At 58.9% G+C, this 115,343-nt stretch carries 102 protein-coding genes, 1 tRNA gene and 5 pseudogenes (2 of these 108 running past the window's edge); 69 read left to right on the top strand and 39 right to left on the bottom strand.

The window, feature by feature from the left end; genetic code table 11:
* The 15 genes from rpsG to U5O12_RS20305 form a co-directional block, all read left to right on the top strand.
* Positions 1-455 carry the 3' portion of a 30S ribosomal protein S7 gene (rpsG, locus tag U5O12_RS20375; RefSeq protein WP_105261723.1) on the top strand. It extends 19 nt beyond the left edge of the window, so 455 of the gene's 474 nt are visible here — the last part of the coding sequence; the start codon falls outside the window, past its left edge; it ends in the stop codon at positions 453-455.
* 146 nt (positions 456-601) lie between these two features.
* On the top strand, positions 602-2,704 hold the full coding sequence (fusA, locus tag U5O12_RS20370) for an elongation factor G (RefSeq protein ID WP_322580394.1): 2,103 nt from the start codon (positions 602-604) through the stop codon (positions 2,702-2,704).
* 111 nt (positions 2,705-2,815) lie between these two features.
* The gene (tuf, locus tag U5O12_RS20365; RefSeq protein ID WP_296510516.1) at positions 2,816-4,006 is read left to right on the top strand and encodes an elongation factor Tu; all 1,191 of its coding nucleotides are present in this window, start codon (positions 2,816-2,818) and stop codon (positions 4,004-4,006) included.
* Positions 4,007-4,029: 23 nt separating this feature from the next.
* The gene (gene rpsJ / locus U5O12_RS20360; protein WP_068674876.1) at positions 4,030-4,344 is read left to right on the top strand and encodes a 30S ribosomal protein S10; all 315 of its coding nucleotides are present in this window, start codon (positions 4,030-4,032) and stop codon (positions 4,342-4,344) included.
* Positions 4,345-4,543: 199 nt separating this feature from the next.
* Complete coding sequence (gene rplC, locus U5O12_RS20355) at positions 4,544-5,218, top strand: 50S ribosomal protein L3 (protein WP_322580490.1); 675 nt, start codon at positions 4,544-4,546, stop codon at positions 5,216-5,218.
* Complete coding sequence (gene rplD, locus U5O12_RS20350; RefSeq protein WP_094476239.1) at positions 5,218-5,838, top strand: 50S ribosomal protein L4; 621 nt, start codon at positions 5,218-5,220, stop codon at positions 5,836-5,838. The genes rplC and rplD overlap by 1 nt, the downstream gene beginning before the upstream one ends.
* An 8-nt stretch (positions 5,839-5,846) precedes the next feature.
* Positions 5,847-6,170, top strand: a complete 324-nt coding sequence (rplW, locus tag U5O12_RS20345; RefSeq protein ID WP_322580489.1) for a 50S ribosomal protein L23 — start codon at positions 5,847-5,849, stop codon at positions 6,168-6,170.
* 2 nt (positions 6,171-6,172) lie between these two features.
* A complete protein-coding gene (gene rplB / locus U5O12_RS20340) occupies positions 6,173-6,997 on the top strand; it encodes a 50S ribosomal protein L2 (RefSeq protein WP_087495490.1) in 825 nt (274 codons plus the stop codon).
* Positions 6,998-7,008: 11 nt separating this feature from the next.
* A complete protein-coding gene (rpsS, locus tag U5O12_RS20335; protein ID WP_094476242.1) occupies positions 7,009-7,287 on the top strand; it encodes a 30S ribosomal protein S19 in 279 nt (92 codons plus the stop codon).
* 10 nt (positions 7,288-7,297) lie between these two features.
* On the top strand, positions 7,298-7,627 hold the full coding sequence (rplV, locus tag U5O12_RS20330; RefSeq protein WP_075585605.1) for a 50S ribosomal protein L22: 330 nt from the start codon (positions 7,298-7,300) through the stop codon (positions 7,625-7,627).
* A gap of 16 nt (positions 7,628-7,643) precedes the next feature.
* Positions 7,644-8,540: a 30S ribosomal protein S3 gene (gene rpsC / locus U5O12_RS20325; RefSeq protein ID WP_296468088.1), complete on the top strand. Its 897-nt coding sequence runs from the start codon at positions 7,644-7,646 to the stop codon at positions 8,538-8,540.
* 2 nt (positions 8,541-8,542) lie between these two features.
* Entirely contained in the window at positions 8,543-8,959 is a 417-nt protein-coding gene (gene rplP, locus U5O12_RS20320; RefSeq protein WP_029708121.1) for a 50S ribosomal protein L16, read from the top strand.
* A 16-nt stretch (positions 8,960-8,975) separates the two neighbouring features.
* Positions 8,976-9,185 (top strand): 50S ribosomal protein L29, encoded by a 210-nt coding sequence (gene rpmC / locus U5O12_RS20315; protein WP_322580393.1) that lies wholly within the window; start codon positions 8,976-8,978, stop codon positions 9,183-9,185.
* A 10-nt stretch (positions 9,186-9,195) separates the two neighbouring features.
* On the top strand, positions 9,196-9,465 hold the full coding sequence (gene rpsQ, locus U5O12_RS20310; protein WP_105261715.1) for a 30S ribosomal protein S17: 270 nt from the start codon (positions 9,196-9,198) through the stop codon (positions 9,463-9,465).
* Between the two features lie 113 nt (positions 9,466-9,578).
* Positions 9,579-10,085 (top strand): peroxiredoxin, encoded by a 507-nt coding sequence (locus U5O12_RS20305; RefSeq protein WP_322580392.1) that lies wholly within the window; start codon positions 9,579-9,581, stop codon positions 10,083-10,085.
* Positions 10,086-10,106: 21 nt separating this feature from the next.
* Here the strand turns inward: U5O12_RS20305 and U5O12_RS20300 are convergent, their stop codons facing one another.
* Both U5O12_RS20300 and U5O12_RS20295 read right to left on the bottom strand, forming a co-directional pair.
* Positions 10,107-10,598, bottom strand: a complete 492-nt coding sequence (locus tag U5O12_RS20300; protein ID WP_322580391.1) for a GNAT family N-acetyltransferase — start codon at positions 10,596-10,598, stop codon at positions 10,107-10,109.
* A 12-nt stretch (positions 10,599-10,610) separates the two neighbouring features.
* On the bottom strand, positions 10,611-11,273 hold the full coding sequence (locus U5O12_RS20295; protein ID WP_322580390.1) for a cytochrome b/b6 domain-containing protein: 663 nt from the start codon (positions 11,271-11,273) through the stop codon (positions 10,611-10,613).
* 180 nt (positions 11,274-11,453) lie between these two features.
* Here U5O12_RS20295 and U5O12_RS20290 point away from each other — a divergent pair, with 180 nt between their 5' ends.
* Positions 11,454-11,906 carry a cytochrome c gene (locus U5O12_RS20290; RefSeq protein WP_322580389.1) on the top strand — a complete coding sequence of 151 codons (453 nt, stop codon included), beginning with the start codon at positions 11,454-11,456 and terminating at the stop codon, positions 11,904-11,906.
* Positions 11,907-11,923: 17 nt separating this feature from the next.
* Here the strand turns inward: U5O12_RS20290 and U5O12_RS20285 are convergent, their stop codons facing one another.
* Positions 11,924-12,421 (bottom strand): TlpA disulfide reductase family protein, encoded by a 498-nt coding sequence (locus U5O12_RS20285; protein ID WP_322580388.1) that lies wholly within the window; start codon positions 12,419-12,421, stop codon positions 11,924-11,926.
* A gap of 14 nt (positions 12,422-12,435) precedes the next feature.
* On the opposite strand from U5O12_RS20285, the gene U5O12_RS20280 reads away from it, so the two are divergent.
* From U5O12_RS20280 to ptsP, 6 genes are all read left to right on the top strand, one after another.
* Entirely contained in the window at positions 12,436-13,140 is a 705-nt protein-coding gene (locus U5O12_RS20280; protein WP_322580387.1) for a DUF4197 domain-containing protein, read from the top strand.
* The gene (locus U5O12_RS20275; RefSeq protein WP_322580386.1) at positions 13,137-13,667 is read left to right on the top strand and encodes a hypothetical protein; all 531 of its coding nucleotides are present in this window, start codon (positions 13,137-13,139) and stop codon (positions 13,665-13,667) included. The genes U5O12_RS20280 and U5O12_RS20275 overlap by 4 nt, the downstream gene beginning before the upstream one ends.
* Positions 13,664-14,887, top strand: a complete 1,224-nt coding sequence (locus U5O12_RS20270) for an MFS transporter (protein WP_322580385.1) — start codon at positions 13,664-13,666, stop codon at positions 14,885-14,887. The genes U5O12_RS20275 and U5O12_RS20270 overlap by 4 nt, the downstream gene beginning before the upstream one ends.
* Before the next feature lie 26 nt (positions 14,888-14,913).
* Entirely contained in the window at positions 14,914-15,360 is a 447-nt protein-coding gene (locus U5O12_RS20265) for a PTS fructose transporter subunit IIA (RefSeq protein WP_322580384.1), read from the top strand.
* The gene (locus U5O12_RS20260; protein WP_094476268.1) at positions 15,329-15,598 is read left to right on the top strand and encodes an HPr family phosphocarrier protein; all 270 of its coding nucleotides are present in this window, start codon (positions 15,329-15,331) and stop codon (positions 15,596-15,598) included. Before U5O12_RS20265 ends, U5O12_RS20260 begins: the two co-directional genes overlap by 32 nt.
* Before the next feature lie 125 nt (positions 15,599-15,723).
* Positions 15,724-17,511: a phosphoenolpyruvate--protein phosphotransferase gene (gene ptsP, locus U5O12_RS20255; protein WP_322580383.1), complete on the top strand. Its 1,788-nt coding sequence runs from the start codon at positions 15,724-15,726 to the stop codon at positions 17,509-17,511.
* A gap of 70 nt (positions 17,512-17,581) precedes the next feature.
* On the opposite strand, the gene U5O12_RS20250 is transcribed toward ptsP, so the two are convergent.
* The 3 genes from U5O12_RS20250 to mgrA form a co-directional block, all read right to left on the bottom strand.
* Positions 17,582-18,418, bottom strand: a complete 837-nt coding sequence (locus U5O12_RS20250; RefSeq protein ID WP_322580382.1) for a DMT family transporter — start codon at positions 18,416-18,418, stop codon at positions 17,582-17,584.
* Positions 18,419-18,489: 71 nt separating this feature from the next.
* Positions 18,490-19,179: an AraC family transcriptional regulator gene (locus U5O12_RS20245; protein WP_322580381.1), complete on the bottom strand. Its 690-nt coding sequence runs from the start codon at positions 19,177-19,179 to the stop codon at positions 18,490-18,492.
* A 13-nt stretch (positions 19,180-19,192) separates the two neighbouring features.
* On the bottom strand, positions 19,193-20,239 hold the full coding sequence (gene mgrA / locus U5O12_RS20240; RefSeq protein ID WP_322580380.1) for an L-glyceraldehyde 3-phosphate reductase: 1,047 nt from the start codon (positions 20,237-20,239) through the stop codon (positions 19,193-19,195).
* A 141-nt stretch (positions 20,240-20,380) separates the two neighbouring features.
* Between mgrA and U5O12_RS20235 the strand changes: the two genes are divergently transcribed.
* The 8 genes and pseudogenes from U5O12_RS20235 to U5O12_RS20200 all read left to right on the top strand — a co-directional run bounded on the left by U5O12_RS20235 (position 20,381) and on the right by U5O12_RS20200 (position 32,595).
* Positions 20,381-20,857, top strand: a complete 477-nt coding sequence (locus U5O12_RS20235) for a hypothetical protein (RefSeq protein WP_322580379.1) — start codon at positions 20,381-20,383, stop codon at positions 20,855-20,857.
* A 213-nt stretch (positions 20,858-21,070) separates the two neighbouring features.
* The gene (locus tag U5O12_RS20230; protein ID WP_322580378.1) at positions 21,071-21,733 is read left to right on the top strand and encodes a TnsA endonuclease N-terminal domain-containing protein; all 663 of its coding nucleotides are present in this window, start codon (positions 21,071-21,073) and stop codon (positions 21,731-21,733) included.
* Positions 21,730-23,061, top strand: coding sequence for a DDE-type integrase/transposase/recombinase (locus U5O12_RS20225; RefSeq protein WP_322580377.1), 1,332 nt, complete (start codon positions 21,730-21,732; stop codon positions 23,059-23,061). The genes U5O12_RS20230 and U5O12_RS20225 overlap by 4 nt, the downstream gene beginning before the upstream one ends.
* A gap of 62 nt (positions 23,062-23,123) precedes the next feature.
* On the top strand, positions 23,124-23,504 hold the full coding sequence (locus U5O12_RS20220) for a hypothetical protein (RefSeq protein WP_322580376.1): 381 nt from the start codon (positions 23,124-23,126) through the stop codon (positions 23,502-23,504).
* Positions 23,505-23,713: 209 nt separating this feature from the next.
* Positions 23,714-25,459, top strand: a pseudogene (locus U5O12_RS20215) (ShlB/FhaC/HecB family hemolysin secretion/activation protein).
* A gap of 46 nt (positions 25,460-25,505) precedes the next feature.
* Positions 25,506-26,126 carry a porin family protein gene (locus tag U5O12_RS20210; RefSeq protein WP_322580375.1) on the top strand — a complete coding sequence of 207 codons (621 nt, stop codon included), beginning with the start codon at positions 25,506-25,508 and terminating at the stop codon, positions 26,124-26,126.
* Between the two features lie 65 nt (positions 26,127-26,191).
* Complete coding sequence (locus tag U5O12_RS20205; protein ID WP_322580374.1) at positions 26,192-32,089, top strand: hemagglutinin repeat-containing protein; 5,898 nt, start codon at positions 26,192-26,194, stop codon at positions 32,087-32,089.
* On the top strand, positions 32,086-32,595 hold the full coding sequence (locus U5O12_RS20200) for a hypothetical protein (protein WP_322580373.1): 510 nt from the start codon (positions 32,086-32,088) through the stop codon (positions 32,593-32,595). Before U5O12_RS20205 ends, U5O12_RS20200 begins: the two co-directional genes overlap by 4 nt.
* Before the next feature lie 113 nt (positions 32,596-32,708).
* Here the strand turns inward: U5O12_RS20200 and U5O12_RS20195 are convergent, their stop codons facing one another.
* The 4 genes from U5O12_RS20195 to U5O12_RS20180 all read right to left on the bottom strand — a co-directional run bounded on the left by U5O12_RS20195 (position 32,709) and on the right by U5O12_RS20180 (position 38,549).
* On the bottom strand, positions 32,709-34,466 hold the full coding sequence (locus U5O12_RS20195) for an ATP-binding protein (protein WP_322580372.1): 1,758 nt from the start codon (positions 34,464-34,466) through the stop codon (positions 32,709-32,711).
* 18 nt (positions 34,467-34,484) lie between these two features.
* Positions 34,485-35,618, bottom strand: coding sequence for a DNA cytosine methyltransferase (locus U5O12_RS20190; RefSeq protein WP_322580371.1), 1,134 nt, complete (start codon positions 35,616-35,618; stop codon positions 34,485-34,487).
* Between the two features lie 541 nt (positions 35,619-36,159).
* A complete protein-coding gene (locus U5O12_RS20185; protein WP_322580370.1) occupies positions 36,160-37,191 on the bottom strand; it encodes an O-methyltransferase in 1,032 nt (343 codons plus the stop codon).
* Complete coding sequence (locus U5O12_RS20180; RefSeq protein WP_322580369.1) at positions 37,161-38,549, bottom strand: ATP-binding protein; 1,389 nt, start codon at positions 38,547-38,549, stop codon at positions 37,161-37,163. Before U5O12_RS20180 ends, U5O12_RS20185 begins: the two co-directional genes overlap by 31 nt.
* A gap of 1,176 nt (positions 38,550-39,725) precedes the next feature.
* Here U5O12_RS20180 and U5O12_RS20175 point away from each other — a divergent pair.
* A pseudogene (locus U5O12_RS20175) lies at positions 39,726-40,136 on the top strand (transposase); the annotation flags it as partial.
* Positions 40,137-40,287: 151 nt separating this feature from the next.
* Here U5O12_RS20175 and U5O12_RS20170 read toward each other — a convergent pair.
* The 7 genes from U5O12_RS20170 to U5O12_RS20140 all read right to left on the bottom strand — a co-directional run bounded on the left by U5O12_RS20170 (position 40,288) and on the right by U5O12_RS20140 (position 54,050).
* Positions 40,288-46,188 (bottom strand): calcium-binding protein, encoded by a 5,901-nt coding sequence (locus tag U5O12_RS20170; RefSeq protein ID WP_322580368.1) that lies wholly within the window; start codon positions 46,186-46,188, stop codon positions 40,288-40,290.
* Between the two features lie 46 nt (positions 46,189-46,234).
* Positions 46,235-47,008, bottom strand: coding sequence for a hypothetical protein (locus U5O12_RS20165; RefSeq protein WP_322580367.1), 774 nt, complete (start codon positions 47,006-47,008; stop codon positions 46,235-46,237).
* 331 nt (positions 47,009-47,339) lie between these two features.
* A complete protein-coding gene (locus U5O12_RS20160) occupies positions 47,340-48,791 on the bottom strand; it encodes an HlyD family type I secretion periplasmic adaptor subunit (RefSeq protein ID WP_322580366.1) in 1,452 nt (483 codons plus the stop codon).
* Positions 48,788-51,004, bottom strand: a complete 2,217-nt coding sequence (locus U5O12_RS20155; RefSeq protein ID WP_322580488.1) for a type I secretion system permease/ATPase — start codon at positions 51,002-51,004, stop codon at positions 48,788-48,790. The genes U5O12_RS20160 and U5O12_RS20155 overlap by 4 nt, the downstream gene beginning before the upstream one ends.
* Positions 51,005-51,266: 262 nt before the next feature.
* Positions 51,267-52,004, bottom strand: coding sequence for an IS21-like element helper ATPase IstB (gene istB / locus U5O12_RS20150; RefSeq protein WP_322580365.1), 738 nt, complete (start codon positions 52,002-52,004; stop codon positions 51,267-51,269).
* Positions 51,998-53,569: an IS21 family transposase gene (gene istA / locus U5O12_RS20145; RefSeq protein WP_322580364.1), complete on the bottom strand. Its 1,572-nt coding sequence runs from the start codon at positions 53,567-53,569 to the stop codon at positions 51,998-52,000. Before istA ends, istB begins: the two co-directional genes overlap by 7 nt.
* Positions 53,570-53,798: 229 nt before the next feature.
* A complete protein-coding gene (locus tag U5O12_RS20140; protein ID WP_322580363.1) occupies positions 53,799-54,050 on the bottom strand; it encodes a helix-turn-helix domain-containing protein in 252 nt (83 codons plus the stop codon).
* Positions 54,051-54,367: 317 nt separating this feature from the next.
* Here U5O12_RS20140 and U5O12_RS20135 point away from each other — a divergent pair, with 317 nt between their 5' ends.
* Together U5O12_RS20135 and U5O12_RS20130 are read left to right on the top strand one after the other, a co-directional pair.
* The gene (locus U5O12_RS20135; RefSeq protein WP_322580362.1) at positions 54,368-55,147 is read left to right on the top strand and encodes a hypothetical protein; all 780 of its coding nucleotides are present in this window, start codon (positions 54,368-54,370) and stop codon (positions 55,145-55,147) included.
* Between the two features lie 94 nt (positions 55,148-55,241).
* Positions 55,242-56,108, top strand: a pseudogene (locus U5O12_RS20130) (IS256 family transposase); the annotation flags it as partial.
* A gap of 76 nt (positions 56,109-56,184) precedes the next feature.
* On the opposite strand, the gene U5O12_RS20125 reads toward U5O12_RS20130, so the two are convergent.
* Genes U5O12_RS20125 through U5O12_RS20110 form a run of 4 tightly spaced genes read right to left on the bottom strand, consistent with a single transcriptional unit; the run spans position 56,185 to position 59,990 of the window.
* Entirely contained in the window at positions 56,185-57,921 is a 1,737-nt protein-coding gene (locus U5O12_RS20125) for a hypothetical protein (protein ID WP_322580361.1), read from the bottom strand.
* 6 nt (positions 57,922-57,927) lie between these two features.
* On the bottom strand, positions 57,928-58,971 hold the full coding sequence (gene lipA, locus U5O12_RS20120; RefSeq protein ID WP_322580360.1) for a lipoyl synthase: 1,044 nt from the start codon (positions 58,969-58,971) through the stop codon (positions 57,928-57,930).
* Positions 58,972-58,986: 15 nt separating this feature from the next.
* Positions 58,987-59,685 (bottom strand): lipoyl(octanoyl) transferase LipB, encoded by a 699-nt coding sequence (gene lipB, locus U5O12_RS20115; RefSeq protein WP_322580359.1) that lies wholly within the window; start codon positions 59,683-59,685, stop codon positions 58,987-58,989.
* Between the two features lie 2 nt (positions 59,686-59,687).
* Positions 59,688-59,990 (bottom strand): YbeD family protein, encoded by a 303-nt coding sequence (locus U5O12_RS20110; protein ID WP_322580358.1) that lies wholly within the window; start codon positions 59,988-59,990, stop codon positions 59,688-59,690.
* A 205-nt stretch (positions 59,991-60,195) separates the two neighbouring features.
* Between U5O12_RS20110 and U5O12_RS20105 the strand changes: the two genes are divergently transcribed.
* The 9 genes and pseudogenes from U5O12_RS20105 to U5O12_RS20065 all read left to right on the top strand — a co-directional run bounded on the left by U5O12_RS20105 (position 60,196) and on the right by U5O12_RS20065 (position 67,312).
* Positions 60,196-60,696: an ATP synthase subunit I gene (locus U5O12_RS20105; RefSeq protein ID WP_322580357.1), complete on the top strand. Its 501-nt coding sequence runs from the start codon at positions 60,196-60,198 to the stop codon at positions 60,694-60,696.
* 14 nt (positions 60,697-60,710) lie between these two features.
* A complete protein-coding gene (atpB, locus tag U5O12_RS20100) occupies positions 60,711-61,589 on the top strand; it encodes a F0F1 ATP synthase subunit A (protein WP_322580356.1) in 879 nt (292 codons plus the stop codon).
* A gap of 61 nt (positions 61,590-61,650) precedes the next feature.
* Positions 61,651-61,899, top strand: coding sequence for a F0F1 ATP synthase subunit C (atpE, locus tag U5O12_RS20095; RefSeq protein WP_105261674.1), 249 nt, complete (start codon positions 61,651-61,653; stop codon positions 61,897-61,899).
* Between the two features lie 35 nt (positions 61,900-61,934).
* Positions 61,935-62,405, top strand: a complete 471-nt coding sequence (locus U5O12_RS20090) for a F0F1 ATP synthase subunit B (protein WP_322580355.1) — start codon at positions 61,935-61,937, stop codon at positions 62,403-62,405.
* Between the two features lie 9 nt (positions 62,406-62,414).
* Entirely contained in the window at positions 62,415-62,945 is a 531-nt protein-coding gene (locus tag U5O12_RS20085; protein WP_322580354.1) for a F0F1 ATP synthase subunit delta, read from the top strand.
* A gap of 50 nt (positions 62,946-62,995) precedes the next feature.
* A complete protein-coding gene (gene atpA / locus U5O12_RS20080; protein ID WP_322580353.1) occupies positions 62,996-64,549 on the top strand; it encodes a F0F1 ATP synthase subunit alpha in 1,554 nt (517 codons plus the stop codon).
* Between the two features lie 27 nt (positions 64,550-64,576).
* The gene (gene atpG, locus U5O12_RS20075; RefSeq protein WP_322580352.1) at positions 64,577-65,461 is read left to right on the top strand and encodes a F0F1 ATP synthase subunit gamma; all 885 of its coding nucleotides are present in this window, start codon (positions 64,577-64,579) and stop codon (positions 65,459-65,461) included.
* Between the two features lie 29 nt (positions 65,462-65,490).
* Positions 65,491-66,892 (top strand): annotated as a pseudogene (gene atpD / locus U5O12_RS20070) (F0F1 ATP synthase subunit beta).
* 3 nt (positions 66,893-66,895) lie between these two features.
* A complete protein-coding gene (locus tag U5O12_RS20065; RefSeq protein ID WP_322580351.1) occupies positions 66,896-67,312 on the top strand; it encodes a F0F1 ATP synthase subunit epsilon in 417 nt (138 codons plus the stop codon).
* Between the two features lie 63 nt (positions 67,313-67,375).
* On the opposite strand, the gene U5O12_RS20060 is transcribed toward U5O12_RS20065, so the two are convergent.
* The 3 genes from U5O12_RS20060 to U5O12_RS20050 are packed head-to-tail and all read right to left on the bottom strand — an operon-like array spanning position 67,376 to position 69,408.
* The gene (locus tag U5O12_RS20060; protein ID WP_322580350.1) at positions 67,376-67,891 is read right to left on the bottom strand and encodes a TPM domain-containing protein; all 516 of its coding nucleotides are present in this window, start codon (positions 67,889-67,891) and stop codon (positions 67,376-67,378) included.
* Complete coding sequence (locus U5O12_RS20055) at positions 67,891-68,793, bottom strand: TPM domain-containing protein (protein ID WP_322580349.1); 903 nt, start codon at positions 68,791-68,793, stop codon at positions 67,891-67,893. The genes U5O12_RS20060 and U5O12_RS20055 overlap by 1 nt, the downstream gene beginning before the upstream one ends.
* 6 nt (positions 68,794-68,799) lie before the next feature.
* Positions 68,800-69,408 carry a LemA family protein gene (locus U5O12_RS20050; protein WP_322580348.1) on the bottom strand — a complete coding sequence of 203 codons (609 nt, stop codon included), beginning with the start codon at positions 69,406-69,408 and terminating at the stop codon, positions 68,800-68,802.
* A 58-nt stretch (positions 69,409-69,466) separates the two neighbouring features.
* Between U5O12_RS20050 and U5O12_RS20045 the strand changes: the two genes are divergently transcribed.
* Genes U5O12_RS20045 through U5O12_RS20030 form a run of 4 tightly spaced genes read left to right on the top strand, consistent with a single transcriptional unit; the run spans position 69,467 to position 72,265 of the window.
* Positions 69,467-70,207 carry a hypothetical protein gene (locus U5O12_RS20045; protein ID WP_322580347.1) on the top strand — a complete coding sequence of 247 codons (741 nt, stop codon included), beginning with the start codon at positions 69,467-69,469 and terminating at the stop codon, positions 70,205-70,207.
* Between the two features lie 19 nt (positions 70,208-70,226).
* Complete coding sequence (locus U5O12_RS20040) at positions 70,227-70,682, top strand: YybH family protein (protein WP_322580346.1); 456 nt, start codon at positions 70,227-70,229, stop codon at positions 70,680-70,682.
* 38 nt (positions 70,683-70,720) lie between these two features.
* Positions 70,721-71,719 (top strand): YheT family hydrolase, encoded by a 999-nt coding sequence (locus tag U5O12_RS20035; RefSeq protein WP_322580345.1) that lies wholly within the window; start codon positions 70,721-70,723, stop codon positions 71,717-71,719.
* Between the two features lie 9 nt (positions 71,720-71,728).
* Entirely contained in the window at positions 71,729-72,265 is a 537-nt protein-coding gene (locus tag U5O12_RS20030; protein ID WP_322580344.1) for a DUF2946 family protein, read from the top strand.
* Positions 72,266-72,330: 65 nt separating this feature from the next.
* Here the strand turns inward: U5O12_RS20030 and U5O12_RS20025 are convergent, their stop codons facing one another.
* Positions 72,331-73,323 (bottom strand): IS30 family transposase, encoded by a 993-nt coding sequence (locus U5O12_RS20025; RefSeq protein WP_322580343.1) that lies wholly within the window; start codon positions 73,321-73,323, stop codon positions 72,331-72,333.
* 189 nt (positions 73,324-73,512) lie between these two features.
* Positions 73,513-74,043 (bottom strand): c-type cytochrome, encoded by a 531-nt coding sequence (locus tag U5O12_RS20020; protein ID WP_322580342.1) that lies wholly within the window; start codon positions 74,041-74,043, stop codon positions 73,513-73,515.
* Positions 74,044-74,136: 93 nt separating this feature from the next.
* On the opposite strand from U5O12_RS20020, the gene U5O12_RS20015 reads away from it, so the two are divergent.
* Positions 74,137-74,212: transfer RNA gene (locus tag U5O12_RS20015), tRNA-Arg, on the top strand.
* 5 nt (positions 74,213-74,217) lie between these two features.
* Here U5O12_RS20015 and pobA read toward each other — a convergent pair.
* A complete protein-coding gene (gene pobA, locus U5O12_RS20010; protein WP_322580341.1) occupies positions 74,218-75,390 on the bottom strand; it encodes a 4-hydroxybenzoate 3-monooxygenase in 1,173 nt (390 codons plus the stop codon).
* Between the two features lie 132 nt (positions 75,391-75,522).
* Between pobA and U5O12_RS20005 the strand changes: the two genes are divergently transcribed.
* The 12 genes from U5O12_RS20005 (at position 75,523) to U5O12_RS19955 (ending at position 87,262) form a co-directional block, all read left to right on the top strand.
* Entirely contained in the window at positions 75,523-76,329 is an 807-nt protein-coding gene (locus U5O12_RS20005; protein WP_322580340.1) for an IclR family transcriptional regulator domain-containing protein, read from the top strand.
* A gap of 78 nt (positions 76,330-76,407) precedes the next feature.
* Entirely contained in the window at positions 76,408-77,043 is a 636-nt protein-coding gene (gene trhA / locus U5O12_RS20000) for a PAQR family membrane homeostasis protein TrhA (protein ID WP_322580339.1), read from the top strand.
* 78 nt (positions 77,044-77,121) lie between these two features.
* Positions 77,122-78,360 (top strand): DEAD/DEAH box helicase, encoded by a 1,239-nt coding sequence (locus U5O12_RS19995; RefSeq protein ID WP_322580338.1) that lies wholly within the window; start codon positions 77,122-77,124, stop codon positions 78,358-78,360.
* Positions 78,361-78,435: 75 nt separating this feature from the next.
* A complete protein-coding gene (locus U5O12_RS19990; RefSeq protein WP_416221532.1) occupies positions 78,436-78,924 on the top strand; it encodes a low molecular weight protein-tyrosine-phosphatase in 489 nt (162 codons plus the stop codon).
* Positions 78,925-78,977: 53 nt separating this feature from the next.
* Positions 78,978-79,307: an ATPase with chaperone activity gene (locus U5O12_RS19985; protein ID WP_322580336.1), complete on the top strand. Its 330-nt coding sequence runs from the start codon at positions 78,978-78,980 to the stop codon at positions 79,305-79,307.
* 217 nt (positions 79,308-79,524) lie between these two features.
* Positions 79,525-80,529 (top strand): sn-glycerol-3-phosphate ABC transporter ATP-binding protein UgpC, encoded by a 1,005-nt coding sequence (locus U5O12_RS19980; RefSeq protein ID WP_322580335.1) that lies wholly within the window; start codon positions 79,525-79,527, stop codon positions 80,527-80,529.
* A 65-nt stretch (positions 80,530-80,594) separates the two neighbouring features.
* Positions 80,595-81,896 (top strand): ABC transporter substrate-binding protein, encoded by a 1,302-nt coding sequence (locus tag U5O12_RS19975; protein WP_322580334.1) that lies wholly within the window; start codon positions 80,595-80,597, stop codon positions 81,894-81,896.
* 102 nt (positions 81,897-81,998) lie between these two features.
* A complete protein-coding gene (locus tag U5O12_RS19970; protein WP_322580333.1) occupies positions 81,999-83,003 on the top strand; it encodes a sugar ABC transporter permease in 1,005 nt (334 codons plus the stop codon).
* A complete protein-coding gene (locus tag U5O12_RS19965) occupies positions 83,000-84,172 on the top strand; it encodes a carbohydrate ABC transporter permease (RefSeq protein WP_322580332.1) in 1,173 nt (390 codons plus the stop codon). Before U5O12_RS19970 ends, U5O12_RS19965 begins: the two co-directional genes overlap by 4 nt.
* Before the next feature lie 23 nt (positions 84,173-84,195).
* Entirely contained in the window at positions 84,196-84,651 is a 456-nt protein-coding gene (locus tag U5O12_RS21275; protein WP_416221531.1) for an alpha-amylase family glycosyl hydrolase, read from the top strand.
* Positions 84,542-85,849 carry an alpha-amylase family glycosyl hydrolase gene (locus U5O12_RS19960; protein WP_416221539.1) on the top strand — a complete coding sequence of 436 codons (1,308 nt, stop codon included), beginning with the start codon at positions 84,542-84,544 and terminating at the stop codon, positions 85,847-85,849. Before U5O12_RS21275 ends, U5O12_RS19960 begins: the two co-directional genes overlap by 110 nt.
* A gap of 60 nt (positions 85,850-85,909) precedes the next feature.
* Positions 85,910-87,262 carry an MATE family efflux transporter gene (locus tag U5O12_RS19955; RefSeq protein ID WP_322580331.1) on the top strand — a complete coding sequence of 451 codons (1,353 nt, stop codon included), beginning with the start codon at positions 85,910-85,912 and terminating at the stop codon, positions 87,260-87,262.
* A 6-nt stretch (positions 87,263-87,268) separates the two neighbouring features.
* On the opposite strand, the gene U5O12_RS19950 is transcribed toward U5O12_RS19955, so the two are convergent.
* The 3 genes from U5O12_RS19950 to U5O12_RS19940 all read right to left on the bottom strand — a co-directional run bounded on the left by U5O12_RS19950 (position 87,269) and on the right by U5O12_RS19940 (position 89,731).
* Positions 87,269-88,156 carry an SMP-30/gluconolactonase/LRE family protein gene (locus tag U5O12_RS19950; RefSeq protein ID WP_322580330.1) on the bottom strand — a complete coding sequence of 296 codons (888 nt, stop codon included), beginning with the start codon at positions 88,154-88,156 and terminating at the stop codon, positions 87,269-87,271.
* A complete protein-coding gene (locus tag U5O12_RS19945; RefSeq protein WP_322580329.1) occupies positions 88,147-88,926 on the bottom strand; it encodes an SDR family oxidoreductase in 780 nt (259 codons plus the stop codon). Before U5O12_RS19945 ends, U5O12_RS19950 begins: the two co-directional genes overlap by 10 nt.
* Positions 88,927-88,996: 70 nt before the next feature.
* Positions 88,997-89,731: a FadR/GntR family transcriptional regulator gene (locus U5O12_RS19940; protein ID WP_322580328.1), complete on the bottom strand. Its 735-nt coding sequence runs from the start codon at positions 89,729-89,731 to the stop codon at positions 88,997-88,999.
* A 74-nt stretch (positions 89,732-89,805) separates the two neighbouring features.
* Between U5O12_RS19940 and U5O12_RS19935 the strand changes: the two genes are divergently transcribed.
* Together U5O12_RS19935 and U5O12_RS19930 are read left to right on the top strand one after the other, a co-directional pair.
* Complete coding sequence (locus U5O12_RS19935) at positions 89,806-90,747, top strand: 2-dehydro-3-deoxygalactonokinase (RefSeq protein ID WP_322580327.1); 942 nt, start codon at positions 89,806-89,808, stop codon at positions 90,745-90,747.
* The gene (locus U5O12_RS19930) at positions 90,744-91,376 is read left to right on the top strand and encodes a 2-dehydro-3-deoxy-6-phosphogalactonate aldolase (protein ID WP_322580326.1); all 633 of its coding nucleotides are present in this window, start codon (positions 90,744-90,746) and stop codon (positions 91,374-91,376) included. Before U5O12_RS19935 ends, U5O12_RS19930 begins: the two co-directional genes overlap by 4 nt.
* A 4-nt stretch (positions 91,377-91,380) precedes the next feature.
* Here U5O12_RS19930 and rsmI read toward each other — a convergent pair whose 3' ends face one another.
* On the bottom strand, positions 91,381-92,292 hold the full coding sequence (gene rsmI / locus U5O12_RS19925) for a 16S rRNA (cytidine(1402)-2'-O)-methyltransferase (RefSeq protein ID WP_322580325.1): 912 nt from the start codon (positions 92,290-92,292) through the stop codon (positions 91,381-91,383).
* On the opposite strand from rsmI, the gene U5O12_RS19920 reads away from it, so the two are divergent.
* From U5O12_RS19920 to U5O12_RS19910, 3 genes are read left to right on the top strand one after another with little or no spacing between them, the layout of a single operon-like run.
* Positions 92,293-92,682 carry a YraN family protein gene (locus U5O12_RS19920; protein WP_322580324.1) on the top strand — a complete coding sequence of 130 codons (390 nt, stop codon included), beginning with the start codon at positions 92,293-92,295 and terminating at the stop codon, positions 92,680-92,682.
* 57 nt (positions 92,683-92,739) lie between these two features.
* Entirely contained in the window at positions 92,740-93,339 is a 600-nt protein-coding gene (locus U5O12_RS19915) for a phosphoheptose isomerase (protein ID WP_322580323.1), read from the top strand.
* Positions 93,336-93,974 (top strand): BON domain-containing protein, encoded by a 639-nt coding sequence (locus U5O12_RS19910; protein ID WP_322580322.1) that lies wholly within the window; start codon positions 93,336-93,338, stop codon positions 93,972-93,974. The genes U5O12_RS19915 and U5O12_RS19910 overlap by 4 nt, the downstream gene beginning before the upstream one ends.
* Before the next feature lie 135 nt (positions 93,975-94,109).
* On the opposite strand, the gene U5O12_RS19905 is transcribed toward U5O12_RS19910, so the two are convergent.
* The 3 genes from U5O12_RS19905 to U5O12_RS19895 form a co-directional block, all read right to left on the bottom strand.
* Complete coding sequence (locus U5O12_RS19905) at positions 94,110-95,036, bottom strand: NAD(P)-dependent oxidoreductase (RefSeq protein ID WP_322580321.1); 927 nt, start codon at positions 95,034-95,036, stop codon at positions 94,110-94,112.
* 2 nt (positions 95,037-95,038) lie between these two features.
* Positions 95,039-96,175: a PilT/PilU family type 4a pilus ATPase gene (locus U5O12_RS19900; RefSeq protein ID WP_296468227.1), complete on the bottom strand. Its 1,137-nt coding sequence runs from the start codon at positions 96,173-96,175 to the stop codon at positions 95,039-95,041.
* A 154-nt stretch (positions 96,176-96,329) separates the two neighbouring features.
* Positions 96,330-97,373 (bottom strand): type IV pilus twitching motility protein PilT, encoded by a 1,044-nt coding sequence (locus U5O12_RS19895; RefSeq protein WP_322580320.1) that lies wholly within the window; start codon positions 97,371-97,373, stop codon positions 96,330-96,332.
* 54 nt (positions 97,374-97,427) lie between these two features.
* Here U5O12_RS19895 and U5O12_RS19890 point away from each other — a divergent pair, with 54 nt between their 5' ends.
* Positions 97,428-98,126, top strand: coding sequence for a YggS family pyridoxal phosphate-dependent enzyme (locus tag U5O12_RS19890; protein ID WP_322580319.1), 699 nt, complete (start codon positions 97,428-97,430; stop codon positions 98,124-98,126).
* Here the strand turns inward: U5O12_RS19890 and U5O12_RS19885 are convergent.
* The 4 genes from U5O12_RS19885 to U5O12_RS19870 all read right to left on the bottom strand — a co-directional run bounded on the left by U5O12_RS19885 (position 98,123) and on the right by U5O12_RS19870 (position 104,429).
* Entirely contained in the window at positions 98,123-99,250 is a 1,128-nt protein-coding gene (locus tag U5O12_RS19885) for an ABC transporter substrate-binding protein (protein WP_322580487.1), read from the bottom strand. The two genes, U5O12_RS19890 and U5O12_RS19885, sit on opposite strands and share 4 nt — an antisense overlap.
* A 35-nt stretch (positions 99,251-99,285) precedes the next feature.
* Positions 99,286-99,759, bottom strand: a complete 474-nt coding sequence (locus U5O12_RS19880) for a winged helix-turn-helix transcriptional regulator (RefSeq protein ID WP_322580318.1) — start codon at positions 99,757-99,759, stop codon at positions 99,286-99,288.
* A gap of 9 nt (positions 99,760-99,768) precedes the next feature.
* Complete coding sequence (locus U5O12_RS19875) at positions 99,769-101,730, bottom strand: methyl-accepting chemotaxis protein (protein ID WP_322580317.1); 1,962 nt, start codon at positions 101,728-101,730, stop codon at positions 99,769-99,771.
* A gap of 134 nt (positions 101,731-101,864) precedes the next feature.
* Positions 101,865-104,429: an EAL domain-containing protein gene (locus tag U5O12_RS19870; RefSeq protein ID WP_322580316.1), complete on the bottom strand. Its 2,565-nt coding sequence runs from the start codon at positions 104,427-104,429 to the stop codon at positions 101,865-101,867.
* A gap of 221 nt (positions 104,430-104,650) precedes the next feature.
* Between U5O12_RS19870 and U5O12_RS19865 the strand changes: the two genes are divergently transcribed.
* Together U5O12_RS19865 and U5O12_RS19860 are read left to right on the top strand one after the other, a co-directional pair.
* Positions 104,651-105,784: an OmpA family protein gene (locus U5O12_RS19865; RefSeq protein ID WP_322580315.1), complete on the top strand. Its 1,134-nt coding sequence runs from the start codon at positions 104,651-104,653 to the stop codon at positions 105,782-105,784.
* A 155-nt stretch (positions 105,785-105,939) separates the two neighbouring features.
* Positions 105,940-109,072: pseudogene (locus tag U5O12_RS19860) on the top strand (L-glutamate gamma-semialdehyde dehydrogenase).
* Positions 109,073-109,090: 18 nt separating this feature from the next.
* Here the strand turns inward: U5O12_RS19860 and U5O12_RS19855 are convergent.
* Positions 109,091-111,328, bottom strand: a complete 2,238-nt coding sequence (locus U5O12_RS19855) for a putative bifunctional diguanylate cyclase/phosphodiesterase (protein ID WP_322580314.1) — start codon at positions 111,326-111,328, stop codon at positions 109,091-109,093.
* Positions 111,329-111,505: 177 nt separating this feature from the next.
* Here U5O12_RS19855 and U5O12_RS19850 point away from each other — a divergent pair, with 177 nt between their 5' ends.
* A complete protein-coding gene (locus tag U5O12_RS19850; RefSeq protein ID WP_322580313.1) occupies positions 111,506-112,921 on the top strand; it encodes a methyl-accepting chemotaxis protein in 1,416 nt (471 codons plus the stop codon).
* Positions 112,922-113,008: 87 nt separating this feature from the next.
* Positions 113,009-115,343 carry the 5' portion of a Cache 3/Cache 2 fusion domain-containing protein gene (locus U5O12_RS19845; RefSeq protein WP_322580312.1) on the top strand. It continues 74 nt past the right edge of the window, so the window shows 2,335 of its 2,409 coding nt (coding positions 1-2,335); the start codon lies at positions 113,009-113,011; its stop codon lies beyond the right edge, outside the window.

Here is a 115,343-nt window from a genome sequence, read left to right as displayed (position 1 = left end):
TCCCTAAACGTGAAATTCTGCCGGATCCTAAGTTCGGCAATGTAGAGCTGTCCAAATTCATGAACGTGATCATGGAAGGCGGCAAGAAGGCTGTAGCCGAGCGCATCATTTATGGTGCTCTCGAGCTGATCGCCAAGAAGCACCCTGATAAAGACCCGGTGGAAGCTTTCACCGTTGCTATCAACAACGTCAAGCCCATGGTGGAAGTGAAATCCCGCCGCGTGGGTGGTGCCAACTACCAGGTGCCTGTTGAAGTGCGCCCTGTTCGTCGTTTGGCTCTGTCCATGCGCTGGATCAAGGAAGCTGCCCGCAAGCGTGGAGAAAAATCCATGGCTCAGCGCTTGGCCAACGAAATGTTGGAAGCCACCGAAGGCCGTGGCGGCGCCATGAAAAAGCGTGACGAAGTCCACCGCATGGCAGAAGCCAACAAGGCCTTCTCCCACTTCCGCTTCTAAGAGCGGACCCCGCGGCTTTCAAGTGGTGGGGTGGCTCCCGCAGCGCAATAGCGCTGTCATGCGGGTTATCCACACTTTGAAGGCCGCACGCCATGCTGCGCTGTGCAGCTGGCGGTTTACAGAATTTGATCAACCAAGGATCCATCATGGCTCGCACTACCCCCATTGAGCGCTACCGCAACATCGGTATTTCTGCGCACATTGACGCCGGCAAAACCACCACGACCGAGCGTATTCTTTTCTATACCGGCGTGAACCACAAAATCGGCGAAGTGCACGATGGTGCTGCCACCATGGACTGGATGGAGCAAGAGCAAGAGCGCGGTATCACCATTACCTCCGCTGCTACAACATGCTTCTGGAAGGGCATGGACACGTCTTTCCCCGAACACCGCATCAACATCATTGACACCCCCGGACACGTGGACTTCACGATTGAAGTAGAGCGTTCCATGCGCGTGCTGGATGGCGCTTGCATGGTGTACTGCGCTGTGGGTGGCGTGCAGCCTCAGTCTGAAACCGTGTGGCGTCAGGCTAACAAGTACAAGGTGCCCCGTCTGGCCTTTGTGAACAAGATGGACCGTACCGGTGCCAACTTCTTCAAAGTTGTGGACCAGATGAAGCTGCGCCTGAAGGCCAGTCCTGTGCCTATCGTGATCCCTATCGGCGCTGAAGAAAACTTCACCGGCGTGGTGGACCTGCGCAAGATGAAGGCCATCATTTGGGACGAAGCTTCCCAGGGTATGAAGTTCACCTTCGAAGACATTCCCGCTGACCTCGTGGCAACCGCCAACGAGTGGCGCGAAAAGATGGTCGAAGCTGCTGCTGAAGCCTCTGAAGAGCTGATGAACAAGTACCTCGAAGAGGGTGAGCTGAGCGAAGAAGAAATCACTGCTGGTCTGCGCGCACGTACCATTGCTGGCGAAATCCAGCCCATGCTGTGCGGCACTGCGTTCAAGAACAAGGGTGTGCAGCGCATGCTGGACGCCGTGATCGAACTGATGCCCTCTCCTCTAGACGTGAAAGCCATCAAGGGCTTTGACGAAGAGGAAAAGGAAATTACCCGCAAGGCCGATGACAACGAAAAGTTCGCTGCCTTGGCATTCAAGCTGATGACTGACCCGTTCGTGGGCCAGCTGACTTTTGTGCGCGTGTACTCTGGCGTTCTGAAGAAGGGCGACACCGTTTACAACGCGGTGCGCGGCAAGAAAGAGCGTATCGGTCGTATCGTTCAAATGCACGCCAACAACCGCGAAGAAGTTGATGAAATTCGCGCGGGCGACATTGCTGCTTGCGTGGGTCTGAAAGACGTGACTACGGGCGAAACCCTGTGCGATCCCTCTGCTGTGATCACGCTGGAGCGCATGGTGTTCCCCGATTCCGTGATTCGCCAAGCCGTTGAGCCCAAGACTAAGGCCGACCAGGAAAAAATGGGTATTGCCCTGAACCGTCTGGCTGCTGAAGATCCTTCTTTCCGCGTGCAAACCGACGAAGAGTCCGGCCAAACCATCATTGGCGGCCAGGGCGAGCTGCACTTGGAAATTATTGTCGACCGCATGAAGCGCGAATTCGGCGTGGAAGCCAACGTGGGCAAGCCCCAGGTTGCCTACCGCGAAACCATTCGCAAGCAGGTGACGGACGTCGAAGGCAAGTTCGTTCGCCAGTCCGGCGGTAAGGGTCAGTATGGCCACGTAGTGCTGACTGTCGAGCCTAACGAAGCCGGCAAGGGCTTTGAGTTCGTCGACGCCATCAAGGGCGGTGTGGTTCCTCGCGAATACATCCCCGCCGTGGAAAAGGGTGTGATCGAAGCCCTGAACCAAGGCGTGTTGGCTGGCTACCCCGTGGTGGACGTGAAGGTCACGCTGACTTTCGGTTCTTACCACGATGTGGACTCGAACGAAAACGCGTTCAAGATGGCTGCCATCTTCGGTTTCAAGGAAGGTTGCCGCAAGGCCAACCCCGTGATTTTGGAGCCCATGATGGCTGTGGAAGTGGAAACACCCGAAGACTACGCCGGTAACGTGATGGGCGATCTGTCCAGCCGCCGCGGTATGGTTCAGGGCATGGACGACATGGTCGGTGGCGGCAAGGCCATCAAGGCTGAAGTGCCTCTGTCCGAAATGTTCGGCTACTCCACCACCCTGCGCTCGATGTCGCAAGGTCGTGCTACCTACACGATGGAATTCAAGCACTACGCGGAAGCTCCGCGCAATGTGTCTGAAGCCATCATGGCTGCGCGCGCGAAGTAATTTGTATTTGTCTGCGACAGTGTGCCGCTCTGTGCCCGTGCGGAGCGAATCAGCAACACTGTGCAGACATAAAACCAACACACGGGTATAGCTCTTTTGGAGAATTGAAAAATGGGTAAAGAAAAATTCACACGTACCAAGCCGCACGTCAACGTAGGCACCATTGGCCACGTGGACCACGGCAAGACCACCTTGACAGCCGCCATCACCACCGTGTTGGCAGCCAAGTTCGGCGGCTCTGCCAAAGCGTACGACCAGATCGACGCTGCACCTGAAGAAAAAGCACGCGGCATTACCATCAACACCGCCCACGTGGAATACGAAACGGCCAACCGCCACTACGCCCACGTGGATTGCCCTGGACACGCTGACTATGTGAAGAACATGATCACTGGCGCTGCCCAAATGGACGGCGCCATCTTGGTCTGCTCCGCTGCTGACGGCCCCATGCCCCAAACCCGCGAGCACATCCTGTTGGCTCGTCAGGTGGGCGTGCCCTACATCATCGTGTTCCTGAACAAGTGCGACATGGTGGACGACGCTGAATTGCTGGAGCTGGTCGAAATGGAAGTGCGCGAGCTCCTCTCCAAGTACGACTTCCCTGGTGACGACACCCCCATCATCCACGGTTCCGCCAAGCTCGCCATGGAAGGCGACAAGGGTGACCTGGGCGAAGGCGCCATCATGAAGCTGGCCGACGCACTGGACAGCTACATCCCCCTGCCCGAGCGCGCAGTGGACGGTGCATTCTTGATGCCCGTGGAAGACGTGTTCTCCATCTCTGGCCGCGGCACTGTGGTGACTGGCCGTGTGGAGCGCGGTATCGTCAAGGTCGGCGAAGAAATCGAAATCGTCGGTATTGCTGACACCCAAAAGACCACCTGCACTGGCGTGGAAATGTTCCGCAAGCTGCTGGACCAAGGTCAAGCTGGTGACAACGTCGGCATCTTGCTGCGCGGCACCAAGCGTGAAGACGTGCAGCGCGGCCAAGTGCTGTGCAAGCCCGGCTCCATCAAGCCCCACACCCACTTCACTGGCGAAATCTACGTTCTGTCCAAAGACGAAGGTGGTCGTCACACGCCTTTCTTCAACAACTACCGCCCCCAGTTCTACTTCCGTACAACGGACGTGACCGGTGCGATCGAGTTGCCAGAAGGCAAAGAAATGGTGATGCCTGGTGACAACGTGTCGATCACTGTGAAGCTGATCAACCCCATCGCCATGGAAGAAGGCCTGCGCTTCGCTATCCGCGAAGGTGGCCGTACCGTGGGCGCTGGCGTGGTTGCGAAAATCATCGCGTAATTCGCAAAACCTAAGGAATTACGATGGCTGCCAAGCAAAAAATCCGTATTCGCCTGAAGGCGTTTGACTACAAGCTGATCGACCAATCGGCTGCTGAAATCGTCGACACTGCCAAGCGCACCGGTGCGATTGTCAAAGGCCCAGTTCCTTTGCCAACCCGCATGAAGCGTTTTGACATCCTGCGTTCGCCGCACGTGAACAAGGCCAGTCGCGACCAGTTTGAAATCCGTACGCACCAGCGTTTGATGGACATTGTCGACCCAACGGACAAAACCGTTGATGCTCTGATGAAGCTCGATCTGCCTGCTGGCGTGGATGTCGAAATCAAGCTGCAGTAAGAGATAGAGGCCCCGGATGCAAATTCGGGGCACCTGACTGGTGAGAATGGCGGGGGCTTGCGTAAATTGCGTGCTCGCGCTATACTCGCCGGCTCTGCTTGACGCGCTGTTGTGCTCAGGTGGAGTTTTATTAACAGTCTTCCACACAAAAACGGTGTAGCCAATTGCAGTTGCACTGGTGGAAGTTACGGAGAAAACAATGAGTCTTAGCAATCACTTAGGGTTGCTGGGTCGCAAGGTTGGCATGATGCGCCTATTTACCGAAGACGGGGACGCTGTTCCCGTGACGGTGGTGGATGTGTCGAACAACCGCGTGACGCAGGTCAAAACCCAAGAGAACGATGGCTACGTTGCCTTGCAGGTGACGTTCGGTGCGCGCAAAGCTTCGCGTGTGACCAAGCCAGTTGCCGGCCACCTTGCCAAGGCAGGTGTGGAAGCCGGTGAAATCATCCAGGAATTCCGCATTACTGCTGACGTTGCTGCAAAGTACGCAGCTGGTGCGACTGTGCCTGTTGCTGATGTGTTTGTTGTGGGTCAAAAAGTGGATGTGCAGGGCACCTCCATTGGTAAAGGCTACGCCGGTACCATCAAGCGCCACAACATGAGCTCGCAGCGTGCATCGCACGGTAACAGCCGCTCGCACAATGTCCCGGGCTCCATCGGTATGGCACAAGACCCCGGTCGTGTGTTTCCCGGTAAGCGCATGACGGGTCATTTGGGTGATGTCACCAAAACTACGCAAAACCTCGACGTGATTCGCATCGACGAAGCGCGTCAGCTGTTGCTGATCAAAGGAGCTATTCCTGGCTCGGCAGGTGGTTTTGTGACAGTCCGCCCTGCAGTCAAAGCTAAAGCAGCGAAAGGAGCGAACTAATGCAGCTCGAACTCCTGAATGACCAAGGCCAAGCGACGTCGAAATACGACGCCCCTGAAACCGTGTTCGGTCGTGAATACAACGAAGACCTCGTCCACCAAGTGGTGGTAGCGTTCCAGGCCAATGCCCGCCAAGGCACACGCGCCCAGAAGGATCGCGAGCAGGTCAAACACTCGACCAAGAAGCCGTTCAAGCAAAAGGGAACGGGCCGCGCCCGTGCCGGTATGACTTCCTCGCCACTGTGGCGCGGAGGCGGCCGCATTTTCCCGAACATGCCCGACGAAAACTTCGGTCAGAAAATCAACAAGAAGATGTACCGTGCAGGTATGGCTTCCATCCTGTCTCAGCTGGCCCGCGAAGGCCGCTTGGCAGTGGTCGACTCCCTAAAGGTGGACTCTCCCAAGACCAAGCCTTTGGCAGCCAAATTCAAGGCTATGAACCTTGAATCCGTGCTGGTGATTGCTGACGAAGTGGATGAGAACCTGTACTTGGCATCGCGCAACCTGGTGAATATCTTGGTTGTTGAGCCCCGTTACGCTGATCCCCTGTCGTTGGTGCACTACCGCAAGGTGTTGGTGACCAAGGCCGCCATGGACAAACTCAAGGAGATGTTCGCATGAGCGCCCGTATGAACAACACGTCTAAAGTCAAGTACGACGAAGGTCGCTTGATGCAGGTTCTGGTTGCTCCCATCGTGTCTGAGAAGGCAACCTTGGTGGCTGAAAAATCCAATGCTGTGACGTTCAAGGTATTGCAGGACGCTACCAAGCCTGAAATCAAGGCCGCTGTGGAATTGATGTTTAAGGTTGAGGTGCAAGGTGTTTCTGTGTTGAACACAAAAGGCAAGACCAAGCGCTTTGGCAAATCCACAGGTCGTCGCGACAACGTTCGCAAGGCCTATGTGATGCTCAAGCCTGGTCAAGAGCTGAACCTTGGTGGGGAGGCCGCGTAATCATGGCTGTCATTAAAATGAAACCTACTTCCCCGGGCCGTCGTGGCGTGGTGAAGATTTCGCGTGACCACCTGTACAAGGGTGCCCCTCACGCTGCATTGTTGGAGCCACAATTCCAGCAAGCCGGCCGTAACAACAACGGCCACATCACCACCCGTCACAAGGGCGGTGGACACAAGCACCACTACCGTGTTGTCGACTTCGTGCGCAACAAGGATGGCATTCCCGCCAAGGTGGAACGCATTGAGTACGATCCCAACCGTTCTGCGCACATCGCTCTGGTGTGCTATGCCGACGGCGAACGCAAGTACATCATTGCCCCCCGTGGTTTGGAAGTTGGCGCAACCATCCAGAATGGTTCTGAAGCTCCTATCCGCGTAGGCAATACATTGCCTATCCGCAACATTCCAGTGGGTTCCATCATCCATTGCGTAGAGTTGCAAGTGGGCAAGGGCGCGCAGATCATCCGCTCTGCTGGTACTTCCGCTACGCTGCTGGCCCGTGAAGGTACCTACGCCCAAGTGCGTGTGCGTTCCGGTGAAGTTCGCAAGATCCACATTGATTGCCGTGCCACCATTGGCCAAGTCGCCAACGAAGAACACAGCCTGCGCCAATTGGGCAAGGCTGGCGTGAAGCGCTGGATGGGTATTCGCCCGACCGTTCGCGGCGTGGTGATGAACCCTGTTGATCACCCCCATGGCGGTGGTGAAGGCAAGACCGGTGAAGGCCGTCACGCAGTCGATCCTTGGGGTAATCTGACCAAGGGCTACCGTACCCGTAACAACAAGCGCACGCAGGTCATGATCGTGTCGCGTCGCAAGAAGTAAGGGGTAGGTAAATGACTCGTTCTCTCAAAAAAGGTCCATTTGTGGACCACCACTTGGTAGCCAAGACTGAAAAGGCTGTTGCTACCAAGGACAAAAAGCCGATTAAGACTTGGTCGCGTCGCTCCATGATCCTGCCCGATTTCATCGGCTTGACCATTGCTGTACACAACGGCAAACAGCACGTTCCTGTCTATATCACCGATCAAATGGTTGGCCACAAGTTGGGTGAGTTCGCTCTGACCCGTACTTTCAAGGGTCACCCTGCGGACAAAAAAGTCCAAAAGAAATAAGGAGGTGACCATGGAAACTCGTGCAACCCTTCGTGGCGTCCGTTTGTCGGTAGACAAAGGTCGTCTGGTCGCGGACCTGATCCGTGGCAAAAAAGTTGACCAAGCTCTGAACATCTTGCAATTCACACAGAAAAAAGCTGCTGTGATCATCAAGAAGGTTCTGGAGTCCGCTATTGCCAACGCTGAACACAATGACGGCGCCGATATCGACGAACTGAAGGTGAAAACCATCTACGTCGAGCAAGGTGCTTCGCTGCGTCGCTTCACCGCACGCGCCAAAGGCCGTGGCAATCAAATCCGCAAGCCCACGTGCCATGTGTACGTGACGGTTGGTAACTGAAAGAGGCCAGGAAGATATGGGACAAAAAATCCACCCAACCGGCTTTCGCTTGGCGATCAGCCGTAATTGGTCTTCTCGTTGGTACGCTAGCAACCGCGACTTCGCGGGCATGCTGGCCGAAGACATCAAGGTGCGTGAGTACCTGAAGGCCAAACTGAAGAACGCTTCGGTGTCGCGCATTCTCATCGAGCGTCCTGCCAAGAACGCACGCATCACCATTTTCTCGGCACGTCCGGGCGTGGTGATCGGCAAGAAGGGCGAAGACATCGAAAACCTCAAGCGCGATCTGGGCAAGCAATTGGGCGTGCCAGTGGCAGTGAACATCGAAGAAGTGCGCAAGCCTGAAATCGATGCGAAGCTGATCGCTGACAGCATTACCCAGCAGCTCGAAAAACGCATCATGTTCCGCCGTGCCATGAAGCGCGCCATGCAAAACGCTATGCGTTTGGGCGCTCTGGGCATCAAGATCATGTCGTCAGGTCGTCTGAACGGCATCGAAATTGCCCGTACCGAGTGGTACCGTGAAGGCCGTGTGCCATTGCACACCCTGCGCGCTGACATTGACTACGGAACTTCCGAAGCCAAGACCACCTACGGCATCATCGGTGTGAAGGTCTGGGTCTACAAGGGTGATACCTTGGGCCGTAACGATTTGCCCGCTGCTGTGGAGCCTCGCGCTGAAGAAGAGCGTCGCCCACGTGGTCCCCGTCGCGATGACCGCGGTGGTGCCCGTCCTGGTGCTGATCGCGCTGCCCCCCGTGGCGCCCGTCGCCCCGTGGGTGGCAATGCAGCGCCTGCCGATGGCAGCGACAAGCCCGCAGAAGCACTGGGTGCTGATGCAAACAAACCAGCCGTTAAGCGCGTTCGTAAAGTCGCCGCGCCAGCTGCAGCAGCTGACGGTAAAGGAGAATAATCATGTTGCAACCCGCTCGCCGGAAATACCGCAAAGAGCAAAAGGGCCGTAACACCGGCATCGCAACCCGCGGAAGCTCGGTTGCGTTCGGTGACTTCGGTCTGAAATGTACTGACCGCGGCCGTCTGACGGCTCGCCAGATCGAGGCTGCACGTCGTGCAATCTCCCGTCACGTGAAGCGTGGCGGCCGTATCTGGATTCGCGTGTTCCCTGACAAGCCAATTTCCCAAAAGCCTGCTGAAGTGCGTATGGGTAACGGCAAAGGTAACCCCGAGTACTACGTGGCTGAAATCCAGCCCGGCAAGATCGTGTTTGAAATCGTCGGTGTGCCTGAAGAGTTGGCACGCGAGGCATTCCGTTTGGCTGCGGCCAAACTGCCTCTGCGTACCACTTTCGTGGCGCGCATGATTGGCCAGTAATTCAGGAGAACTCGAAATGACGAAAGCTGCTGAACTGCGGACCAAAGACGTTGCCGGACTGACTTCGGAAGTCAAAGCGCTGCAAAAAGCCCACTTTGGCCTGCGTATGCAAAAGGCTACACAACAACTCAACAACACCGCTACGCTGCGCACCGCGCGCCGTGATATTGCTCGCGCCAAGACTATTCTTGTCGAGAAGCAAAGCGCTGAAAAATCCGCCAAATAAGGAGCGATAAATGACGGAAGCTAAAAAATCCCTCAAGCGCACCTTGATTGGCAAGGTGGTCAGCGACAAGCGTTCGAAGACAGTGACAGTACTGATCGAACGTCGCGTGAAGCATGAGCTCTACGGCAAGATCGTGGCAAAAACCAGCAAGTACCACGCCCATGACGAAAAGGGCGAGTACAAGTTGGGTGATGTCATCGAAATCACCGAAAGCAAGCCTATCTCCAAAACCAAAAACTGGGTTGCAACCCGCTTGGTAGAAAAGGCTGCTGCAGTCTAAGCCTATCGGCTTTGTTCACTGCAAGCGACTTCAAAACGGCCCACAATGTGGGCCGTTTTCATTGGTGGTGCTACATCTGGTTTGTAGCCCACTCCCACCCCCTAGGAGCACACATGATTCAAGTCGGAGACACCCTGCCATCGGCCACCCTGATGGAGTATTCGGAAGTGGAGGGCGAGGGTTGCAGCATTGGCCCCAACCCCGTGGACGTCAGCAAAGCGACGGCGGGCAAGACCATTGCGCTGTTTGCGCTGCCCGGTGCTTTTACGCCCACCTGCTCTGCCAAGCACGTGCCCGGTTATGTTGAGCAAGCTGCCGCCTTTCAGGCCGCGGGTGTGGATGAAATCTGGTGCGTCAGCGTCAACGACGCATTCGTCATGGGTGCCTGGGCGCGTGACCAGAAGACGGCTGGCAAGGTGCGTATGCTGGCCGACGGTAGCGCAGCATTTGCCCAAGCCACCGGTCTGACACTGGACCTGACCAGCAAGGGCATGGGCCTGCGCAGCAACCGTTACTCCATGTTGGTCAAGGACGGCAAGGTCACGGCATTGAACGTGGAAGGCCCTGGGAAGTTTGAAGTCAGCGACGCCAGCACCTTGCTGGCACAGGCACAAGCCTAATTTGTTGCAGCCAAGGCTACCTCAAAGTTGCACTTTGAGGTAGTGCGCACCAGCGATAGGGTTGTAGTAATAGGGCGGCACTTCTTCGAAGCCCAACTCCTCGTAGAGGGCTCTCGCTGCCTCCATGTCGTCCAAGGTGTCAAGCAGCACGCAGTCGTAACCGCTTTGCCGTGCTGCATCCAGAACCCCTTCCACCAGCAGCCGTCCCAAGCCAAAGCCACGATGGGCAGGCCGTACATACAGGCGTTTCATTTCTGCGGCATTGGGGTAGTCTGCGGCATCCAGCGGTCGCAAAGCACAGCAACCTGCAAACATGTCATTCACACTTGCAACCAGCAAAGCCCCACGCGGGGCTGCGTACTCACCGGGCAAACACCGCAGCTCTTCGGCAAAGTTCTGAAAGCACAAATCAACGCCTAGCTGATCTGCATATTCTTGGAATAGTTGTCGTGTGGCCTCCAGTGCTTCCGCAGTAGCGGGCGTATGAAGCGCAAGCTGGGCGACCGATGGCATGGCGGGCTCCATTCAGGCTATCCACGACAGCAAGGCAGCAACTGCAGCGGCGCAGAGCCCAAAAATGAGCAGCGCCAATAGGCGTGAACCAATGTCATCTCGGGCGCTGGGCACACCCACCTGGGTCTCCTTGTCACCCCGGATCATGGGCGTCACAAGGTTTTGTCCTTTCTTGAAGCGATAAAACACGATGGCTGCAATATGCAAAATTACCAAGCCCAGCACTACCCACTTGCCAACGTCGGTGTGGTAGTCGCTAGCGCGGCTTACCCATTCACCGCTGGCAAACTTGGAAAGCGGGCCTGCGGTGGCGATCTCATCGTCACTGAACATTCCGCTGATGACTTGAAGCAAGACGAAACCCAGCAGGCCGAGAACCGACAGAAAGCCCAGCGGGTTGTGTCCCACACCGTGCTCGGGTGCTGCTTCTCCCTGCATGTAGCGCCAAATAGTGCTGGGACTGTAAAAAAAATGGACGAAGCGGGACCAGTGGCCCCCAACAAACCCCCAGACCACCCGGAATAACAGCAGCGTCAAGACGCAATAACCTAGGCGGAAATGCCAGTCCATCCAGCTGCCCCCCACTTGGCCAGAAATCACCAGACCAATCACCGCCAAAGCCAGTAGCCAGTGGAACAGGCGGGTCGGCAAGTCCCACACGCGGGTTGTTTGCATCGTGTTCTCCTTCATCAAGGGTTGTTCGCCCCTGTAAGGGACGAATGTGCAATGTATCACCGGCCCAAGGGCTTGGCCTCAGGCGGTGTTTACCCTAGGATGTTGTTGCAGCCTGAACTAATTACCAAGGCTGTAGCTCTACTCCCGGCGTCAGTTTCCCTCAACCACCAAGGATGTTCCATGAAAAAGCTTGTTACCCTGATTCTGGCCAGCGCCGCTGCCACTCTGTCTGTGCCGGCCATGGCCCAGTTTGCCAAGCCGGAAGACGCGATCAAGTATCGCCAGAGTTCCCTGTTTGTCATGCAGCAGAACTTCGCACGGGTTGCTGCGATGGCTGCCGGGCGGGTTCCATTTGACGCCAAAGTGGCGGCAGAGAGTGCGGAAGTGGCGGCTTATATGAGCAAACTGCCCTGGGCTGCCTTCGGAGATGGCACCGACAAGGGCGCTCCCACCAAGGCCAAGGCAGAGATATGGACGGACAAAGCCAAATTTAACGAATACGCTGAAAAGATGCAGGGCGACATGAACAAGCTCAACGCGGCAGCCAAAACAGGCAATTTGGACAGTATCAAAGCCGCAGTAGGCGCTGTTGGTGGCAGCTGCAAGACCTGCCACGATGCATTCCGCTCGTAAAAGCGGCGCTGCCCTGCTCAGGATTCTTTGAGCAGGGCCTCGATCAATTGGTGAAGTTCCGACATGTTGGGTTCCCCAACGTAACGCTTTACGATCTCACCGCGCTTGTTGACCAAATAGCTGGTGGGCGTAATGCCCACTTCGCCCCAAGCCTTGGCCACAGCGCCGGTGTTGTCAATCGCCACGTCAAAGGGAAGCTTGCGGGTCTGGGCGAAGTTCACCACATAGCTGGGGGGATCGTAGGCCATCGCCACGGCCACTGTTCCGTAGCCTTGGTGTTTGTACTTCTCGAAAGTGGAGACCAATTTGGGCATCTCGGCCACACACGAAACGCAGCTAGTGGCCCAGAAATTTACCAAGGTGACTTTGCCTTGTAATGCCGACGCCGGTTTTTGCGAGCCATCCAGCAATACAAAGGTAGATGCCGGGGCCGCTTTGTTTTGGGTGAGCATGACCCCGCCGGCGATCAAAACGGCAGCGGCTACGATGCTGGCAACGACAATCTGTTTTTTCATGAATAGGTATCTCTATGGACCGCCGACAGTTTAATTCCATCTCCTTGACCACGGCTGCCCTGTGGACTGCTGCAGCTTTGCACCCCGCCTATGCGCTTGGTCTGGAAGATCTGACCAAGGCCGATGCCACCAAAGGGCTTAAAACCGCTCTTGAAAAAGGTGCGTTGGCAGCGGTAGGCATCTTGGGTGTACAGGATGGATTCCTTGGCAACGAAAAAGTTCGCATTCCTTTGCCCGGGTACCTGGAAGATGCCGCGAAGCTATTGCGCACATTCGGCCAAGGCGCCAAGGTGGATGAGCTGGTCACGTCCATGAACCGGGGTGCCGAAGCCGCCGTCCCCATGGCCAAGGACTTGTTGCTCAAAGCCGTGCAAGGCATGTCCGTTAACGATGCCAAGGGGATCTTGAGCGGTGGGGACACGGCCGTGACCCAGTTTTTTGCCGAAAAAACCCGGTCACCTTTGGGCGTGAAATTCTTGCCCATCGTGACCAAGGCCACAGAAAAAGTAGGTTTGGCCGACAAATACAACCAATTGGCTGGCAAGGCGTCCGAAATCGGGCTGATGAAGAAGGAAGACGCCAACATCCAGCAATACGTCACCGGAAAAGCCCTGGACGGGCTCTTTTTCATGATTTCGGAAGAGGAAAAGAAAATCCGTCAAAACCCTGTTGCGTATGGAAGCTCCATCCTGACCAAAGTATTCGGCGCGCTGAAGTGAGCGGCTACGCAAGGACCGCCCGCTGGTGGATGCCGGTGGTGTTGGTTGTGGCTGCTTGCAGCCCCTCGCTGAACTGGCGCAACGTCCCGCTGGGCGGTTTGGTTTTTTCGCTGCCGTGCAAACCAGACAAGGCGCAGCGTGTGGTGACGCTGGCCGGCCGCCAGTTACCGCTGGAGATGCAAGGCTGCGAAGCCGGTGGTGCGCTCTTTGCCATCAGTCGCATCCAGGTCGACGACGCGACCGCGGTGCCTGACGTATGGCAGGCCTGGCGCTCTTCTGCGTTGTTGGCGTTGCGGGCGGACGACTCCACGACCCGTAGCGTGCCAGCGCCCCGCCTGAACGGGGTGCCCGGTTTGGCCACTGCCCCATGGCTGCAGGCAAGTGGGCAGCGCCCCCAGGGCGGGGCCGTGCAAGGCCAGCTGGCCTGGTTGGTGGTGGGCCGCGATGTGTACCACTTGGCGGTGTATGCCGATCGCTTGGCCGCAGACATGATTGAGCCATTTTTTACGGATATTTCTGTGCCATGAGCCCACTGACTCCCCGCAAGGCTGTGCTGGTGTTCAGCGCATTTGCGCTGGCCTACTTTTTGTCGGCGCTGATTCGCGCCATCACCGCCACCCTCGCGCCCACACTGGTGCAAGAGTTCAACCTGCAGTCCCGTGACTTGGGGTTGTTGGCTGGCGGTTACTTTCTGGGTTTTGCGGCCACGCAGTTGCCCCTGGGGCGATGGCTGGACCGCTTGGGCCCCAAACGGGTGGAGATCGCATTTTTGTCCGTGGCCGTGGTGGGCTGTCTGGCCTTTGCGCTCGCCCAGAGTTTTTGGGGTTTGCTGGCGGCTCGCGTCTTGTGTGGCGCAGGCGTTAGCGCCTGCCTCATGGCGCCGTTGACCGGCTACCGCCGCTGGTATGCGCCTGAATTGCAGATGCGCGCCAACTCTTGGATGCTGATGGTGGGCGCCTTTGGCATGGTCGCCTCTACCTTGCCGGTGCAATGGCTCATGCCGCTCATCGGCTGGCGTGGCATTTTCATGCTGCTGGGCATCTTGGTGGCCGTGTCAATGTTGGCTATCGCCTGGCAATCTCCCCCTTGGCAAACAGAAGCGGTGGCCGCGCAACCCCAAGAGGGTGTGCTCGCCAGCTACCGGGAGGTGTGGCGGCATCCGTATTTCCGCAAACTGGCGCCGCTGGGATTTTTCAACTATGGCGGCATGGTGGCCATGCAAACCTTGTGGGCCGGACCCTGGATGGTCAAGGTGGCTGGCTACAGTGCGCTACAGGCCGCCACAGGCCTGTTCTGGCTCAACGTGGCCATGCTCGTGGCCTACTGGTTGTGGGGATGGGCCAACCCCTGGCTGGCACGCCAGGGCCATAGTGCAGACCGACTGATCACCTGGGGGATGCCCGTGAATTTCGCTTTATTTGCTATTCTTTTAATAGCTGGTGGCGCAATATCCACAGGCTCTGCACTGCTTTTTTCGTTGGTGTGCGTGAGTTGTACGGTGGCTGCGCTGGCACAGCCCGCTGTTGGCATGGCATTTCCCGCCGCCCTGGCGGGGCGGGCACTGTCGGCCTACAACCTGGTGATCTTCAGTGGTGTGTTCGCGGTGCAATGGGGCATCGGTCTTTTGCTGGACGGCTTCAAGGCCTTCGGCTTGGCCGAAGTAGCGGCCTACCAGGCGGCCTTTGGTGTGTATGGATTGGCGTGTGTCGGTGCCTATGTCTATTTCCTGCGGGCAAAGGCGCCATAATCAAAGCCCACTTTGCAGCACGCCCCATGAACACCGGCATTTTGATCGTCGCCCACGCACCGCTGGCCAGTGCGCTGCGCACCGCTGCCTTGCATGTGTACCCGGAGGCCGCAGCGGGTGTGCTGGCCTTGGATGTGGCGGCGCAGGACAGCCCTGAACTTTCCCGCGCTGCCGCGCAGGCCGTGTTGGCCCAGTTGGACACGCCCCAGGTCTTGGTGCTGACCGATGTGTTCGGCGCCACGCCGTGCAACGTGGCGCAAAAAATGGTGGACGGCGTCAATAGCAAACTCGTCGCTGGCGTGAACCTGCCCATGCTGCTGCGCACCGTGAACTACCGCCAAGAGGCACTGGACGTGTTGGTCACGCGGGCGCTGGCCGGTGGGGCCCAATGCATCATGCAGGTGGCCGTGACCGCCCCTCAAAACCAACATCGCAAACCCCATGATCAGCACCAACACGACCATAGTCAATAAACTGGGCTTGCACGCCCGCGCATCTGCCAAGCTCACCAAATTGGCCGGCAGTTTTCCGTGCGAAGTGTGGATGGCACGTGGCGACCGCCGCGTGAATGCCAAAAGCATCATGGGTGTGATGATGCTCGCCGCCGGCATTGGCACCGAAGTCACGCTGGAAACCAGTGGCGAGCGCGAGCAGGAGGCCATGGACGCGCTGCTGGCCCTCATCAACGACAAATTCGGCGAGGGCGAGTAAATGGCCCCCACGCTTCACCGCTGCGCGGGGCGCTGCCCCCCGAGGGGGCTAATTTCCCTCGGGGCGGCCTGGCGGGAAATTGCCCTGCGCGGCCCAGGGGAGGGTGTTTCCGAGGTGGTGCGCACATGACATTCTCCGTCCACGGTCTGGCCGTTTCGCGCGGCATTGCCATTGGGCGTGCGGTGCTGGTGGCTTCCAGCCGGGTGGACGTTGCGCACTACTTCGTCAAACCGGACCAGGTGCAGGCCGAGATTGAGCGTGTGCGGGCCGGGCGCGACGCGGTGGTTGACGAGATCCACCGCCTGCAGGAGAGCATCACCCGCATGGGGCCAAAAGAGGCGCCGCAGGAGCTGTCAGCCCTGCTAGATGTGCACTTGATGCTGTTGCAAGATGAGGAGTTGGTATCCGGCGTCAAGCACTGGATCACTGACCGGCTTTACAACGCCGAGTGGGCGTTGACCACACAGCTTGAAATTATTGCCCGCCATTTCGATGAAATGGAAGACGCTTACCTGCGCGAGCGCAAGGCCGACATGGAGCAGATTTGTGAGCGGGTATTGCGCGCGATGAAAGGGGCGCAGTCGCCCATCGTGCAGCCCGTGCCCCGTGGAGCGCGCAAGTCGTCCCAGCAAGACTTGTTGCTGGACGACACGGTGGATGTGCCGCTGGTGCTGATCGCGCACGACCTGTCGCCCGCCGACATGCTGCAGTTCAAGCAAAGCGTGTTTGCCGGCTTCATTACCGACGTGGGTGGCAAGACCTCGCACACTGCCATCGTGGCGCGCAGCATGGATATTCCGGCTGTGGTGGGGGCGCGCACCTGCAGCCAGCTGGTGCGCCAAGACGACTGGGTCATCATCGATGGCGACGCGGGCGTGGTCATCGTCGACCCGTCGCCCATCATCCTGGCCGAGTACGGCTTCAAGCAGCGCCAGGGTGAGCTGGAGCGCGGCCGCCTGCAGCGCCTGCTGCACACGCCCGCCATCACCATGGACGAGCAAAAGGTGCAGCTGCTGGCCAACATCGAAATGCCCGAAGATGCCCATGCCGCCCTCAAGGCTGGGGCGCTGGGCGTGGGCTTGTTTCGCAGCGAGTTCCTGTTCATGGGCCGCCAGGGCCGCCTGCCCGATGAAGAAGAGCAGTACCAGGCCTACAAGCGGGCGGTAGAGGGTATGCAGGGCTTGCCCGTCACTATCCGCACGGTGGACGTGGGGGCCGACAAGCCGCTGGATGACTCAGTGCGCGACAACGCCCACCTCAACCCCGCACTGGGCCTGCGCGCCATCCGCTGGAGCCTGGCCGACCCCGGTATGTTCCTGACGCAGCTGCGCGCCATTTTGCGGGCCGCGGCGCATGGCAAGGTGCGCATGCTGATCCCCATGCTGGCCCATGCCAACGAGATCAAGCAGACCATCGCCCACATCGACAAGGCACGCGCCCAGCTGGACCGGCGCGGCGTGGCCTACGGCCCCATCCAACTCGGCGCCATGATCGAGATTCCGGCTGCGGCATTGAGCCTGAGCCTGTTTCTCAAGTACTTTGATTTCCTCTCCATCGGCACCAACGACCTGATCCAGTACACGCTGGCGATCGACCGGGCCGACGAGTCGGTGGCGCATCTGTACGATCCCATGCACCCGGCGGTGTTGCGTTTGGTGGCTGACACCATTGCGGCGGGCCGTGCCGCGGGCAAGGACGTGAGTGTGTGCGGCGAGATGGCGGGCGATGTGGGCATGACGCGCCTGCTGCTGGGCCTGGGGCTGCGCAGCTTCTCCATGCACCCGGCGCAGATCTTGGCGGTCAAGCAAGAAGTCTTGCGCGCCGATGCCAGCAAGCTGGAGGCCTGGGCCCAAGGGGTGTGCGATGCTGAAGAGCCCGGCGAGGAACTCAGCAGTCGGCCCATGCCGCTATAAAAAGAGGAGCTGCTAGCGCAGAACCCAAAAGGGCTAGAGGCCGATTTGGCTTGAAAATGTAGCTCTGATCCTATTTGCCCGCTCGGGAGCCCAGCACGGCCGCTCCAATGATCAGGGCCGCTGCCAGCACCACCGAGGCACTGGGCCACTCGCCGCGCAGCCACAGCAGCGCCAGGGTGGACAGCAGGGGCGTGAGGAAGGACAGCACGCCAATCTGCCGCGCGTCCCCCCGCTTGAGCGCCGCATCCCACAGGTAGAACGCGCCGCCCAGCGGCCCCAGGCCCATGGCGGCCAACAGCATCCAGTCGTGCGCGTTCAGGTCCACCGCGTTTTCCAGCAGCGCATGGCACAGCAGGGACAGCAGGCCTGACACGAGCCCGAACAGCCCAATCGCAGCGCTGGGGAAGGGCGGCACGCGCCGCGTCAGCAGCGAGTAGCTGGACCAGATAAAGGCAGAGGCCAGCGCCGGGAGGTAGCCCCAAGCAAAGCCGCCCTGCAAGTCGCGCCCCCCCACAATCGCCAGCGCCGCGCCCGCAAAGCCCAGCAGCGCCGCCGCAATATGCAGCCCGTGCAGGCGCATGCCCGGCAGGAACAGCGGCGCCATCAACACAATCCCCAGCGGCCACAGGTAGTTCACCAGGTTGGCCTGCACCGGCGGCGCGTAGCGCAGCGCGATGAAGAAGAGGAAGTGGTAGCCAAACAGCCCGTACAGGCCCAGCGCCAGTGTGGGCAGCGGTACCTTCCACGGCTGCACCCGGCCGCGGGTAAGCACCAGCCCGATCAGGCTGCCAATGAGCAGCGAGCAACCCGTCAGCAGGAAGGGCGGAACGTGGGCGAGCGAGACGCCCAAGGGGGCGAGCGAGCCCCAGAGGGCAATGGCGGCAAGGGCGAGGAAAGAGGCATGCATGGCGGCAAGCTTAGCCGCAGGCGCTGTTGCCCAACCACGGTCTGCTGTTGCAGAACTGCGGTGTGGCGGACTCAGTGCCGGGTGTGTTGGCGCAGCGCGGCCGTCAGGGCCGATGCCGACTGGTAGCCGCAGCGCCGCGCAATGTCGGTCATGGCCAGACCCTGCGCGCGCAGGGTGCGGGCGCGTTGCAGGCGCAAGTCGCGCAGCCATTGCATGGGGCGCATGCCCACATCCTGCTGGCAGCGCACGGCAAATTGGGTGGGGCTCAAAAAGACTTGTCGCGCAAGGTCGGCCACGGTCAGCGGCGTGTGCAGCTGGCGCTCGCACCACTGGGTCAGGCCCTGCCAGTCGATGCGGCGCTGGTGGCGTACCGGCCGTGCCTGTGGGGTACGCCAGCAGTCGCGTAGCAGCAGCGGGCCGTAGTGCTGCGCTAGGCTGTGCTCTTGGCTCAGCGCCAGCTGCAGGTAGCGCGCCAGCGCGAGCGCCGTGGCGGGCTGCACGGGTGTGCCCACGGCGCTGGCCCAGTCAGCGTACGCCGTGTCCAGCACCAGGCAATGCGCGCCGTCCAGTGCCTCAAAGTCATGCCGCTCGCCCGGTGCAATCACGCAGCCGCTGCCCGCGGCCACGCGCTGGCCCCGGCCTTGCACTTCCAGCTCAAGCGTGCCGTCCAGGCCCAGAAGGATTTGGAAATGGTCATGCGCATGGCTGCCCGGCGAGGGACCGTACTGGCGCAGCGATAGGGAGCCATGGGCGGCGTGCATGGCCAGCAGGGGCTCAGGCCAGGCGCTGGTCGGTGGAGGGACGCTTCCACAGGTTGATGCCACCATCGACGGCGTGGCCGTCGATAGCGTCCAGCTCGGCCTGGGTGAAGCTCAGGTTCTTCATCGCGCCCACCAGGTCCACGATCTGCTCGGGCTTGCTCGCGCCGATCAGCGCGGAGGTCACGCGTGCATCGCGCAGCACCCAAGCGGTGGCCATTTGTGCCAGGCTCTGGCCCCGCGCCTGCGCGATCTCATTGAGGGCGCGCACGTGCTTGAGGTTTTGCTCGCTCAGGTGGTCCTGCTTGAAGGAGCCGCCGCCGGGGCGGTTGATGCGCGCGTCGGCGGGCACACCGTTGAGGTACTTGTTGGTCAGCAGGCCCTGGGCCAGCGCACTGAAGGCGATGCAGCCCATGCCGGTTTCTTCAAGAGCGTCCAGCAGGTCTTCCTCGATCCAGCGGTTCATCAGGCTGTAGGAGGGCTGGTGGATCAGCATGGGCACGCCCATGCTCTTGAGAATAGCCGCTGCCTCGCGCGTTTTGGTGCCCGAGTAGCTGCTGATGCCGGCGTACAGCGCCTTGCCCTGCTGCACTGCTGTGGCCAGTGCGCCCATGGTTTCTTCCAGCGGGGTGTCGGGGTCGAAGCGGTGGCTGTAGAAGATGTCCACGTACTCCAGGCCCATGCGTTTCAGGCTCTGGTCCAGGCTGGCCAGCACGTACTTGCGCGAACCGCCGCCCTGGCCGTAGGGGCCGGGCCACATGTCGTAGCCGGCCTTGCTGGAGATCAGCAGCTCATCGCGGTAGGGCTTGAAGTCGCGGCGCAGGTGTTCGCCAAAGTTGGTCTCGGCGCTGCCGTAGGGCGGGCCGTAGTTGTTGGCCAGGTCGAAGTGGGTGATGCCCAAATCGAAGGCGGTGCGCAGCATGTCGCGCTGGGTCTGGAAGGGCGTAGCGTCGCCGAAGTTGTGCCACAGGCCCAGCGACACCGCGGGGAGTTTGAGGCCGCTTTTGCCGCAGGTGCGGTAGGGAACACGTCCGTCGTATCGGTCAGAGGCTGCGTGGTACATGGTGTGATTGGAGGTTGAAAGTGACAACACGGAATCGCTATTGTTGTTCATTTTTTATGCGCTTAAATTCAGAAGAGGATTGACCTGATTTCTGTCGATGTGACGAAGCTTGTATCTCCGTCTCCCTGCATACTCCACGCCATGCATTTGAACGAATCCGACATGAAGACCCAGGAGCCTCGCCTCTGGATCAGCGACGGCTGGACGGCCCGCGTAGTGAAGAACGAAGACGACGACGGCTGGGCCGTCGCCATGACGGCGGACGGTGCCTCGGAACCCGCGCTGGTCGGCCCCTGGACCATGGGGCGCGACAAAAAGAACCCCAAGCCGCTGGACCAAAGCGCCTTTTTGACACTGGTGAAAACAGCCCGTGAATTCGTGCGCCGTAGCGAGCAGCAGTTGCACGCCAGTCTGCACCAGAGTCTGGAAGTGGCGGCCGGCGAGGGGCGCGTAAGGGTCTACCTGGACATTGAACCCGACGAGGAAAATCCCACTGCAACCCTGACGGCGAGGGATGAGGGTGATGATGTGATTGCGCAGGTCAAGGTGTCGCCCGCCTTCAAGCTCAGTCGAGCCAGTGCGGTGGCTTGGGTGGAGAGTGGCTACGCCAAGCCTTGAAGCAAAAATAGCTGCTGGCGCACATTGAGTGTGCGCCAGCAGCTATCGAATTGGTAGCGATTGGATTTTAAGCGGCAGGCGCGCTGTGAACTGTCAGTTGATTTTGAGAAAAACCGTCAGTTATTTGCAGAATCTATCTATAGATAATGAGAAAAAGTGCAGAAGTTAGTGAGACTGGATTGAATTGACTTCCCAAATCGCTAGACTGGTCAGATGCCCGTTCGCAAGATCCCCAAAAACCACCTGTTCGTCACCGGGGCCTACTCAAGTCGTAAAAGCGAGGTGATGGACCCCTTTGAGTCCCTGCTTGAAAAAGACTACCTGCTGGCGCTGGACTTTGATGATGCTGTGGAATCGTTCGAGGTGCAACCCGTTCGCATTCCAGTGAAGGGTGTACCGAGGGGGTATGTTCCCGACGTCCTCGTGAAGTACCGACCGGATCCCGAATCGGGCGAGATCAGAAAACCGCTACTAGCAGAAGTGAAGCGCAGCGACTTTTTGAAGAAACACGCTGCCGATTACGCTCCCAAGTTCGCTGCAGCGCAGGTCTATGCCGAGTCTCTCGGGTGGGAGTTCCGCACGGTCGACGAAACGGAAATTCGCCTCCCTCGGCTGGCGAACATCAAGTTCTTGCGGGAGTACCGCAATGTTGAGCCACAGGAAGCAGATTGCATGCGCGTGCTGCAAGCCATGGCTGACACCCACGGGGTTTCGTCCTCCGAGCGCATTCTGGCCACTCTCGCGTTCACCGACGACGAACGACTTTATTGGTTGCCGGTGATTTGGAGCATGGTGTTCCAGAGGCGCTTGCACACGGATCTGGATACTCCCTTCGGCGGTGATGTGGAATTGCACTTGCTAGGAGTTGCGCAATGAAAGACAGCACCACACCCACTCAGTATTGGGTAACTAAAGGGGCAACCATCACCAATGGCGGGCGTGAGTACGTCATTTTGAACCTGGCCGACGTCAATGCGGTTTTTGCCAGAGACGTGGAGACAGGCAACAAAGTGCTGCTCAAAATGGGAGACATCGGGCCGCCTACAGTAGTGGAGGCAAAGTCTGTAGCAAAAACGGCGGAGCCCGAGCTACTTGACGTCACCGAGTACGAATGGGCGATCGCCCAGAAAAGAAGGCAATGGATTGAGCCATTGCTGCTGAGTCGCTATCAGCGATCCAACGCGCTGTATGACGCGATTGCTGCAGAAGCCCAAGTCAGCAGGGCAACTGTGTACCGCTGGGTCACCGCCTATCGCGCTACCGGTACGCTCTCGTCTCTTCTTCCGATGTACCGCAATCGTGGCGGCAAAGCAAAGCCGCGCATTACGCCGGAGGTGGAGGCCATCATTGCAAAGACGTTGGCTGAGTTCCACGACACTGACCAGCATGCGTCTATCGCTGCGACCGTCAAAGAGATCCGACGCTTGTGTTCTAACGCACATCTCAAGTTGCCAGCGGCCAATACGATACGCATCAGATTGGATCAGACCAATGGACCAGAAAGGACGCTATTGCGCTATGGCGCCGCCGTGGCCCACGCCAAGCATCAACCGATTAAGGGGGTAATTCCTGACGCCGATTGGCCGTTGAGCATTGTGCAGATCGATCACACCTTGCTGCCCGTGATGATCGTGGACGACAAGCACCGCAAGTCCATCAAACGAGCTTGGATCACCTTGGCAATCGATGTGTTCAGCAGGGTGTGTTTGGGCATGTACCTTTCGCTGGAGGCTCCTTCTGCAATGTCTGCTGGCATGTGCATCAGCCACGCGATTCTTCCCAAGGACGATTGGTTGCGCCGAAGGGGCATAGTTAGCGTGGACTGGAACATGTGGGGTGTCATGGGCATTCTTCACATGGATAACGCCCGCGAGTTTCGAGGTGACATGCTGAAGTCTGCTTGCCGGGTCTATGACATCGACATCCATCTACGCCCGGTCAAGAAGCCGCGCTATGGAGCCCACATTGAACGCCTCATGGGGACCACAGTTTTATTCCGAAATAGTCGAGACTTTCTCCAATTGGCGGATGCGATGAGTCCCCGTTACCATGCAGCCGCCAGCTTTTTCTATTCACAGTCCCCTCATCCCCCATGTTCACCAATCTCGGGAGCATCCGACACCGCAATCTCACAGCACTTGGCCTCAAGCCAAAGCAACTGGCCCAAGCCTGCGGAGGCCAACCCAGAAGCTGGGCCAACCTGATATCCAGCGTAGACAAGCCTTTTGGCGAAAAAAAAGCCCGGCACATTGAGGCGTGCCTGCATTTGAAACCGGGGCAACTGGACAAGCCGGGGGCAGGCATCGAACTGACGACCCTCGTAAAAGTGCAAAAGCGTGTCCAGCGCGCCCGCACCATGACGGTGGCGCGCAACAGCGCCCACGCCATCATGAGCGACCGCCAGTTCGAGGCCATCGCAAACCTGCTTGGGACTGCTGAGCCGCTGCGAACCACCGCGTCGATGGTTTTGGTCGACGGTTGGCGAATTGTTGATGCTGCCTTGGCCTTGAACACAAAGAGGATGGTGGTCGGGCGCGTGGTCAGGCGCATGCAAGAGGCCCATATTTTGTTGGCCAGGGCCTACCTGGGTACCGAGCCAGATGCCCAACTCGCTCCCGATTGGGCCGAATCTGACGGTGGGGCGTAGGTCTGGATTTCTAGAAATCAGCCAACTTTCATCCCAGTTCCGCAGGCCCAACCGTAAAAATTGGGCCAAATATGTGGGCAAATTGGTAAAAACCCTCAAATTCACTCTTTCGGGGGATACCAAAACCGACTGTAGCTCTGTAAAGTCGCGCGCAATTCAGAGCAGTCCTCCGTTCGTTGGTGGGTGCCGTATGACAACAACAGCCACCCATGACGGAACGTTCAATCGCTCGCAGCTACCTGTACCCGCTTCGCTCAACACTTACAGCAACCTTGCTGTTCTCGGTGATGGTGGGCGCGGGTGCCCAAGCCCTCACCGATAGCCAGCGTGATGCAGCCGAGCAGCGCCGCATCCAGGAACGCGACGCCCAACTCCGCGAGCAGCAACAACGACAACCGGATGAGCGCCTGAGTGCGCCGGTTGCTGCCACCCAGCGCTTGCCTGAATCGGAATCCCCGTGCTTCCCCATCCGCCAGCTGGAACTGCGTGGCGAGGCCGCAGCTCAGTTCAGCTGGGTATTGGACAGCTTGTCCGGCCCGCAAAAAACCGATAGTCCTCTGCGCAAGTGCCTGGGTACCCAAGGCATCGGCATCTTGCTGGAGCGGGCACAGAATGCGCTGGTGGCCAAAGGTTTTGTCACAACCCGAGTGTTGACAGAGCCACAAGACCTCTCCACAGGCAGTCTGGTGCTCACTGTGGTGCCCGGCCGTGTTCGATCCGTTCGCTTTGCAGACAAAGATGGCAAGACCATCGCAGCCCCCACATCACTGGCTACTGCCGTGCCGGCCCAACCCGGCGACATCCTCAACCTGCGCGATGTGGAGCAGTCGCTGGAGAACTTCAAGCGCGTGCCCACGGCCGATGCAGACATCCAAATCACCCCAGCCGACCAGCCCGACCACAGTGATCTGGTCATTGCCTACCAAAGCACCACCCCGGTCCGGCTGTCCTTGGCGCTGGACGATAGCGGAGGCAAGAGCACCGGCCGCTACCAAAGCAGCGCCACGTTCTCTTGGGACAACCCGCTGGGCCTGAATGACCTGTTCTACCTGTCCCAAAACCACGACGCTGGCGGCGGAGACCCCGGCCCGCGCGGCACGCGGGGCTACACGGTGCATTACTCCATCCCCTACGGCTACTAGACGCTGGGCACCACCTTCAGCGAGAGCCGCTACCACCAGACCGTGATCGGCGCTACCCAAAACTACGTCTACAGCGGCACCAGCGGCAATGCAGAGCTCAAGCTCTCACGCTTGGTCTACCGCGATGCCACCCGCAAGAGCACTGTGCACCTCAAAGCCTTTGAGCGGCACTCCAACAACTACGTGGACGATACCGAAGTGCAAATTCAGCGCCGTGTAGTGGGCGGCTGGGAACTGGACCTGGGCCACAAAGAGTTTCTGGGTAGCGCCACGCTGGACGCCAACCTGGCCTACAAACGCGGCACACGGGACTTTGCGGCCATGGACGCCCCTGAGGAATCCACCGGGCAAGGCACCGCCCGCTTCACCCTGTGGGTGGCCGACGTCACTTTCAACCAGCCCTTCAAGTGGCTAGCCCAGTCCTTGCGCTACCAGGCCAACCTGCGGCTGCAAGGCAATGAAACACCGCTCACCCCGCAAGACCGTTTCAGCATAGGCGGACGCTACAGCGTGCGTGGCTTTGATGGCGAAGGCAGCCTCTCGGGCGACAACGGCTGGCTGCTGCGCCAAGAGTTGGGTTGGACGCTGGGCAGCAGCGGGCAAGAGCTGTACCTCGGCATTGATGCAGGCGGCGTGAGCGGCCAAAGCACAGAACAACTGGCAGGCAAAGCCCTGAGCGGCGGCGTGGTGGGCCTGCGGGGCAACTACCGCAAGCTGCAGTACGACATCTTTGTAGGCGCCCCGCTGTACCAACCCTCGGGCTTCAAGACCGCAGAGACCACAGCCGGGTTCAGCATGAATCTGGCGTTTTGACTGTTTGTAACCGTGGACCAGTCCACTTTTTAGAGAAAGTAGTTTCATGAAATCTATCTCCCGTGCCGCCACAGCTATCGCTTTGACAACCGCGATGGCATCTACAGCCAGCTTTGGGCAAACCGCCTCCAAATCCAGCTTCACGGGCTTCGGTATTGGTGCCAACCTATCGTTCGTTAAAAACTCCATGGACGTGACGAGTGGCCTTTCCGACCTATCCAACAACAGCACGGAGGCTTCCATAACTGCTAGCTATGGCTACGCTATGGGCAAAGACTGGGTCGGTACTTTAGGCCTATCGTTGGGTCTAAAGAACTCTGACTACGGCAGCTATACCAGTGGTGGTGTCACCAGTACAGCAACCGCTAAACAGCACATCGCGGTGTCTTTTGCACCGGGCTACCGTATCAGCAACGATGGCTTGGTCTACGGAAAGCTAGCGCTGCACCAAATGACGGTCAACTACATGTCCACCTCAGGCTTCGACATGACCAAAACCCATCAAGGAACCGGCTTTGGCATTGGATATGCACATGCCTTGACCCCATCTTTGGAATTCAGCGCCGAGTACGAAACTGTGAAGTTCGACACCCAGAACACAGCAGCCAACTCAACTGCACAGCCCAAGCAAGGCAATCTGAATTTAGGAATTACCTACAGGTTCTAACGAATCGTAGGCAGTCCCAACGGCCACTTCACGCCACACCAATCCAATTCTTTGAATCTCAGAATATGAACCAGAACCTATTCCGTCTCGTCTTCAACGCAGCCCGAGGCCAGGTAATGGCGGTGAGTGAGGTGGCCATTGGCAAGGGCAAACCGGCCAGTGGCGAACACCGAGGGCGCAATGTTGGGCTGGCGTTGTTTGCTTTTGCACTGTCGCCCCTGGCTTGGGGCCAAGTTGTCGCGGATCCCAATGCAGCAGGCAATCAGAAACCCCAGATCGTGACGAGTGCCAACGGCGTCACCCAAGTCAACATCCAGGCCCCCAGCGCGGCGGGGGTGAGCCGCAACGTCTACAGCCAGTTTGATGTGGGCGCCGCTGGCGTCATCTTGAACAACGCCACCGCCAACGTGCAAACCCAGCTGGGTGGCTGGGTGCAGAACAACGGCAACCTGGCTGCTGGCTCTGCCCGCGTCATCCTCAACGAAGTCAATTCCAGCAACCCGAGCCAGCTCAAAGGATTCGTGGAAGTGGCCGGCCAGCGCGCTGAAGTCATCATCGCTAATCCAGCGGGCATCGCCGTAAATGGTGGTGGCTTTATCAATGCCAGTGGCGTCACGCTGACCACCGGTGCGCCGGTTCTCAATGGCGGCAACCTTGATGGCTACCGCGTGCAACGCGGCACCGTCACGGTAGACGGCGCTGGGCTGGACACCAGCAATGCCGACTTCACCAACATTATTGCTCGCGCCGTGCAAGTCAACGCCGGCATCTGGGCCAAAGACCTCAAAGTTACCACCGGCGCCAATGAAGTCAACGCCGCCAACACCAGTGCCACGGCTATAGCAGGCACAGGCACTGTCCCTACCGTAGCGCTGGACGTAGCTGCGCTGGGCGGCATGTATGCGGGCAAGATCACGCTGGTTGGTACAGAGGCAGGACTGGGCGTAAACAACGCCGGATCGATTGCTGCCAATGGCGGCGCCCTGGTTGTGCAAGCCAATGGTCTGTTAGCCAACACTGGCTTGATCGAAGGCAAAACCGCGCTCATTAAGGCCACCACGGTCAACAATACCGGCGCCGGAAAAATCTACGGCGATACGGTCGCTGTCCAAGCGGACACCCTGAACAACACCCCCGCAGTGGTGGGCCAGAGCGCCCCGATCATTGCAGCCCGGACTGGCCGGATGGATTTGGGTGTGGGTACGCTGAACAACCAAGAGGGTGCTGTCATCTATAGCCAAGGCGACATGGCGATTGGCGGAAGTCTGGATGCAAACAACCAGGCAACTGGCCGCGCTAGTACGATCACCAACAACAGCGCCACCATCGAATCTCTAGGCTCGATGGATATCAAAACCCAGAACATCACAAACAGCTACACATCGCTCACCTATGAAGTGGACAAAGTCTCTGAACTGCCAGGCAGCAGTGGTTGCGGTGACAGTTGTTACTCAAACTACACCGAGACGACCTACCGTGCAGTCGCTGTAGAGGGAGTGAACGGCGCGGGCAAGATTCTGGCAAGCAATAACATCACATTGGACGCGAGCAACAACGCGCTCAACAGCAGCGGCCAGATTCTGGCTGGTGCTGCGCTGAACGTCACCGGAGCAACAGTGAACAACCAGGGCATTGACGTTGCCCTGTTCAAAGAGCAGCGCGGCACCACCTACCAGCGGCGTACTGCGCGGTACTGGGACTGGGGATGGAAAGAGCGCGCATGGTGGGAGGAAAGCGGCTACAGCAACGATGTGGCGGACAACCAGACCGTACAGCGGGGCGAGTCACCGCCCACGTCACCCTCGGCACGCAGTGCATTCAGCCCCAGCGCCAGTACATTGGGGAACTTGCCCACATCGGCCCAGTACCGCATCAACAACAACCTGGGAGCTGCGTACATCGTAGAAGCCGATCCGCGCTTTGCCAATATGCGCAACTGGCTAGGCAGCGACTACATGCTGGCCAGCCTGGCCCTGGACCCCAGCGTCACCCAAAAACGCCTGGGCGACGGCTTCTATGAACAGCGCTTGATCAATGAACAAGTGGCCCAGCTCACTGGCCGCCGCTACTTGGGCAACTACACCAGCGATGAAGCCCAGTACCAGGCCCTCATGAACGGCGCAATCACCTTCGCCCAAACCTACCAGCTGCGTCCCGGCATCGCCCTGACTGCAGCGCAAGTGGCCCAACTCACCAGCGATATCGTCTGGCTGGTAGAAAAAGAAGTCACCCTCAAGGATGGCAGCAAACAAAAGGCCTTGGTGCCGCAGGTGTACGCCATGGTGCGCGAAGGCGATTTGTCCACCACGGGCGCACTCCTGTCGGGCAACACCGTCAACATCAACACCACAGGGGATGTGAGCAACAGCGGCTCCATTCTGGGGCGCCAGCTGGTGCAGATCACGGCACAGAACGTGAATAATCTGGCTGGCTTAGTCCAGGCAGACACGGTCAAGCTGGACGCCACGCAAGACATCAACAACATAGGCGGCACAGTTGCGGCACAAAGCAGTTTGATCGCAACGGCGGGTCGCGATCTGAACGTGCAAAGCACCACCAAGCAGACCGCCAGCACTGGAAGCGGTGGCGGTTCTGGCCAAGGATTGGCGGTAGTGATCGGTGGCGCGGGCGGCGGAGGGGGTGTCAAAACCACCAACGAAGCAGTCAGCCGCGTCGCCGGTTTGTATGTCAGCAAAGCAGGCGGCACCCTGCTGGCCAGTGCAGGCCGAGATGCCAACCTGATAGGCGCATTGATCCAAAGTGGTGGAGATGTAACCATCACCGCTGCAGACAACCTGAACCTGAAGACGGTCAACACCAGCAGCACCTTTGATGCCACCCTTAATGCCGACAACTTCAACCGCCAGAGCCAAAGCGCAGAAGTCGGCACCACCATCCAAAGCACGGGCCAGGTAAAGCTCCAAGCTGGAAAAGACATTGCCGCCCGCGCCGCTGACGTTCAGAGCAATGCCAATGTCGTAGCCACGGCGGGTGGCTCCGTCACTATCGAAGCAGGCGTGGCAACCAGTGCGCAGTCGTCCGGCCGCACCACGGCTGGCAGCAGCTTCTTTGCCTCCAACCTGAGCACTGATCGCCAGTCCAGCAGCCAAACCCAGGCAGTGGCTAGCAACTTCGGTGGCAGCAATGTGACGGTCAACAGTGGTAAGGACATCGGCATCAAGGCTTCCAACGTCGTGGCTGACAAAGATGTGACGCTGACCGCTGCGAACAACGTCAAGATTGAAGCCGGTACCAACACCCAGACTCGGAGCAGTTTCTCGGCAAAGAGCGAGTCGGGGCTGATGAGTGGCGGTGACTTGGGCCTAAGCGTGGGTACCCGTGAGCAAAGCACCGATCAAAAGTCCACCAGTACCACTGCAGCCGCCAGCACCGTAGGCAGCACAGGCGGCAATGTGAAAATCACTGCCGGCCAGACGTTTACCCAAACCGGCAGCGATGTGTTGGCCACCAGCACCGTCGCAGGCACTGGCAACATCGACATCACCGCCAAGAAAGTGGACATCGTAGAAGCCAGAGAAACAAGTGCCTCTGAGACCAAGACAGAATTCAAGCAAAGCGGCATCACCCTGAGCTTGAGCAACCCTGTGGTGAGTGCCGCTCAGACCATGCAAAAGATGGCCACGGCTGCCGAAAACACCAAGAGCGACCGTATGAAGGCGTTGGCCGCTGCAAGTGCAGCCATGGCCTCAAAAGGTGCGATTAAAGAGCTGGGTGATTTGATGAACGGTCAAGCCAGTAAGGCAACCGATTTGGAATTCAACATCAGCATAGGCAGCTCCAGCAGCGAAAGCAAATCCACCAACACCAGCAACACCGCGCGCGGCAGCACGGTCAGTGCAGGTGGCAACACCACCATCCGCGCCACCGGTGACGCGCAAAACAGCAACCTGACCCTCCAAGGCAGCACCGTCCAGTCTGGCGACACCACCACCCTCCAAGCCGACAACCAGGTGCTACTGCTGGCCGCCGTCAACACGAGCACGCAGACCAGTGATCAAAAGTCCAGCTCTGGCAGCGTGGGTGTGACACTGGGCAAAGGTAAGTTTGGAGTCACTGTCTCTGCAAGCCAAGGAAGCGGTGACGGCAACGGCCAGGATGTGTACTACACCAACACCCAAGTTCAGGGCGGCAAGGTGGTCAACATCCAAAGCGGTGGCGATACCACCCTTAGGGGCGCAGTCGTCAAGGCTGAAGCTGTGAACGCAGTAGTAGCAGGAAACCTCAATATTGAGAGCCTGCAAGACAGCAGCAGTTACAAAGAGTCCAGCCAGAACAGCAGCGGCTCTGCCACGATTGGCTATGGCGCTGGTGGTAGCGTCAGTGTGGGCGCCACCAAGATCAACAGCGACTACCAAAGCGTCACCGAGCAAAGCGGCATACGCGCAGGCGACGGCGGCTTTAACGTCAACGTGCAAGGCAACACCGACTTGAAGGCTGGCGCCATCACCAGCACCCAAAAGGCGATTGACGACAACAAGAACAGCTTCCAGACGGCAAAGCTAACTACCAGCGATATCCAGAACAGCGCCAGCTACTCCGCAGAGAGCTACCAGGTGAGCGTAGGCAGCAGTGGTGGCAGTGCGGGGGCCGGGCAAGACAGTGGCAGTGCAAGCAGCACCACCAAGGCGGCCATCAGCGGGATTGCGGGGAACCAAGCGGCAAGGACGGGGGATGCGGAGACGGGTATCCAGAAGATATTTGATCAGGCCCAAGTCACCAAAGAGGTTAATGCGCAGGTGGCGATTACCAGTGAGTTTGGCAAGCAGGTGGTACCCGTAGCCTCCAAGTTTGCTGACAACAAAGCCATAGAGCTGCGCAGGCAAGGCAATGAAGCGGAGGCTGCCAAATGGGATGAAGGCGGGCTCTACAGAACCGCGATGTACGGAGGTCTGGGAGCGTTGACCGGTGGCACGGGTGGCGCTGCCGGTGCCGTGGCAGCCCAACAAACTGTTCCGATCATTGGCGAGGAGATTGCAAATCTTAACTTGCCGGAAGAGGTGCGCCAGGGATTGACCACCTTGATGGGCACAGTCATCGGTGCTGCGGCAGGGGGTGCTGCTGGAGCTTCCGCTGCTCTGCCACAGACCGCACTGAACTATGTAAGCCACAGCCCGTTTGCGTCGGTACGCAGGACCGTCAGTCAAGAAAACGCCCGCTTGATGAACCAATGTGGAAACCAGTGCACCTTGAATGACATGCGCAACATCGATCTGCAAATGCAGAAGCTCGAAGCTGCGGGCAATCTGGTGGCCATCAGTCAGAACAGCAAGCTCACAACAGAGCAAGCCATGCGACTGGGTGAGAACCTAGCAGCGCTACTGCCGCTCTACGGCACGCCTATCGCGTTATATCAAGCCATAACCGGTAAAAGCCTATCTGGGGAAGAACTCTCAACGGCTGAGCGAGTGCTCAACGTTGCTGCGTCGGCATTGCCCTTGGGAGGCGCAGCCTACAAGTTGGTGACCTCTGCTGCTAGCGACATGGCAAAAATGTCTGGCAGTATTGGGCGAGTCCACGGATTCAAATCGGCTGAAGAGGTGAACTCACTGATGGGCGCATTCAACAAATCGCCAGCGTGGAAAGAGGGAACCCAAATCGCTGAAGCCACCCTCAAGCCAGGGACCAAAGTGCAGATGGTGGTAGATAAAGCGGCGTATGACCGAATAATCAAATCGGATACGTCATATGTAGGAAATTGGGCTTCGTTTGACAACATCCCCAACCAAGCATTTGCGCGTAACGACTTGGCTATCACTACTGGCTTCAAGAAGGATGTGGGCTATGTTGTGGAGTTGGAGATCATCAAGCCGCTCAATGCGCAGATTGGAGTTGTGGGAAAACAGGGATCAGCTGGCGGGGGGGCTAACCAATTGAATTTCTTGTTCCCTCCGCGCAATGGAGCTGAGTACTTTAAATTTGTGAATGGAAACAAGTTGCCATGAATTTGGTCTCAAACCTGATTTGCCACAACAATCGAGGTGATTTCCTTCCGGAATTGACCTTCACAGAGGATTACGAGGTCTGGAGAAGAAGCAACCCAGATGATCCGGTTTTTGGCCCAATCGTAAAACACACGTGGCATGTTGATGGTGTGCAAATTGAGCGACTAAATCAGCGCAATGATCCGTTATATGAGCTTCCAGATGCTACTGGTTTTCTCTTGTGCGAGCATGTCGAACGCTCAGACAACCTCGTGCTGTTGGACGTCTACGGCAAAGAGCGTGTGCGCTTGGCAATGCCTTGGCAACTGACCCAAAGACCCACATCGCAGAGCGCGGGTTACCCAAGCCGTTTCCTGGGGCTCACCACACCGTGGGACAACCCCAAGACAGGTCAGCTCGGTAAGTTTGCCGTTCTGGCGTGGGTGGAATACGCAGGCGACTATGCCTTTGAACTTGATTGGAAAACAGGTCAATTCCTGTGGGGGTATTTCCTAGAGCGGGGGTAGGTAATAAATACTCAACGTATGTTGGCCTATCGGTTTTGACGCGTAGAACCCAGTGTGTTGACGCCGACCGAAAACTGACCCCCAGTGGAGCAGATTTCGAGGAAAGTTAACATTCAATTAGTCAAACTTTTTTCTACACAAAATTTCAGCAGCAAATAAATTTCGTTTCGAATTGTTTGTATCTGCGACGTATCCATCAAGTCTAAGCCATGAACAATACCATTTAGTTTTTTAGTATGCATCTTGGCTTTTTTTGAGGCCAACCATAGCCGTGGTTTCTCTTCAATTCCAAAGATGTTTATAGCAACTCTTTCATCGGAAATCCAAGCCAGCATCATTACCAAATCGATTCCTTGGATGGCCCGTTGCGCCTCTGAGTGATTCTTTTTCTCGCCTTCTGATGAAGAGTAAAAATGATTCTTTACCGCTTCGAAATTTTTTGACTTTTTGACAAACTGACGCAGAGAACTTTCTAGTATTGCCCGCAATAGTATTGCGCTTGCACACGGTGCAACGTCACATCGCAAATTTATTGCCTCGATAATAAAACCATTTAAGACCGGATCAGCTGAATGAGGGAATTCAACGGGGAGGACAGTATCCCAATTTTTTGGATGCATCTGCTGGTTTTTTCCTGCGGACGGGAAAGGTTTTTGCTTGCCATCACCAGCACGAATACTCGTTGCGACCAACTCATCGTTCTTACGGAGACTCACTGATTCATTAGAATTACCTCCATTGACGCCGCTAGATAATGGATTTTTTAAGGCTGTGGTTGAATAGAGTTTCTTGACAGATTGCCGGTATAAGTCTGCGATAGGCTGAAGCTCATCCCTCACTTGGACAAATAATCGACCATCTGTCTTCAGTGCGGTTTTAAGTGTATTCCACGGCATCTTTTGTGGATCCTCGGATACGAACCGAACGATACATATGAAGCCGTTGTACTCGGAGTGCCATTTCGTTTTCCAGCCATGCTCATTGGCTGTGCTACTAGACACGATTACGCGATCATTACATATGAAATACAAGCCAAACTCATCGGTCAACGTCTTATTCATTGCCAATGAATAACCATCTTCCGCTGGGAAATAATATTTCCCATGCACTCCGGAATCAATGTAGACATCCACTCCTTCAACCTTAACAGGTTTACTAATGGGAGTGAATTTGGAATTTTTTCGGATAGTTGGCAAATTGCCATTTGCTCTTGCGCATGCTCCAAAATAGGAGTTCGAAATGCTGATTCGTAAACCCTTAGCGGTGTAAGCTGCATAACGGATTTTTAATACTTTTATTGCATTTTCAAACCATGACTGGCTTTGAATCTCGTATTGAATATTTGACTTGACTTCTGAAACCACGAATAGCGTCTTTCGATGACCAGAAGAGCTGTATGCCGCTGCCATCAGCTTCTTATCACCGGAAATCATTTCACTATCAAAATGCATCTTGAATGCAATGCTCCCATTGTCGGACGACATGGAGAATTGCCTACCAAATTTCAACAGCGCGCGCTTGAGGCCTAGGCCATAGTGACCGATGCCGTACTTGTGACTAGAAGTATCCGCGGTTCTGAAGGCATGAAGCGACAGTGTCGATTCGTCCATACCGAGACAATTGTCTAAAACACTTATACTTTTTTTCCCTAAGCGAATAATTATCTTATATCCTGAATAATCGACTGGGAGGCCGTAAATATCCCGTTCAAAATTTTTTGAAATTAGATGGTCGCGAGCCGCATCAATAGAGTTGTCTATCAAATCAAAAATTGACTCAAGAACAGTGATATCTGTAGTCAGCGTGTTTTCCAAATAATTCGAATTGACTCCAGTCTTGATTTCGATTTCTTTAATGATCGATTTAGTCATTTGTCTCTGAAATTCAAATTATGCTGCTATCATATTGGCGTGAATCACAGGTGCCAATTTCGCTTTGATCACGCTCAATACCCCCTCTGACACCAAAGGTGACACGCTATTTCCAATCATTCTGAAGCTATGCCATTTTGTATTATGGAAGGCAAACCAATCGGGGAAGCCTTGAAGTCTGGCGGCCTCCCGCACTGTGATTACTCTGGGCATACTTGGATGCAAGGGGCGCACCGCTTGGTGGCTTCCTTTGTCGGCACCAGTACCCGCTCTAAGTGTTGGACATACGCCATCCCAAGATAATCTCTTTGAGCGGCTAACGGGATCAGTTTCTCCAGGAACAATTGATCCATAACGCGCGCTTACTTTGGGGTGATGTTTTGTATCGAAGTTACCTGAAACCAAGCCTCGCTTCAGATAATCTATTGCTATCGGCCAACCCAAATTGCCACTGGGTAGGGTGCGCATCTTGAGTGCGTATTGTGAAAGTGTTTTGGTGGTTCTGTATTTTGTCCACCCATACTGAGTTGCATCCTTTTGCTGCGGCACAGGCTCGCTTATATCCTCTATGGCATCTTTCACCGTGACTGCCGTTTTATTGACCGACAGAATTTCTGCGATAGAAATTGCATTCATCACAAGCGGATCGTAGCCAACAACAACGACCCGTTTACGCTTTGTTGGAGCTCCAAATTTAGATGCATCCACCACCACAGGAGGTAAAACGTGGTATTTTTTGTCCACTACTTTGATGGCATCAAATAGCTCGTTAGAGTTTTTTTCATCTAACAAGCCTTCAACGTTTTCCATAACGAAGAATTTGGGGGAAATTATGTTGACTGTTCTGAAAAAATGTCTCAATAGTGAACGCCTAGGATCATTCACATCACCTTTTCCCATGCGGCTGTAGCCTTGGCAAGGTGGGCCCCCAATCACGCCGTCGATTTGTTGATCCTCCAGTAGTGCGGCCCATTCCTTTGCCCCCATCTTGGATAGATCGCCATTAGTTACTTTTGTATTTGGAAAATTTCTGGCGTATGCAGATTGAAGTGTTTTTTCGATATCTACGGCGATAGTCACATCAAAACCAGCAAGCTTTGCCCCCAAACCGAATCCACCACAGCCGCAAAACAGGTCAACAATTTTCGCCACTTTTAACTCCTAGCTTAATGATCGCGCGCGGAGTGTATAAAAAAAACGCGTTCCTGTCGACCGCTATTTTCGAGTGGCCGTTCTACCACAAACGACGAGCCGACTTGACTTGTGGCCCATGTTTTGTTGGATCTAATTGAAAGTAGCACTTTGTGAAGAGAGGCGATATTGAGAAGCAAAAGACTTTATCTGGCATTGGCCAATTTGGATATCCCCCAAACGGGTGAATTTGTAGTCAAATCCGCTGGTATTTGCTGAGCACGTCAATCGTCAACTCCGTTTTGTATACGAATCGAAACAAGTACCTTCCAATTAAGATCACGCCTGCACATAGTACGGCTCTTGGGCATGTCGTGTACTGTCCGCTCGAACAAAGAAACTGCGGCCACTGACAAGATCCCAGCTTCACAAGCGTGAACCTCCCAAGGGTTCTGGTAATTCATTGGATGAATTTTTGGTGGTCTACGTCTGGAATGCTTGTGAGGTGCGGATTCCGCTACCCCCTCTAACCACGAATGCAATTCAACCGACATTCCCACGTCTACAGTACAACCCTTGAAAATAGGGGGTAGGCACGGTAGAACTTTGCATAGTTCGCGAGCAACGACTTTGTAGTCGGAATGTTTTCCTGGTCGCTCGGGCAATATCCCAACTGATCGGCGAGGTAATCACCTGCATCCACTTCATCAGTAATCGGCAGCGCATTGTCTAAGGCCAGCCTTTCCTTTGCCGATAACGCAGGAACGCTAATCTCGATTGGAGAGGACCAATGGAGATTGCGAAACGGCCAATGATCGATCCGTGATTTTCCTAGAAAATCAGCTTTGTCTTGGTCATCTTTCGCATTGAGTATTACTCCAGTGACTGTCAACATCTGATGTCCACTGTCTTTATAGATGAAGGCAGACAGCGGCTGAAAATACTCTCCTGAAGCGCGTGCGGCCAAATCGCCTAGGCAGCTGCGAACGGCCTTGAGAAGAGTCGTTGGATAGTTTTTGGGCAAAACGTCATCGTCATTCAACTCGAACTTGCAATGATCTCCAAGTCGCTTTGCAAGCTCATGGCGTCGTTCCTCATGCAGAGCAACTCCTTTACTCTGGCCTCCAAGCGCCGATGGATTTGCATTCAAGGTAATTTTGGCTACATCGAAACGTCCGAGCTTGCCAACCAAGGAACGGAACTCCGAAAGTTGGACGTACAAATCCTTGGGGGCTGTGTAGTCGAGCCAGACGATATTCCCGTCCACGAACTCATGAGATCGCAGGAATTCCCCGCTAGTCACATTTTTGATCTGAATGAAAGCTGCCGGCTTATTGAACGCCTGCCGGGTACAAACGTTCTTGTCGCTCTCGATCGAAATCATCTTACTGATTCTTAACGTGGAATGAAGTGCCTGGAAGTCTTCGAGAAAGGGACCTCCAAATCCCACATAGGTGTAATCGGACACATTTGCAACGCGGGCGACTCGGGCAAGCACCTCGATAAAGAGGTTCCGCTCTATGGCCTTGTTTTCGCGAAGGTGATAAGCGACTGCACCGCCGCTCATATGCTCTGCGCCTTCTTCAAAGCCCATTCAAAAGTTGCTATTCCAACATCCGCAGGTTTCGCTTTGGCGTCTTCAAGCAGGTACGCCCCAATTGCCGCGATTTCCTCAATCGGTTTGGTGAATTGAATGCGTCGCGTTTTATTTTCCCGCGCGGGTTCTGGCAGCGTAGGTACGAACCGTCTCCCTTGAATGCCCTTCTTCACCGCCTTCCATTTGTCGGTAGGAATGCTGATCGCGGCCGACCGAATATCAATGGCTTTGACTGTGCCTTGAATATCGTCTCGCTCAGGAGACTGTGCTTTCCATTTGTTCGTAAAGCTAGTGAAATGTTTCAGCGCATCTCTCATGACCTCTTTCACGTGGCCGAACAGCTCAGAGTTCTGATCAATACCCCGTTTAGTGGTCGTGACCGGCAGCTTAATGGCATCGTTACATTTGAATATAACGATACCGGCGAGTGCGATGAATTGACTGTGATACGCCGGAACGCCCGCTTCGCCCCAACCGGTTAGCCTCGTCTTGTCTGAAGATACAACTACACGATCATTGCAAACTATCGTCCAGCCGGCACTCTCCTTATTGCGCACACCTTTCTCACTGTCTTCTTGCTCCTGATCCGTGGGAAGCTTTTCATACAGTCCCATTACCAAGTTTACGGTTACGCCATCATGCTCGGCTTCATAAACGTAAGGCTTGATACCGCCTCTTTCATCGAAATCATTCGCATCGAAAAGCGTCTGCAAAGTAGATGCTAAGACCAATTTGCCATTGACTTTTATTTCGAATCCTTTCTCGATGACGTAGCTGTAATGGCGCTGAACGACTTGGTGGAAATCGTCGACGAAGCCTCCTTTATCCTGGCTGAACGCAATGGCTACGGAGGGGTGAAGCTGATCGATATCGATTTTTGTGCCTGCGGCATTCAGGCTCGGCGCAGTGTTGCTCAACTCGAGTTCCCATTTGTCGTCGTCGTCAATCCAATTCTTGTCGATGGTTACTGAGAATCTGTCCTCACCGTGTCTGCTCTCTATGGTGCAATTCGTTCCGAGTTTAAAAATGGCTCTCTTCATACCAATGCCATAGACACCGACTGTCGCCAGATCTTGATCGCGGCCCCGGTCTTTTCTACCGAATCTGAAGGCGTGCTCTTCGGCCAACACTCGCGGGATTCCCCCGCAATTGTCCGCAATACGAAAATACGTGGGCTTTAGATCGATGTGTGCGTGACAGCCTTTGTACGGCAACTTCGGGTCTTTCGAACCGGAACGAAGTGCGCCGTCAATGCAGTTGTCCAGCAGATCAAGTATCGCGTCAGCCAACTCGATGTCTCGAGTCAGCATTTCGACAAAGAAACGTTTGGCCGGTGAGGCCTTGGCTATAGACATGAACTCCCCCTAAATTTTTCGACTGCAGATCGTCATCATGCCAGCTCAGGCTTTTCTATTTCTTGAACGAAGTCTAACAAGACTACCTAGATGCAATGGGTTCAGCGAAGAGCATGGCAGCTTTGTATCAGGGTATGCGTGACATTTCTAGCACCTGTTGCACTGGTCATGAAGTTTTCAAAAGCTCTAACGCCTGAAACATGTCTGGGCGAACAAGTGAGATCTCCAGGTTGACAAGATCCGCGTTTTCTTTGGGGTACTAGGATCGATTGCAAACCGAGAAAACTGTTGGAGTGGCCGAGCCGGTAATCGATCCGATTGAGATAAAATTTGCACCAACATAACCGCCACGCCTCTGTTTCCAGCATGCGCAACCTTGGCGGTTTTTTTATGGCATTTTTACTTTCATGCTGCACCGCCAATAGTGCGTGTTGCCGAAGGACCCGGTTTGTGCCAGTCTTGCGTCCATAACGCGATAGATCGCCAAACCATCAGGCACAGAAATGAACAACCGACAGCGCAAACGAAGAATTCAACAAGTCCTCCAGGGAAAGCTGAGCCTTTCGGAATCTATGCAGCAGTCTGCTGAAGGCAGAACTTGGGACAACATAGCGCCAATCGGATGCGAGTTCGGAAGTCCTGACTACGAGAGACTGATGGAGCAAGAGACGCTGGACTTGAAAGTCCGGCTAGCTGAGCTGGTCGCACGTGGCCAAGCGACTGCCACAGAAATGGGTCAGACTGAAAATCCGAGCGAACTGCCAGATGCATTTAATGTCCAAGCTGTGCTGCGCGACTGGGGTCACGAGGCAAGCGTACAGGTCGCAGCATCTGTATGGCGGTCCTGCTCGAGCCCAGTCTGTGCGGCTTGGCTGACGGGCGCAGAAACAGAGTCCTCGGCAAAGCGGGCTTTGTTCTACTACTGCTCACCGCAGTATCGCCAACCCACTTGACAGTCCAAGCGCGTCGTAGAGGCGTAAGAAAAAGATAGCTCTTGCTCCCTAGCAAATGATGAGATTATTTTTATGCGCGTTAAATTTAATGCGCGCATTCATTTGATCTGAAAATTGTCCACCAAGCGAAGGGAGTGTGTGATTTTTCTGTGTGAGGCAGACTTGCTGGTGAGCCTGTCAGGAATTTTGTGTGTGAGGCATAACATGTCACTAAGGAACATGAATGCCGAGCAAGACACGCAAGCCCAAAGCAGCACAGGTGCTGCCCACCATCCCCAAAGAACTCATTGACCAGTTTGTTAACGGCCCCATGAGCGCGGAGGCGGTCAATGCCGCTTCCATGGCGTTCAAGAAGGCGCTGATTGAGCGCGCCTTGGGCGCAGAGCTCACCCACCATCTGGGCTATGCCGCTGGTTCGGACAAGCCCAGCGAGGGCAAGAACCATCGCAACGGCGCCTCCGGCAAGACTGTCCTGACCGAGGATGGCCCTGTGCGCATCGAGGTGCCACGTGACCGCTCGGGCAGCTTCGAGCCCCTGCTGATCCCCAAGCACGAGCGCCGTTTCACCGGCTTTGACGACAAGATCGTGGCCATGTACGCACGCGGCATGACGGTGCGTGAGATCTGCGTATTCCGGTTGAACTGACCATCAATTCCGGGAGTCGCTGACCACCTCGACTCAAGATTCTTGTGCTGATCTGTAAAAAAAATCTGCGTGGAAACTGCCGCTTGTAAAAGAATGGGGCGCCGCCAGTATGGCAGCGCCCCATACTTATAGCCTCTTCTTATTGCCAGTTGGCCGCAATCACCGGCGCCAGCGAACTTGCATAGTTAGCAGGCAGTGTGGTTTGCCCTGCAGTTGGCGGCGAAAACGCAGCCATTGCACTCACCAAGTTCTGCACCTGGCTGTCTAGCAGCGTCTCGCCATCGCTAGTTTTGAACTGCTCTACGTGGTACTGGTTGCCCAGGTACCAATTGGTGAGCGTCGCCTTGTCAGAAGTGCCGATGATGCTGACTTCCAAGTTATTAGAAATCTTCTTGAACCAGAGTTGGTCACTTGCGATTCCACTCAGGAACTGCAGAACATCTGTATTGCCGGAGGTGCTGTCGTTCTCTTGAATCACATCGCTGGCATAACCGCGGCCAAACTGATAGGTGTCGTTGCCGATACCGCCGACCATGGTGTCATTACCTGCACCACCGTCGAGGATGTCGCTTCCTGTGTCACCGTTAAGGGTGTTATTGCCAGAGTTTCCGGTCAGAACGTTGTCGAGTTCATTACCTGTGCCATTGATGGCCGACGTACCAGTCAGAATCAGATTTTCAAGGTTGGCCCCTAAGAACAAGGTAACGGAAGACCTCACCGTATCGAAACCTTCAGCAGCAAGTTCAGTCACCACGTCGGTTGCAACGTTCACAACATAAGTGTCGTTTCCGGCACCACCCACCAAGGTGTCACTGCCGGCGCCTCCATCCAACGTATCGTTCCCGGCACCGCCGGTCAACGTGTTGTTCGCAGAATTCCCCAGCAAGATGTTGTCGAGTTCATTGCCTGTAGCGTTGATAACGGCAGAGCCGGTAAGGGTGAGGTTCTCCAAGTTGGAACCCAATGTCCAGGTAATAGAGGACTGAACAAGGTCGACACCCTCATTGATTGCCTCGGTAACAATGTCTGCGGTGTTGTCCACGACATAGATATCGTCTCCCAGGCCACCCACAAGGGTATCAGCGCCGGCACCGCCATTGAGTGTGTCGTTACCTGCGCCACCGGACAACGTATTGCTCGCAGAATTACCAACCAGAACGTTGTTAAGTGTATTACCGGAGCCATTGACGGCCGCAGTGCCTGTGAGCGTCAGGTTTTCCAGATTGCTACCCAAAGTCCAAGTGATGGAGGATTGAACTGTGTCCGTACCTTCATTGAGAGCTTCCGTAATGACGTCTCCGGCATTGTCGACAACGTAGGTATCGTCTCCGGTTCCGCCGATCAACGTATCAGCACCAGCTCCACCATTGAGGGTGTCGTTGCCGGCTCCACCTGTCAAGGTGTTGGCTCCAGAGTTACCGGTGAGGGTGTTGGCGAGCTCATTGCCTGTGCCATGGATAGCCGCAGAGCCTGTCAGCGTGAGCTTCTCCAGGTTTGCGCCCAAAGTCCAAGTGATAGACGATTGAACGGTGTCCGTGCCTTCATTGGCAGCTTCGGCAACGGCATCGCCAACGTTGTCAACCACGTAGGTATCGGCACCAACACCTCCGATCAAGGTGTCTGCACCAGCACCACCATTGAGGGTGTCATTGCCTGCTCCTCCAATCAAGGTATTGTTGGCAGAGTTGCCGAGCAACGAATTGTTCAATTCATTGCCGGTACCGTTTACTGCGGCAGTCCCTGTCAGAGTCAGCTTCTCCAGATTGGCTCCCAGTGTCCAAGTAATAGAAGATTGGACAGTGTCAGTTCCCTCGTTGAGGTTTTCGACAATACGATCATTGACATCGTCCACAACATAGATGTCATTGCCGCCAAGGCCAACCATGAAGTCGGAACCTGCTCCACCGTTAAGGGTGTTGGCCGCGGAGTTTCCAACCAGGGAGTTGTTGAAAGCGTTGCCAGTACCGTTGATTGCGGCGGTACCACTCAATGAGAGGTTTTCCAAATTGGCGCCCAAGGTCCAAGCAACACTAGAAACCACGGTATCCAATCCTTCATTGGCATTCTCTGTAACAGTATCTTTGGTTGAGTCGACGATATAGGTGTCGTCTCCCAAGCCTCCTACAAGGACATCGTTGCCCAGACCTCCATCAAATCGGTCATGGCCTGCTCCACCATTGAGCGTGTCGTTGCCTTCCAGGCCGAGGATGTTGTCTGAACCAGCTGTCCCCGTGAGCGAGTCGGCTGCTGTCGTACCTATCAAATCCGTCGTAACTGCATCAGCAATACGGCTGCTACTCCAGGTAGTACCGTCAGCAAATTGAATGGCTTCTATTTGATATGTTGTAGAACTAAACCAGTTGTTCACCGTGATCTGGTCGCCACCAGTGCCGACCTTGAGGACCAGGTGAACGCCGGAGCGAGTGGGCGTGACGGCTGCGGGCAGGATGCCTGGCCCAAACGTGAGCACATCGGTATGTGAGTAGTACTGGTTAGAGAACTCATTGATGGTGTCTTGACCATCTCCCAGATTGAAGACGTAAGTGTCGCTGGCCATGTTGCCAGACATGGTGTCATTACCCTTGCCGCCCATGAAAGTGGTGCCGGTGCCGCCATACAGCGTTGTGCTGTTGCTCATCGCATCGTCACCGTCACCGCCGTCCAGCGTGTCGCCACCCCCTACAGCTGTGAGTGTGTCGTTACCAGCACCGCCTCGCAGCACGTCATAAAACGCGCCCACACCGCTGAGGGTGTCGGCACCTTCGGTGCCGAACACCTCCAGTGCACGGGTGCTGACTTGGCTATTGCTCCATGTGGTGCCATCTGCAAACTTGATCTGCTCGATCTGGTAGAAACTGCCAGAGTCAGCAAACCAGTTGTTCACCGTGATCTGGTCGCCACCAGTGCCGACCTTGAGGACCAGGTGAACGCCGGAGCGAGTGGGCGTGACGGCTGAGGGCAGGATGCCTGGCCCAAACGTGAGCACATCGGTATGTGAGTAGTACTGGTTAGAGAACTCATTGATGGTGTCTTGACCATCTCCCAGATTGAAGACGTAAGTGTCGCTGGCCATGTTGCCAGACATGGTGTCATTACCCTTGCCGCCCATGAAAGTGGTGCCGGTGCCGCCATACAGCGTTGTGCTGTTGCTCATCGCATCGTCACCGTCACCGCCGTCCAGCGTGTCGCCACCCCCTACAGCTGTGAGTGTGTCGTTACCAGCACCGCCTCGCAGCACGTCATAAAACGCGCCCACACCGCTGAGGGTGTCGGCACCTTCGGTGCCGAACACCTCCAGTGCACGGGTGCTGACTTGGCTATTGCTCCATGTGGTGCCATCTGCAAACTTGATCTGCTCGATCTGGTAGAAACTGCCAGAGTCAGCAAACCAGTTGTTCACCGTGATCTGGTCGCCACCAGTGCCGACCTTGAGGACCAGGTGAACGCCGGAGCGAGTGGGCGTGACGGCTGAGGGCAGGATGCCTGGCCCAAACGTGAGCACATCGGTATGTGAGTAGTACTGGTTAGAGAACTCATTGATGGTGTCTTGACCATCTCCCAGATTGAAGACGTAAGTGTCGCTGGCCATGTTGCCAGACATGGTGTCATTACCCTTGCCGCCCATGAAAGTGGTGCCGGTGCCGCCATACAGCGTTGTGCTGTTGCTCATCGCATCGTCACCGTCACCGCCGTCCAGCGTGTCGCCACCCCCTACAGCTGTGAGTGTGTCGTTACCCTCAAACCCGAATAGTTGGTCAGCTCCGTTTCCGCCTGTAATGAGGTTATTGTTTGTGTTACCCCATACGATTTCTCCGGCATTGGATGCAGAGTAAGTGGTGCCCGTCAGTCCCAATGAGGCAATCCGCTCAGTAGCAAGAAGCGCTTGAACATCCGGTGTGACCGTAATGTTGTTCAAAACGTTTTTGAGTGTCTTGTAGACCTCCAGGCCCACAGCTTGGGCAGAGGTATTTGCGTACTTCCTTAGCTCAAGTAAATCAAGCACCGTGTTGTATGCGTCTTGGTTGGCCTTGGTAGATGCCAACGCCAAAACGCCAGATGTATCAAACTGCACCCCTGACTCATCAATCACCAGCTCCACCGCATCTAAATACGGCTTCAACCGCGTCTGCACCACCAGCGCCCCGTACACCGACTCGCGCAGGGACTCATAGGCCTGCAGCAGGATGGGCGCTTGGTTTGCAAACACGTTGTAGGTGCTCACGCCGTTGCTGACCGTGGGGGCCTGCATACCGGAGTCGGCCACGTTCATGCCATTGAAGACCTCAAGCACCGGGATATAGGCCTGCAGCTTGGCCGAGGTGGCCGCATCCCCCGTGAGCACAAAGCGCCGTGTCGGGTCATCGGCCGTTGGCAGGGCATGCGCCTGGTTGCTATCCGCCCACAGGCGCAGCACGTCGTCCAACAGCGCCATTTGTGCATCTTTGGTGGTGGCATTGGCAAAATTTTGCACAGCCGCCGCCAACGCGTCGCCTTGGGGTGTGCCCAGGCTCATGGCCTCGCGCAAATCCCGCACCCACCCACTCCCCCGCATCTCCGGCAGCCCCTGCGCCAGCGTCGTGGGCGCAATGGGGGTAGTGAACTCCCGGTAAAACGGGTTCACGCCCAAGAACAGGTTGGCCGCAGTGGTGTCGCCCGCCACGCTCACGGTTTCTGCCAGGGTGGTGGTGCCGTTGGTGCGGGTTACGGTGGCGGTGCCGCTGACCGTGTTGCCGTTGCCAAGATTCTGGGTGGTGGTGCTGGCGTTCAGGCCAATGCTGGCGATGTTCTTTTGTGCCAGGGTAAAAAGCTCGGTGCCTTGGCTGATGCCGTCCTGGTTGCTGTCTTGCCAGATGCGCACTTGGCCAAAAGCGGTGTCATTGGCATCAAAGAGGTTGTCACCATTGCTGTCCAGGGTCTTGAGGGCTGCAAAGCCGGTGCTGGCGTAGGTGGCATCCACCCCCACGGTGCCCGAGAGCAGGGTGTCCACACCAAACAGTTCCCGCCCGGAGTCAATCAGCCCGTTGTTGTTGCGGTCCAGCACCAGCCAGCCGTCATCGCCCTTGACCCAGCCGGTGCCGGTTTTAATGCCATCGGCGTTGTGGTCAAAGAGCACAGGGCTGGTGCCCACGCCCACGGTTTCGATGCCGTCGCCGTCCAGGTCTATGGCCAGGGGGTCGCGGGGGGCGGCGGGGCGGGTGGAGACTCCGGTGCGGTAGTTGCCGCTTACGTTGCCGTTGATGTCGTAGTCGATGTCGTTGATGCCAGCAGAGTCTTCCACGAATTCTCTATAAAGCAAATCGCTGATAAGGTCCCACCCCCTGTCATTGAGTTCAGCAGCGGCCGCGATGATTACCCTTGCATAGGCCTGACCGGCATCCGTCTTCAGACTAAGGGCTTCTTTCCCCATGTTTTCGAATACCTTGGCTATGGAATCCAAAAATCCGCCATTGCCCGGTAACGCTGGAAACTGTTGGGCTACGTCGGCAATGGCTTTTGAATTGACATCGATGAATTTATCCAATTCGCCGGGCTTGCTCATGATCCAATCGCCAACGGTTTTTTCTTCTCTGGTTATTGGATCGCGGTAGATGTCGTTCCAGTGATAGAAGGAACCACCCCAGCCACCGAGCGTAATGCCACCCACTGCCAACGAAGTTCCGATGTCATTCGACAACTGGGTCGTGAAATCAGGCAAACCATTGCCGTCAACAATTTGCCTTGCAATGTTCTTGGCAATTGAGTCTGAAACTGTGTTGAGATCCGCACTCTTGCCATCGCGTGCCAATCCACGTGTGGCAACAGTTCGAATAAATACTGCTGCGGGGTCGCTGGTATCGTTGGCGTTGACGGCACCCGCTTTGCTGTACCAAAAATAAATGCTGGAGTTTGCGCCACCAGGTACTGCAATGGAGCCATCACGTATGCCCTGCGCAATGGCGTTGTACATCCCAGAGTAATCTTGGTGCACACCCTCTGGTGCATTGGCAATGGCTTGAATCTCTGCGTATAGGGTCGGATTGAGTGTTGCGATGGTAGACATATGGTTTCCTGTTTTCAGTGTTTGGGTAAAGTCGTTGTATTGATATTCACGGTTGTTCCAAGACATTGCGCTCATGCATCAGTTGCCAGAACTTGGCATCAATTTCGCGCCACTTGGCAGCGTGCTTGGCGTGGGTGCGCCATTGGATAGTTAGACCACCGTAAGCTTTTGTGAAATAAGAAACTCTCATCAAAGGGCGCAGTGCGTTTGGTGACTTTGTGAAGTCCGGTAGGTTGTCAATATCTACCCTTGCCCACTCACCGGGCAATATCTCACCCAAGCAAGATTTGCTATCACCTGGGTCGTAGCACTGCATTCCGTACATTTCCTTTGGCGGATGTTTCTGCCAATAGTCGCCTGTGCGTGTCCAAGTCGTGCGCCTATCTCTCGCGCCGGGTGGGTTGTTGGCATAGTCTTCTTTGCTCCACGGGGCAATATTCCAAACAGTTACAACGTTATCGTCCCGACGTTCCATTGGATAGGTAGCGAAATAGGCAGTCGGGTCAGCCAAACCTTGCACACCAGGGATAAGAAACTCCATGCTCGTGAATTTTGTGGAACCCAACGCTTGGGGAATTGGAAACGAGGCGCGCAATGCAGCCTTGTCAACTAACACTTTTCCTGCTCTGTGCTCCTGTTCTGCTTCATATGGAATTGCAGCAAAGTGCAATTCATCACTTAAGTAGTACACGACAGGTTTCGACATGTCGGGAACGGGCGGGCTTGCATACTTGCGGTACAGCAATATCCCTGTCGCAGCGATCACCAATACGATGAGTGCGAGATTTGGATTGAAGTAGCGGAAGAGAAACTTTTTCATAGGCACCTTGTGGAAGTTGGGCGGCGAGCATCGCGCTTTAATGATGGCCAAGTCTTTGATGTTTTATTTGTGAAGTGAAGGGAGTAACCCCCGCACCTATTGCGCAAGCAGCTATCAACTCTGTAGCACTTTCGCCTCTGGCGGCTATTTCTCTGTAACCGCAAATCCCGCACCCACCCACTCCCCCGCATCTCCGGCAGCCCCTGCGCCAGCGTCGTGGGCGCAATCGGGGTAGTGAACTCCCGGTAAAACGGGTTCACGCCCAAGAACAGGTTGGTCGCTGTGGTGTCGCCTGCCACGCTGCAATAAATAACTTCATTGATACTCTTCATCACCTCTCCCTCAAACTCTCGTTACCCATCTTCTGCACCGGGCTCAGCAGGAATTCGATGATTCTTCGTTTCCCCGTCTTGATCTCCGCAGTGATGTTCATCCCGGGACTGATAGGTATTTGCTTTCCGTCAATCAACATGTCCTTCTTCTCCAGCGTCAAGATGGCCGGGTAAAAGCTACCCCGCTTCTCATCCGTCACCGCATCCGCCGACACGTTGTCCACCCTGGCCTTGACCGTGCCGTACTTGGTAAAGCTAAAGGTCTCCAGCTTGATCTCTGCGGCTTGGCTGGCATTCACAAACCCGATGTCCTGATTGGCAATGGCCACTTCCGCCGTCACTTGCGTGGCATCGGGAACAACCACCATGAGCTGCTGGGCACTGGTGACCACTCCGCCGGTGGTGTGAATAGCCAGTTGCTGCACCGTGCCGTCTACCGGAGAGACGAGCTGGGTCTGCTTTTCTCTCTGGGCGGCTTTGGAGGTATCCGCACTGAGCTGGATGCGTTTGGTACTGGCCTGGGCGTAGCGGTCGTTGAGCTGGCGCTGGGTTTCTGCTTTGTAGGCGGCTTTGGTTTGTTCAGTTTCTGCGGCGGTAGCCATTGCTTCGCTGAGTCTAGCTCTCTGGGTGGCCAGGTCGCGTTCCAGCTCCACCCGCTCCCGTGTCTTGTCTTGGGTGGCGTGGCTGGAGATAAAGCCTTGGTCCACCAGCCGGGTGAAGTCGGCCTCCCGGCTTTGGGCCATGGGAACGGTGGCTTCCAGCTTGGCGATGCTGGCTTTGACGGTGGCGATCTCGGCCTGGCGGCGGTTGCTTTCGGCATCGAGCTTGGAGAGCTTGGCGCTGATGTCTTGCCACTCTGCTTGAAGTTGGGCCTGGAGTTGGGCTTGTAGCTGGGCCTTGGATTGTGGGTTAGTGCTCAAATCACCCTCTAGACCTCTCAGTACCTGCGCGAACAGCTTCTCTTTTGATAGCAATTGCAGCAGAGCGTTGGTGCGCTGTTCTTCACTCAGGGCGGCTTTGTACTGCTCTTGCACGCTGGCCTTGTCGGCACTGGCCATGGTGGGGTCCAGCTCCACCAGCACTTGGCCGGCATGCACCTTGTCACCGTCTTTAACCAGCACGGCTTTGACGACACTGGCTTCCAGGGGTTGGATGACCTTGGTGCGGTCGGAGACGATGATGCGGCCGGGGGCGGTGGCGACGATGTCTACTTCACCCACCATGGCCCAGACCAGGCCTAGGACAAACAGGCCCATGAGCAGATAGGCCAGGCGGCGGGGTGCCGGGTGCACCGGGGTGTCTTGCAAACTGAGGGCTGCGGGTAGGAAGGCGACTTCGTCGGCCAATCTTGCCGGGCCCGCCAGTTCTTTGCGGTGGGCCCAGGCGGCTGCAAAGATGGCTTGGTAGCGCTGCAGCAGCTCTAGCGTGGGGTGGCGGGGTGTTGCGCTCATGCCTGTGCCTCCACATCTGTCTCCACTTTCACCCCATCCTGCATGGCCCACAGGTGGGCGTACAGCCCCTTGGGCTTCTGGATCAAGGCTTCGTGTGGTCCCGCTTCCACGATGTGGCCCTTCTCCATGACGATGATGCGGTGGGCGTTTCTGACGGCAGACAGGCGATGGGCAATGATGAGCACGGTTCTGCCCTGGCAGATGTACTGCATGTTTTTCTGGATGATGGCCTCTGACTCGTAGTCCAAGGCACTGGTGGCTTCGTCCAGGATCAGGATGCGGGGGTTGGTGAACAGGGCTCGGGCTATGGCCACGCGTTGGCGCTGGCCACCCGAGAGACTGCCGCCCTGCTCACCCACCACGGTGTCGTAGCCTTCGGGCAGTTCGCTGATGAAGTCGTGCGCACCGGCCAGTTGGGCCACGCGCATCACCGCTTCGATGGGGGCGGCCGGGTCGGCAATGGCGATGTTTTCTCGGATGGAGCGGTTGAAGAGCAGGTTTTCTTGAAGGACTACGCCAACTTGGCGGCGCAGTTGGGCAGCGTCTATCAGGCTGATGTCGATGCCGTCGACCAGCAATCTGCCGCCTTCGGGGCTGTACAGGCGCTGGACCAACTTGGTCAGGGTGCTCTTGCCGGAGCCTGATCGGCCCACGATGCCGATGATTTCGCCGGGGCGGATGTCCAGGCTGATGCCGTTCAGAACCGGTGCCGCTTCGGGGCGATAGCGAAAGACCACTTTGTCCAGGGTGATGCGGCCCTTCAATGCAGGAAGCTGGGCGGTGCTGCTGGGAGGAACTTCGGTGCGGGTGTTCAAGATGTCGCCCAAGCGGGCGACCGAGATGCCGGTCTGTTGGAAGTCGGTCCATAGCTGGGCCATGCGCATGATGGGCTGGGAGACCCGGCCTGCAAACATGTTGAAGGCGACGAACTGACCCACGCTGAGTTGGTTCTCCATCACCAGGTGGGCGCCGTACCACAGCGTGGCGGCATTCACCAGCTTGCCAATCAGGTTGACGCCCTCATGGGCCACGCTGGCCAGGTTCTGGGTTTTGAAGGAGGCGGAGACGTAAGACGCGAGTTGGGTGTCCCAGCGTTTGGCGAAGCTGGGCTCCAACGCTGTGGCTTTGACGGTCTGGATGCCGGTGACGGTTTCCACCAGCATGGACTGGTTTTCTGCACCGCGGGCGAACTTGACGTCCAGGCGGGCCCGCAGGATGGGGACCACGGCCAAGGAGAGGCCAAAGTACAACGGCAGGCTGACCAGCACGATGAGGGTCAAGGGCACGCTGTAGAAGAACATGACGGCGATGAAGACCACCGAGAAGACCACGTCCAGCAACACGGTCATGGCGTTGCCGGTGAGGAAGCTGCGGATGTTTTCCAGCTCACGCACGCGGGCAATGGAGTCGCCGACACGGCGGGCTTGGAAGTACGAGAGGGGGAGTTGGATCAGATGGCGGAAGAGCCGGGCGCCGAGTTCGACGTCGATGCGGCTGGTGGTGTGGCTGAAGACGTAGGCGCGTAGCGCATTGAGGACTGACTCAAACACCACCACTATGACCAATCCAATGACCAACACGTCCAGGGTGGTCATGCCTTTGTGAACCAAGACCTTGTCCATCACCACCTGGAAGAACAAGGGGGAGACCAGGGCGAAGAGCTGCAGCATGAAGCTGATCAAGAGCACTTCGCCCAAGAGTTTTCGGTATTTGACGAGGCTGGGGATGAACCAGGTGAAGTCAAACTTGGCCAACGAACCAGCCAAGGAAGCCCGGCTGGTGATCAGGATGAGTTCGCCGGTCCATTGGGTGGCAAAGACTTCGCTGGACTCGATGGTGGGGCCGGAAGCTGCACCGGGAACAGGGGCCTTGGCCAGGTCCTGAAACAACACACGTTTGCCGTCACTTTGGGCCAGGATGACGACGCGCAGGGAACCGTCGTCGGTGTGCATGACGGCCAACGCTGGCAGGGGGAGCAGGCCCAGACGGGCAATCGAGGAACGGCTGAGTTTTGCTTTAAGGCCCAAGTGTTGGGCGGCGCGCAGCAGGTCGTCGGTGGTGATTGCGTCAGTGCTGGCGATGCCCAGTTGGTGGGCCAGCGTGGCGGGGTCGGAGGCTACTTGGTGGAAACGGGCGATGGCGCAGAGGGATGACAAGGCCGCTGCGCCAGCAGACGGACTGGCCGACGTTGTATCTCGTTGGGTTGCACTGATCTCTGGCCCGCTTGGACCTGCTGTCTCGGACACGAATTCCCCTCAAATCCATCTCCTTCCGAATGAAGGGACATTTAAATTGGGCGAACTTTACATTTCTTCACAAGTTTGCGGTATCCCCCATTCGGGTGAATTTGCAGAAACTGCGAGAAAAACTCTTGATGTGAATATGCCAATAGTTCCGAGAATTCCAGCAACAGATCGGTCTCCGTAGACTTCCGTGTACCAGTGGCAATCTCGTCAGACTGCCACTGATAGCAAGTTACGGTTTCGCCGCGCGCGTTTTACGCAAAGAGTCTCCTTGCAGCTCAATTCGGTGGGCGCTATGCACCATGCGATCCAGGATGGCGTCTGCAAGCGTTGGATCACCAATGTAGTCATGCCACTGCGGAACCGGCAGCTGTGAGGTGATGGCCAGCGAACCACCGCCGGTGCGGTCATCCACAACCTCCATCAGATCCTGCCGATTGCGGTTAGTCAGTGAGGACAGGCCCCAGTCGTCGAGAATCAACAGCTTGGCTTTGGATAGCTGCATGCGCAACGTGGGCAGACTGCCGTCGCCACGGGCGATTTCCAATTCCTCCAGCAAACGGGTGAACCGGTAGTAGACCACCGGCAGACCCCTGCGGATCGCCTGATGGCCCAGTGCGCAGGCCAGCCAGGTTTTACCCACCCCGGTTGGACCGGTCAGGATGAGATGCTGGCCATGGTCGATCCAATCACAATTGGCCAAGCTGGCAATCTGCCGTTTGTCCAATCCTCGGGTGGACTTGTAATCGATGTCTTCGACACTGGCCCCAACCTTCATGCGTGCGTTTTTGGTGAGGCGTTTGAGGCGTCGGTTGTCCCTGGCCAGGCGCTCTGCATCCACCAGCATGGAAATCCGGTCTTCGAAAGAAAGGCTATGAATGGCGGTGTTGATGCTCTGGTGTTCCAGTGCCTGCGCCATCCCGATCAGTTTGAGTTTGCGCAAGCCCTCTAATGTCTGTTCAATTAGCATGGTGTAGCTCCAGATTTTTCGAAATAGGCGGCTCCGCGCAGGTTGTAGTGCAGCGGCAGGTTGTGGTCATTGAGGCCCTCGTCTTGCTTTGTGCGTAAGCGACCTGTGTTCAGGATGGATCGCACGCTTTTGAGGGTCGGAGACTTGATTTCCAGAGCCCGCAGGCATGCCGCCTCCACCACTTCATTGCCATGCTGCCGCGCGAGCTTTTGAATGCCTTCACATGCCGGCATGTTCATCTGTGGAACCTTGCGGTCCAGCAAGCGGTGGATAACACCTGCGGTGCTGACACCCACGGTTTGAGCCCAGGCCTTGAACTTCTCGGGCGTACGCTCGGCGTAAGCACGATGGTTGGGCGGCTGGTGGCTTGGATCTGTGGTGTGAGCTCCCGACACATGGCTTCGCGCATGGCTGGCAACGCGCGAGCCTGTCTGAAAAACCTCTACCGTTGATGCGGTCAAGCGAACCTCCACTTGTTGCCGTACCAGGTGATGAGGTACCGAATACCAATGGCCATCCGCTTGCACGTGGTAGTCTGAGTGGACAGTTTGTGGCGCGGACCATTCTGCGAATTCGTACCGGGCGGCAGGCAAGGCTTGCATATGCTCTCGCTCCATCTCTTGAAAGCGTGAGCGTCGGCAACCGGGAATCTTCTGAAAAGGTCGGTTGTTCAGAATTTCTACGAGCCGAGCAATCTCTTTGTTGAGCTCCGCCAAGGAGAAGAATTTCATATTTCGCAGAGGAGCCAAGATCATGCGCTGCGCGATCAGAACACCGCCTTCTACCTTGGGTTTGTCCTTGGGCTTTCTGGCGCGCGCCGGCAGAACCACCAAGTCGTAGTGCCGGGCCATGTCCTCGTAGGTGCGGTTGATCAAAGGCTCACGTCCAGACTTGGTCACGGCTGAACGCAAGTTGTCGGGCACAACGACCAGTGGAGCCCCTTCAAAATACTCCAGCATTTGGACATTGACTTGGATCCATTCGGGGAGCTTCTGGCGAGGGATTGCGACTGCATAGGTCAAATTGGAATACCCCAGTACCGCAACGAATAGCTCGACGTGAATGATCTCCCCCGTCTGCTGGTCAATGTAGTGCGGGCGCTTGCCAGAAAAGTCCACGAACACGGCATGGCCGGGCACATGGGTCTGGCGCATCGACAGATTGAGCTTCTGTTGGTGCTCGCGTAAATGGAAGGCGTATTGTGAGTAGGACAGTGCATCGTCAGGGCCCTGGAGCCGGTACTCCTCCCACAGCAACTGTCGGGTGACGCCTACTTTGTTCAGCTCTTTGGCAACCTCAGAAAGGTCGGGCATGCGCTTGGCAATCAAACGGCCTTTGGCGCGGTTGAATTTGGCATCCAGTTCAGCTGGCGCCAAGTTGGAGATGTCGTCCCACGCCAACTGCGCAGCGGCGGCGGCATTTCTGTACCGCTTCACGGTATTACGGGTTACTGCCAAGGAAGCGGCGATCTGGGTTAGAGGCATTCTGGTGGTCAACACCAGCCTCAAGATGTCTTTTATCTTGCTCATAAGTTCTTCATTGATGACGCCGCTGGTGTTGACCATGCAAGTCAACGGTCAATGGCGCGTTCGAGAAAAAGCAGGATGCACTGAGCCAACACCGGGCAGCGATTCAAAGAAGAATCGACATCTCTCGGTTGACGCTCGGAATAGCTGACGCCATAATGAGGATAGAACACCGATCAAATGTTCATCCCCTTGAAGGCCCTATGAGTTCGTAGCTCTGGGGCCTTCTTCCTTTGTGTACCCTGCGCTGCTGGTGCGTGGGGTTTACTTAGGTCATAGGCGGCCCTCCCCGCACAGCGTCAATCGGATTGACCGCAGCTTTCTGCATTGCAGGAACTGGTGGCAGAGATCCGCTTTTCTGGGCTTCCAGCCACACCTCTACCTCTGTTTTGATGAAAAGGCGGCGTTTACCCACCCGGAATGACGGCGGCATAGGCATGCCCATACTCAGACGATTTCTGGCCGTGTGGTCAGAAATTCTTAACATCTTGCTGATTTCAGAGAGCGTCAAAGTATCCATGGCATACCCAAAAAGTGACTGATTCACACCGAATCGGGATGCTACGGACTATGGCAAACTGAATCTACTGCGATTTCGGGACACTTGATTTCTTGCCGCTCTATCTGGACAAAATTACAGTCACTACAGAAGGCCCTCCTCCGGAAGCGCACGCCATCTGGAAAGCCTTGCTGGCCATTAAATTTGAGGTTGCTGAGTGCCCAGTCTCACCGCGCATAGCGTGGAAACTGGCTTGTCTCCATCTCAGACCGCTCTTGCCTGTCGAACACCAAGATGTGTTCTCTGCATGCCCACGTGTGAAATGGGACACCGTCTTGATGACCTACGTCACGCTTCTCGGACGTAGCAATGCGGACAACATTGATCTGATGAACGTGGCGACCGCAGTCAAGATCCTGTATCACCATACGACCCATCCCCCACGAGAGGAAGAAAGTGCACCACTGCTAGAAGTGATGTACTTTTTTCTGATGTGCGACTACGCCAAGTTGCCGCTGAAGAAGCTATATGGTGGTCAGGACGGAAGAGGGGCCGGGTTATATCGGTTCTGCAAGTACTGCTGGCGGACGGCTATTCCGGGGCGGCTGATTTGCTATGAGCATGCCTCGGTGGTCGTGGATGGAAGTGCTGAGGTCCCCGCTGCACTTGCGACTGAAGCCAAGACACCTGCATCCCGGCGCAAGCAGGCCAATCGCCAGAAGCAGGATTTCGATGCTGCTATTTCCGAATTGATGACGAAGGAGGTGATGGAGTTTCACGAGAGTGAATTCACGGCAGATGCGCTGCTGCCGAAATCTAACCGTCGTGATTGGCTTACTCGCCGCCGGCCAAGGGTTGCAAAGCTGCTGGCGCAGGCCAGTGTGACTGTCACTGACAGCAACATCATCGAGCATCTGCTGGCACTTTTGCATCACTCCGGGTCCATGCCGGGCGTCTGGAGATCCACCTATGGGAGGGTCAACACCACAATAATTGAAGTGCCGGAACTGATTTGGCCGATCTTGGTGCGTGCAGAGTCATGGCTTCTTGTTCGAGATCGGACTCGAAACAATTGGGGTGGTAAGCGGGAAAATTCAGGACGCCCGAAGAGTCGTTAGGGGAACTGAGCTCGATGGATTGCGGCCAAAGTGCGCTGGTCAAATCAAGCGTAGTGGTCAGCGATTCCCGGAACAATGGTCATTGGATTCCGGCATACGCAAGATCCAGGGCTTCCTGGCCGAGCAGTACGGCACCGAGGTCTCGCCGGACCTGATCAGCTCGGTCACGGATGCGGTGATGAGCGAGGTCACAGCCTGGCAGGCACGCGCCCTGGAGCCGATGTATCCGGTGGTCTTCTTCGATGCCCTGCGGGTGAAGATTCGCGAGGATGCAGTAGTGCGCAACAAGGCTATTTACCTGGCGCTGGGTATACGCCCAGATGGCACACGCGACATCCTGGGCCTGTGGATTGAGAGCACCGAGGGCGCCAAGTTCTGGATGAAGGTGTTCAACGACCTCAAGACGAGGGGCGTGAACGACATCCTGATCGCCGTTACCGATGGACTCAAGGGCATGGCCGAGGCGCTGGGTGCGGTGTTCCCGGTCACCACGCTACAGACCTGCATCGTGCACCTGATTCGCAACAGCTTGGACTACGCGTCATGGAAGGACCGCAAGGCGCTGGCAGCGGCCATCAAGCCCGTGTACACAGCGCCTAGTGCAGAAGGCGCCCTGGCCGAGTTGGATGCGTTTGAGGAGGGGCCGTGGGGCAAGAAGTTTCCGACCGTTGTGGCTGCATGGCGGCGGGCCTGGGACAAGGTAATCCCGTTCTTCGCCTTCCCCGCGCACATCCGGCGGGTGATCTACACCACCAACGCAATCGAGAGCGTCAACGCCAGGCTGCGCAAGATCATCAAGACCCGAGGCCACTTCCCTACAGATGATGCGGCTACCAAGCTAATCTGGCTGGCTCTGCGCAACATCACGGCAGACTGGGACCGTGCAGGCAGGGATTGGAAGGAGGCTATGAACCAGTTCGCCATCCTCTACGACGACCGATTTACCAAGCAGTTCAATTAAGATGAAATCCGCTTGCCCATTGCCGTGGGCGAGTATCCCCGCCTCACACACAGAAATTCAGACACTCCCTTGCTGGTCACTGGGTCCCGGCATCGCCTTCAAACATCCACTCGATCAATTCTGAGAGCGTAGCGTCCAGCGTCTCACTGCGCGCACCCTTGGCAAAGTCAATGGCAGCGCAACGCAGCGTCAACCAAACTTCATCCTCATCTTGCCCCGTGGTCGCGAGAATACGGGTGTGTGGTGGATCAGATTCGATAACGACCGCGCAAAGATGTTCAGATTCATGTTTGAACGCAAAGACAGCGGCCTTGCGCATGCGCCGCCCCGTGTCAGCGCATTGGAGCATCAATTCCGGTGCTACCTCTCCATCGTCATTGGCGATCACTGAAATCGGCACGGTCCACCCGTCATCTTGGCTTTCCGTGAGCAGTTCTACCGTCAGGCCTTGTAGTTTTTTGAGATCTTCGACCGTGTTGCGCAAAAAGAGCGGAATCGCGTCCGGCTTTGTTGATGCCTTTTGTGAAACGATGGATAGTTCTACGGGGCGCACACGTCGACTGGAGCCTGATTCCCCGACCGCCATCGACTCAATGGGGGGAGAACTGGAAGTAACAGAACCCGCACCAGCTTCCTCGCTAATCAGCTTCAAGGATCGCCAGACTGGCTTTCTCGCCAAATCAGGAAATCGGACGGCTTCCCGGATCTGTCGCGACTTGCCCGCGAGTTGGCTGGAGGGGTCTTTCTCCACCAAAGCGGGATTCTTGACCTCTGGTGCACGGGTTCTTTGGGGTTTGGTCTCTGCGGCCCCCGCAGCAGCTGGCCCATGTAGCTTGGGACGTGGCTGTGCGCCCTTGGTGGTGTATTGCAGGGAGCGGAATGGAAAGGGATGGGAGCAGGACCGCAGGTTGTAGACCAAAAATGTGGAGCTGTGCCTGTCCCCATGGGAGAGCCAGCGACCAGACGCGATCAAGGTGGTCTTGCCTTCAAAGGGAAAACGAGCCTGCGGATAGACCGGCTGACCAGCCGTGGACGCTTTCAAGCAGGAGTTTCCAATGATCCTCGCCGCCTTTGCCGCAATAGGATCCATGGAAATTCGACCAATGTCCGCAGCAGAGGCGCCTGACATTTTGTCCGCCAAGTCGATGTGCAGTCGACGCGAATAGGGTTCCAGCGACGCACTTGAAAAAAGTGAGTCCCGGTGCAGCGGTGGTAAAAACAGCTTGGAGAGCAAGCTGCTGGACGATCCAAAATAGAAGCGAGCCAGTTCCACGCAGGGAATGATGATGCGACGGCTCTGAGGGAGCTCGACCATTAGGCAGTACGACTGTGTGCACTGAATATGCCAAGGGTGCTCGCTGATGGGGAGTAAAAATCCCCCTTCATTGAGGTTCAGGCCCGCCTTCACTATGGTGGTTGAAGCTGGGTCGATTTGAAGGCCTGCAAACTCCTCAAGCTCGTAGTCGGGCCGAAGAACCAACTGGCCATTGCGCCAAATGTCCCCAATCCGAATCAGCGCCAGAGTACCAACCGATACCCAGACTCGCCTTTGCGCACGTGCAGGGCTGGTGCATTGGGGTGCCAGCAGCACGGATGGATCCGACATAAATCGGTCATCCGTGACGCGAGAAAGGTGGACGAAGACAGATGGCTGCTTTCTGCGGACCGATCTATCTGGGAAAGCTACGTCCCCGAACCAGTCAATGCGCCAATGAGATTGATCCTGTGGAAAAACAGAAATTCTTGGCGCATCACTGGGGAAATGTTCTTTTGAACCGCCAAACTTGGAAAAATCGCTATTGATTTTTCTCACTAATTACTAAATTTTCTCATTAACTACTGATTGTTCACACGCGCTCATGGCGTGACCCGCCTGCACGTCGGCGTGGTAGCTGGACCGCACCATCGCGCCCACTGCCGCGTGCTTGAAGCCCATCTTGTAGGCTTCTTCCTCGAACATCTTGAAGGTGTCGGGGTGCACATAGCGGCGCACCGGCAGGTGGCTGGTGCTGGGGGCGAGGTACTGGCCGATGGTCAGCATCTCGATGTTGTGGGCGCGCATGTCGCGCATCACTTCGAGGATTTCCTCGTCGGTCTCACCCAGGCCCACCATCAGGCCGCTCTTGGTGGGCACGTCGGGGAAAAGGGCCTTGAACTTCTTGAGCAGGTTCAATGAGAACTGGTAGTCCGATCCCGGGCGCGCTTCCTTGTACAGGCGGGGGATGGTTTCCAGGTTGTGGTTCATCACATCCGGGGGCGCGGCTTTCAGAATCTCCAGCGCACGGTCGTCGCGGCCGCGGAAGTCGGGTACCAGCACTTCAATCTGCGTCTTGGGTGACAGTTCGCGTGTCTTGCGGATGCATTCCACAAAGTGGCCGGCACCACCGTCGCGCAGGTCGTCGCGGTCCACGCTGGTGATCACCACGTAGTTGAGCTTGAGCTGGGCAATGGTCTTGGCCAGGTTGTCGGGCTCGTTCACGTCCAGTGGGTCGGGGCGGCCGTGGCCCACGTCGCAGAAGGGGCAGCGGCGGGTGCACTTGTCGCCCATGATCATGAAGGTGGCCGTGCCCTTGCCAAAACATTCGCCGATGTTGGGGCAGCTGGCTTCCTCGCACACGGTGACCAGCTTGTTGGCGCGCAGTGTTTCCTTGATCTCGTAGAAGCGGGTGGTCGGGCTGCCGGCCTTGACGCGGATCCAGTCCGGTTTTTTGAGCACCTCGCCCTGTACCACCTTGACCGGAATGCGGGACAGCTTGGCAGCGGCCTTTTGCTTGTCGGTGGCCTTGTAGGCGTCCAGCGATTGCACTTCGCGCACGGTGGCGTTGGCGGCGGTCGGGAGGGTGGTGTCTTCGCTATGGCTCATGGAGGCGGTGCGCGGTCAGGGCGCGAGGTAGGTTGCGAGCTTGTGGCCCAACACGTCGGCGGCATCAGCCCAGCCAACAGAGACCCCAATTGTAGAAAGGTCCACGGTTTGCAGCCGGGCGTAGCCACAAGGGTTGATACGCGAGAAGGGTTCCAGGTCCATGGCCACGTTCAGCGCCACGCCATGGTAGGTGCAGTTGCGGCTGACCTTGATGCCCAAGGCGGCAATCTTGCCCAAGCCGGTGAAGTCCGGGTCAGCATGGCTCGCGGCACCGTTTTGGGGGCGCTGGGCCAGCGGCGCGTGGCCGCAGGGGTCGTCCAGCCGCACATAGATGCCGGGTGCGCCTGCCACGCGGTGGCCGGTCACGCCGAAATGGGCCAGCGTCTTGATCACCGCCTCTTCGATGCGGTAAACGTATTCCTTGACGAAATAGCCTGCGCGTTTGAGGTCGATCAGCGGGTAGCCTACTACCTGACCCGGGCCGTGGTACGTCACCTGTCCCCCCCGGTTGGTTTGCACGACGGGAATGTCGCCCGGAAGAAAGATGTGCTCCGGCTTGCCTGCCAAGCCCTGGGTAAAGACCGGAGGATGCTCACAAATCCATAGCTGGTCACGCATATCGGACAAGGGTCCGATGGGCCTTTCGTTGGTAAAAGCCTGCATCGCAGCATAGGTCGGCGCATAGTCCACACGTCCCAGTTGGCGGACCTCCATAGTTACAAGACCACTTTCACCATGGGGTGGGTGGAGAGGGTGCGGTAGAGCTCGTCGAGTTGTTCGCGGCTGGTGGCGGTGATGGTGATAGTCACGCCCAAGTAGTTGCCGCCCTTGCTTTCGCGAAGTTCGATGGTGGCTGCATCAAACTCAGGATCAAATTCTTTCGCGATCGCAGTGATGGCGTGCACCAGCCCATCCACCTTGTGGCCCATCACCTTGATAGGGAAGCGAGAGGGGTACTCAATGAGTGACTCGGCGCGTGAGGGAGTGGGCGCGCTGGGCGGCGTAGTGGGGGAGTTCATGTAGGTGCCCTCTCGGCAAGGAAAATTCAGGGTGCGTCCACCGCAACAGGGCTGCATTCAGGCGGGCAACGCATGGTGCAATTATCGCAGTGGGGCCGCTAAGGTGCGCACCCAAAGAGGGAATTGCTAGGTGCTGCCGGGTTTCTACGTATAATCGTGGGCTGTGCATTGAACAGCGGCAGTAACCTGAGCGTAATTCTCATCTATGACAATCGCGCCTCAGACGAATTCGCCCACTGACGCAGAGAACCCAGATGGGCTCTTTGATGCAGAGTTCAAGCCCATGACGGCGGAAGAAGTCAAGCAATGGCGGCAAGCCAACCCCGCAATGTCCCCTTGGTGGGTCATCGTGTGGCAAGTGTTGGCAGGCGCGGTGCTGGCTATGGTGGCCGGTTGGTGGGGTGGCAAGGTGGCGGGTGTTTCTGCTGCCTACGGCGCACTGGCGGTGGTTTTTCCCGCGGCGTTGATGGTGAGGGGTTTGCAGCGTCAGCGCGCGGTGACCCAGCCTGGTGCTGCGATGATGGGATTTGTGATTTGGGAGTCGGTGAAAGTTGCCTTGACGGTTGCCATGTTGTTGTTGGCGCCCAAGGTGGTTTCCCCGCTCAGCTGGTTGGCCTTGGTGGCTGGCTTTGTGGTGACGATGAAGGTGTATTGGGTGGCCGCGTGGTTGCACTCGCGACGCCGAAGTCTCAACGGTTCGAATTGATATTTTGGTGACCTATGTCTGCAGAAAACACTGGAACACATGCCCCCTCCGCTGGTGAATACATCCAGCACCACTTGCAGCACCTGCAGAAGGATTTTTCCTTCCAGAGCGTGAAGCAAACCAGCATTGTCGACTTCAGCCTGTTCAATTTTGACTCGGTGCTGTTTTCGGTGATTTTGGGTGTGATCGGTTGCTTCGTGCTGTGGAGCGCCGCGCGCAAAGCGACCTCTGGCGTGCCCGGTCGCTTCCAGGCAGCTGTTGAGATCCTCTCGGAAATGGTGGAAAACCAGGCCAAGGGCGTGATCCATAACGCCAAGAGCCGCAAGCTGATTTCCCCCTTGGCGCTGACCGTGTTTGTCTGGATTTTCCTGATGAACGCCATGGACATGTTGCCTGTGGACCTGATCCCCCAGATTTGGCACACCGCCGGTCCTGCCATGGGTTTCAAAGATTACATGCGTGTAGTTCCCACGGCTGATCTTTCCACCACCTTGGGTCTGTCTTGTTCGGTCCTGTTGATCTGTGTGTTCTACAACATCAAGATCAAGGGCTTGGGCGGCTGGGCGCACGAATTGATTGCTGCACCGTTTGGTGACCACTGGGCTCTGTACCCTGTGAACTTCCTGATGCAGATGATTGAGTACCTTGCCAAGACCGTGTCCCATGGCATGCGGTTGTTCGGCAACATGTTTGCGGGTGAGTTGGTGTTCATGTTGATCGCCCTGATGGGTGGCGGATGGGCACTGTCAGCAACCGGTGTTGGCTTGGCCGTCGGCCACGTCATCGCCGGAACCGTGTGGACCCTGTTCCACATCCTGGTGATCACTTTGCAAGCCTTCATCTTTATGATGTTGACGCTGATCTACACCGGTCAAGCGCACGACGCACATTGATGTAACTGTTTCGTTTTTCTGTTTTCGTTTTTCTTTTTCCACTAACTTTTAGGAGCTTCTCATGGAAAACATTCTCGGCCTCGTGGCTTTGGCTTGCGGCATCATCGTTGGTCTGGGCGCTATCGGCGCTTCCATCGGCATCGCGCTGATGGGTGGCAAGTTCCTGGAATCTTCTGCACGTCAGCCTGAGCTGATGAACGAACTGCAAACCAAGATGTTCATCTTGGCTGGTCTGATCGACGCTGCGTTCCTGATCGGTGTTGCTATCGCTCTGCTGTTCGCATTCGCAAACCCCTTCGTTCTGAAGTAATCAACGGCCCTTCACGTTAGAGAAGGAATCAAACCGTGAACATCAACGCAACCCTGTTCCTGCAGGCTATCGTTTTTGCGATCCTGGTGTGGTTCACGATGAAATTCGTGTGGCCCCCGATCACGAAAGCGCTGGACGAGCGGGCACAGAAAATCGCCGACGGCCTCGCCGCCGCCGACAAGGCCAAGGCCGAACTGGCGTCTGCCAATCAACGCGTGGAAGCCGAACTGGCATCCTCCAAGAATGAAACCGCAGGTCGCCTGGCTGATGCCGAGCGTCGTGGCCAGGCCATTGTGGAAGAAGCCAAGGCCCGTGCCACCGAAGAAGGTAACCGCATCATTGCGGCTGCCAAAGCAGAAGCTGAGCAACAGTCTGTCAAAGCACGTGAAGCATTGCGCGAACAGGTCGCCGCTCTGGCCGTCAAAGGCGCTGAGCAGATCTTGCGCAAGGAAGTCAATGCCGGTGTGCATGCCGACTTGCTGTCTCGTCTGAAGACTGAGCTGTAAGGGAAGACCATGGCTGAACTTGCCACCATCGCCAGGCCCTATGCCGAAGCCCTGTTCCAGTCCGTGAAAGCGGACCTGAGCGGTGCCGCCGTGTGGCTGGACGAGCTGGCTGCAATTGCCCAAGACGGCGCATTGCAGCAGTTCGCCAGCAACCCCAACATCACCAACGCGCAGGTCTACGACTTGATCGCCGGCGTGGTCAAGGCCGCACTGTCGGAGCAAGGCAAGAACTTCCTGCGTACCGTGATCGACAACGGTCGCTTGGAAGCCCTGCCTGAAATTGCAGCCCAGTTCCGCGCACTCAAAAATGCGCAAAGTGGACTTTCCGATGCTGTGGTGTACAGCGCCTTTCCGATTGACGCGCAAGCGCTGAAGGATGTGGCTGCTTCGCTCGAAAAGCGTTTTGGCCGCAAGCTCAATGTGTCCGTTGCGCTCGACGCCGAGTTGATCGGTGGCATTCGCGTGGTGGTGGGTGACGAAGTTCTTGACACCTCCGTCAAGGCCCGTCTGGAACAAATGAAAGTGGCGTTGACAGCCTGAGGCGCAAGCCCCTCGCTGCCAAGCCCAACTAAAGAAAGAAGGAAAGAGTCATGCAACTCAATCCCGCAGAAATTTCTGAATTGATCAAGAGCCGTATCGACGGCCTGTCTGCCAGCGCTGACATCCGCAACCAAGGCACCGTGGTGTCGGTGACGGACGGTATCTGCCGCATTCACGGTCTGTCTGACGTGATGCAAGGCGAAATGCTGGAGTTCCCCGCTGGCTCCGATGGCCTGCCCACCTACGGTCTGGCCCTGAACCTCGAGCGTGACTCGGTTGGTTCCGTGATTTTGGGTGAATACGAGCACATCTCCGAAGGCGATGTGGTGAAGTGCACCGGCCGCATTCTGGAAGTGCCCGTGGGCCCCGAGCTCAAAGGCCGCGTGGTCAATGCCTTGGGTCAACCCATCGACGGCAAAGGCCCCATCAACGCCAAGATGACCGACGTGATTGAAAAGGTGGCGCCTGGTGTGATCGCCCGTAAATCCGTGGATCAGCCCATGCAGACCGGCCTGAAGTCCATCGACTCCATGGTGCCCGTCGGCCGCGGCCAGCGCGAATTGATCATTGGTGACCGCCAGACCGGCAAGACCGCCGTGGCCATCGACGCCATCATCAACCAGAAGGGTCAGAACATGACCTGCGTCTACGTTGCGATCGGCCAAAAGGCTTCTTCGATCAAGAACGTGGTGCGCGCGCTGGAACAAGCTGGCGCCATGGAGTACACCATCGTGGTGGCTGCTTCTGCCTCTGAATCTGCCGCCATGCAGTACGTGTCTGCGTACTCTGGTTGCACCATGGGCGAATACTTCCGCGACCGCGGCGAAGACGCACTGATCGTGTATGACGATCTGTCCAAGCAAGCCGTGGCCTACCGTCAAGTGTCCCTGTTGCTGCGCCGCCCACCAGGCCGTGAAGCCTATCCTGGCGACGTGTTCTATCTCCACAGCCGTCTGCTGGAACGCGCAGCCCGCGTGAACGCCGAATACGTGGAAGCCTTCACCAAGGGCGCCGTGAAGGGCAAGACCGGTTCTTTGACCGCTCTGCCTATCATCGAAACCCAAGCTGGTGACGTGTCCGCCTTCGTTCCTACCAACGTGATTTCGATCACCGACGGCCAGATCTTCCTGGAAACCTCGTTGTTCAACGCAGGCGTGCGCCCTGCGATCAATGCCGGTATCTCGGTGTCTCGCGTGGGTTCTGCTGCGCAGACCAAAGTGGTCAAGGGCCAGTCCGGCGGTATCCGTAACGACTTGGCCCAGTACCGTGAGTTGGCTGCGTTCGCGCAGTTCGCCTCCGACCTGGACGAAGCCACCCGCAAGCAGCTGGACCGCGGTGCCCGCGTGACCGAACTGCTGAAGCAAAAGCAATACAGCCCCCAGTCCATCAGCATCATGAGCGCTTCGCTGTTCGCAGTGAACAAGGGCTTCATGGATGACGTGGAAGTCAAGAAGATCCTGGCTTTCGAGCACGGCCTTCATGCCTACCTCAAGGACAAGCACGCAGCCCTGTTGGCCAAGGTGGAAGACACCAAGGCGCTGGACAAGGATGCCGAGGCTGAATTGACTGCTGCTGTGGCCGCGTTCAAGAAAACTTTTGCTTGATTTCCACCTGATCACAAGGAGCCATTGATGGCAGCAGGCAAGGAACTACGCACCAAGATCAAATCGGTGGAAAACACCAAGAAGATCACCAAGGCCATGGAAATGATCTCGGTCTCCAAAATGCGCAAGGCGCAGGAGCGTATGCGCGCTGCCCGCCCTTACAGCACGAAGATCCGGGACATTGCGACCAATCTGGGACAAGCCAACCCCGAGTACGTGCACAGCTTCATGAAGACCAACGATGCGAAAGCGGTGGGTCTGATTGTGGTGACCACAGACAAGGGCCTGTGTGGCGGTCTCAATACCAACCTGCTGCGTCAGGTCACCGGCAAGCTGCGGGATACGCAGGCTGCCGGCAAGACCGCCAAAGCGGTGGCCATCGGCAGCAAAGGCTTGGGCTTTTTGAACCGCGTGGGTGCGCAAGTCGTGTCCCACGTCACCCACCTGGGTGATCGTCCTCACCTCGACAAGCTCATTGGGCCTGTCAAGGTGCTGATCGATGCGTATGTGGCTGGTGAGGTCAGTGCGGTCTACGTCTGCTACAACAAGTTTGTCAGCACCATGAAGCAAGACCCGGTCGTGGAGCAGTTGTTGCCACTGTCTGCAGACCAAATGGCTGCGGACAGCAAGGCCGAGGGCGGCAACCACGCTTGGGACTATATCTACGAGCCGGACGCGCAAACCGTTATCGACGAGTTGCTCGTGCGTTATGTAGAGGCTCTGGTGTTCCAGGCGCTGGCCGAGAACATGGCGTCTGAGCACGCTGCACGCATGGTGGCCATGAAGGCCGCCACCGACAATGCCGGCAACGTCATTGCCGAGCTCAAGCTCGTTTACAACAAGACCCGTCAGGCCGCGATTACCAAAGAGCTGTCTGAAATCGTGTCCGGTGCAGCTGCCATCAGCGGCTAAGCGAATTCAGAAATTATTGGAGCGAAAAAATGCAAGCCCAAGGAAAAATTGTTCAATGTATCGGCGCCGTGGTGGACGTGGAGTTTCCGCGTGACCAGATGCCCCGTGTGTACGACGCGCTCAAAGATGGAAGGCTCTCCGCTGACCCTCGAAGTGCAGCAGCAGCTCGGCGACGGCGTGGTGCGTACCATTGCGCTGGGTTCGTCTGACGGCCTGCGTCGCGGTCTGGTGGTGTACAACACCGGTGCGCAAATCACTGTGCCCGTGGGCAAGGCCACTCTGGGCCGCATCATGGACGTGTTGGGTTCGCCCATCGACGAACGTGGTCCTGTGAGCCAAGAGCACACCGCTTCCATCCACCGCAAGGCCCCGTCCTACGACGAACTGAGCCCTTCGCAAGAACTGCTGGAAACCGGCATCAAGGTGATCGACTTGGTCTGCCCGTTCGCCAAGGGCGGCAAGGTGGGTCTGTTCGGTGGTGCCGGTGTGGGCAAGACCGTGAACATGATGGAACTCATCAACAACATCGCCAAGGCGCACAGCGGCTTGTCCGTGTTTGCTGGTGTGGGTGAGCGTACCCGTGAAGGGAACGACTTCTACCACGAGATGGCCGATTCCGGCGTGGTGAACCTCGAAGACCTGCCTGAGTCCAAAGTGGCCATGGTGTACGGTCAGATGAACGAACCCCCAGGCAACCGTCTGCGCGTGGCCCTGACCGGTCTGACCATCGCCGAATCGTTCCGTGACGAAGGCAAGGACGTGCTGTTCTTCGTGGACAACATCTACCGCTACACCCTGGCCGGTACCGAAGTGTCCGCGCTGCTGGGCCGTATGCCTTCCGCCGTGGGCTACCAGCCTACGCTGGCCGAAGAAATGGGCCGTCTGCAAGAGCGTATTACGTCGACCAAGGTGGGTTCCATCACGTCCATCCAGGCCGTGTACGTGCCTGCCGATGACTTGACCGACCCGTCTCCTGCCACGACCTTCGCTCACTTGGACTCCACCGTGGTGTTGTCCCGTGACATCGCTTCGTTGGGTATTTACCCCGCGGTGGATCCGCTGGACTCCACCAGCCGCCAGCTGGATCCGCTGGTCGTGGGTGAAGACCACTACAACACCGCCCGCGCCGTGCAAGGCACGCTGCAGCGCTACCGTGAACTGCGCGACATCATCGCCATCATGGGTATGGATGACTTGGCCCCTGAAGACAAACTGGCTGTGGCACGTGCCCGCAAGATCCAGCGTTTCCTGAGCCAGCCTTTCCACGTCGCTGAAGTGTTTACCGGTTCCCCCGGCAAATACGTTCCCTTGTCTGAAACCATCCGTGGCTTCAAGATGATTGTGGGCGGCGAGTGCGATCACCTGCCAGAGCAAGCGTTCTACATGGTCGGCACCATCGACGAAGCCTTCGAAAAAGCCAAGAAGGTCTAAGACATGAACACCATCCACGTTGATGTGGTCAGTGCAGAAGAGTCCATCTTCTCCGGTGAAGCCGTCTTCGTGGCGCTTCCCGGTGAGGCTGGCGAGCTGGGCATCAAGCCCCGCCACACGCCCCTGATCACGCGCATCAAGCCTGGCTCGGTGCGCATCGAGAAGGCCGACGGCAGCGAAGAGTTTGTGTTCGTGGCCGGTGGCATTCTGGAAGTCCAACCCAACTGCGTGACCGTGTTGTCTGACACGGCCATCCGTGGCAAGGACCTGGACGAAGAGAAGGCCAACGCCGCCAAGGCAGCAGCCGAAGAGGCGCTGAAGAATGCGAAGAGCGAAATCGACATCGCGCGTATCCAGTCGGAGATCGCGGTGATGGCCGCCGAACTGTCGGCAGCCCGCAAGTTCCTGCGCAAAAAGTAAGCACCCTGTGTTTGCCGCAGCAAGCCACCTTCGGGTGGCTTTGTTGTTTCTGAAGGGACTGTCTTAGCGCACGACCGGCGCGTCTGGCAATTCGTTGGGGTTGTTCTGCCCTGCAGACAAGGCAAAGTGCTGAGTCAACATGGCGCCAACGGCATCTACCGCGGCGTTCAGTCCTGTTTCCAATTCGCCGTGTTGCAGTGCGGTGCCCAGATCCCTCACCACCTGTTCCCACTCGCCGGGGGGCACCAGCCGGTTGACGCCGCGGTCGGCCACCAACTCAATGGCACGCTCTGCCAAACACAGGTAAATCAGCACGCCATTGTTGTGTTCGGTGTCCCACACCCGCAAGCGGCCAAATAGGGCCAGCGCACGCTGGCGCAACAGCGCGGGTGTGCTGTCGGGGCGCAACAGGTAGCTATTAGGCAGGCCGGCTTCCACGCAAAGGCGAATCTCGCCGCTGTGCATCGCCTCGCTGGCGGCGATTCGGGCCTGCAGGCGTGCCAAGGTAGTGGCAGGCATCGTCCGTTCGCCGTCCTCTGCCCAGCGGTGCTTAAAAAGACGCTGCAAGCGAGACAACATCACCAGCCTCCCGAGGCGCCACCGCCTCCAAAATTGCCACCACCGCCCGAGCTGAACCCACCGCCACCCGAGCCGGAATTCCAGCCGCCACCCGACCCCGTGCTGCTCCACGCGCTGCTGTGGCGGCCGGGCGTATGCTTGTTCAGGCTGCTCAGCAAGGTCAACACCAGTGCAGCCACTGCCGCCAGACCTGCCAGCAGCAGGCTGCTGGTCACGAAGAACACCAGGCCGCCGGCCACGCCACCGGTCAACAGGGAGCCCAGCTTGTTGCCCAGGGCACGTCGCGCCATGCTGCCGCCCACGGCTACGGCAAAAAACAGAAATACGGCCAAGTCCATCCACTGGAAGCCTGCCGCCGGGCCTGTGCGCGATGGGACGGGCGCTGGCAATGCTTCACCACGCACCAAGGCCATCAGCTGCTCCACGCCCGCGTCAATGCCGCCGGCAAAGTTGCCTTCTTTGAAGCGTGGTGCGATTGCTTGGTCAATCACGCGTTTGGCCATCAGGTCGGGGACGGCGCCCTCCAACGTCTTGGCCACTTCGATGCGCAGCTTGCGGTCATTCTTGGCTACCAGCAGAATCAGGCCGTCACCAACCTCCCTGCGCCCGATCTTCCAGGTATTACCCACCCGGTTCGCGTAGCTGGCAATGTCCTCAGGTGCTGTGCTTCCCACCATCAGCACCACCAGCTGGGCACCCGTTGTGGCCTCAAAAGCCGATAGCTTGCCGTCCAACGCCTCGCGCTGCGCTGCGGTCAGCGTGCCTGTGGTGTCAATGGCATGGCTGCTCAGCGTGGGGACCGGTTGAAGGTCCTGCGCGTGCAGCACGGGCGCACTGACCGCTAAGGCGAACCCCGTAAACCCCAGCGCCAGAGCTTGGCGCCAACGAAGCAACACATGCATGCGTGCTCACTTCTTGTTGAAGTCGACCACGGGGGGCGCGCTGATGGCCGCCTCGTTTTGCACCGCAAAGGCGGGCTTGGGCGCATAGCTGAACACCATGGCCGTCAAGTTGCTGGGGAAGCTGCGCGCCAGCACGTTGTACTCTTGCACCGCCTGGATATACCGGTTGCGTGCTACGGTGATGCGGTTCTCGGTGCCTTCGAGTTGCACCCGCAGGTCGCTAAAGCCCTGATTGGCCTTCAGGTTGGGGTATTGCTCGCTCACCACCAACAGGCGGCTCAGCGCACTGCCCAGTTCGCCTTGTGCGGCCTGGAATTTGGAGAAGGCCTCTGGGTTGTTCAGTGTCTCGGGCGTCACCTGGATGGACGTGGCCTTGGCTCGTGCTTCAATCACCTTGGTCAGGGTCTCCTGTTCAAAGGCCGTTTCGCCCTTGACGGTGGCCACGATGTTGGGCACCAGATCCGCACGGCGTTGGTACTGGTTCAACACCTCGCTCCAGGCGGCCTTGGTTTGCTCGTCCAGGCGCTGGAAGTCGTTGTAGCCACACCCGCTGAGCAGGGCGGCCGCCATACCTGCCACCAACCATGCCCAAGGCCGAAAAGAAGACAAACGCATGTGAACCTCCTGCAATTGCAACAGCCCGTACTATAGAGCGCCACTCCATAGCCCCACCATGACCTTACTCAACGCCCTGCAAGCCGCCCAGCGTGGCCCCGCGCCTGCTGCTCCCTTGCCGGTGGCTCTGATGGCGGGCGCCGCTGGCACCCTGGGGGCCGAGGTGTTGCGCCGTCTGGCCGGCGGCCATCACTACCGCCAGCTGCGGGTGCTGGCGCAAGAGGAGATGACCCCTGCATTGGACCGGGTGAAGATGGTTCGCGTCCCGTCGGAAGATCCCCGCACCTGGCCGTTGCAGGCTGCCACGGTGGGCGTCATCGTGTTTGACGCCCCGAACCTCTACAACGACCGCGAGCGTGCTTTGTGGACGCCGCAACCCGCGCAACTGCCCGCTCTGGCCGGCTGGATGCTGCGCTGCGGTGTGCACACCCTGGCCGTGGTGGTGCCGCACGAGCAGGGCCGCCTGCCGCAAGCCCTGAAAGTCGGCTTGGCCAACCTGGACGAACACGCTGTGGCCAGCATGGGGTTTGCGCGCCTGCTGCTGGTGCGGCCGGCCGCAGCGCCCCAGGTACCACCGCATGCCAACGTGCTGGAATGGCTGGCGCACCGCATGCTGTCCATCTTTGCCTACATGGTGCCTAGCAACGAAATGCCACCACGCGCGGCAGACATGGCGGCGCTGGTGGATGTGGCCCTGCGCGAGATGCCGCCCGGCGTGCACATTGCACCTCCAGAGCTGGCACGCCGCACCCGCGAGGCCACCGTGCAAGAGACCGTGCGCGCCTGGTTGGCCCCCTGAGTTGGGGGAGAATTGCGCCATGCCCCGACACAAAGCCACCCTGCACGCCGCCCTGGGCGGAACCCCCGACGAAGTCGAAGCCGCGTTTTACGAAGCGCTGCAGACCGGTGACATCGAAAAACTCATGGCCTGCTGGGCCGACGAGGACGAGATCGCCTGCATTCACCCCGGCGGCCCGCGGGTGGTGGGCGTGGGGGCGATTCGCGCGGCATTTGACGCGCTGTTTGCCCATGGTGGCGCGGTGCATGTGCAGGCCGAGCAGATTCGCCGGGTCGATTCACTGGCCAGCGCGGTGCACCATGTGCTGGAGCGGGTGGAAGTGATGACCCCCGATGGCCCCGCCAAGGCCCATGTGCTGGCCACCAACGTGTACCACAAGACCCCGCAAGGCTGGCGGCTGGTGGTGCACCACGCCAGCCCCGGCACGACCGAGGACGCGGCCCAGGTCCCAGCTGGTGCCCAGGTTTTACACTAAATATGCCTCTAGCCCCCGTGGATTATGCGCAAGCAGCTATGAATTATGTAGCGCCCCGCTGGTTGCCGGGTGGCAACCTGCAGACCATTTGGCCCGCGCTGTACTCGCGCCGCGTGTTTGGTCCGCATCCGCAGTACCAGCGCGAGCGCTGGGCCACACCAGATGCGGATTTTGTGGACGTGGACTGGTTAATTAGCCCACACGCTGCGCCGCCACCGTTGACGTCGCGCGACCAGGAGCGCCCGCTGCTGGTGCTGTTCCATGGCCTGGAAGGCAGCTCCCGCAGCCACTATGCCGAAGCCTTTGCCGACTTTGCCCACACCCATGGCATGGCCTATGCCGTGCCGCACTTCCGTGGCTGCAGCGGTGAGTTGAACCACGCCCCGCGCGCCTACCACTCGGGCGACTTTGCCGAGGTCGGCTGGATGTTGCAGCAGTTCCGCGCACGCCACCACGGCCCCATCATCGCGGTTGGCGTCTCCTTGGGTGGCAATGCGCTGCTGCGCTGGGCCGAGGAAATGGGGGATAGCGCTGCAACTGTGGTGCGGGGCGTGGCCGCCGTGTGTTCCCCGATTGATTTGGCGGCGGGTGGTTACGCGATTGGTCGCGGCTTTAACCGCTTGGTCTACACCCGCATGTTCCTCAACACCATGGTGCCCAAGGCGTTGCGCAAGCTGGAACAACACCCGGGCTTGTTTGACGGCGCAGCCCTGAAGGCGGCACGCGATCTGTACGAATTCGACAACATCTTCACCGCGCCGCTGCACGGCTTCACAAGCACCGAGGACTACTGGGCCCGCGCTTCGGCCAAGCCGCACCTCGCTGCCATTCGCGTGCCCGCGCTGGTCGTCAATGCACGCAACGACCCCTTTGTGCCCGCCTGGTGTCTGCCCTCGCAGGCCGAGGTGGGCGCGCATGTCACGCTGTGGCAGCCCGCACACGGCGGCCACGTGGGCTTTCCGCAGGGGCCGGTGCCCGGCCATGTGCGCACCATGCCCGACGCCGTGGGCGGCTGGCTGGCCCGGCATCTTGCTTGAGCACGCCCCATGGATGACATCGTCAAACAAGCCATGGCCAAGTGGCCCAACGTGCCGGACTGCTACGGCTGGCTGGGGCTCGACGCGCGCGGCCAATGGTTTATGCGTGACGACGCGGCCCAGGCGGCAGGTCCGTTCGCCAGCGGCCGCCCCGGCGCCAAAGGCAGCCGTTTGCAGCACGAGAAGCTGATCGACTTTATCCAACGCAACTACGCGTCCGATGCGCGGGGGTGCTGGTTTTTTCAGAACGGCCCACAGCGTGTGTTTGTAGAGCTGGAGGCCACGCCTTGGGTTTGGCGTGTAGACGACGAAGGTGCGGTGACGTCCCACGCCGGTGCTTCCGTGCACGTCCAGCAAGCGCTGCTGGACGAAGAAGGTTGGCTGTACCTCCAGACTGATCTGGGTTTGGGATTGGTCCACACGCAGGACACCGGGCGCGCGGCACAGGCTCTGGAGCAATGGCGGTGGCCGCTGCAGGACGTGCGCCGTGCGGACCTGCCCCAGCGGTTTGGGTACACACCCAGCCCGCAAGGTGCAGTAGGCTAGGCTGCTAGCTTATTTATAGCTGTTCGCGCAATACCAATGGGCTCTAGAGGCCTATTTCTTGATTTCTAGTTCGAATCGCGACATTGGTTGCGCAGGCCCGAGAGTACCTCAGCAGGGGTTTTGAAGCCCAAACAGGCGCGCGGTCTTGAGTTGAGCAAACGCTCAATGCGGGCAATTGAAGCTGGCGTTTGCAGACTCAATGGCTCGCCCTTTGGGATGAACTGGCGTATCAGTCCTATGGTGTTCTCATTGGTACCACGCTGATTGGGCCGCTGCGCATCACACACGTACAAACGCTCGTGCTCAACCACTGTGTGTAACTTGGCGAACTCACTACCCCGGTCAGTGGTGATGCTCAACACCGGCCAGCGCGCATCACCCAACAGACGTTGGTGCACTGCAACCGCAGTCGTTTCTGGCAATCCGTTATCTAGCAAGACCAGCCGGGTGTATCGGCTACTGCGCTCCACGCACACCAGCAAGCGGGCCTTGTAACCCCCGCGCATGCCCACCATGGTGTCTATCTCCCAATGCCCCACCTGCAGGCGCTGGCGCACCTGGAGCGGGCGTTGAGCGATGGGTTGCACCGAGCGAGCCCAGCCGAACACGCTCAGAGGCCCTGTCTTGCACCGACGGTTGGGACGGGTACGCCGCAGAGGTCGATCATCTCGCTTGGGCCACACCCGGGCAGCCCATGCATAAATGGTCTGCATGCTGGGCATGTCAGGACTACTGCAAGCCGGTGCCAAGGATGCTGTGAACTGCGCGCGCCCTGCAATCTGCTGAGGCGACCAGTAAGACTGGGTCATTGCTTTGCGCACATGCTTCCACACTGCAGGGGTGTAGCGTGGAGCATTGGCGGCACAGCGTAGGGCGCAGCCACTGCGATGACTCTGGGCGCGTTGGGCGTTGTAGGCACCTTCGCATCGTTGAAGTTCGCGGTAGATGGTGCTGCGGTGACGGCCCAAGCGCAGGGCGATCTGGCATTTAGTCAAATCAAGTTCAAGCCAGGCTTGAATCTGGTAGCGTTCACTTGGGCTGAGGTGGTTGTGGGTCATTGGCAAACCTGTCGGTGTAGGAACCAAAAGGCTAACCAATTCACTCCATCCTCAGCCCTTCGTACTGCGCTCAGAGGTGTCGCAATTCGACTTGGAAATCAAGATTTTGCATATGGGCGCATACAAAAAAGCCGACAGAAATGTCGGCTTTTTAAGAGGCAGGCATCAAGCCTGCTGAGGGCTTCAGGCTTACTTGGCTGCTTCGGGCGCCGCAGCCTTTTGGGGTTCGGCAAACTTGCCACCGCTTCCGTTGACCATGTAGACCACGGCGCGGGCAATCTCAAAGTCGTCCAGATCACCGCCACCTTGGGCACCCATGGCGCCTTTGCCCTTGAGGGCGGAATTCAGCAAAGCGTCGTAGCCGGTCTTGATGCGTGCACTCCAAGCACCCGCATCGCCAAACTTGGGAGCACCCGCGGCACCCGAAGTGTGGCAGGCCGTGCACTGGGCTTGGAACACTTGCTCGCCAGTCTTCATTTCACGGTTCGCATCACGCACTTCCACCATGCCAACTTTCTGGATACGTTCGGCGGTTGCTTTTTCAGCGTTCACGGTACCTGCAGCGGGTTTGTTGTCGGAGGTGACGTAGTACACCAAACCAATGATCACAAAGATTGGGATCACAAATGAGAAGAAAGCCGCCAGCAGCAATTGCTTGGGAGTCTTGATGGGGCCGGTATGGGCCTCATCGTGCGCGGTTGCGTGGCTGGTGTCGCTCATGGGTGTCCTCAAAAAAGTCGGGGGCTTCGAAACAGCTGCGGATTATAACGGGCACCCTCTGTGAAAACACCTACAATGCCCACTCTTCTGGACGCGGCTGTAGCTCAGTGGATAGAGTATTGGCCTCCGAAGCCAAGGGTCGTGGGTTCGATCCCCGCCAGCCGCACCACCCCCTCACAGTGGCAAGCCCACGTAGTTTTCGGCCAACACGGTCGAAGCCGCCTGCGATTGCACCAGGTAGGCCAGTTCCGCCTCCTGCAGTTTGTGCCCGATAGCGCCTTCGCCCGGGAACTGGTGCATCAGGCTGGTGAACCACCACGAAAACCGCTCTCCCTTCCAGATGCGCTGCAGGCAGCGCTGCGAGTAGTGGTCCACCCCGGCGCTGGAGCGCTCCAGGTAGTACTCGACGAAGGCCATGGACAGGTATTTGACGTCGGTGGCGGCCAGGTTCAGGCCCTTGGCGCCAGTGGGCGGCACGATGTGGGCGGCGTCGCCGGCCAGGAACATGCGGCCAAAGCGCATGGGTTCTGTCACAAAGCTGCGCAGGGGCGCAATGCTTTTCTCCAGCGACGGGCCCGTCACGAGCGTTTCGCGCGCTTCGGGGTCCAGGCGCAGGCGCAGCTCCTGCCAGAACGCCTCGTCACTCCATTGTTCTGCTTTGTCCGTCAGGGGCACCTGTAGGTAATAGCGGCTGCGCGTGGCGCTGCGCTGCGAACACAGGGCGAAGCCGCGGCGGCTGTTGGCGTAAATCAGCTCGTGGTGCACCGGTGGCGTGTCGGCCAGCAGGCCCAGCCAGCCAAAGGGGTAGACCTTCTCAAACTCGGTGATGGCGCCCGCGGGCACGCTGGCCCGGCAGACACCGTGGAAGCCGTCGCAGCCGGCGATGAAGTCGCAGTCCAGCCGGTGCTGCTGGCCGTCTTTCTCGTACAGCACATAGGGCTGCGCACCGTCGAAGTCGTGCACGCTGACGTTGCGAGCTTCATAGATGGTGGGCAGGCCGGCGGCCTGGCGAGCAGCCATCAGATCCAGAGTGACCTCGGTCTGGCCGTAGACCATGACCTGCTTGCCGCCCGTCAGGGTGTGCAGGTCGATGCGGTGGCGGGTTTCCTGGAACAGCATGTCAAAACCGGTGTGCACCAGGCCTTCGGCGTGCATGCGTGCGCCCACACCTGCCTCATCCAGCAGGTCGGTGGTTACCTGTTCCAGCACGCCGGCGCGGATGCGCGAGAGCACGTAGTCGCCGCTCTGGCGCTCCAGGATGACGGCGTCAACGCCGGCCTTGTGCAAAAGCTGGCCCAGCAGCAATCCTGAAGGGCCGGCACCGATGATGGCAACTTGGGTACGCATGGATATTCGCAATCAAAAAGGAATGGACCAAGCTTAGGTCTGGCAACTGCGCAGTGCCATGCCGGCAGGCGCCATTTGCGCGATGATTGGAGTGCTTGCTCGATAATCGCGCAACATCACCAAGGCCACCCCATGACGCTGACCGACACCCACCCCGGCATTGCCAAGGCCGACCTGATTGCCGGCATGGCCAAAGGCATGGCCGTGCTGGAGAGTTTTGACACCGAGCGCCAGCGCCTCAACGCCACATTGGCGGCCCAGCGCGCCGGCATCACGCGTGCCGCGGCGCGCCGCCACTTGCTCACGCTGGCCTATTTGGGTTATCTGGAGACTGATGGCAGCTACTACTGGTTGTCCAGCAAGGTGCTGCGCTTCTCGGGCAGCTACCTGGCGTCAGCGCGCATGCCGCGGGTGCTGCAGCCCACGCTGAACCGGCTGGCGGCGCAGACGCAGGAGTCGTTTTCGGCCGTGGTGCTGGATGGGCACGAGGTGGTGATCGTCGCGCGCAGCGGCAACGACTGGCGCAGCGCGCCCTCGGGCAAGACGCAGGTGCTGGCCTACGGGCTGCACCTGGGCGCACGCCTGCCTGCGCACGCCACCTCCACCGGGCGCCTGCTGCTGGCGGCCCTGCCCAAGCCGCAGCTTGCCGCCTGGATCAAGGCGCAGCCGCTGCGCCGTCTGACGGCGCACACGGTGACCGACACCAAGGCGCTGCGCCAGAGCATTGACGCGGCGCGCAAACAAGATTTCTTCCTGGCCAGCGAGGAGCATGAACTGGGCGTGCTAGCTCTGGCCGTGCCCCTGCGCAACGCGCAAGGGCACACGGTGGCTGCCCTCAATGTGGTGGCCGCACCGCACCGCTGGACGGCGCAAGACCTGCTGCGCGATCTGCTGCCGGTGCTGCAGGATGCGGCGCGAGAACTACGCCCGCTGTTGTGAAGCTGGTAGCTTGTTTTCGCTTACATGCGGAGGGTCAACGGTTATCGCAGGCCCGACCCAAGCTGCGACAATCGGGACATGACCGCACGACTCCAAAGCTTGGGTGAAGAAATCGCCAACAGTGTCAGCCATGGGCTGGCGCTGCTGGCGGCCATCGGTGCTGCGCCATTCTTGATTGCGGCGGCGCGCGACCTGGGCCCGGCCAGCCAGGTGGGGGCCGTGGTGTTTGCCGTCACCATGGTGCTGCTGTATTTCACCTCCACGCTGTACCACGCCCTGCCCAATGGGCGCGCCAAACGTGTGTTCCTCAAACTGGACTACTGCGCCATCTTCCTGTTCATTGCTGGCAGTTACACCCCGTTTGCGCTTGGCGCTCTCTACGGCGCCTGGGGCTGGACCTTGTTTGGCCTGGTCTGGGCGTTGGCGGTGGTGGGTGTCATCCTCAAGTCCACTGACAAACTCGAGCATCCTTGGGTGTCCACGGGTCTGTATCTGTGTATGGGCTGGCTGGTGCTGATTGCCGCAGTGCCCTTGGTGGAGCGTGTGCCCTTACAAGGCCTGGCTTGGTTGGTGGCCGGTGGCTTGGCCTACACCCTGGGGGTGGTATTCTTTGTGCTCGATTCGCGTATCCGTTATGCGCATGCGATCTGGCATGGCTTTGTGGCGCTCGGCACCGGCTGCCACTGTGTCGCCGTGATGGGTTACGCCGGCTGAGCCCCGTGTTGCCCGGCCTGCTCCACCCTCGTTTTTTTCTTCTTCACCCTGCTTACTGCCCCATGGGCTCTCCACGTCATGCCATTTTCTGACCTCGGTATATCCCCCGCACTGGCGCATGCCATGGTGCTGCAGGGCTTTGTTTTGCCCACGCCCGTGCAGGCCCAAACCGTGCCCGTGGCCTTGGGCGGGCAGGACGTGCTGGCCTGCGCGCAGACCGGCTCCGGCAAAACCGCTGCTTACGCCATGGTGCTGCTGGCGCAGCTGGCCAGCCGCGCGGGCCACAAGCCCCGCCAGGCCACTGCATTGGTGGTGGTGCCCACGCGCGAGCTGGCCACCCAGGTGGGCGACACGCTGCGCACGCTGGCCCAGCATGCCGGCCAGGCGGCCCGCGTGACGGTGCTGTTTGGTGGCGTGTCCATCAACCCGCAGCTCATGGGCTTGCGTGGTGGCACTGACATTGTGGTGGCCACGCCGGGCCGTTTGCTGGACGTGATTGACCACCGTGCGCTGAGCCTGGGCGGCGTGCAGACGCTGGTGCTGGACGAGGCAGACCGACTGCTGGACTTGGGCTTTGCACAAGAGCTCGAGCGCATTCGCAGCCTGCTGCCTGCGCGTCACCAGAGTCTCCTGTACTCAGCCACTTTTTCTGCGGACGTGCGTGCCATGGCACAGGCCAGCCTGCACAGCCCGGTGGAGGTGAATGTGGTGGCCGAGGATGGCGAGCAACCCGATATCGCCCAGCGTGCCATCCAGGTGGACGCCAGCCAGCGCACCCAGCTGCTGCGCCACCTGATTGCCGAGCAGGGCTGGAGCCGGGTGCTGGTGTTTGTGGCTACCAAATACGCTGCCGAAATGGTGGCCGACAAGCTGCGCCGCGCAGGCCTGTTGGCCGAGCCTTTTCATGCACAGCTCAGCCAGGGCAAACGCACCCAGGTGCTGATGGACTTCAAGGACTCGGCCATTCAAGTGGTGGTGGCCACTGATGTGGCGGCGCGCGGCATCGACATCAGCGACCTGCCGGTGGTGGTGAATTTTGACCTGCCGCGTTCGGCCACTGACTACACCCACCGCATTGGCCGCACTGCGCGCGCTGGCGCCAGTGGCTTGGCGGTGAGCTTTGTGACGGCCGACATGGAGTCGCACTTCCGCCTGATTGAAAAGCGCCACCGCATCAGCATTGCGCGCGAACAGGTGGCGGGTTTTGTACCCACAGCCACGGCGCCCGTGGCCACACTGGGTGGCGGCATCAAGGGCCATCGCCCCAGCAAAAAAGACAAGCTGCGCGCAGCCGGCTTGTTGCCACCACTGGCATAGTTGCTATATTTTTAGTAGCTGCTCGCGCAGTATCTATGGGCATTGAAGCCTGATTTTGCATATATGAGAGGTGTCGTGGCGCAGTTCACGGTGTTGTTTGTGTGCATGGGCAATATCTGCCGCAGCCCGACCGCCCATGGCGTCATGCGCCACAAGGTGGCTGCACGCGGCTGGGGAGGCCGTGTGCAGGTGGATTCCGCGGGCACCCACAACTACCACCCCGGTGAGCCGCCGGACGCCCGGAGTCTTGCCCATGCCAACCGCCGCGGTTACGACTTTGCGGACCTGCGGGCCCGGCAAATGGTGGAGGAAGATTTCGCCCGTGCCGACCTGATTCGGGTGATGGACTGGGACAACCTCGCCCTGGTTCAGGCCATGTGCCCGCCGTATGCGCAAAACAAGGTGCGGCGCCTGACCGAGTTTTGCCAACACCACGAGGCTCCCGTGGTGCCCGATCCCTATTACGGTGGTGATGCGGGGTTTGAGTCTGTGCTGGACCTGGTCGAAGACGCTTGCGACGGCGTGTTGTTACATCTGGAGCAACTAGGCAAGCCGCTTTTGTAGGTCGCCGCAACGGCCATGGACTGGTCGGAGGGGAGGGCGCGCCACAATGGCCTATGACCGACAACACCCCCCACATCGACATTCCCCCTTCTTTTTTGCAGCTGTATGTGCCCATCGGGCGCAGCAAACCCACGGCCCCGTGGAGCCAAGTGTTGGCGGACTACGAGCTGTGTGAAGACATGGCGCAAATGTTGGCCCCCACTGCGGCTGATCTGCAATTCAAACTTGGCGTAACAGAGCAGGACGTGATCGAACGCTGTTACGGCGGGTTGCGTACAGAACCCTGCGTGCTCAATGAGCAGCAATCGCGCTGGGTCGTGCAACGAATGGCTGAAATTTTGTCGTGGCCGTGGCAGAATCTTGAAAACGTTGTCAAAACGTAACCAATCGGTAACTTTATTGCTAACCCGGACTCGCCTCCCTTGGGTTTTCCGCCGGTGTGGGATCTTTGTACAAAATCGGTTTTGTTTTTGCTAAAAACATGCGGAAAATGCCTCGAATTGAGGGTTTTCCCGAGGTGATTGGGTAGGTAATTTAATTACCATTCAGGAAATCTTGTTGCAGCCACTCACTGGCCGCGCACCCGTCAGGAGCATGCATATGAGTCAGTCCGATGTCCGCTTGCGCGGAATCGTCAAAAACTACGGCAAAGCGGATGTCATCCATGGCATCGATCTGGATATCGAACCCGGGGAGTTCACCGTATTCGTCGGGCCTTCGGGCTGTGGCAAAACCACCTTGTTACGCATGATTGCGGGCTTGGAAGAAATTTCTGGTGGTGATCTCAACATTGGAGGCGTGCGTGTCAATGAGCTCGGCCCTTCCGAGCGTGGTGTGGCCATGGTGTTCCAGAGTTACGCGCTCTACCCGCACAAGACCGTGTTCGACAACATGGCCTTTGCGCTGAAGATTGCCAAGACTCCCAAGACTGAGATTGAGCGCCGCGTGCGCGAAGCCTCAGAAATTTTGCAGCTGACCGAATACCTGGATCGCCTGCCAAAGGCCCTCTCGGGCGGCCAGCGTCAGCGCGTGGCGATTGGCCGGGCCATCGTGCGGGACCCCAAGGTGTTTTTGTTTGATGAGCCCTTGTCTAACCTGGACGCCGCCCTGCGCACCAAGATGCGCGTGGAGCTGGCCACATTGCACCGTCGCCTGGGTGCAACCATGATTTACGTCACGCACGACCAGGTCGAGGCCATGACCCTGGCCGACAAGATCGTGGTGCTCAACAAGGGCCGGGTGGAGCAGGTGGGGCGCCCGCTGGAGCTTTACAACAAGCCTGCCAGTCTGTTTGTGGCAGGCTTTATTGGTTCCCCGCAGATGAACATCTTGGGTGGTGACTTTGCCGCTCGCCACAACGTGGCCCACGTGGGCTTGCGCCCTGAACATCTCAAGGTGGTGGCTGGTGGCCCGATCCAGGGCACGCTCAAACATTCCGAACAACTGGGCAATGAAACCTTTGCGTATGTCAGCGCAGGTGAGCACGGTGAAGTGACCGCCCGCATGGACGGCACGCTCGCGCTGGAGCCGGGTAGTCCGATCGCTTTGGGCTTTGCGCCCGAGCATCTGTACCGCTTCAACGCAGAAGGCAAACGCGTCGACTGACCTGCGCCACATCCAATTTTTTAAGTGCTGCGGATGGGCCGCAGTACACCAAGAGGAGAGAGACGATGTTCAAGAAATCCATGATCGCCGGGGCTTCGGCTTTGGCATTCGGCGCGCTGGTCAATCCAGCACTGGCCGCAGACTACAAGGGGCCTGACCTGAAGGGTGAGGTCATCACCATCACCTGCCCCTGGACTGGTGCCGAAGAAGGCATGTTCAAGAAGGTGATTGCCAATTTTGAGAAAGCCACCGGCGCCACCGTGAAGCACTCCTGCTCACAAAGCTCCGAGCAGCAGATCGTGATCGACATCAAGGCGGGTTCGCCCTCCAACATCTCGGTGTTCCCCCAGCCCGGTTTGGCCGCCAACATGGCCGCCATCGACGGCCTCAAGCCCCTGGGCCCGAAGGCACAAGAGTGGGTGAAAAAGAACTACGCCGCTGGCAGTTCTTGGGCTGATCTGGGCACCTACGCCAACAAGGCAGGCAAAAAAGAGTTTTACGGCATGTTCTACAACGTGAACGTAAAGAGCCTGGTCTGGTACTTGCCTGAGAACTTCAAGGAAAAGGGCTACAAAGTGCCCAAGTCCATGGAAGAGCTGCAAGCCTTGACCAAGAAAATTGCCGCCGATGGTGGCAAGCCCTGGTGTATCGGCCTGGGCTCGGATGCCGCCACTGGCTGGCCCGCCACCGACTGGGTGGAAGACATGATGCTGCGCACGCAGACGCCTGAGGTGTATGACGGTTGGGTCAGCAACAAGGTCAAGTTCAACGATAAACGCGTGGTTGAAGCCATCGAAGCCTATGGCTGGTTCGCCAAGAACGACGCCTATGTAGACGGCGGCGCCAAAGCCGTGGCCACCGTGAGCTTCAAGGACAGCCCCAAAGGTCTGTTTGGTTCGCCACCCAAGTGCTACATGCACCGTCAAGCGTCGTTCATTCCCGCCTTCTTCCCTGAGGGCAAGGCTGACGAAGCAGACTTCTTCTACTTCCCGTCTTTCGCTGGCAAGAAGCTGGGTAACCCGGTCCTGGGCGGCGGCACCATTCTGACCATCACCAAGGACAGCAAGGGCGCCCGCGCTTTCATGGAATACCTGCAGCATCCCCAGTCGCATGAAATCTGGATGGCCGAAGGCGGCTTCCTGACTCCGCACAAGGGTGTAGATTTGGCCAAGTACAAGACCGCATCGCTGAAGAAGCAAGGCGAAATCTTGCAAAACGCCACCACCTTCCGTTTTGACGGTTCCGACCTGATGCCCGGCGCAGTGGGCGCAGGCAGCTTCTGGAAGGGCATGGTCAACTACTCCGGTGGCCAGTCCGCCCAGCAAGTGGCGGACGAAATCCAGAAGAGCTGGGACGCCATCAAGTAAGCCTCTCCTCTGACAGCGCCGTGGGGCGCGTCTTCCGGCCGGCGGCTTGCGGGCTGCCGGCCTTTTTGAATACCAATCGCGCTACGCACAAGAGTGGGTCCCATGACCGATCAAATCCTCCAGACCCTGACTGCGGTGGTGGTCAGCATTGCGTTTTGCCTGCTGTACTTTGCCGGCTCCAATTTCCTGCTCGACAAGATCGTTCACCTGCCAATAGGCAGCAAAAGTGGGCGCGAGCAAATGCGTTCCAGCGTGCGGCCTTGGTTGTTTCTGGCTCCGGCACTGTTTCTGCTGGGCACGTACCTCTTGTATCCGCTGTTTGAAACCTTCCGTCTGAGTTTTTTCGACGCGACGGGCGAGCAGTTTGTCGGTTTGGCCAATTACCAATGGGTGTTGGTGGACCAGAATTTTTTGATCACCATCCGCAATAACTTCATGTGGCTGCTGGTGGTGCCTGCGGCCGCGACGGGCCTGGGGCTGGTGGTTGCGGTACTGGCCGACCGTGTGTGGTGGGGTGGCTTTGCCAAATCCATGGTGTTCATGCCCATGGCCATCAGTTTTGTGGGTGCCAGCGTGATTTGGAAGTTTGTCTATGACTTCCGTGGGCCCGACGCAGAACAAATCGGTATCTTGAACGCCATCGTGATGGGCATGGGGTTTGAGCCTCAGGCCTGGGTGACGCTGCCCTTCTGGAATAATTTCTTCCTCATGGCCATCCTGATTTGGATCCAGACCGGTTTTGCCATGGTGATTCTGTCTGCTGCATTGCGCGGCGTGCCCAACGAAACGATTGAAGCGGCGCGTATTGACGGCGCCAGCGAGATCCAAATCTTCTTTGAAATCATGGTGCCGCAAGTGATGTCCACCATCCTGGTGGTGTGGACCACCATCACCATCACCGTGCTCAAGGTGTTCGACATCGTGATGGCCATGACCGGTGGTCAGTGGGACACCAGTGTGTTGGCGAACCTGATGTACGACTGGATGTTCCGTGGCGGTGGCGACTACGGGCGCAGCTCGACGCTGGCCATGGTGCTGATGTTTGCGGTGATTCCGGTCATGGCTTTCAACATCCGCCGGTTCCGCACCGAGGAGGCACAACGATGAAAAAATACTTCACCTTGCCGTCGCTGGCCGCCCAAGCCTTGCTGCTGGCCATTGTGCTGGTGTGGGTCCTGCCCACGTTCGGCTTGTTTGTCTCCAGCTTCCGCGACAAGCAGCAGCTGGTCTCCAGTGGATGGTGGACGTCGTTGTCTACCCAGACGCGTTCGGACATGCGCCGCACCGGTGGCGCGCAAAGTGCTGTGCAGGAGGGTGACAAGACCGTCATCAAAGGGCTGCTCTTTGGCGAGCAGTCTGAGGTGCGCATCAAGCAGTTCTCGCTCAAGTCGTCCAACCCCAAGGAGTTTGCCGTGGGTACCGTGGCTGAGGTGGGCGACGGCCAGGTATTTGACGAAGAAGATGGCAAGCCCGACGGCACGCTGACCGTGGCGGCCGATGGCGCCTACCGCCTGGAGCTCAATGCCCCGTACGACAAAGACCGCGGTATCCGCGTGTTTTATGTGGCCGAATCGCCCCCGGTTTTCTTGACGCAGAATTACGAAAAGGTAGTCTCTGGCGAGGGCGTGGGTCAGGCCTTTCTCAATACCTTCAAGGTCACCATTCCCGCCACCTTCATTCCCATCCTGATTGCAGCCTTTGCCGCGTATGCCTTCAGCTGGATGGAGTTTCCTGGGCGCAAGTGGTTGTTCGTGGTGGTGGTGGGTCTGCTGGTGGTGCCGCTGCAGATGTCGCTGATTCCGCTGCTGCGCCTGTACAACCAGTTGGGCGAGACCTTTGGCATGGAGTCCAAGTCCTACCTGGGGGTGTGGCTGGCGCACTCGGCATTTGGCCTGCCATTGGCTATCTACCTGCTGCGCAACTACATCGCCTCTTTGCCGCGCGACATCATTGAGAGCGCGCGCATGGACGGAGCCTCGCATTTCCAGATCTTCACGGGCATTGTGTTGCCCCTGTCCATTCCGGCATTGGCCAGTTTTGCTATCTTCCAGTTCCTCTGGGTCTGGAATGACTTCCTCATCGCGCTGGTATTCCTGGGCAAGGCGCCCGACCAGATTGTGTTGACCATCAAACTCAATGACTTGCTGGGTTCGCGTGGCGAAAGTTGGGAAATTTTGACCGCCAGCGCCTTTGTCTCTATTGCCGTGCCGGTGGCGGTGTTCTTCTCGCTGCAGCGCTTCTTTGTGCGTGGCCTGCTGTCCGGCTCTGTCAAGTAACGTTTTTCACATCTCTTTTCTCTATGACCAAAGCATCGAATGACAACTGGTGGCGCGGCGGCGTCATCTACCAAATTTATCCACGCAGTTTTGCCGACAGCAATGGTGATGGCATTGGCGACCTGGATGGTATTACCGCCAAATTGGACTATGTGGCCGCCCTCGGGGCAGACGGTATTTGGCTGTCGCCCTTCTTCAAGAGCCCCATGAAGGACTTTGGCTATGACGTCAGCGACTACTGCGACGTGGACCCCATGTTTGGCACCGTAGCCGACTTCCGCACGCTGGTGGACCGCGCCCACGCGCTCGGGTCTGAAGGTCATGATCGACCAGGTGCTCTCGCACAGTTCCGACCAGCACCCCTGGTTTGTGGAGAGCCGCTCCAGCCTCACCAACCCCAAGGCCGACTGGTATGTGTGGGCCGACGCGAAAAGCGACGGCACGCCGCCCAACAACTGGCTCTCCATTTTTGGCGGTAGCGCCTGGCAGTGGGACACGCGCCGCTGCCAGTACTACATGCACAACTTCCTGACCAGCCAGCCCGACCTGAACTTCCATAACCCGGAAGTACAAAACGCCTTGCTGGAGACAGTGAAGTTCTGGCTGGACCTGGGCGTGGATGGCTACCGCTTGGACACCGCCAACTTTTACTTTCATGACGCGCAGCTGCGCGACAACCCGGCCCGTGGACGCCCTGACGGCGAAGACCCCGCGGTCAACGCGGTGAACCCCTACGGCTGGCAGTGGCACAAGCATGACAAGAGCCAGCCCGAGAACCTGGCCTTCCTGCGTCGCCTGCGCGCGCTGCTGGACCAGTACCCCAACACCACCATGGTGGGAGAAATTGGTGACGACGACGGCTTGGGCCGTGTGGCCGAGTACACCAGTGGTGGCGACAAGCTGCACATGGCCTACTGCTTTGACCTGCTGGGCACGGCGCACAGTGCGGCCCACTTCCGCGGGTTTGTACAGCGTTTTGAAGAGGTGGCACCCGGGGGCTGGCCTTGCTGGGCGCTCTCCAACCACGATGTAGTACGTGTAGCCAGTCGCTGGGGCAGCGCAGGCAATGCCGCCCCCCACGATCTGCTGCGCTTGGGCGCCGCCCTGCAAATGAGCTTGCGCGGTTCCCCTTGCATTTACCAAGGCGACGAGTTGGGCCTGCCGGAAGCGGATATTGCGTTTGAAGACCTGCAGGACCCCTACGGCATCACCATGTGGCCCGAGTTCAAGGGGCGCGATGGTTGCCGTACGGCCCACCCTTGGGCCAAGGATTCGGCCGATCTGGGTTTCTCCAGCGCGGCCCAGCCGGCTGTCCCGTGGTTACCTGTGATTGAACCGCACCGAGCGCTCGCGGTGGACGTGCAAGAGCGTGATGCAGGGTCTCTGCTGAATTTCTACCGCACGCTGCTGCGCTGGCGCAAAACCCTGCCGGCCTTGGTCAGCGGCACTCTCCGAGTGTTGCCAGCGCATCCCCAGGTGTTGGCATTTGAGCGTGCTTTCGAAGGTTCGCAACTGCTTTGCATTTTTAACTTCAGTGACAGCACGGTGCCCTGGGAGCTCCCCTCAGACTACGTTGCGGCAGTCGCTGTCCAGGGAAGCGGTTTGGCGGATGTGCCCCGCATCGAAAACATGCTGCAGCTGCCCGCATGGGGCGGGGCCTATTACCGGCTTGGTTAGGTTGTACGCTTCAGGGTTCGGCAACACCGCGGTGGTGGTGCCGGACCTGAGAGTCGTTTGATGTCACCCACCTCCCGCCCGCGTCTCAACACCATTGCCGGCCCACTGCTGGGCGAATTTTTGTTGGGCATGAGTGTGGCCATGGGGGGCTTGTGGTTGGCTTCCCAGACCTCGGATGCTGCGGCCGGCGCCTTCGGCTTGGTGAACCAGATTCTGGAAACCCTGTTTGTGGTGTTCCGTGTGCTGGCGATTGGCCTAGGCGTAGTGGTGACCCAGTACCTGGGTGGGGAGCAGCATGCCGCTTCCCGCCGTGCGGCATTGCTGGCCTTGGGGGCCAGTACTTGGGCCGGTGTGCTGGTGGTCTGTATCGTGGTGGCCGGCAATGACCTGGTCCTCGAGTGGCTCAATGCACCGGATGCCATCGTGGCGTTGGCAGCGCCCTTTTTGCAGTGGTTTGCGCCAGCACTGATGCTCGAGGCTTATAACCTGAGCATGGCCTCCGTGCTGCGCGCCCATTTGTTCTCGCGGGACTCGCTCAAAGTCATGATCGTCATGCACAGCAGCCACTTGTTGCTGGCGGCGGTGTTGATGCGAGGTTGGGGCGAATGGGATGGCATGGGTCTCGAGGGGTATGCCATTGCCATGCTGATCAGCCGGGCCCTGGGCCTGGTACTGCACCTGTGGTTTTGGCGTATTCGCATGCAATTGGTACCTCAGGGGCGCGACTGGTGGACCGCGGGCTGGAAAGATTTGGGCCCCGTCTTGCGCGTGGGTCTGCCCGGTGCTGGTGTGGAGGTCGCGTACCGCGGGGCCTTCATGGTGTCGGTGGCGGCAACTGCGCGCTTGGGTGTGACGGCATTGGCGACCCATTCCTACACGCTGCAACTATTGAAGTACGTGTTGCTTACCAGCATGGCCATTGGCTGGGCCTGCGAGATCATGGTGGGGCGGCTTGTGGGGGCTGGGGATTTGCGCGTAGCCAACGGATTGGTGCGCAAAGCGGTGCGCAATGGCTTGCTGGCTTCCGGGTCTCTGGCGTTGTTGGCCGCTCTGGGCGCACCCTGGCTGATGCGCATGTTTACCAAGGACCCCGCGGTCATTCAAGCTGCGCAAACTCTGTTGTGGATCTCGCTGGTATTGGAGACCGGGCGTGTGTTCAACCTGATCCTCAATGGCGCCTTGCGTGCGACGGGGGATGCGATTTACCCAGCTGCTTCCAGTGTGGCATCCTTGGTGCTCGTGCTGGGTGTCGGGTCATTCTGGTTGGGTCGCCTGTTTGGCCTGCCCGGCATCTGGATGGCCTACGCGATCGACGAATGGATTCGCGGCCTGCTGTTGCTGGCCCGCTGGCTGTGGCGCGGCTGGCTTCCCAACGCGCGGGACAGCCGCCGGCGCTTGCGCGCCGGCGAGTAGCGGCCCTTAGCCAAAGGTGCAGGGCAACACGCCTTGCACACCGGGCTCCAGCACAAAGATGCTGCCAGCCAGCGGATAGCGCTCCAGCGTGGCGTCGTCCAAGCCGATGCGTGCGCTCGTCACCAACAGCTGGTCCAGGTTTGGCCCGCCAAAGGCCATGCTGGTGATCTGCGGTGCTGGCAGGTGGATGGTGCGCAGCAGCGCGCCCGCCGGTGTGAACTGGCGGATGCAGGCGCCGCCCCAGAAGGCCACCCACACATTGCCATCGCGGTCCAGCGTCATGCCGTCGGGCGAGCCTTGTTCGCCGCCGAAGCTGTTCCACACGGTCTTGTTCGACAGCTCGCCCTGTGGCGACAGGTCGTAGCGGTAGACCGTCTCCAGAAAGGAGTCGGTGTGCAACATCCAGCTCGCATCGTGTGCGATGGCCGGACCGTTGGCAATGTAGAGGCCACTTTCCACCACGTTGAATTCGCCGCTGGGCTGCAGCCTTGTGAGGCGGCCACGTTGCAGGCTGGCGTCGTCGTTGTGCATAGATCCTGCCCAAATGCGGCCATGGCAATCGGCCTTGGCATCATTGAGGCGGACCAGCGGCTCATCCGGGTGCGGACTGCCAACGGGCTCGATGCGCAGGCTGGGCTCCAGCCAGAGGCGCACAAAACCCGATTGCAGGCCGGCCATGAAGCCGTCGCCGTCGGTGCGTGGCACCAGCCAGCAAATGCGTTCCGGCATGGACCAGCTCTGGCGCACGTCGGTTGCCGGCGCCCAGGCGTGCAAGGCTTTGCCATGGATGTCGACGAAAAAGAAACGCTCACTGGCGGCGTGCCACAGAGGGCCCTCGCCCAGCAGCAGTTCAGCCGGCCATACGTTCCGAATGGTGGGAGTGCTCAGGTCCATCCGGCGTCCACCACAAAGTCTTGCGCGGTCACCATGCGGCTGTCGTCAGCCGAGAGGAACAGGGCCATGTTGGCTACGTCGCTGCCCACAATGCGGCCAGGCAGGCATTGGTTCTCGTCCATGGCTTTTTCACCGGCTTCGTCTACCCACATGGTGAGTTGCTTCTCGGTCATGATCCAGCCGGGCGACAGGGTATTCACGCGGATGTTGAGCTTGCCCAGATCGCGCGCCAGGCTGCGCGACAGGCCCACGGTGGCGGACTTGCAGGTGGCGTAGACGGGGTAGCCCGCGCCCTTGATCATCCAGCTGATGGACCCCAGGTTCACGATGGCACCGCCGCCCAGGCGCTTCATGCCTTCGACCACGGCTTGGGCAGCAAAAAATGCCGGACGCAAGTTGATCGCGACACGCCAGTCGAAGTCGTCCGGTGTAACGTCGGCCAGGTTGTGGCGCTGGTCGTTTGCCACGTTGTTCACGAGCACTGAAATGTCCCCAAAGCGCTCTGCCGCAGTAGCAATGGCGGCTTGCAAGGCGGCTACATCGGCGGCGTCGCTCTGTAAAAACAAGGGAGTCGGCCCCAGCGCGGACGCCGCCTCTACCACCTTGGCTGCGGCTTCAGCATTGCGCCCGGTGAAGGTGACCTTGGCGCCTTGGCGCGCATACGCAATCACGATGTCGGCACCAATGCCGGAGCTTCCGCCAGTCACAAAGACCGATCGGCCCGCCAAGCTGGGGTACTTGGCAAATTCAGAAAGTGTTGGGGTGGGCATAGAAAAGCTTGGAAAGAATGGAGGGATTGTAGCGAAACCACTTAAATCATCATACAAATAAATGCTGGATTCAATCTTTGAATGGAATAACGGCCCGTTTCATCAGAGAGCGGGTGTCAGACAGCAGGCCCGCCATGCGGTGCAAGGCGCTCTGCGCGTCGCGTGCTTCGATGGCGTCGAACACCTTTTGGTGGTCGGGAAGAGCCTGCTTGAAGTTTTCGGAAGTACGTGCGCTCACGACCAGCAAGGATTCCAATGCGCTGCCAATGATGGCTGCCAGCGGCATCAGCAAGGGGTTGTTGGTGGCCTTGAGTACGGCGGTGTGGAAGGCTAGATCGGCTTGCACCCACTCGCTGATGTGGGTGGCGTTTTGCATGCTTTCCAAGGCCTGCGCAATCTGAGCCAGCTGCTCGGCTTTATGGCTGGTGGCTGCCAGTGACGCTGCTGAGGGTTCAATAATTTCACGCAGCTCGGTCAGGTGCTGCAAGAATTCTGTATCGGCCCCCGTCGCGCAGCGCCAGGCCAAGATGTCGGGGTCCAGCAGGTTCCACTGTTCGGTAGCGCGTACCCGGGTGCCAATGCGCGGGCGCGGCTCCAGCAGCCCTTTCGCAGCTAGCACTTTGATGGCTTCGCGCAGTGCGGTGCGGCTCACCGCCAGCTCGGCGCACAGTTGGTCCTCGTTGGGTAGCAGGGCTCCAGCGGCATACGCGCCGCCGACTACCCGGCGCCCGAGTTCTTGCACCACCTGCCCATGCAGGTTGCGCCCTGCGTAGGTGGCATGGGAGGGGGGTGCGGGGTGCTTCATGGTACGGGGTGTGGGGGGAATGCGGCACAATTGGGATGAATCATCATATGTTTAAACTCCTCTGAACATCCACTGTGAACTCCAAAAATATGGCTGCCAACCCTGCTGTTTCGATTGTCGGTGTGGATTGGGGAACCACCCACCGCCGCTCCTATGCCATTACGGGCGAGGGCCTGCTTGCGCGTGAAGTAAGTGACGCCGATGGCGCACTGGCCTGCAAAGGCCGTTTTCCCAGCGCGCTGGATGCCGCGCTTCAGGCGCTGGGGGTGCAGGGCACGGGCGTGGTGCTGGCTGGCATGGTGGGTAGCGCACTGGGCTGGCACGAGGTGCCCTATGTAGACAGCAGCGTGCCATTGCAAGATTTGGCGGCCCATGCCATGCGGGTGCCGGATGCCGCACCGGGTGTGTCGGCCCTCATCATTCCGGGCTACCGCGTACGCAACGCCGCGGGCCTGCCCGACGTAATGCGCGGCGAAGAAACCCAGCTGCTGGGTGCCTGGGCGATGGGCCACCGCAGCGGCTGGTTCGTACTGCCCGGGACCCACAGCAAGTGGGTGGAGTTGCAAGAAGGCCGAGTGGTGCAGCTGCGCACCTACATGACGGGTGAATTGTTCGACTTGCTCAGCAAACACGGCACGGTGGCCGCGGCAGCCGGTGGCGTGGCTCCGGTGTGGGACGAGGCGGCTTTTGTAGAAGGCGTCACGGCCGCAGGCCACCATGCGCTGAGTCACCAGATTTTCAGTGTCCGGGCGCGTGTGGTCTGCAAGGACATGTCCGCGTCTAGTGCCACCGCGTATCTGAGTGGGTTGCTGATTGGCACCGAACTCAAAGACGTGCTGGAGGGCAGCGCAGGCACGGACCCGCAGGGCACGTTCAAGCTGCTGGGCTCGCCGCAGCTGGCGGCCCACTACCAAACCGCAGCCCAGCACTTGGGCCTGTCGTTCGACATCCTCGATGCCAAGGCCGCCTTTGTGGCGGCCGTCCACCACATTCACCTGCACTGGAAACCCCTATGAGCGATTCCCTTGAACTGTTGGCGCGTGCGCGCCGCGCCCCTCTGGTAGCTATCCTGCGTGGGCTGTTGCCTGCGGAGGCACAAGCCGTGGGGGAGGCGCTGGTCGAGAGCGGCTTTCGCACGCTGGAAGTGCCGCTGAACCGCCCCGGCGCGCTGGAGTGCATTGCCACGCTGGCACGCACCCTGCCTAGCGATGCCATGGTGGGCGGCGGCACCATGCTGACCGTGGCCGATGTGGAGGCTGTACATGCTGCCGGCGGCCGCCTCATGGTCTCGCCCAATTGCGATGTGGCGGTGATTCGCCGTGCGGTGGAGCTGGGCATGCTGTGCGCCCCCGGTGTGGCCACACCCACTGAAGCCTTTGCAGCACTGCAGGCAGGCGCCCACGCGCTCAAGCTGTTCCCTGCCGAGATGGTGGGCCATGGCGGCATCAAGGCGCTGAAGTCGGTGCTGCCCGCCGGTACCGATCTGTGGCCTGTGGGGGGCATCACCCCCGAGAGCATGGGCCCCTGGAAGAAGGCTGGTGCCACCGGTTTTGGCATTGGCAGTCAGTTGTTTGCGCCGGGCACCTCTGCGGACGATGTGCTGGTGCGTGGGCGCGCCTACGTGCAGGCTTGGCAGCAGGCCTGAGGCGTTAGCCCTGCTTGAGGGCCAGGGCCCGCTCGTACAGCGCGTTGCGGGCCTCGCCGGTGATGTCCGCGGCCAGCTTGACCGCGGTTTTCAGCGGTAGTTCTTCCAGCAGCAGTTTGAGTACCCGGTCGTCCGGCGCCTGCGCGGCACTGGCCGGTGCAGGATGAATCACCAGCGCAAACTCTCCCCGCAGCCGGTTCGCATCAGCGGCCAACCAGGCGGTAAATTCGCCGGCCGCCAACGTGGCAATTTCTTCAAACTGTTTGGTTAATTCGCGCCCAACCGTGATCAGGCGCGCCTCAAGCGGGGCGAGCGCCAAGGCCAGCGCCTCAATGCGATGGGGCGCCTCCAGAATTACCACGGCGCGACGTTCTTCTGACAGCAGCTGAACTTCATGCGCGCGCTCGGTGGCCTTGGAGGACAGAAACCCTCGGAACACAAAACCGCTGTGCCCATCCCCGCCTTCGGCCAGGCCCGCCGCGCACAGGGCGGTGGTGACGCTGCTAGCGCCGGGCAGGGGAATGCTGCGCAGGCCGGCGGCCTGCACCTGTGCCACCAGCCGCGCACCCGGGTCGCTGATGCCGGGCGTGCCTGCATCACTCACATAGGCTACGCGCTGGTCCTGGCGCAGGCGTGCCACCACACCTTCCGCCGCCTGGGCCTCGTTGTGCTGGTGCACGGCCAGTAGCTGGCCCGACGATTTGTCGATGCCGTAGGCGCGCAGCAGTTGCTGGGTGTGGCGCGTGTCTTCGCAGGCAATGGTGTCGGCCAGCGCCAGCACATGCAGTGCGCGCAGGCTGATGTCGGCCAGGTTGCCAATCGGCGTGGCCACCAGGTACAACGCGCCCTGCGGATAATGTTGTGCACCGGCGGCCTCTTTGGCAGCGGACAGGGCAGAGATAAAAGACGCACTCATATGGGTTTCTTTCCGACACGACCAGCACGAAGCGCCACCACCAAACAGCTGGGGGACGCCGGAGAAGACGCCGCTCTGCGTTATTTGCAAGAGCAGGGGCTGGTGCTTGTTGCCCGCAATTATCGAACCCCCGGGCGGGGCGGCGGAGAAATCGACCTGATCATGCGGTCGCCCGACGGCACCCTGGTGTTTGTGGAAGTGCGCAAACGGGCCTCCAGCCGCCATGGCGGAGGTGCCGCCAGTGTGGGGGCGGTCAAGCAGCGTCGCATTGTGTTTGCGGCGCAGCACTACCTGCTACGCCTGTCCCGCTTGCCTCCCTGCCGTTTCGATGTGGTTGTTTTGGATGGCGATCGGATCGAGTGGCTACAGGCTGCGTTTGATGCATCCTGATACATCTCAAGTCGCCTGGCCTCTGGGGGTTTTGGGGGCCGCGGTATCATTCCCGCCATGCTTGAGCAACGTATTCAACAACATTTCATCGACAGTGCTGACCTCAAATACCAGTCAGCACAAGGCTTGAGCAAGCCCATCGCTGACGCTGTGCAAGCCATGCTCGCTTGCGTTACCAGCGGTGGCAAAGTCCTGGCCTGTGGCAACGGTGGTTCTGCCGCCGATGCACAACATTTTGCCGCCGAGTTTGTGGGGCGTTTTGAGCGTGAACGCCCCGAACTCGGTGCCATTGCGCTGACCACCGACACCTCCATCATTACCGCCATTGCCAACGATTACGACTACAACGTGATCTTTTCGCGCCAGGTGCGCGCACTGGGAGCTCCTGGCGATGTGCTGCTGGCGATCTCCACCAGTGGAAACTCGGCCAATGTGCTGGCCGCTATCGAAGCGGCCCATGCGCGTGAAATGGTCGTTGTGGGATTGACCGGGCGTGGTGGCGGCAAGATGGCGCAGGTCTTGCGTGATACCGATGTACACATCTGTGTGCCGCATGAGCGCACTGCCCGTATCCAAGAAGTCCATATTTTGGCTTTGCATTGCATATGCGACGCCGTTGATGCCCAACTGCTGGGCGAACAGGAAACCAACCCATGAAAAATCGCACCTTGAAACGCTTGGCCTTGGCCGTTGCCCTGACCGGAAGCGTAGTGAGCCTCACCGCCTGCTTCCCACTGCTATTGGGCGGCGCCGTTGGCGGTGCTCTGGTCGCTACGGATCGCCGCACCTCCGGTTCGGTGGTGGAAGATGAAGGCATTGAACAGCGTGCTGCGAGCCGCATCCGTGAGAACCTGGGTGAACGCGTGCACGTGAATGTGACCAGCTACAACCGCCAAGTGCTGTTGACCGGTGAGGTACCCACGGCCCAAGACAAACAGTTGGTCGAGCAGATCGTGGCGCGAGTAGACAATGTGCGCAACATCGTCAATGAGTTGGGCGTCATGGGCAATGCCAGCCTGACCCAGCGTTCGTCCGATTCTTTGGTGACTGGTCGCGTCAAGGCCGGCCTGGTAGATGCCAAAGACCTGTTTGCCAATGCCTTCAAAATCGTGACGGAACGGGGAACCACCTATGTGATGGGTCGTGTGACCGAACGTGAGGCCAAACGCGCCACCGAAGTGATCAGCAGTACCTCTGGCGTGCAGCGCGTGGTGCGTATTTTGGAGATCATTTCGGAAGACGAGCTGGCCCGTCTGCAGCCAGCGCCCCCTCCGGCAGAACCCAAGAAGTAAACCGAAACGGCCCGTCAGGGCCGTTTTTTATGGGCGGAGCATGAGGGTCAGGTTTCAGCGCCGTGCCGCCACAAGCTGAAACGCACCCCCTCGGGGGGCAGCGACCCGCGCAGCGGCGGAGCGTGGGGGCTATATTTATTTCAAGCGCTTGATCAAACTGCTGGTATCCCAGCGTTGGCCGCCCATCTGCTGCACATCGGCATAAAACTGGTCTACCAGCGCCGTGACCGGCAGGCGTGCGCCATTGCGCTTGGCTTCATCCAGCACCAAGCCCAAGTCCTTGCGCATCCAGTCCACCGCAAAGCCAAAGTCAAACTTGTCGGCCACCATCGTCTTACCACGGTTGTCCAGCTGCCAGCTCTGCGCCGCGCCCTTGCCAATCACGTCCAGCACCTGGTTCATGTCCAGCCCAGCCTTCTGGCCAAAGGCAATCGCCTCGCTCAAGCCCTGCACCAGCCCGGCAATACAAATCTGGTTCACCATCTTGGCGAGTTGACCGGCACCACTGTCCCCCAGCAAGGTGAAGGCCCGCGAAAAGGCCATAGCCACTGGTTTCACGGCTTCAAACGCGTTGGCATCACCACCACACATCACCGTCAGCAGACCATTTTGGGCACCGGCTTGGCCACCCGACACCGGGGCGTCAATGAACTGCAGACCCTTGGCACGGGCCACCGCACTGAGCTCGCGGGCAACGTCGGCCGACGCCGTGGTGTGGTCTACAAAGACGGCGCCCGGCTTCATGCCGGCGAAGGCACCATCGGCACCCAGGGTCACGCTGCGCAGGTCATCGTCATTGCCTACGCAGCAAAAGATGATGTCAGCGTTCTGCGCTGCCTGGCGCGGCGTGGCGGCAGGGGAATGGGCGCCCAATTGACTGCTAGCCCCCGAGAACTCTGCGCACCAAGCTACCGATTTGCTAGCGGTGCGGTTGTACACGGTGACCTGGTGACCGGCACGTGCCAGGTGTCCGGCCATCGGGTAGCCCATGACGCCGAGACCCAGGAAGGCGACGGAGTAGGCAGGAGAGGGTTCGTAGGTTTTGTCGTTGATGTTGGGCATGGTCACATGATGGCGAAATTTTCGGTACCGGCAGACAGGTCGTTGGACTTGCCACGCTGGCTATTGAGCTTGATCTGCAGGCGCAGGTCGTTGAGGGAGTCGGCGTTGCGCAGCGCATCTTCGTAGGTGATGGCATTGCCTTCGTAGAGGTCGAACAGCGCCTGGTCGAAGGTCTGCATGCCTGCCTGGCGGCTCTTCTTCATGATCTCCTTCACCTCGGACACTTCGCCCTTGAAGATCAGGTCGGAGATCAGTGGGGAGTTGATCATGATCTCCACCGCCGCTACCCGGCCCTTGCCGTCCTGCTTGGGGATCAGGCGCTGCGAGACCAGAGCCTTGAGGTTCAGCGAGAGGTCCATCAGCAGCTGGCTGCGGCGCTCTTCGGGGAAAAAGTTGATGATGCGGTCCAGTGCTTGGTTGGCGCTGTTGGCGTGCAAGGTAGCCAAGCACAAGTGGCCGGTTTCGGCAAAGGCCACGGCGTGCTCCATGGTCTCGCGGTCACGGATTTCGCCCATCAGAATCACATCGGGCGCCTGGCGCAACGTGTTCTTAAGCGCAGCTTCCCAGCTGTCGGTGTCCAGCCCTACTTCGCGCTGCGTCACCACACAGTTCTTGTGTGCGTGCACAAACTCCACCGGATCTTCGATGGTGATGATGTGGCCAAAGGATTTGTCGTTGCGCCAGTCCACCATGGCGGCTAGCGTGGTCGATTTGCCCGAGCCGGTAGCACCCACCATGATGCACAGGCCGCGCTTGGCCATCACCACTTCCTTGAGTACCTGGGGCACGCCCAGGCCGTCAATGGTGGGCAGCACCTGCGGGATCACCCGCAGCACCAGCCCCACCTTGCCCTGCTGGATGAAGGCGTTGGCACGGAAGCGGCCAATGCCGGCCGGCGCGATGGCGAAGTTGCTCTCTTTGGTGCGCTCGAATTCGGCCACCTGTTTGTCGTTCATGATGGACCGTGCCAGCGCCATGGTGTGCGCCGCGTTCAAGGGCTGGGGCGAGACCTTGGTGATCTTGCCGTCCACCTTGATGGCAGGCGGAAACTCGGCGGTGATGAACAAATCGCTGCCATTGCGGCTGACCATCAGCTTGAGCAGGTCGTTGATGAACTTGGTTGCCTGATCGCGTTCCATAAGAACACCTCCTTGTCGCTAAATCGTTACGGTGGAGCAAAGTGCCCCCAAAACCCAGAAACACCGCAGGACCGGCTTGGCCGAACTGCTGGTGTTGCCCCCTGCAAGGGGGAAAGCGGCCATACGCAGTGGGCAAGCCGGGGGTGTGCCACAGTCACCCAGGGAAGTTCTCTGGGATTTTGGCTTTTCCGCGCGCCTCGGCCGCGCTGATGACATTGCGCTTTACCAAGTCTGTCAGGTTCTGGTCCAGCGTCTGCATGCCCACACTGTTGCCGGTTTGGATGGAGGAGTACATCTGCGCCACCTTGGCCTCGCGGATCAGGTTGCGGATGGCGCTGGTACCCAACATGATTTCGTGGGCCGCCACGCGACCCTGACCGTCTTTGGTCTTGCACAAGGTTTGCGAAATCACCGCCTGCAGCGACTCTGACAACATGGCTCGCACCATTTCTTTTTCTTCGGACGGGAATACGTCAATGATCCGGTCGATGGTTTTGGCTGCGCTCGAGGTGTGCAGCGTACCAAACACCAAGTGCCCAGTTTCTGCAGCCGTCATGGCCAAGCGGATGGTTTCCAGGTCGCGCATTTCGCCTACCAAAATCGCATCCGGATCTTCCCGTAGCGCGGATTTCAGCGCGGCAGCAAAACTCAGGGTGTGCGGGCCCACTTCGCGCTGGTTGACCAGACACTTCTTGGACTCGTGTACGAATTCGATCGGGTCTTCCACCGTCAGGATGTGGCCGAACTCGGTTTCATTCAAGAAGTTGACCATGGCCGCCAAGGTGGTGGACTTGCCCGAGCCCGTGGGGCCTGTGACTAGAACCAAACCACGGGGCTTCAAGGCCAGGTCGGCAAAAATCTTGGGGGCGTTGAGCTGTTCAAGCGAGAGGATTTTGCTCGGAATCGTCCGGAACACCGCACCGGCGCCACGGTTGTGGTTGAAGGCGTTGACCCGAAAACGCGCCAGGCCGTCAATCTCGAACGAGAAGTCAATCTCCAGGAACTCCTCGTACATCTTGCGCTGGGTGTCATTCATGATGTCGTACACCATGGCGTGCACCTGCTTGTGGTCCAGCGGCTCCACGTTGATGCGTCGCACATCCCCGTGCACCCGGATCATGGGGGGAAGACCGGCAGAGAGGTGCAAGTCAGAAGCCTTGTTTTTGACGCTGAACGCCAGCAGCTGGGTAATGTCCACGGAATCCTCTTTCGCTGAGATGGGCTGGGAAGGGTTTGGTACGCTTGGGAGATTATGACGATGATTGCAGACAATCTCCACGCGGTGCGCAGCCGCATTGCCCAGGCGTGCACCCAGGCCGGACGACCGGTGGACGCAGTGCAGTTGCTGGCGGTTTCCAAGACCTTTGGCCCCGATGCGGTGCAGCAAGCCTTTGATGCCGGCCAGCGTGCCTTTGGTGAGAATTACATCCAGGAAGCCGTGGAAAAGATCATGGCGCTGGCGGCCTTGCCGATCGAATGGCATTGCATCGGCCCGATCCAGAGCAACAAAACCCGGCTGGTGGCAGAGCACTTTCAGTGGGCGCACACGGTGGACCGCATCAAGATTGCCCAGCGCCTGAGCGAGCAACGCCCCGCCCACCTGCCACCTTTGCAGGTGTGTATTCAGGTGAATGTGGACGGTGGCGCGACGAAGTCGGGTGTGCTTCCCGATGAGGCCTTGGCGCTGGCGCAAGCCGTGGCGCAGCTACCACGCCTGCGCTTGCGCGGGCTCATGTGTATCCCTGAGCCCGCTCCTGATTTCATAGCTGCTTGCGCAGTATTTAAAAGGGCTAGAAGCTTGTTTGATGCATTAAATGCAGCGGGGCTGGGGCTGGACACGCTGTCCATGGGCATGAGTGCAGATTTGGATGCTGCAGTTACCAGTGGCAGCACCCAGGTGCGGGTGGGCAGTGCGATTTTTGGCGCTCGCAGCTACCCGGCCTCTATTTAGGTGCGAACGCGCCCGTCGCCGGTCAGCATGGACAGCTCTACAAAGCTGGATGCTGCACGTTCGGTACGTGAAAAATTCACATTGAAGCCGCCAAAAGGTTGCCCATTGATGCTTTCCATGGCGCTGATAAATCCCTCGGCGCCGCCTTTGGCGCCCGATCGGCGTAACCCTTCCGCCAACACTCGCGCTGCAATGTAACCCTCCATACTGGAGAAGTTGGCTTGCACCGCGCCATTGGTTTTGCGCACGGCTTCGGCAAACTCGCGCGAGATGGGTTTGTTGCCGGTGTAAGGGGATGGCACCACCTGGGATACGACCACGCCCGCACCCTCCCGGCCCAATTCGTCAGCCAGTGCCTGGGTGCCAACAAAAGACACGTTGTAAAGCCCGCCACCGTAACCCGCTTTGCGGGCAGCGCGAACGTAAGCGGCACACGATTTGTAAGCGCTGACTTGCACCACAGCATCGGGAGCAGACGCATTGATGGTTTCTACCGCCTTGGCCACATCGACCGAGTTGCGTTCCACGGTTGCCACGGCCACCGGTTTCAAGTTCAGCGCAGAAAGTGCCAGCGTGACGCCGTCCAGTCCGGCCTTGCCATAGGCATCGTTCTGGTAAAAAACGGCGACTTTGGTCAATCCCAAGTTGTGCAATTGTTTGACGATCAGCGCGGTTTCGTCGTTGTAGGAGGCGCGAACATGGAAGGCATAGCGGTTCAAGGGGGTCCGTAGTGCCATGGCCCCGGTGAATGGGGCCACAAAAGGTACCCTGGCCTTGGTAGCCAAGGGCAGGGCCGCCAAGCTGGTAGGGGTTCCAATGTAGCCAAACAACGCGAACACATCGTCTTCCAGCAGCTTTTTGGTGTTGTCCGCACAGCGGTCTGGCTCATAGCCATCGTCCATTTTGCGGATTTCTACACTGCGCCCACCCACGCCACCTTGGGCGTTGAGCTGGTCAAAATAGAGTTTGGCACCCGCGTGGAACTGGATGCCCAGCTGGGCTGCAGGCCCGGTAAAGGCGGCCGACTGGCCGAGGATGATTTTGTCGGACTGGGCGTGTACAGCCGGAAACCCGGCCAGACCCGCTGCACCGGCAGCGAAAGAAAATTGGCGACGATTGATCATGGTCATAGATTATCCTATGAAACCTAGGGTAAACCCTAGGTTAATTTGAGGTGGGTGGTGTTTTTGACTTCTTCCATCACTGCGTAGGTGCGTGTTTCCCGCACCCCAGGGAGCTGCCACAACACGGTCCCCGCAAACTCCCGGTAAGCAACCATGTCCGCCATGCGGATTTTGAGCAGATAGTCAAAGCCCCCCGCCACCATGTGGCACTCCATGATCTCAGTGCGCACCTGCACCGCGGCCTTGAAGGCATCAAACACATTGGGCGTGGTTTTGTCCAGCAGCACCTCAATAAAAACCATCATTCCGGCACCCAGCTTTAGCGGGTTGAGTCGGGCCTCGTAGCCCAGGATGTAGCCGTCTTTGGTGAGGCGCTGCACACGGGCCAGCACGGCGGTGGGCGACAGCCCCACGGTCTCTGCCAGCTTGAGATTGGACAGCCGCCCGTCCTCCTGCAAACACGCCAGGATGCGCAGGTCAATCCGGTCCAGTTCAGCCAAGTTGATCACTTCGGGTGTTTACTTCAGCTTGAAAAAAGACACTTCTTGGGCCAAGCGTGCCGCTTGGTCGGAAAGCGCGGTGGCCGCCGCCGCCGTTTCCTCAACCAAAGCTGCATTTTGTTGGGTGTTTTGGTCCAGGTCGTGCACCGCGCTACCCACCTGGCTCACGCCCAGCGACTGTTCTTTGGTGGCGTTGGCAATCTCGGTCATCAGGCTGTCAATGCGCGCGGCATTTCCCACGATGTCTGCAATGGCGGTGCCCGCCTCGCCGACCACTTGGGTGCCTCTTTCCACTTGTTCAATGCTGGCGTTGATGAGGGTTTTGATTTCCTTGGCCGCCTCGGCACTGCGCCCGGCCAAAGACCGCACTTCACTGGCAACGACTGCAAAACCGCGGCCCTGTTCACCTGCCCGTGCCGCCTCTACCGCCGCATTCAGCGCCAGGATATTGGTTTGGAAGGCGATGCCATCGATCACGCTGATGATTTCGGAAATTTTGCTGGACGAGGCATTGATGCCCTGCATGGTGCTCTCGACTTGCGAGATCACCTCACCGCCACGTTTGGCAGACCGGGCGTTAGCGCGAACAATTTCAGCGGCACCCGATACCGTCTCGGACGTGCGCTGCACGGTTTCCGAAATCTGCGTCATGGTCGCGGCCGTTTGCTCCAGGGCCGCTGCGCTGGCCTCGGTGCGGCGTGACAGGTCTTGCGATGCGGATGCAATCTCTTCACTGGCCGTGTTCACATTGCCGGCTCCGTCCAGCGTATTGCGCACAATCACGCGCAGGCTGGCTTCCATGTCGCGCAGGGTGATCATCAGGTGGGCCGCTTCGTCCTTGCCCCAGGGGGTGGGGGCCGTAATCAGGTTGCCCTTGCTGATTTGCTCCAAGTGCCCGGTCACTTCGCGCAGGCCGCCCATCATTACTTTGTAAAACGCCAGCAGCATGTAAAAAGCCAGCGCTACAAAAAACACAACAACGATTAGCTCTAGCGTTTCCGTGTTGCGAATTTCTACAATCCGCTCGTTCAGTCGTTCTTCCAAGCGTTGCATCAATTTGGCGTTCAGGCCTTGCTCAGCAGCCAGTGTGGCCATGCCCAGCTGCAAATACGCATCCGCGTCCCCCGCTACAGATGCGCCCAGCAACTGCTTCTGGGTGGCTGCGATGAAGGCGTCGTACGCATCGTCATTGGCTTTCATGCCGTATTTGGCATCGGCTTGGGGCGTGCCACCCGTTGCGATGATATAGCTGCTCTCCACAATATTGTCGATAAACCGCAGGATGCCGGCATCTTGGGCGATACGCTCGGCAACGTAGTCGCTCTTTTGTCCGGCCTTGAGGGCAGACCAGCCCAGCACTGCGAGCTCTGACACGTTCTCCATTTGCTGCCCCGCGTAGAGCACCGTGTAGTTCATGAGGTGAAAGCTCTCCAACTCCGGGTCGAGTGCCAGTTCCGAGGTGTTGCCCACATGGGTGCCCAGCTCCAGTAGCTGGTCGATGTACTCGTTATGGGCGTCAAACGTGGCTTGTTCGTCCTTGCCCTTGCCGGCGGTCATCAGGTTTTGGTGTAGCTTTTCAGCTTTGCCAAAAAGCTCTGCAGTTTCCAGGTCTTTGCCGATTGCTTTGTCAACGGCTTGCAACTTGGCAAATGCTTCTGCCACCATGTTTTGGCTGGCTGCAAAGTCGCCGGCACCGGTGATGGCGTGCATGCGGCGGGTCTGGGCTTGCGCAATCAGCGCCTGCAGCGGCCGGGTGTACTCTAGCCCTTGTATCTCGTGGCGGGTGCTGGCGATCAGAGCATTGTCTTTTTGAAGTGTGTTGACCACCAGCAGCACGATGGGGATCAAAAACATCACCGCAATCCAGCCCGCCTTGGCAGGAAAGTTCAGCCGCCTGAAGAGCCGCACCCCTGGCGACAGCCAGCCGTGGTACCGGAAGAAGGAGCCAAATCCGGCATCGCCGGCCAACGCACTGCTCATAAGCTCACCCTTTACTAAGAAAGATGTATTTATTCCATCATAGCCAAAAGGCTGTTTTGTATACAGGTCATCGGTCGACTTGTTTACAAAAGGCGACGCCCCGTCTTGTGGCCACCACGCATGTCAGCCCCATGTTATGGCGCCGGTGATGGACGACCAAACAAATAGCCTTGAAAGTGGGTGCAGCCCAGCGCCAAGAGTGCGTCGCGCTGCTCGATGGTTTCCACGCCCTCAGCAATCACTTGCAGGTGCAAGCTGTCGCCCAGTGTGATGATGGCGCGCACGATGCTGGCGCTGGAGTGGTCCAACAACAGGTCATGCACAAAGGACTGGTCGATCTTGAGTTGGTCCAGCGGTAAACGCTTGAGCACATTGAGCGAGGAGTAGCCGGTGCCAAAATCGTCCAGCGAGATGCGCACGCCCAGCGCCTTAAGGGCGTCCATTTTCTGGATCACCCTGCCCAAGTCATCAATCAGCTGGCTTTCTGTCAGCTCCAGTTCCAGGCGTTGCGGGTTGGCGCCGGTCGCCTGCAAAACCGATTGCACCTGAGCAACAAAATCCGCTTGGCGAAATTGGCGTGCGCTGAGGTTGACGGCAATGGAGCGTTCCTGTGTGCGCGGATGGCCTGCCCATTCCACCAGCTGGGCACAGGCGGTCTCCAGAATCCAGGTGCCCAAGGGCAGGATCAGGCCAGAGCTCTCGGCCACGGGGATGAACTCCCCCGGCGGCACAAGGCCCCGCGTGGGGTGCTGCCAGCGCACCAAGGCTTCCGCACCAAAGGTGTGGCCGTGTTCATCTACCTGGGGCTGGTAGTACAACAGGAATTGGCCGGTCTCCAGGGCCCGGTGCAGGTCGGTCTCCAGTGCCGTGCGGGCGCTCACCTCGGCCTGCATCTGCGGGTTGAAAAAACGCACCGTATTGCGTCCGTCGGCCTTGGCCTGGTACATGGCCAGATCCGCTTGCTTGAGCACCTCGTTCTGGTCGGAGTCCGGGCCGCCAAACATGGCCACGCCAATGCTGGCGGAGGTGAGGTAGTAGTGCCCGTCGAGCAAATAGGGCTCGCTGAGTTTGCGCAAGATTTTGTCTGCCAGATGCTGGGCGTGCACCACGGCCTCGTTCATGGTGGGTCCCAGCCCCTGAACCACCGCCACAAACTCGTCACCGCCCTGGCGTGCCAGGGTGTCTTGGGCCCGCGTGCAGGCGCTGAGCCGGTCCGCAATCTGGCGCAGGAGCATGTCACCAAAACTGTGGCCCAGGGTGTCATTGAGGTCCTTGAAGTTGTCCACATCAATGAACAGCAGGGCACCGTAGGCCCGGCTGCGCTGCAGCGCAGCCAGCGCCTGTTGCAGGCGCTCCATCAGCAGACGGCGGTTGGGCAATTGGGTCAGCGGGTCGTAAAACGCCAGTTGGTGGATGGCGTGCTCGGCTTGCTTTTGCTTGGTGATGTCGGTGGAAATGCCGCACAGGGCATAGATCGAGCCATCGGGCCGGTGCAGAGGGAGTTTGATGGACAGGTAGGTGTGTTCTTCGCGCCCGTCCGGGCTGCGGTTGGTCTCCACGTCTTCCACGCGCTCGCCTTGCTTCACCACGCGCAGGTCATTCACCCGCAGCTTGGCCACTGTGGGGGCGTCGAAATAGCGTTCATCGGTTTGCCCCAGCACCTGCTCTGGGCGGGCACCAAACAGCTCACACACCTTGCGGTTGGCGTACTGGTAGCGCAGTTCGGTGTCCTTGATGTAAATGAAGGCGTCCACACTGTCCAGAATGGTGTTGAGCCGGTCCTCGCTGGCACGCAGGCTGCGCGTTTTGTCGGCCACTTCCCGCCGCAGCAGGCCCCAGGCCGCCAGTGCCAGCGCCAGGACACCAGCCAAGCCCCCTAGCGCCCACCACACGAAGGTGGGCACCAAGGTCTGAGGCGGAGCCTCCATCCAGCGCCTGAGCACCTCAAAATAATGCGAATCGGGCTGGGCTTGCCAGGCTTGCAGATTGGACTCGATGGCGGCAATCAGGTCCGCATTTTTGCCCTTGCCGGTGGCAAAGAACAGCTGCGAGGGCTGGAACAACACCGGTGTGGAAGCGAGCTTGAAGCGCGGTGCTTGCAAGTCGCCAAAAAAACGGTTGGACACAGCGGCGTCAGCGCCTCCGCGGGATGCCAGCTCAAACGCTTCTTGCAAGGTTTCTACCGGCACCAGCTCGGCCTGCACCCCAAAACCCGCCATCAGGTTGCGCAGGTATTCCTGCTGTACGGAGCCTTTCAGCACGGCAATGCGATGGTCTTTGAGGTCCAGCGCCGAGCGGATGGGCACCTCCGGGCGGGCGTAGATTTGTGACCAGCTCAGCAGGGCCGGGGTAGTATGGAAGTCGAACAGCTGGGCCCGCTCTGGCGTAAAGGCCACGTCGGGCATCAGGTCGATGCTGCCGTTTTGCAGGCTCTCCAGACAGGCGTTCCATTCGCAGGGCACGGGCACCAGGGTCCAGTTGTGGTGCTCGGCCATTTGCAGCGCCAGCTCGCCAAAAATGCCAGACGGCTGCTGCTGGTCGTTGAGGAAGATCTTGGGCTCGTTTTGGTAGACCCCCATGCGCACCTCGCGCGGGTGGTCGGCGCGTGCTGCGCCCACCCCAGCGCACAGGCAGGTCATTGTTGCCAACACCTGCATCCAGCGCTGGAGGTTTCGGGCGAACAAACGGACGTGGGGCATGCACGAATCTCCTGTTGCGCATTCTGCGGTGCATTCTTGGCGCAAATTTGACCAACATCAATAGACGGCACGGTCCAGATCTGTCGCTATCCACCGCACCCAGCATAGCCCCAAGTCCATCGTCCGGGTGGCAACGATTTGAAACCAATTCGGGCTCGTACGTGGTGCACGCTTCATTACACTGTGCGCGGCTTACAAAAACACACTGGGAGGTAGAAGCGATGTTGTTCAAAAATGGGTTTCTGCGCGGGGTCGGCAAAGCCGCTGCCATGGCGGTGGGGCTTGCCGTATTGGCCGGGCCAGCGGCGGCTGAAGATGGTGCGGATCACCCGGAGGTAGCCCGTTTTCCCGGCGCTCGCATCAGCAATTACGATTTCAAAGAGTACGAGGAATTCCAGCTCATCCTCGCCAAACCCCAGCCCGCCCCCGGCGGTGGCTACACCGCAGCCAAGCTGATGCCGTTGGAGGGCAAAGTCACCTACATCCACTACGAAGTTCCCAAATCGGTGTCCCCTTTGCAGGTGTTTCGCAATTACCAGTCCTCCCTGCGCCGCAGCGGGTTCACCGAACTGTTCACCTGCGACCGGCCTTGCACCTCCGCGAATCTGGGTGAATACAGGAGCTTGATGAAAGCCCGTCAGCTCTACCTGAACTACAGCAACGACAACCAGTACCTGGCGGCCCAGCGCAACAACACGTATGTGTCCCTGTGGGTGAATGACGGTGGTGCCTGGTTGTTTGTGGTTGACAAAGAAAAACTCAACGATGGCCTTATGGCAGTGACGGGCGAGAGCCCCATTGCCAAAGCCCTGGGGGCCGACGGCAAAGTGGATTTGTATGGCTTCCAGTTTGATACGGGTAAAGCCGTGTTGCGCGACGGCTCCAAGCCCACCCTGCAGGAGCTGGGCAAAGTGCTGCGGGACAACCCGGACCTGAGCGTGGAAGTGGTGGGCCATACGGACGATGTGGGCGGCGCCGAGAGCAACCTTCGCCTCTCCGAGGCCCGGGCCGCTGCGGTGGCGGACGCACTGAGCCGCCAGTACGGCATCGCCGCACAGCGCCTCAAAACCCGGGGCGTTGGCCAGACCGTGCCTTTGGCTGCCAACACCACGGAGGCCGGCCGTGCGCAAAACAGGCGTGTGGAAATCATTGCCCAGTTGCCCGAAACCAGCGCCAAGACCGCACCCGCCGCCAGCCGTGCCACACCTGCTGTGCAGGCACCGGTGGCCGGTACTGCGGCCGCGCAGCCAAGCGAGCCGCCGCCCGCCGAGCAGCCCAAGGCACGTAACCTGTTGGAGGACGCCAACAAGGCGGTGGACGCCGCCGGCAAGCTCAAGAACTTGTTTGGCCTGTAGTTCGCGGTCTGCACTTAAAAGCCGGTCTTGGGACCGGTTTTTTTATGGGGGTGGATAAATTTAAATCTAAATTCATCAAACTATTTGGTGATTAATTCAATCAAAAATTCTTAAAAATAGCGACTAATCCATTCATTGCCTTTGCAGGAGTCGCCATGTCCCACCCCGCCCCTTCCACCGCGTTCACCCCCGTGCCACCGCGCCTGCCGAATCCCTACCGCGCGGAGGACGAAGTGGTCTCCCACCGCTTGCAAGGGCTGGACGCCAGCCTGTATTGGGCGCACGCCGCCCGCACTGCCGAGCCTTGGGTGCAAGCCGTGCGCGACAACCCGCCGCCTTTCTGGGCGATGGAGAGCCTGCTCAAGGAATACCCCATCTCCAGCGCCGAGGGCCTGGCCCTGATGCGCCTGGCCGAAGCCCTGTTGCGGGTGCCGGACGCTGAAACCGCCATCGCGCTGACCACCGACCAGCTTGGCCGCGCCGACTTTGACGCCAGCGGCGACAAGGTGCTGGCCCGCCTGTCCAGCACGGCGATTTCGCTCTCCAAACACTTTTTGCCCGATGCGCAGAACGAGCCGGGGCTGATGGCCAAGCTGGGCGCGCGCACCGTGGTGGCCGCCACCTTGCGCGCGGTGCAGTTGCTGGGCCGCCAGTTTGTGCTCGGCCAGACCATGCCCGAGGCGATGAAAGAAGCTGACGCTGCCCGCAAAAAAGCCAATGTGCGCGTTTCGGCGCCGGGCCGACCCAAGGCGGAACACGCCCCCTTGGGGGGCAGCGACCCGCAAAGCGGTGGAGCGGGGGGGCTTAGGTTCAGCTACGACATGCTGGGCGAGGGCGCCCGCACCAACAAGGATGCACTGCGCTACCTCAAGAGCTATGCGGATGCTATTGAATTCATAGCTGCTCGCGCAAGCAAGACGGGCGACCTGGCCGAAAACGATGGTATTTCCATCAAGCTCAGCGCCCTCTACCCGCGTTACGAAGACGCCCACCGCCAGGCCGTGCTGGATGAACTCGTCCCCCGTGTCTGGACGCTGTGCGAAGCCGCGGCTGCCGCCAACATCAACCTCACCATCGACGCGGAAGAGGTGGACCGCCTGGAACTCTCGCTGGAAGTGCTGGAAGCCTTGCTGGTGAAGGTGGCCGCGCACTGCCCGCAGTGGACTGGGTTGGGGCTGGCCATGCAGGCCTACCAGACCCGCGCGCTGGAGCTGATTGAGCATGTCACCGCGCTGGCTCGCAAGTACAAAATCAAGCTGATGTGCCGCCTGGTCAAGGGCGCGTACTGGGACGCAGAAGTTAAGCGCGCCCAGGAGCTGGGCCTGCCGCACTACCCGGTGTTCACCCACAAGCACCACACCGATGTGTCGTACCTGGCCTGCGCCCGCGCGCTGCTGGCGGTGCCGGACGCGATTTACCCCCAGTTCGCCGGGCACAACGCGGGCACCATTGCCGCCATTTTGCAAATGGGTGCCAAAACCGGCGCGCCCTTTGAGCTGCAGCGCCTGCACGGCATGGGCGAGGGCATCTTCCGCGAAGTGCTCAAGAACCCGCTGGTCGCTTGCCGCGTGTATGCCCCGGTGGGCGCGCACAAAGACTTGCTGGCCTACCTGGTGCGCCGCTTGCTGGAAAACGGCGCCAACTCCAGCTTTGTGCACCAGCTAGCCGATGAGTCGGTGGGCATGGACGAGCTGCTGATCTCGCCCCTGCGTCTGGAGCCCCACCCCAGCCTGCCGCTGCCGGTCGACCTGTTTGGCAAGCACCCCGGCAGCCGCGCCAACAGCACTGGCCTGGACTTGACGGTGGACGCCATGCGCGCACCCGCTGCTGGCTGCGTTGCATACGACGCCTGTGCCGGTGGTGCCGGAGTTTGATGTCAAAAACATCCCTGACGCTTATGCTGATTGCGCGAGCAGCTATCAAAAGTGGAGCAAAGTGCCGGTGGAGGAGCGCGCTGCCACGCTGCGCCGCGCCGCCGATGCGCTGCAGGCCGCCATGCCGCAGTTCTGCGCGCTCTTGGTAAAAGAGGCCTTCAAGACCTGGGGCGACGCGGTCAGCGAAGTCCGTGAGGCGGTGGACTTTTTGCGCTACTACGCCGACGAGGCGCAGCGCATCATGCAGCCCATCAGCTGCCCTGTCGTCGCCAATGCTCAGGCTGGCTATCAATACGGCGTAACCGGCGAGACCAACACCCTGCGCCTCACAGCCCGTGGCGTGTGGGTCTGCATCAGCCCTTGGAACTTCCCGCTGGCCATTTTCATGGGCCAGGTCGCAGCCGCTCTGGCCACTGGCAATACCGTGCTGGCCAAGCCCGCCGAGCAAACGCCCGGCGTAGCCAAAGCGGCGGTGGAATTGATGGTCGCCGCTGGAGTGCCTGCCGATGCATTGCAGTTGCTGCACGGTGCAGGCGAAACCGTGGGTGCCGCCCTGGTGGCGCAGCCCGGCGTGGCGGGTGTGGTGTTCACTGGCTCCACCCAGGTGGCCAAAATCATCCAGCGTGCGCTGGCCGCGAAAGACGGCCCTATCGTCCCGTTGATTGCAGAGACTGGTGGCATCAACGCCATGTTGGTGGACAGCAGCGCGCTGCCTGAACAGGTGGTGGACGCCGTGGTGCAAAGCGCCTTCCGCTCCGCCGGCCAACGTTGCTCGGCGTTGCGCCTGCTGGTGGTGCACAGCGCGATTGCGGATGGCGTGATCGAGATGCTGCAAGGCGCTGCCCAAGAGCTGCGTGTGGGCAACCCGGCTGATTTGGCCACTGACCTTGGCCCGGTGATTGACCGCGAGGCCTTTGACAACATCCAGCGCCACATCACACGCCTGAAAAATGAATCAAAAGTGCTGCTAGCGCCCGCAGAGTATGCGCAAGCAGCTCCTGAATCGATAGCAAATCTGATCGTCCCCCATGCCTTTGAGGTGGCCAGCATTGCCGACGTGAAGGCCGAAATCTTCGGCCCGGTGCTGCAGGTGGTGCGCTGGGATGGCAACCCCGAGGATGTGATCGCGCAGATCAACGCGCTCGGTTACGGCCTGACGCTGGGCATCCAGACTCGCATCGACAGCCGCGCCCAGGCGCTGGCGGCGCAGGCCCACGTGGGCAACATCTACATCAACCGAAACATGATTGGCGCGGTGGTGGGTGTGCAGCCTTTTGGTGGCGAGGGGCTGAGTGGTACCGGCCCCAAAGCGGGTGGCCCGCATTACCTGTACCGCTTCTGCGCCGAGCAAACCGTCACGGTGAACACCACCGCTGCCGGCGGCAACGCGGCGCTCTTGGCCAGCATGCACTAGCGCCCTGGCTGCGCGAGCCTAGGTTCGCGCAGCCACCCAGTCGGCCAGCGCCTCGGCCGCCATGGGCTTGGCAAACCAGTAGCCTTGTGCATAGTCGCAACCGGCTTGCACCAGCAGGTCGCGCTGCTGGGCCGTCTCCACGCCTTCGGCCACCACCTGCAGGCCCAGTGCATGGGCCATGGCCACCATGGCTTTGCACAGCGTGAAGTTGCTGGACGCGGGCTGCAGATCGCGCACAAAGGACTGGTCGATCTTGATGAAGTCGATGTCGAACTTCAGCAGGTAAGACAGGGAGGAGTAGCCGGTGCCAAAGTCGTCCAGCGCCACCTGCAATCCGGCATCGCGCCACTCCAGCAGTTTGGCCGTGACGCTGTCGTTGCTGTCCAGCAGCACCCCCTCGGTGATTTCGATGGACAGGCTGTCGCCCGGCAGGTTCAGGGCGGCCATACGCTGCACCCAGTTGGTGTCGGGCCGGTGGCTGTGTTGGAACTGCACGGGCGAGGTGTTGATGCTGATCTGGAAATGGGGCGCCAGGCTGCGACGCCAGGCTTGCACCTGCAATGCTGCCTGTTCAAACACCCAATCGCCCATGGGCACAATCAGGCCGCTGGTTTCTGCCATCGGAATGAAGGCGGCCGGGCTGATCAAGCCGCGCTCGGGGTGCTGCCAGCGCAGCAGGGCCTCGGCCTTGTGCACGGCGCCGCTGGCCAGCGCCACAATGGGCTGGTAGAGCAGCTGCAGCTGTTGCAAGCCCACGGCGTGGCGCAGGTCGTTGGTCAGGCGGGCGCGGGTGAGGGCTGCCTCTTGCAGGGCGGGGGTGAAAAAGCTGAAGCGGTTGCGCCCCGCGCCCTTGGCTACATACAAGGCCTGGTCGGCATTTTTGTACAGCGCTTCGACCTCGGTGCCATCGGCCGGATAGAGCGTGACCCCCACGCTGGCCGACACGAACACCTGTTCCTGCCCCAGCTGAAACACCTGCGCCATGGTCTGCAGCAATTTGTGCAGCAAGGGCTCCAGGTCGGTCTCGGGCATGAGTTCGGTCAGCAGCACAGTGAACTCGTCACCGCCCATGCGGGCTACGGTGTCGCACTCGCGGACGCACTGGCGCAGGCGCCGTGAGGCCTCCAGCAGCAGCAAGTCGCCGTTGTCGTGGCCCAGGGTGTCGTTCACTTCCTTGAAATGGTCGAGGTCGATGAACAGAATCGCCAGTTGCAGGCCGTCGCGCCGGCTGCGTTTAATCTCTTGTTCCAGCCGGTCACGCAGCATGCGGCGGTTGGGCAGGCCGGTCAGGGGGTCGAAGTAGGCGTGCTGGCGTACCAGCGCTTCGGCATTTTTGCGGTCAGTGATGTCGGTGTGCGTACCGATCATGCGCAGCGGGCGCCCGTCGGCATCGCGGCTGATCACCATGCCCCGCGTGTGCACCCACTTCCAGCGGCCGTCCTTGCATTGCACGCGGTGCTCGTTGGAATAGGTCGGCGTCAGACCATCAAAGTGGGCCTGGCGGTCCTGCTGCATGGTGGCCAGGTCGTCCGGGTGGGTGCGCTGGTCCAACTCTTCGGGCTTGTTGGCCAGCTCGTCTTCGGTGAAGCCATACATCTCGACCAGGCGCTTGCTGAAGTATTCGCGCCCGCTGGCAATGTGCCAGTCCCACACGCCGTCGCCTGTGCTCTCCAGTGCCAGCTTCCAGCGCTCTTCGCTGTCGCGCAGGGCAGCCTCGGCCGCTTTGCGCTCCGAAATGTCGGTGTGGGTACCAATCATGCGCAGGGCCTGGCCCTGGGCGTCACGGCTGACTACCGTGCCCCGGGTGTGGATCCATTTCCAGCTGCCGTCTTTGCAGCGCAGGCGCAAGTCTACGGCGTAGCTGGGGCTGCGGCCTTGCAGGTAGTTGGTGAAGGCGGTGCTCACCGTGGCCAAATCGTCCGGGTGCACCCGGCTCACGAACTCATGGTTGGCGTGGGCAATTTCGCCGACCTCATAGCCCAGCATTTGCTGCCAGCGATGGGAATGGATTTGCTCACTGGTGACAAGGTTCCAGTCCCACGCACCAGCACCAGAGCCTTCCAGCGCCAGTTTCCAGAGGTTGTCGCTGTCGTCTTCGAAATGCGAGCCACTCCAGGCGCGAAAGCGGTGAGGCAAAACCAAACCTTCCAACACGGTGGGCGAAGGCTCGTCGGCGGAGGGGAAGGAGGAAGGGTCTTGGGTCACGGCAGCGGCCTGCACCACCACCATAGGCGTGCACTCTCTGGACTTTTCCACTTTATCGCAAAGTATGTGCCACCGCCATGGTGGCTTGCCCTCTTGTCAGGGGTCGGCATCGGCTCTGAAATGCGGTGTGGAAAGCTTGTGCTTGATTCGCATCAAGGCTGCTGCCCCTGGCTCTCTGTACGCTGCCGTGTCCTGCAAACTGTTCCCCAAACGTTGGAGATATCCCCAATGACCCAGAAGAAGCCAATTTCCAGCGCCGAGACGCTCGCCATGTTGGGCGACCGCGTCCTGCTGAGCTACATCTGCCTGTCCGCCTTGGTCAGCATCCTCCTCGGAATGAATTTTGTTGACTCCGGGTTGGCTTTTACGGCCACTTTGGTCTTGTTGGCCATCGCCTTTGGCGTGTTCTGGCTGGCCCGCTACACCACTGCCAGTCGTTTTGTATTGACCTTTGTGTTGGTGGCGTTTGTGGCGCTGCATATCCAGCTCAGCCGTGGCATGTCGGAGCTGCACTTTGGTGTGTTTGTGGCCTTGGCGTTGTTTCTGGTGTACCGGGACTGGCGTGTCATCGTTTTTGGTGCAACCTTGTTTGCAGTGCACCACGTGGGCTTTGACCGCCTGCAGGCGGCAGGCTTTGGCGTGTATTGCATTACCGAACCCGACTTTGGCCGCATCGTCATTCATGCCTTGTATGTAATCACCCAAACGGGTGTGGAGGCGGTGATGGCCATCAACATGGCCCGGGCTGCCCGCGAGGGGGATGAGCTGCGTATCCTGGTGGCGCAGGTGAACCGCGAAGGCAGTATCTCGCTGAACGTGCGCGATACCGCCACCAGCACCCGTGGTGGTGACTCGCTCAAGGCCACGCTGGGCCGCATGGAAGCGGCCGTGGCCGCGGTGCGTAGCAGCTCCGCCAGCATCGAGGTCGCTTGCTCCGAAATTGCCAGCGGCAATCAGGACCTGAGTAACCGCACCGAGCAAACTGCGGCCAATCTGCAGCGCACCGCCAGCAGCATGGGCCAACTGACCGGCGCGGTCAGCCTCTCGGCCGACAATGCCCGCGAAGCCAACTCTCTGGCCATGGCGGCTAGCCAAACCGCGACCAGGGGCGGCGAGGTGGTGGCCCAGGTGGTGCAGACCATGCAGGGCATCAACGACAGCTCGCGCAAGATTGCCGACATCATCAGCGTGATCGATGGCATTGCCTTTCAGACCAACATCTTGGCACTGAATGCCGCAGTGGAGGCTGCCCGCGCGGGTGAACAGGGCCGTGGTTTTGCCGTGGTGGCCAGCGAAGTACGCTCCCTGGCCGGGCGCAGTGCTGAGGCGGCGAAAGAGATCAAGCAGCTCATTGGTGCCAGCGTGGAGCGGGTGGAGCAAGGCAGTGCGTTGGTCAACCATGCCGGCGAGACCATGACCGAGGTGGTGGGCAGCATCCGCCGGGTGACAGAAATAGTGGGAGAGATCAGCGCAGCCAGTGCCGCCCAAGCCAGCGGGGTGGCCGAGGTGCGCGATGCGGTGGCCCAGATGGACCAGGCGACCCAGCAAAACGCGGCATTGGTAGAGGAAATGGCTGCCGCAGCCGGCAGCTTGCGGTCTCAAGCGCAGGACTTGGTCCAAACAGTGGCGGTGTTTCACGCCTAAATCTGGTTGAGGCGCGCTTGGCATGCAAAATGCCGGGTGTGACAAGGGCGCCCCGTGTGGTGGGCGTTGTACGACAAGGATTTCGCAATGGAAGCAGTGCAGTCGGGTCGCCGGACCTGGGGTGTCGGGGCCAAGGTTTCGGCAAGTGTGTTGGTGCTGGTAGGGGCATTTTTTGCGCTTCTCATCACAGTCATCGGGTATTCACTGGGCAAGGTCATTGAGGATCGTGCCAACAGCGAAGTGGCCGAGAAAACCAAGCTGGTGGTAGACCTCGTCGATGAGTCGGACCAGGATTTGCGCAGCCGCACCAATGGCTTGGGCAAGGTATTTCAAAGCAACCTGAGTGGCACGTTTACGCTGGAAAGCACCACCATCGACATCGCGGGCAAGCCCACTCCCGCGCTGGCATTGAACGGCCAGCCGCTGAACCTGCAGTTTGAGCTGGTGGACAAGTTCACTGCCAGTACCGGTGCGGTAGCCACTGTATTTGCAAAAACGGGTGATGACTTTGTGCGCATTACCACGTCCCTGAAGAATGAGAAGGGCGACCGCGCTGTAGGCACCCTGCTGGACCGCGCGCACCCCGGTTACAAAGCCACTTTAGAGGGCGGTAGCTTTGTCGGACTGGCCACCTTGTTTGGCCGCCAGTACATGACGCGCTACGACCCCATCAAGGATGCCAGTGGTGCTGTGGTGGGCCTGTCCTTTGTTGGGCTGGACTTTACTGAGTACCTGACCAACCTCAAAGCCAAGTTGCGGGCTCTCAAGATTGGCAACACTGGCTACTTCTATGTGCTGGATGCACGCCCAGGCAAGAGCTATGGCACCCTCATCGTGCATCCCGCTGCCGAGGGACAAAACCTGCTGGAAACAAAAACACCGGATGGGCGTGAGTTCATCAAGGAGATGTTGGAGCAGAAGAATGGCTTTATTCGCTACCCCTGGATCAACAAGGAACTGGGCGAAACACGAGCGCGTGACAAGGTGGTCGCATTCTCGTATCTAAAGAACTGGAACTGGGTGATCGCAGGTGGCACCTATGTGGACGAATACACCGCCGAGGTACGGCAACTACGCAATCTGTTTGCAGGTATCGGCGTGTTGATGGTGTTGCTCACTGCCGGTGCGGTATATCTGGTGTTGCGCAATATGGTGAGTCGCCCCCTGGCGCTGGCCAGCGATGCTGCCCAGCGCATCGCGCAGGGTGATTTGACGGTCCAGCTAGAGTCCCACAGTGGCGACGAAATTGGTCAACTCGCCAGTGCCATGAACCAGATTGGCAGTGGCCTGACGCAGGTGGTGCAGGCGGTACGCCAGGGCGCAGAAAGTGTAGCCACGGCCAGTTCTGAAATCGCCCACGGTAACCAGGATTTGTCGGCCCGCACCGAGCAGCAGGCGAGCGCCTTGCAGCAGACCTCGGCCAGCATGGATGCCTTGGCCCACACCGTGCGGCAAAACGTGGACGGAGCCCAGCAGGCCAACACCCTGGCGCAAAGTGCATCGAGTGTTGCCGAGCGGGGAGGGGCGGTGGTGGGGCAAGTGGTGCAGACCATGAAGGGCATCAACGACTCGTCTGCCAAAATTGCCGACATCATCAGTGTGATCGACGGCATTGCCTTCCAGACCAACATCCTGGCGCTGAATGCAGCGGTGGAGGCCGCCCGGGCGGGTGAGCAGGGCCGTGGCTTTGCAGTGGTGGCCAGTGAGGTGCGGTCATTGGCCGGACGCAGCGCCGATGCCGCCAAGGAGATCAAGCAACTCATCAACGCGAGTGTGGAGCGTGTGGAGCACGGCACCGCCTTGGTCGATCAGGCGGGCGCCACCATGACCGAGGTGGTGGACAGCATTCGCCGGGTGACCGAGATCATGGGCGAGATCAGTGCCGCCAGCTCTGCACAAAGTGATGGCGTGGCGCAGGTGGGGCATGCGGTTGCGCAAATGGACCAGGCCACCCAGCAAAATGCCGCGCTGGTGGAGGAAATGGCCGCTGCTGCGGGCAGTCTGCGCAGCCAGGCCCAGGAGCTGGTGCAAACCGTGGCCGTGTTCCGCGGCAATACCACCAGTTCCGCAGGCCCTGCACCTTCGCTGGCTTTGACTCCGGCAGCTGAACCGCGTCTGCTAGCCGGTGGCTTGGGTATCAACCTCGACAACGCGATCAAGGCCCACGCTGACTGGCGCTCCAAACTGCGCTTGGCGGCGCAGCGCCATGAAAGCCTGGACGCAGAAACGGTGAGCCGCGATGACTGCTGTGAATTGGGCAAGTGGCTGCACGGGCCGGGAGCCAGTGGCACATGTGGCAGGGCACCCAGTTTCAGTGCGCTGATTCAGGCACACCAAAAGTTCCACTTCGCCGCTGGCAAGGTCGCGCAAACGATTAACGAGGGGCAAGGCGCACGCGCGCAAGACATGCTGGGCAATGGCA

The organism is Rhodoferax sp. (assembly GCF_034519335.1).
Classification (GTDB): domain Bacteria; phylum Pseudomonadota; class Gammaproteobacteria; order Burkholderiales; family Burkholderiaceae_C; genus Allorhodoferax.
This window is presented reverse-complemented; position numbering and strand designations above follow the sequence as displayed.

Coding starts and splice junctions, on each gene's coding strand:
- fusA (WP_322580394.1), top strand. CDS start 602: ATGGCTCGCACTACCCCCATTGAGCGCTACCGCAACATCGGTATTTCT.
- tuf (WP_296510516.1), top strand. CDS start 2,816: ATGGGTAAAGAAAAATTCACACGTACCAAGCCGCACGTCAACGTAGGC.
- rpsJ (WP_068674876.1), top strand. CDS start 4,030: ATGGCTGCCAAGCAAAAAATCCGTATTCGCCTGAAGGCGTTTGACTAC.
- rplC (WP_322580490.1), top strand. CDS start 4,544: ATGAGTCTTAGCAATCACTTAGGGTTGCTGGGTCGCAAGGTTGGCATG.
- rplD (WP_094476239.1), top strand. CDS start 5,218: ATGCAGCTCGAACTCCTGAATGACCAAGGCCAAGCGACGTCGAAATAC.
- rplW (WP_322580489.1), top strand. CDS start 5,847: ATGAACAACACGTCTAAAGTCAAGTACGACGAAGGTCGCTTGATGCAG.
- rplB (WP_087495490.1), top strand. CDS start 6,173: ATGGCTGTCATTAAAATGAAACCTACTTCCCCGGGCCGTCGTGGCGTG.
- rpsS (WP_094476242.1), top strand. CDS start 7,009: ATGACTCGTTCTCTCAAAAAAGGTCCATTTGTGGACCACCACTTGGTA.
- rplV (WP_075585605.1), top strand. CDS start 7,298: ATGGAAACTCGTGCAACCCTTCGTGGCGTCCGTTTGTCGGTAGACAAA.
- rpsC (WP_296468088.1), top strand. CDS start 7,644: ATGGGACAAAAAATCCACCCAACCGGCTTTCGCTTGGCGATCAGCCGT.
- rplP (WP_029708121.1), top strand. CDS start 8,543: ATGTTGCAACCCGCTCGCCGGAAATACCGCAAAGAGCAAAAGGGCCGT.
- rpmC (WP_322580393.1), top strand. CDS start 8,976: ATGACGAAAGCTGCTGAACTGCGGACCAAAGACGTTGCCGGACTGACT.
- rpsQ (WP_105261715.1), top strand. CDS start 9,196: ATGACGGAAGCTAAAAAATCCCTCAAGCGCACCTTGATTGGCAAGGTG.
- U5O12_RS20305 (WP_322580392.1), top strand. CDS start 9,579: ATGATTCAAGTCGGAGACACCCTGCCATCGGCCACCCTGATGGAGTAT.
- U5O12_RS20300 (WP_322580391.1), bottom strand. CDS start 10,598: ATGCCATCGGTCGCCCAGCTTGCGCTTCATACGCCCGCTACTGCGGAA.
- U5O12_RS20295 (WP_322580390.1), bottom strand. CDS start 11,273: ATGCAAACAACCCGCGTGTGGGACTTGCCGACCCGCCTGTTCCACTGG.
- U5O12_RS20290 (WP_322580389.1), top strand. CDS start 11,454: ATGAAAAAGCTTGTTACCCTGATTCTGGCCAGCGCCGCTGCCACTCTG.
- U5O12_RS20285 (WP_322580388.1), bottom strand. CDS start 12,421: ATGAAAAAACAGATTGTCGTTGCCAGCATCGTAGCCGCTGCCGTTTTG.
- U5O12_RS20280 (WP_322580387.1), top strand. CDS start 12,436: ATGGACCGCCGACAGTTTAATTCCATCTCCTTGACCACGGCTGCCCTG.
- U5O12_RS20270 (WP_322580385.1), top strand. CDS start 13,664: ATGAGCCCACTGACTCCCCGCAAGGCTGTGCTGGTGTTCAGCGCATTT.
- U5O12_RS20265 (WP_322580384.1), top strand. CDS start 14,914: ATGAACACCGGCATTTTGATCGTCGCCCACGCACCGCTGGCCAGTGCG.
- U5O12_RS20260 (WP_094476268.1), top strand. CDS start 15,329: ATGATCAGCACCAACACGACCATAGTCAATAAACTGGGCTTGCACGCC.
- ptsP (WP_322580383.1), top strand. CDS start 15,724: ATGACATTCTCCGTCCACGGTCTGGCCGTTTCGCGCGGCATTGCCATT.
- U5O12_RS20250 (WP_322580382.1), bottom strand. CDS start 18,418: ATGCATGCCTCTTTCCTCGCCCTTGCCGCCATTGCCCTCTGGGGCTCG.
- U5O12_RS20245 (WP_322580381.1), bottom strand. CDS start 19,179: ATGCACGCCGCCCATGGCTCCCTATCGCTGCGCCAGTACGGTCCCTCG.
- mgrA (WP_322580380.1), bottom strand. CDS start 20,239: ATGTACCACGCAGCCTCTGACCGATACGACGGACGTGTTCCCTACCGC.
- U5O12_RS20235 (WP_322580379.1), top strand. CDS start 20,381: ATGCATTTGAACGAATCCGACATGAAGACCCAGGAGCCTCGCCTCTGG.
- U5O12_RS20230 (WP_322580378.1), top strand. CDS start 21,071: ATGCCCGTTCGCAAGATCCCCAAAAACCACCTGTTCGTCACCGGGGCC.
- U5O12_RS20225 (WP_322580377.1), top strand. CDS start 21,730: ATGAAAGACAGCACCACACCCACTCAGTATTGGGTAACTAAAGGGGCA.
- U5O12_RS20210 (WP_322580375.1), top strand. CDS start 25,506: ATGAAATCTATCTCCCGTGCCGCCACAGCTATCGCTTTGACAACCGCG.
- U5O12_RS20205 (WP_322580374.1), top strand. CDS start 26,192: ATGAACCAGAACCTATTCCGTCTCGTCTTCAACGCAGCCCGAGGCCAG.
- U5O12_RS20200 (WP_322580373.1), top strand. CDS start 32,086: ATGAATTTGGTCTCAAACCTGATTTGCCACAACAATCGAGGTGATTTC.
- U5O12_RS20195 (WP_322580372.1), bottom strand. CDS start 34,466: ATGACTAAATCGATCATTAAAGAAATCGAAATCAAGACTGGAGTCAAT.
- U5O12_RS20185 (WP_322580370.1), bottom strand. CDS start 37,191: ATGGGCTTTGAAGAAGGCGCAGAGCATATGAGCGGCGGTGCAGTCGCT.
- U5O12_RS20180 (WP_322580369.1), bottom strand. CDS start 38,549: ATGTCTATAGCCAAGGCCTCACCGGCCAAACGTTTCTTTGTCGAAATG.
- U5O12_RS20170 (WP_322580368.1), bottom strand. CDS start 46,188: ATGTCTACCATCGCAACACTCAATCCGACCCTATACGCAGAGATTCAA.
- U5O12_RS20165 (WP_322580367.1), bottom strand. CDS start 47,008: ATGAAAAAGTTTCTCTTCCGCTACTTCAATCCAAATCTCGCACTCATC.
- U5O12_RS20160 (WP_322580366.1), bottom strand. CDS start 48,791: ATGAGCGCAACACCCCGCCACCCCACGCTAGAGCTGCTGCAGCGCTAC.
- istB (WP_322580365.1), bottom strand. CDS start 52,004: ATGCTAATTGAACAGACATTAGAGGGCTTGCGCAAACTCAAACTGATC.
- istA (WP_322580364.1), bottom strand. CDS start 53,569: ATGGTCAACACCAGCGGCGTCATCAATGAAGAACTTATGAGCAAGATA.
- U5O12_RS20140 (WP_322580363.1), bottom strand. CDS start 54,050: ATGGATACTTTGACGCTCTCTGAAATCAGCAAGATGTTAAGAATTTCT.
- U5O12_RS20135 (WP_322580362.1), top strand. CDS start 54,368: ATGACCTACGTCACGCTTCTCGGACGTAGCAATGCGGACAACATTGAT.
- lipA (WP_322580360.1), bottom strand. CDS start 58,971: ATGAGCCATAGCGAAGACACCACCCTCCCGACCGCCGCCAACGCCACC.
- lipB (WP_322580359.1), bottom strand. CDS start 59,685: ATGGAGGTCCGCCAACTGGGACGTGTGGACTATGCGCCGACCTATGCT.
- U5O12_RS20110 (WP_322580358.1), bottom strand. CDS start 59,990: ATGAACTCCCCCACTACGCCGCCCAGCGCGCCCACTCCCTCACGCGCC.
- U5O12_RS20105 (WP_322580357.1), top strand. CDS start 60,196: ATGACAATCGCGCCTCAGACGAATTCGCCCACTGACGCAGAGAACCCA.
- atpB (WP_322580356.1), top strand. CDS start 60,711: ATGTCTGCAGAAAACACTGGAACACATGCCCCCTCCGCTGGTGAATAC.
- atpE (WP_105261674.1), top strand. CDS start 61,651: ATGGAAAACATTCTCGGCCTCGTGGCTTTGGCTTGCGGCATCATCGTT.
- U5O12_RS20085 (WP_322580354.1), top strand. CDS start 62,415: ATGGCTGAACTTGCCACCATCGCCAGGCCCTATGCCGAAGCCCTGTTC.
- atpA (WP_322580353.1), top strand. CDS start 62,996: ATGCAACTCAATCCCGCAGAAATTTCTGAATTGATCAAGAGCCGTATC.
- atpG (WP_322580352.1), top strand. CDS start 64,577: ATGGCAGCAGGCAAGGAACTACGCACCAAGATCAAATCGGTGGAAAAC.
- U5O12_RS20065 (WP_322580351.1), top strand. CDS start 66,896: ATGAACACCATCCACGTTGATGTGGTCAGTGCAGAAGAGTCCATCTTC.
- U5O12_RS20060 (WP_322580350.1), bottom strand. CDS start 67,891: ATGTTGTCTCGCTTGCAGCGTCTTTTTAAGCACCGCTGGGCAGAGGAC.
- U5O12_RS20055 (WP_322580349.1), bottom strand. CDS start 68,793: ATGCATGTGTTGCTTCGTTGGCGCCAAGCTCTGGCGCTGGGGTTTACG.
- U5O12_RS20050 (WP_322580348.1), bottom strand. CDS start 69,408: ATGCGTTTGTCTTCTTTTCGGCCTTGGGCATGGTTGGTGGCAGGTATG.
- U5O12_RS20045 (WP_322580347.1), top strand. CDS start 69,467: ATGACCTTACTCAACGCCCTGCAAGCCGCCCAGCGTGGCCCCGCGCCT.
- U5O12_RS20040 (WP_322580346.1), top strand. CDS start 70,227: ATGCCCCGACACAAAGCCACCCTGCACGCCGCCCTGGGCGGAACCCCC.
- U5O12_RS20035 (WP_322580345.1), top strand. CDS start 70,721: ATGAATTATGTAGCGCCCCGCTGGTTGCCGGGTGGCAACCTGCAGACC.
- U5O12_RS20030 (WP_322580344.1), top strand. CDS start 71,729: ATGGATGACATCGTCAAACAAGCCATGGCCAAGTGGCCCAACGTGCCG.
- U5O12_RS20025 (WP_322580343.1), bottom strand. CDS start 73,323: ATGACCCACAACCACCTCAGCCCAAGTGAACGCTACCAGATTCAAGCC.
- U5O12_RS20020 (WP_322580342.1), bottom strand. CDS start 74,043: ATGAGCGACACCAGCCACGCAACCGCGCACGATGAGGCCCATACCGGC.
- pobA (WP_322580341.1), bottom strand. CDS start 75,390: ATGCGTACCCAAGTTGCCATCATCGGTGCCGGCCCTTCAGGATTGCTG.
- U5O12_RS20005 (WP_322580340.1), top strand. CDS start 75,523: ATGACGCTGACCGACACCCACCCCGGCATTGCCAAGGCCGACCTGATT.
- trhA (WP_322580339.1), top strand. CDS start 76,408: ATGACCGCACGACTCCAAAGCTTGGGTGAAGAAATCGCCAACAGTGTC.
- U5O12_RS19995 (WP_322580338.1), top strand. CDS start 77,122: ATGCCATTTTCTGACCTCGGTATATCCCCCGCACTGGCGCATGCCATG.
- U5O12_RS19985 (WP_322580336.1), top strand. CDS start 78,978: ATGACCGACAACACCCCCCACATCGACATTCCCCCTTCTTTTTTGCAG.
- U5O12_RS19980 (WP_322580335.1), top strand. CDS start 79,525: ATGAGTCAGTCCGATGTCCGCTTGCGCGGAATCGTCAAAAACTACGGC.
- U5O12_RS19975 (WP_322580334.1), top strand. CDS start 80,595: ATGTTCAAGAAATCCATGATCGCCGGGGCTTCGGCTTTGGCATTCGGC.
- U5O12_RS19970 (WP_322580333.1), top strand. CDS start 81,999: ATGACCGATCAAATCCTCCAGACCCTGACTGCGGTGGTGGTCAGCATT.
- U5O12_RS19965 (WP_322580332.1), top strand. CDS start 83,000: ATGAAAAAATACTTCACCTTGCCGTCGCTGGCCGCCCAAGCCTTGCTG.
- U5O12_RS21275 (WP_416221531.1), top strand. CDS start 84,196: ATGACCAAAGCATCGAATGACAACTGGTGGCGCGGCGGCGTCATCTAC.
- U5O12_RS19955 (WP_322580331.1), top strand. CDS start 85,910: ATGTCACCCACCTCCCGCCCGCGTCTCAACACCATTGCCGGCCCACTG.
- U5O12_RS19950 (WP_322580330.1), bottom strand. CDS start 88,156: ATGGACCTGAGCACTCCCACCATTCGGAACGTATGGCCGGCTGAACTG.
- U5O12_RS19945 (WP_322580329.1), bottom strand. CDS start 88,926: ATGCCCACCCCAACACTTTCTGAATTTGCCAAGTACCCCAGCTTGGCG.
- U5O12_RS19940 (WP_322580328.1), bottom strand. CDS start 89,731: ATGAAGCACCCCGCACCCCCCTCCCATGCCACCTACGCAGGGCGCAAC.
- U5O12_RS19930 (WP_322580326.1), top strand. CDS start 90,744: ATGAGCGATTCCCTTGAACTGTTGGCGCGTGCGCGCCGCGCCCCTCTG.
- rsmI (WP_322580325.1), bottom strand. CDS start 92,292: ATGAGTGCGTCTTTTATCTCTGCCCTGTCCGCTGCCAAAGAGGCCGCC.
- U5O12_RS19920 (WP_322580324.1), top strand. CDS start 92,293: ATGGGTTTCTTTCCGACACGACCAGCACGAAGCGCCACCACCAAACAG.
- U5O12_RS19915 (WP_322580323.1), top strand. CDS start 92,740: ATGCTTGAGCAACGTATTCAACAACATTTCATCGACAGTGCTGACCTC.
- U5O12_RS19910 (WP_322580322.1), top strand. CDS start 93,336: ATGAAAAATCGCACCTTGAAACGCTTGGCCTTGGCCGTTGCCCTGACC.
- U5O12_RS19905 (WP_322580321.1), bottom strand. CDS start 95,036: ATGCCCAACATCAACGACAAAACCTACGAACCCTCTCCTGCCTACTCC.
- U5O12_RS19900 (WP_296468227.1), bottom strand. CDS start 96,175: ATGGAACGCGATCAGGCAACCAAGTTCATCAACGACCTGCTCAAGCTG.
- U5O12_RS19890 (WP_322580319.1), top strand. CDS start 97,428: ATGACGATGATTGCAGACAATCTCCACGCGGTGCGCAGCCGCATTGCC.
- U5O12_RS19885 (WP_322580487.1), bottom strand. CDS start 99,250: ATGATCAATCGTCGCCAATTTTCTTTCGCTGCCGGTGCAGCGGGTCTG.
- U5O12_RS19875 (WP_322580317.1), bottom strand. CDS start 101,730: ATGAGCAGTGCGTTGGCCGGCGATGCCGGATTTGGCTCCTTCTTCCGG.
- U5O12_RS19870 (WP_322580316.1), bottom strand. CDS start 104,429: ATGCCCCACGTCCGTTTGTTCGCCCGAAACCTCCAGCGCTGGATGCAG.
- U5O12_RS19865 (WP_322580315.1), top strand. CDS start 104,651: ATGTTGTTCAAAAATGGGTTTCTGCGCGGGGTCGGCAAAGCCGCTGCC.
- U5O12_RS19850 (WP_322580313.1), top strand. CDS start 111,506: ATGACCCAGAAGAAGCCAATTTCCAGCGCCGAGACGCTCGCCATGTTG.